The 108799-nt window shown below is 68.9% G+C and carries 96 protein-coding genes and 1 pseudogene; 53 read left to right on the forward strand and 44 right to left on the reverse strand.

Annotated features, from left to right (window positions below):
• Positions 1-496: class I SAM-dependent methyltransferase (locus NBG84_RS01315; protein WP_250917329.1), on the forward strand; the 496-nt coding region annotated here is incomplete at its 5' end.
• Between the two features lie 47 nt (positions 497-543).
• Positions 544-786, forward strand: a complete 243-nt coding sequence (locus NBG84_RS01320) for a hypothetical protein (protein WP_250917330.1) — start codon at positions 544-546, stop codon at positions 784-786.
• A 261-nt stretch (positions 787-1047) separates the two neighbouring features.
• On the opposite strand, the gene NBG84_RS01325 is transcribed toward NBG84_RS01320, so the two are convergent.
• The 5 genes from NBG84_RS01325 to NBG84_RS01345 form a co-directional block, all read right to left on the reverse strand.
• On the reverse strand, positions 1048-1539 hold the full coding sequence (locus NBG84_RS01325; RefSeq protein ID WP_250917331.1) for a hypothetical protein: 492 nt from the start codon (positions 1537-1539) through the stop codon (positions 1048-1050).
• Positions 1540-1793: 254 nt separating this feature from the next.
• On the reverse strand, positions 1794-2996 hold the full coding sequence (locus NBG84_RS01330) for an XdhC family protein (protein WP_250917332.1): 1203 nt from the start codon (positions 2994-2996) through the stop codon (positions 1794-1796).
• A gap of 125 nt (positions 2997-3121) precedes the next feature.
• Positions 3122-5530, reverse strand: a complete 2409-nt coding sequence (gene pucD / locus NBG84_RS01335) for a xanthine dehydrogenase subunit D (RefSeq protein WP_250917333.1) — start codon at positions 5528-5530, stop codon at positions 3122-3124.
• Positions 5527-6186, reverse strand: a complete 660-nt coding sequence (locus tag NBG84_RS01340; protein ID WP_250917334.1) for a (2Fe-2S)-binding protein — start codon at positions 6184-6186, stop codon at positions 5527-5529. The genes pucD and NBG84_RS01340 overlap by 4 nt, the downstream gene beginning before the upstream one ends.
• Positions 6177-7064: an FAD binding domain-containing protein gene (locus NBG84_RS01345; RefSeq protein WP_250917335.1), complete on the reverse strand. Its 888-nt coding sequence runs from the start codon at positions 7062-7064 to the stop codon at positions 6177-6179. The genes NBG84_RS01340 and NBG84_RS01345 overlap by 10 nt, the downstream gene beginning before the upstream one ends.
• 400 nt (positions 7065-7464) lie before the next feature.
• On the opposite strand from NBG84_RS01345, the gene NBG84_RS01350 reads away from it, so the two are divergent.
• Both NBG84_RS01350 and NBG84_RS01355 read left to right on the forward strand, forming a co-directional pair.
• Complete coding sequence (locus NBG84_RS01350; protein WP_250917713.1) at positions 7465-9144, forward strand: PucR family transcriptional regulator; 1680 nt, start codon at positions 7465-7467, stop codon at positions 9142-9144.
• Between the two features lie 952 nt (positions 9145-10096).
• Positions 10097-10888 (forward strand): annotated as a pseudogene (locus tag NBG84_RS01355) (hypothetical protein); the annotation flags it as partial.
• Between the two features lie 765 nt (positions 10889-11653).
• Here NBG84_RS01355 and NBG84_RS01360 read toward each other — a convergent pair.
• Both NBG84_RS01360 and NBG84_RS01365 read right to left on the reverse strand, forming a co-directional pair.
• On the reverse strand, positions 11654-12187 hold the full coding sequence (locus tag NBG84_RS01360; protein WP_250917336.1) for a flavoprotein: 534 nt from the start codon (positions 12185-12187) through the stop codon (positions 11654-11656).
• A gap of 110 nt (positions 12188-12297) precedes the next feature.
• A complete protein-coding gene (locus tag NBG84_RS01365) occupies positions 12298-12933 on the reverse strand; it encodes a GntR family transcriptional regulator (RefSeq protein ID WP_250917714.1) in 636 nt (211 codons plus the stop codon).
• A 543-nt stretch (positions 12934-13476) separates the two neighbouring features.
• Here NBG84_RS01365 and NBG84_RS01370 point away from each other — a divergent pair.
• Positions 13477-14322 carry a (2Fe-2S)-binding protein gene (locus NBG84_RS01370; RefSeq protein ID WP_250917337.1) on the forward strand — a complete coding sequence of 282 codons (846 nt, stop codon included), beginning with the start codon at positions 13477-13479 and terminating at the stop codon, positions 14320-14322.
• Between the two features lie 244 nt (positions 14323-14566).
• A complete protein-coding gene (locus NBG84_RS01375; RefSeq protein ID WP_250917338.1) occupies positions 14567-15643 on the forward strand; it encodes a DUF2637 domain-containing protein in 1077 nt (358 codons plus the stop codon).
• Between the two features lie 55 nt (positions 15644-15698).
• Here NBG84_RS01375 and NBG84_RS01380 read toward each other — a convergent pair whose 3' ends face one another.
• The 3 genes from NBG84_RS01380 to NBG84_RS01390 all read right to left on the reverse strand — a co-directional run bounded on the left by NBG84_RS01380 (position 15699) and on the right by NBG84_RS01390 (position 20200).
• Entirely contained in the window at positions 15699-16271 is a 573-nt protein-coding gene (locus tag NBG84_RS01380) for an ATP-binding protein (RefSeq protein WP_250917715.1), read from the reverse strand.
• A 474-nt stretch (positions 16272-16745) separates the two neighbouring features.
• Entirely contained in the window at positions 16746-18488 is a 1743-nt protein-coding gene (locus NBG84_RS01385) for a pyruvate dehydrogenase (protein WP_250917339.1), read from the reverse strand.
• Between the two features lie 110 nt (positions 18489-18598).
• Complete coding sequence (locus tag NBG84_RS01390) at positions 18599-20200, reverse strand: protein phosphatase 2C domain-containing protein (protein ID WP_250917716.1); 1602 nt, start codon at positions 20198-20200, stop codon at positions 18599-18601.
• Between NBG84_RS01390 and NBG84_RS40965 the strand changes: the two genes are divergently transcribed.
• The 3 genes from NBG84_RS40965 (at position 20136) to NBG84_RS01405 (ending at position 22841) form a co-directional block, all read left to right on the forward strand.
• On the forward strand, positions 20136-20303 hold the full coding sequence (locus NBG84_RS40965) for a hypothetical protein (RefSeq protein WP_250917731.1): 168 nt from the start codon (positions 20136-20138) through the stop codon (positions 20301-20303). The genes NBG84_RS01390 and NBG84_RS40965 overlap by 65 nt on opposite strands.
• Before the next feature lie 705 nt (positions 20304-21008).
• Positions 21009-22256, forward strand: a complete 1248-nt coding sequence (locus NBG84_RS01400; protein ID WP_250917340.1) for a helix-turn-helix domain-containing protein — start codon at positions 21009-21011, stop codon at positions 22254-22256.
• A 102-nt stretch (positions 22257-22358) separates the two neighbouring features.
• Positions 22359-22841, forward strand: a complete 483-nt coding sequence (locus NBG84_RS01405; protein WP_250917341.1) for a DUF456 domain-containing protein — start codon at positions 22359-22361, stop codon at positions 22839-22841.
• A 134-nt stretch (positions 22842-22975) separates the two neighbouring features.
• Here the strand turns inward: NBG84_RS01405 and rsgA are convergent, their stop codons facing one another.
• Entirely contained in the window at positions 22976-24097 is a 1122-nt protein-coding gene (rsgA, locus tag NBG84_RS01410) for a ribosome small subunit-dependent GTPase A (protein WP_250917342.1), read from the reverse strand.
• 566 nt (positions 24098-24663) lie between these two features.
• Between rsgA and NBG84_RS01415 the strand changes: the two genes are divergently transcribed.
• Positions 24664-26016, forward strand: a complete 1353-nt coding sequence (locus NBG84_RS01415; protein ID WP_250917343.1) for an MATE family efflux transporter — start codon at positions 24664-24666, stop codon at positions 26014-26016.
• Between the two features lie 316 nt (positions 26017-26332).
• On the forward strand, positions 26333-27241 hold the full coding sequence (locus tag NBG84_RS01420; protein WP_250917717.1) for a D-2-hydroxyacid dehydrogenase family protein: 909 nt from the start codon (positions 26333-26335) through the stop codon (positions 27239-27241).
• 14 nt (positions 27242-27255) lie between these two features.
• Here the strand turns inward: NBG84_RS01420 and NBG84_RS01425 are convergent, their stop codons facing one another.
• Entirely contained in the window at positions 27256-27678 is a 423-nt protein-coding gene (locus tag NBG84_RS01425) for a hypothetical protein (protein WP_250917344.1), read from the reverse strand.
• A gap of 444 nt (positions 27679-28122) precedes the next feature.
• Between NBG84_RS01425 and NBG84_RS40970 the strand changes: the two genes are divergently transcribed.
• The gene (locus NBG84_RS40970) at positions 28123-28605 is read left to right on the forward strand and encodes an Lrp/AsnC family transcriptional regulator (protein WP_250917345.1); all 483 of its coding nucleotides are present in this window, start codon (positions 28123-28125) and stop codon (positions 28603-28605) included.
• Between the two features lie 85 nt (positions 28606-28690).
• Here NBG84_RS40970 and NBG84_RS01435 read toward each other — a convergent pair whose 3' ends face one another.
• Positions 28691-29176, reverse strand: a complete 486-nt coding sequence (locus tag NBG84_RS01435) for an Lrp/AsnC family transcriptional regulator (RefSeq protein ID WP_250917346.1) — start codon at positions 29174-29176, stop codon at positions 28691-28693.
• 273 nt (positions 29177-29449) lie between these two features.
• Here NBG84_RS01435 and NBG84_RS01440 point away from each other — a divergent pair, with 273 nt between their 5' ends.
• The 9 genes from NBG84_RS01440 (at position 29450) to NBG84_RS01480 (ending at position 38347) form a co-directional block, all read left to right on the forward strand.
• On the forward strand, positions 29450-30376 hold the full coding sequence (locus NBG84_RS01440; protein WP_250917347.1) for an ABC transporter permease: 927 nt from the start codon (positions 29450-29452) through the stop codon (positions 30374-30376).
• Entirely contained in the window at positions 30373-31170 is a 798-nt protein-coding gene (locus NBG84_RS01445) for an ABC transporter permease (RefSeq protein WP_250917348.1), read from the forward strand. Before NBG84_RS01440 ends, NBG84_RS01445 begins: the two co-directional genes overlap by 4 nt.
• A 56-nt stretch (positions 31171-31226) precedes the next feature.
• A complete protein-coding gene (locus NBG84_RS01450) occupies positions 31227-32303 on the forward strand; it encodes an ABC transporter substrate-binding protein (protein WP_250917349.1) in 1077 nt (358 codons plus the stop codon).
• A gap of 1 nt (position 32304) precedes the next feature.
• Entirely contained in the window at positions 32305-33420 is a 1116-nt protein-coding gene (locus tag NBG84_RS01455) for an ABC transporter ATP-binding protein (RefSeq protein WP_250917350.1), read from the forward strand.
• Positions 33421-33517: 97 nt separating this feature from the next.
• Positions 33518-34309: a carbon-nitrogen hydrolase family protein gene (locus NBG84_RS01460; protein WP_250917351.1), complete on the forward strand. Its 792-nt coding sequence runs from the start codon at positions 33518-33520 to the stop codon at positions 34307-34309.
• Positions 34310-34317: 8 nt separating this feature from the next.
• A complete protein-coding gene (locus NBG84_RS01465; RefSeq protein ID WP_250917352.1) occupies positions 34318-35001 on the forward strand; it encodes an RraA family protein in 684 nt (227 codons plus the stop codon).
• Positions 35002-35053: 52 nt separating this feature from the next.
• Positions 35054-35776 carry a 3-keto-5-aminohexanoate cleavage protein gene (locus NBG84_RS01470; protein WP_250917353.1) on the forward strand — a complete coding sequence of 241 codons (723 nt, stop codon included), beginning with the start codon at positions 35054-35056 and terminating at the stop codon, positions 35774-35776.
• 429 nt (positions 35777-36205) lie between these two features.
• Positions 36206-37288, forward strand: coding sequence for a right-handed parallel beta-helix repeat-containing protein (locus NBG84_RS01475; RefSeq protein ID WP_250917354.1), 1083 nt, complete (start codon positions 36206-36208; stop codon positions 37286-37288).
• Positions 37289-38347: a methyltransferase gene (locus NBG84_RS01480; RefSeq protein WP_250917355.1), complete on the forward strand. Its 1059-nt coding sequence runs from the start codon at positions 37289-37291 to the stop codon at positions 38345-38347.
• An 85-nt stretch (positions 38348-38432) separates the two neighbouring features.
• Here NBG84_RS01480 and NBG84_RS01485 read toward each other — a convergent pair whose 3' ends face one another.
• The 7 genes from NBG84_RS01485 to NBG84_RS01515 all read right to left on the reverse strand — a co-directional run bounded on the left by NBG84_RS01485 (position 38433) and on the right by NBG84_RS01515 (position 43767).
• Positions 38433-38768 (reverse strand): TcmI family type II polyketide cyclase, encoded by a 336-nt coding sequence (locus NBG84_RS01485; protein WP_250917356.1) that lies wholly within the window; start codon positions 38766-38768, stop codon positions 38433-38435.
• A gap of 23 nt (positions 38769-38791) precedes the next feature.
• Entirely contained in the window at positions 38792-39271 is a 480-nt protein-coding gene (locus NBG84_RS01490; RefSeq protein WP_250917357.1) for an SRPBCC family protein, read from the reverse strand.
• A 1-nt stretch (position 39272) separates the two neighbouring features.
• Entirely contained in the window at positions 39273-39533 is a 261-nt protein-coding gene (locus NBG84_RS01495) for an acyl carrier protein (protein ID WP_250917358.1), read from the reverse strand.
• Between the two features lie 86 nt (positions 39534-39619).
• On the reverse strand, positions 39620-40885 hold the full coding sequence (locus tag NBG84_RS01500) for a ketosynthase chain-length factor (protein WP_250917359.1): 1266 nt from the start codon (positions 40883-40885) through the stop codon (positions 39620-39622).
• The gene (locus NBG84_RS01505; protein WP_250917360.1) at positions 40885-42150 is read right to left on the reverse strand and encodes a beta-ketoacyl-[acyl-carrier-protein] synthase family protein; all 1266 of its coding nucleotides are present in this window, start codon (positions 42148-42150) and stop codon (positions 40885-40887) included. The genes NBG84_RS01500 and NBG84_RS01505 overlap by 1 nt, the downstream gene beginning before the upstream one ends.
• Positions 42147-42590 (reverse strand): cupin domain-containing protein, encoded by a 444-nt coding sequence (locus tag NBG84_RS01510; RefSeq protein WP_250917361.1) that lies wholly within the window; start codon positions 42588-42590, stop codon positions 42147-42149. Before NBG84_RS01510 ends, NBG84_RS01505 begins: the two co-directional genes overlap by 4 nt.
• Positions 42591-42645: 55 nt before the next feature.
• Complete coding sequence (locus NBG84_RS01515; protein ID WP_250917362.1) at positions 42646-43767, reverse strand: SchA/CurD-like domain-containing protein; 1122 nt, start codon at positions 43765-43767, stop codon at positions 42646-42648.
• A gap of 250 nt (positions 43768-44017) precedes the next feature.
• Here NBG84_RS01515 and NBG84_RS01520 point away from each other — a divergent pair, with 250 nt between their 5' ends.
• Together NBG84_RS01520 and NBG84_RS01525 are read left to right on the forward strand one after the other, a co-directional pair.
• A complete protein-coding gene (locus NBG84_RS01520) occupies positions 44018-45709 on the forward strand; it encodes an FAD-dependent oxidoreductase (RefSeq protein WP_250917363.1) in 1692 nt (563 codons plus the stop codon).
• A 129-nt stretch (positions 45710-45838) separates the two neighbouring features.
• Entirely contained in the window at positions 45839-48514 is a 2676-nt protein-coding gene (locus NBG84_RS01525; RefSeq protein ID WP_250917364.1) for a SpoIIE family protein phosphatase, read from the forward strand.
• A 45-nt stretch (positions 48515-48559) separates the two neighbouring features.
• On the opposite strand, the gene NBG84_RS01530 is transcribed toward NBG84_RS01525, so the two are convergent.
• The gene (locus NBG84_RS01530) at positions 48560-49279 is read right to left on the reverse strand and encodes a DUF1775 domain-containing protein (RefSeq protein ID WP_250917365.1); all 720 of its coding nucleotides are present in this window, start codon (positions 49277-49279) and stop codon (positions 48560-48562) included.
• 1920 nt (positions 49280-51199) lie between these two features.
• A complete protein-coding gene (locus tag NBG84_RS01535) occupies positions 51200-51781 on the reverse strand; it encodes a histidine phosphatase family protein (protein WP_250917366.1) in 582 nt (193 codons plus the stop codon).
• Positions 51782-52023: 242 nt separating this feature from the next.
• Here NBG84_RS01535 and NBG84_RS01540 point away from each other — a divergent pair, with 242 nt between their 5' ends.
• The 3 genes from NBG84_RS01540 (at position 52024) to NBG84_RS01550 (ending at position 53590) form a co-directional block, all read left to right on the forward strand.
• Entirely contained in the window at positions 52024-52239 is a 216-nt protein-coding gene (locus tag NBG84_RS01540; RefSeq protein ID WP_250917367.1) for a CbtB domain-containing protein, read from the forward strand.
• A 43-nt stretch (positions 52240-52282) separates the two neighbouring features.
• Positions 52283-53020, forward strand: coding sequence for a CbtA family protein (locus NBG84_RS01545; RefSeq protein WP_250917368.1), 738 nt, complete (start codon positions 52283-52285; stop codon positions 53018-53020).
• Positions 53021-53194: 174 nt separating this feature from the next.
• On the forward strand, positions 53195-53590 hold the full coding sequence (locus NBG84_RS01550; RefSeq protein WP_250917369.1) for a VOC family protein: 396 nt from the start codon (positions 53195-53197) through the stop codon (positions 53588-53590).
• Here the strand turns inward: NBG84_RS01550 and NBG84_RS01555 are convergent.
• Together NBG84_RS01555 and NBG84_RS01560 are read right to left on the reverse strand one after the other, a co-directional pair.
• Positions 53530-54264, reverse strand: a complete 735-nt coding sequence (locus tag NBG84_RS01555) for a helix-turn-helix domain-containing protein (protein WP_250917370.1) — start codon at positions 54262-54264, stop codon at positions 53530-53532. The genes NBG84_RS01550 and NBG84_RS01555 overlap by 61 nt on opposite strands.
• A 50-nt stretch (positions 54265-54314) precedes the next feature.
• On the reverse strand, positions 54315-55487 hold the full coding sequence (locus tag NBG84_RS01560) for a YihY/virulence factor BrkB family protein (protein WP_250917371.1): 1173 nt from the start codon (positions 55485-55487) through the stop codon (positions 54315-54317).
• Positions 55488-55504: 17 nt separating this feature from the next.
• On the opposite strand from NBG84_RS01560, the gene NBG84_RS01565 reads away from it, so the two are divergent.
• The 15 genes from NBG84_RS01565 (at position 55505) to NBG84_RS01630 (ending at position 70003) form a co-directional block, all read left to right on the forward strand.
• Entirely contained in the window at positions 55505-57139 is a 1635-nt protein-coding gene (locus NBG84_RS01565; RefSeq protein WP_250917372.1) for an acyl-CoA dehydrogenase family protein, read from the forward strand.
• Between the two features lie 192 nt (positions 57140-57331).
• On the forward strand, positions 57332-58621 hold the full coding sequence (locus NBG84_RS01570; RefSeq protein ID WP_250917373.1) for a helix-turn-helix domain-containing protein: 1290 nt from the start codon (positions 57332-57334) through the stop codon (positions 58619-58621).
• Between the two features lie 59 nt (positions 58622-58680).
• Entirely contained in the window at positions 58681-59244 is a 564-nt protein-coding gene (locus NBG84_RS01575; protein ID WP_250917374.1) for a GNAT family N-acetyltransferase, read from the forward strand.
• Between the two features lie 787 nt (positions 59245-60031).
• The gene (locus NBG84_RS41420) at positions 60032-60115 is read left to right on the forward strand and encodes a putative leader peptide (RefSeq protein ID WP_425608561.1); all 84 of its coding nucleotides are present in this window, start codon (positions 60032-60034) and stop codon (positions 60113-60115) included.
• 192 nt (positions 60116-60307) lie between these two features.
• Positions 60308-62005, forward strand: a complete 1698-nt coding sequence (locus NBG84_RS01580) for a nitrite/sulfite reductase (protein ID WP_250917375.1) — start codon at positions 60308-60310, stop codon at positions 62003-62005.
• Positions 62002-62181, forward strand: coding sequence for a hypothetical protein (locus tag NBG84_RS01585; protein ID WP_250917376.1), 180 nt, complete (start codon positions 62002-62004; stop codon positions 62179-62181). Before NBG84_RS01580 ends, NBG84_RS01585 begins: the two co-directional genes overlap by 4 nt.
• Positions 62178-62876, forward strand: coding sequence for a phosphoadenylyl-sulfate reductase (locus NBG84_RS01590; protein ID WP_250917377.1), 699 nt, complete (start codon positions 62178-62180; stop codon positions 62874-62876). The genes NBG84_RS01585 and NBG84_RS01590 overlap by 4 nt, the downstream gene beginning before the upstream one ends.
• Positions 62858-63433 (forward strand): adenylyl-sulfate kinase, encoded by a 576-nt coding sequence (gene cysC / locus NBG84_RS01595; RefSeq protein ID WP_250917378.1) that lies wholly within the window; start codon positions 62858-62860, stop codon positions 63431-63433. The genes NBG84_RS01590 and cysC overlap by 19 nt, the downstream gene beginning before the upstream one ends.
• Entirely contained in the window at positions 63430-64362 is a 933-nt protein-coding gene (cysD, locus tag NBG84_RS01600) for a sulfate adenylyltransferase subunit CysD (RefSeq protein WP_250917379.1), read from the forward strand. Before cysC ends, cysD begins: the two co-directional genes overlap by 4 nt.
• A 1-nt stretch (position 64363) precedes the next feature.
• Positions 64364-65713: a sulfate adenylyltransferase subunit 1 gene (locus tag NBG84_RS01605; protein WP_250917380.1), complete on the forward strand. Its 1350-nt coding sequence runs from the start codon at positions 64364-64366 to the stop codon at positions 65711-65713.
• A gap of 207 nt (positions 65714-65920) precedes the next feature.
• Positions 65921-67030: an ABC transporter substrate-binding protein gene (locus NBG84_RS01610; protein WP_250917381.1), complete on the forward strand. Its 1110-nt coding sequence runs from the start codon at positions 65921-65923 to the stop codon at positions 67028-67030.
• Positions 67031-67064: 34 nt separating this feature from the next.
• Positions 67065-67862 carry an ABC transporter ATP-binding protein gene (locus NBG84_RS01615; RefSeq protein ID WP_250917382.1) on the forward strand — a complete coding sequence of 266 codons (798 nt, stop codon included), beginning with the start codon at positions 67065-67067 and terminating at the stop codon, positions 67860-67862.
• The gene (locus tag NBG84_RS01620) at positions 67849-68751 is read left to right on the forward strand and encodes an ABC transporter permease (protein WP_250917383.1); all 903 of its coding nucleotides are present in this window, start codon (positions 67849-67851) and stop codon (positions 68749-68751) included. The genes NBG84_RS01615 and NBG84_RS01620 overlap by 14 nt, the downstream gene beginning before the upstream one ends.
• 8 nt (positions 68752-68759) lie before the next feature.
• Positions 68760-69515, forward strand: coding sequence for a sirohydrochlorin chelatase (locus NBG84_RS01625; RefSeq protein WP_250917384.1), 756 nt, complete (start codon positions 68760-68762; stop codon positions 69513-69515).
• 290 nt (positions 69516-69805) lie between these two features.
• Complete coding sequence (locus NBG84_RS01630) at positions 69806-70003, forward strand: DUF4236 domain-containing protein (RefSeq protein ID WP_250917385.1); 198 nt, start codon at positions 69806-69808, stop codon at positions 70001-70003.
• Here NBG84_RS01630 and NBG84_RS01635 read toward each other — a convergent pair.
• The gene (locus NBG84_RS01635) at positions 69966-70550 is read right to left on the reverse strand and encodes a DUF1697 domain-containing protein (RefSeq protein ID WP_250917386.1); all 585 of its coding nucleotides are present in this window, start codon (positions 70548-70550) and stop codon (positions 69966-69968) included. The genes NBG84_RS01630 and NBG84_RS01635 overlap by 38 nt on opposite strands.
• Before the next feature lie 88 nt (positions 70551-70638).
• On the reverse strand, positions 70639-71835 hold the full coding sequence (locus NBG84_RS01640; protein WP_250917387.1) for a S8 family peptidase: 1197 nt from the start codon (positions 71833-71835) through the stop codon (positions 70639-70641).
• A gap of 380 nt (positions 71836-72215) precedes the next feature.
• Between NBG84_RS01640 and NBG84_RS01645 the strand changes: the two genes are divergently transcribed.
• Positions 72216-74471, forward strand: coding sequence for an MMPL family transporter (locus NBG84_RS01645; RefSeq protein ID WP_250917388.1), 2256 nt, complete (start codon positions 72216-72218; stop codon positions 74469-74471).
• A 281-nt stretch (positions 74472-74752) separates the two neighbouring features.
• On the opposite strand, the gene mgt is transcribed toward NBG84_RS01645, so the two are convergent.
• The 4 genes from mgt to NBG84_RS01665 are packed head-to-tail and all read right to left on the reverse strand — an operon-like array spanning position 74753 to position 79057.
• Positions 74753-75970, reverse strand: coding sequence for a macrolide-inactivating glycosyltransferase (mgt, locus tag NBG84_RS01650; RefSeq protein ID WP_250917389.1), 1218 nt, complete (start codon positions 75968-75970; stop codon positions 74753-74755).
• A 53-nt stretch (positions 75971-76023) separates the two neighbouring features.
• Positions 76024-77319 carry an ABC transporter substrate-binding protein gene (locus NBG84_RS01655; protein WP_250917390.1) on the reverse strand — a complete coding sequence of 432 codons (1296 nt, stop codon included), beginning with the start codon at positions 77317-77319 and terminating at the stop codon, positions 76024-76026.
• Positions 77319-78155 (reverse strand): carbohydrate ABC transporter permease, encoded by an 837-nt coding sequence (locus tag NBG84_RS01660; RefSeq protein ID WP_250917391.1) that lies wholly within the window; start codon positions 78153-78155, stop codon positions 77319-77321. Before NBG84_RS01660 ends, NBG84_RS01655 begins: the two co-directional genes overlap by 1 nt.
• Complete coding sequence (locus NBG84_RS01665; RefSeq protein WP_250917392.1) at positions 78152-79057, reverse strand: carbohydrate ABC transporter permease; 906 nt, start codon at positions 79055-79057, stop codon at positions 78152-78154. Before NBG84_RS01665 ends, NBG84_RS01660 begins: the two co-directional genes overlap by 4 nt.
• Positions 79058-79256: 199 nt before the next feature.
• Here NBG84_RS01665 and NBG84_RS01670 point away from each other — a divergent pair, with 199 nt between their 5' ends.
• Positions 79257-80108 carry a phosphotransferase enzyme family protein gene (locus NBG84_RS01670; protein WP_250917393.1) on the forward strand — a complete coding sequence of 284 codons (852 nt, stop codon included), beginning with the start codon at positions 79257-79259 and terminating at the stop codon, positions 80106-80108.
• A 762-nt stretch (positions 80109-80870) separates the two neighbouring features.
• Here the strand turns inward: NBG84_RS01670 and NBG84_RS01675 are convergent.
• The 5 genes from NBG84_RS01675 to NBG84_RS01695 all read right to left on the reverse strand — a co-directional run bounded on the left by NBG84_RS01675 (position 80871) and on the right by NBG84_RS01695 (position 84921).
• Positions 80871-81371, reverse strand: a complete 501-nt coding sequence (locus NBG84_RS01675; RefSeq protein ID WP_250917394.1) for a hypothetical protein — start codon at positions 81369-81371, stop codon at positions 80871-80873.
• Between the two features lie 308 nt (positions 81372-81679).
• Entirely contained in the window at positions 81680-81934 is a 255-nt protein-coding gene (locus NBG84_RS01680) for a hypothetical protein (protein WP_250917395.1), read from the reverse strand.
• A 227-nt stretch (positions 81935-82161) separates the two neighbouring features.
• Positions 82162-82536, reverse strand: coding sequence for a nuclear transport factor 2 family protein (locus NBG84_RS01685; RefSeq protein ID WP_250917396.1), 375 nt, complete (start codon positions 82534-82536; stop codon positions 82162-82164).
• 272 nt (positions 82537-82808) lie between these two features.
• On the reverse strand, positions 82809-83531 hold the full coding sequence (locus NBG84_RS01690; RefSeq protein WP_250917397.1) for a 3'-5' exonuclease: 723 nt from the start codon (positions 83529-83531) through the stop codon (positions 82809-82811).
• A 151-nt stretch (positions 83532-83682) separates the two neighbouring features.
• Complete coding sequence (locus tag NBG84_RS01695; protein ID WP_250917398.1) at positions 83683-84921, reverse strand: SAV2148 family HEPN domain-containing protein; 1239 nt, start codon at positions 84919-84921, stop codon at positions 83683-83685.
• Between the two features lie 345 nt (positions 84922-85266).
• On the opposite strand from NBG84_RS01695, the gene glgX reads away from it, so the two are divergent.
• Together glgX and treY are read left to right on the forward strand one after the other, a co-directional pair.
• Positions 85267-87399, forward strand: a complete 2133-nt coding sequence (glgX, locus tag NBG84_RS01700; RefSeq protein ID WP_250917399.1) for a glycogen debranching protein GlgX — start codon at positions 85267-85269, stop codon at positions 87397-87399.
• A 118-nt stretch (positions 87400-87517) separates the two neighbouring features.
• Positions 87518-89851, forward strand: coding sequence for a malto-oligosyltrehalose synthase (gene treY, locus NBG84_RS01705; protein ID WP_250917400.1), 2334 nt, complete (start codon positions 87518-87520; stop codon positions 89849-89851).
• A gap of 105 nt (positions 89852-89956) precedes the next feature.
• Here treY and NBG84_RS01710 read toward each other — a convergent pair whose 3' ends face one another.
• The gene (locus NBG84_RS01710) at positions 89957-90508 is read right to left on the reverse strand and encodes a DUF1707 and FHA domain-containing protein (protein WP_250917401.1); all 552 of its coding nucleotides are present in this window, start codon (positions 90506-90508) and stop codon (positions 89957-89959) included.
• Between the two features lie 426 nt (positions 90509-90934).
• On the opposite strand from NBG84_RS01710, the gene NBG84_RS01715 reads away from it, so the two are divergent.
• From NBG84_RS01715 to NBG84_RS01730, 4 genes are all read left to right on the forward strand, one after another.
• Complete coding sequence (locus NBG84_RS01715; protein WP_250917402.1) at positions 90935-91834, forward strand: GNAT family N-acetyltransferase; 900 nt, start codon at positions 90935-90937, stop codon at positions 91832-91834.
• Between the two features lie 269 nt (positions 91835-92103).
• The gene (locus NBG84_RS01720; RefSeq protein WP_250917403.1) at positions 92104-93732 is read left to right on the forward strand and encodes an SDR family oxidoreductase; all 1629 of its coding nucleotides are present in this window, start codon (positions 92104-92106) and stop codon (positions 93730-93732) included.
• Between the two features lie 318 nt (positions 93733-94050).
• A complete protein-coding gene (gene treZ, locus NBG84_RS01725; RefSeq protein WP_250917404.1) occupies positions 94051-95796 on the forward strand; it encodes a malto-oligosyltrehalose trehalohydrolase in 1746 nt (581 codons plus the stop codon).
• Positions 95797-95839: 43 nt separating this feature from the next.
• Positions 95840-96832 (forward strand): aldo/keto reductase, encoded by a 993-nt coding sequence (locus NBG84_RS01730; RefSeq protein WP_250917405.1) that lies wholly within the window; start codon positions 95840-95842, stop codon positions 96830-96832.
• A 113-nt stretch (positions 96833-96945) separates the two neighbouring features.
• Here the strand turns inward: NBG84_RS01730 and NBG84_RS01735 are convergent, their stop codons facing one another.
• The 4 genes from NBG84_RS01735 to NBG84_RS01750 form a co-directional block, all read right to left on the reverse strand.
• A complete protein-coding gene (locus NBG84_RS01735; RefSeq protein ID WP_250917406.1) occupies positions 96946-98070 on the reverse strand; it encodes an aminopeptidase P family protein in 1125 nt (374 codons plus the stop codon).
• 105 nt (positions 98071-98175) lie between these two features.
• The gene (locus tag NBG84_RS01740; protein WP_250917718.1) at positions 98176-99126 is read right to left on the reverse strand and encodes a DUF1444 domain-containing protein; all 951 of its coding nucleotides are present in this window, start codon (positions 99124-99126) and stop codon (positions 98176-98178) included.
• Between the two features lie 242 nt (positions 99127-99368).
• Complete coding sequence (locus NBG84_RS01745; protein WP_250917407.1) at positions 99369-99992, reverse strand: nucleoside/nucleotide kinase family protein; 624 nt, start codon at positions 99990-99992, stop codon at positions 99369-99371.
• Positions 99993-100202: 210 nt separating this feature from the next.
• On the reverse strand, positions 100203-100952 hold the full coding sequence (locus NBG84_RS01750) for a methyltransferase domain-containing protein (RefSeq protein WP_250917408.1): 750 nt from the start codon (positions 100950-100952) through the stop codon (positions 100203-100205).
• A gap of 43 nt (positions 100953-100995) precedes the next feature.
• Here NBG84_RS01750 and NBG84_RS01755 point away from each other — a divergent pair, with 43 nt between their 5' ends.
• Positions 100996-101505, forward strand: a complete 510-nt coding sequence (locus NBG84_RS01755; RefSeq protein ID WP_250917719.1) for a MerR family transcriptional regulator — start codon at positions 100996-100998, stop codon at positions 101503-101505.
• On the opposite strand, the gene msrB is transcribed toward NBG84_RS01755, so the two are convergent.
• From msrB to NBG84_RS01775, 4 genes are all read right to left on the reverse strand, one after another.
• On the reverse strand, positions 101468-101872 hold the full coding sequence (gene msrB, locus NBG84_RS01760; RefSeq protein WP_250917409.1) for a peptide-methionine (R)-S-oxide reductase MsrB: 405 nt from the start codon (positions 101870-101872) through the stop codon (positions 101468-101470). The two genes, NBG84_RS01755 and msrB, sit on opposite strands and share 38 nt — an antisense overlap.
• Before the next feature lie 13 nt (positions 101873-101885).
• Complete coding sequence (gene murC / locus NBG84_RS01765) at positions 101886-103298, reverse strand: UDP-N-acetylmuramate--L-alanine ligase (protein ID WP_250917410.1); 1413 nt, start codon at positions 103296-103298, stop codon at positions 101886-101888.
• Positions 103299-103644: 346 nt separating this feature from the next.
• Positions 103645-104115 (reverse strand): indole-3-glycerol phosphate synthase, encoded by a 471-nt coding sequence (locus NBG84_RS01770; RefSeq protein WP_250917411.1) that lies wholly within the window; start codon positions 104113-104115, stop codon positions 103645-103647.
• Between the two features lie 105 nt (positions 104116-104220).
• On the reverse strand, positions 104221-104994 hold the full coding sequence (locus NBG84_RS01775) for a pyrimidine reductase family protein (protein ID WP_250917412.1): 774 nt from the start codon (positions 104992-104994) through the stop codon (positions 104221-104223).
• Between the two features lie 36 nt (positions 104995-105030).
• Here NBG84_RS01775 and zapE point away from each other — a divergent pair, with 36 nt between their 5' ends.
• The 3 genes from zapE (at position 105031) to NBG84_RS01790 (ending at position 108095) form a co-directional block, all read left to right on the forward strand.
• On the forward strand, positions 105031-106110 hold the full coding sequence (gene zapE, locus NBG84_RS01780; protein WP_250917413.1) for a cell division protein ZapE: 1080 nt from the start codon (positions 105031-105033) through the stop codon (positions 106108-106110).
• 56 nt (positions 106111-106166) lie between these two features.
• On the forward strand, positions 106167-106592 hold the full coding sequence (locus NBG84_RS01785) for an OsmC family protein (protein ID WP_250917414.1): 426 nt from the start codon (positions 106167-106169) through the stop codon (positions 106590-106592).
• A gap of 135 nt (positions 106593-106727) precedes the next feature.
• Positions 106728-108095 carry an alkaline phosphatase PhoX gene (locus NBG84_RS01790; RefSeq protein ID WP_250917415.1) on the forward strand — a complete coding sequence of 456 codons (1368 nt, stop codon included), beginning with the start codon at positions 106728-106730 and terminating at the stop codon, positions 108093-108095.
• Positions 108096-108799: the final 704 nt, after the last annotated feature.

Consider the following 108799-nt stretch of genomic DNA (forward strand, 5'->3'; position numbering starts at 1 on the left):
GCAGGTCACCGGCGTTGACTTCAGTGCGGGAATGCTCGCCACGGCCAGGGCATCCGTACCTCGGCGTTCGGATGGGCCACAGCTGGCCTGGGTGCGGGCGGACGCCCGAGACCTGCCCTTCGTCGCGGCCTTCGATCTCGCGGTGAGCTTTGGCGCGTTCGGCCACTTCCTCCCCGCGGAGCGACCCAATCTCTTCGCCCAGATCCACCGGGCCCTACGCCCTGGTGGAGTGTTCGCCTTCCCCCTCCCGGCCCCGCCCCCGGTCGGTTCACGGACGTACTGGTCCCTGTTCGCCTTTGATACGGCGATGCGGGTGCGCAATCTGCTGTGGCGTCCCTCCTTTGTGATGTACTACCGCACCTTCCGGCTTCACGAGGTACGCGAGGAGCTGCTGCGCGCCGGGTTCTCGGTGGAGCTCAGCCCGCTGGAGGAGCTGGGGCGACGATCAGATGGCAGCCCCCACTGCCGTCTGCTGGTTGCCCGCCGGCTTGGGTGAAGGGCCCCTGGTGCCCGGCCGCCGCGCTGAGGCGTCCTGGTGCGCCGATGGCCCGCCCGGGCATCCTGGCGTTCGTCGCCGCGGCGGACCTGACCGTTGTGGCGACGTTGGGCGATGTCGAAGCCGTGCACGGTGAAACCATCGGCGCCCTGCTGATGGGGCAACCGCCTCGGCTCTCCCCCGCCGAAGTCGCGGCCCTCTACGCGGTGGCTCGTGATCAGCGCCTGTGGCAACGGGCCTGGCCCCTAGCGAAGGGAGCGACGGGCGACAGTCTTCCCGACGGAAGCTGAGAGGGTGGCGAAGCGCTGAGACAGCTGCCCGTGACCGCGCCGGGCGAGGAGCGCCGGACACATCTGCGTCTCCCTCCTCCCCGCCCGCGGCACCCCGACGGCGTCGGGGTGGCCACCCCGCCCTGGCTTGGCAGAGGTACGGGACCCACCATCCCCGGGCAGCGGGTCGCTTGACCTACCTCCCGGGATTCGCCGGGAGGCGCCCTTGCCGGACGGATCGGACGGATCGGACGGATCGGACGGATCGGACGGAAGGCACTGTCAGGCGTTGCCACCCGTACTGTCGGCCTGTGCCTGAAGGTCGGCGACACGGGTGTTGTACTGCTCGATCGATCCGGGCTTGAGCGCGTACGACTCCATGCTGCCGGAGCGATTCGGTACGTTCAAAACCATCGAATCCTCGGACACGGTTCCCGAGATGGACTGCTGGATGCCCAGGCCCGCGGCGAAGGTCAGGGTGATCGATCCGCTCCGGGTGGTTCCGGTGAACGCCGCCTGGTCCACGTCGAGTCGGGAGCTTGCCTTCAACTCGGTCGAGTTGAGCGTTCCGGTGAGCTCGGCGCCGTCCTGAGTGATCTGGATCAGTAGTACCTCGGTCGCGGTACCGCCGACCCATGACCGAGTCAGCGAGTTCAACGCCTTCGGCTCGGTCCAGATCGGCGGGGACTCCGCATCCCGGCCGCACCCCAGGACCGACGCGAGCAGCGCGCTCACGCCGATGGCCATGGCTCCACGCCCCAAGCTGTTCGTCATGCTCCCCTTTTCGTTCGCCGTACCCCGTGCGCATGGGCATCGGGACGGAGCGACAGCCCCGCAGGGACAGGGCGATAGTCCCACGGAAGGGGGTGGTCGGCCCCAGGGTCGGCCATGGTCCGCAGCCGCGCGACCGGGCTCGATCAAGGGCACGTCACAACAGCGGTGGGGGTCCTGACACCCAGCGGTGGGAACGATGAGCTACCTGGTCACCCTTGGGGCAGAAGTGGTTGCCGCTGTGCTTATGGGCGTACTCAGGCCACCGAGCCGAACCGCCCCTCATCCGACGCCTGGCCCTGATGGGGCGGGGAGTTCTCGTGGTGGATGGGGATCGCGCCACCCGTCAGTGGCACCCCGCTGCCGCCACGGCGACTCGCCACGATCTCCGCGGCGATGGACAGTGCGGTCTCTTCCGGGGTGCGTGCGCCGAGGTCCAATCCGATCGGGCTGCGCAGTCTGCCGCGTTCCCGCTCGGTCAACCCGGCCTCGCGCAGGCTCCGGACACGGTCCTCATGGGTCCGACGGGAGCCCATCGCACCGACGTAGGCGACGGGGAGCCGCAGTGCGCTCTTCAGCAGGGGGAGGTCGAACTTGGCGTCATGGGTGAGCACGCACAGGACGGTACGGGAGTCGGTGCGGGTATCCGCGAGGTAGCGATGGGGCCAGTCGACGACGATCTCGTCCGCCTCGGGAAAGCGCGCCTGAGTGGCGAAGACCGGCCGGGCATCGCAGAGGGTGACGTGGTAGCCCAGGAACTTTCCCATCCGTACCAGTGCCGCGGCGAAGTCGACCGCCCCGAACACGATCATGCGGGGCGCTGGAACGCTGGACTCCACAAGAAGCCGGATGGGGCTGCCGCAACGGCTGCCGTCCGTACCGATGTCGACCGTGCCCGTGCGGCCCGCGTCAAGCAGGGCGGCTGCCTCCCTGGCCGCCGCGATGTCCAGTGCGCGAGGGCCGCCGAGGGTTCCCTCGTACTCACCCGCCGGTCGTACCAGCAACCCTTGGCCCAGCAGCGGTGCGGGCCCTTCGGCAACCCGGGCGAGGGCGGCGGACTCCCCCCGCACGGCCGCGGAAAGCGCTGCTCGAACGACGCCTGTCAGGGCGTCCTGGTCGGGCCCGGTGGACGGACGGGCCGGGTCCCTGGGGCGTACCGGGGTGATCAGGACGTCGATCACCCCACCGCAGGACAGCCCCACGGCGAAGGCGTCCGCGTCGCTGTAGCCGAAGCGCTCGCGCAGGGTCTGGCCGTCGTCGTTGGCCGCTCGGCACAGTTCGTACACCGCCGCTTCGACACACCCACCGGACACCGAGCCGATGGCGGTCCCCTCGGTGTCCACCGCGAGGGCCGCGCCCGGGAGGCGCGGGGCGCTGCCACTGACCGACACCACGGTGGCCACGGCGAAGGCACGGCCCTGCTCGACCCACCGGTTGAGATCCTCGGCGATGTCCAGCATGGCGGCCTCCTCCTGGTCGAGCTCCGTGCCTGAACGAAATGCCTGAACGAAATGCCTGGGCGCCGTCTCCGGGCGGTATCCGGGCGGTATCTCCGCGCGATGGGCCGGTGGGGAGTGGCCGCCCGTCAGCCGCCGGCGTTGGTGCTGGTGGTGGTGCCGGTGAGATGCTCGGGCCGCACCGGCACCCTGTTGAGGGCCAGACCGGTCGCCTCTCGAATGGCCGCGAGCACTGCCGGGGTCGAGGAGAGGGTGGGAGCCTCACCAACACCCCGCAACCCGTAGGGCGCACGGTCGTCGGCGAGCTCCAACATATCGACGGGGATGGTCGGGGTGTCGAGGATCGTGGGGATCAGATAGTCCGTGAAGGATGGATTGCGCACCTTCGCGGTCACCGGATCGACGATGATCTCCTCCATCACCGCGATCCCGAGGCCCTGGGTGGTACCGCCCTGGATCTGGCCGACGACGGAGAGCGGGTTGAGCGCTTTGCCGACGTCCTGCGCACAGGCGAGTTCGACCACCTTCACCAGACCGAGCGCGGTGTCGACCTCGACGACCGCGCGGTGGGCGGCGAAGGAGTACTGAAGATGGCCGTTGCCCTGGCCGGTCACCGGGTCGAAGGCCTCGGTGGGCCGGTGCCGCCACTCCAACTCCGCCTCGATCGTCTCGCCGCCCAGGACATCGACCAGTTCGGCCAGCACCTCACCACCGTCGGTGACCACTCTGCCGCCTTCGAGCACCAGTTCCGCGGTGGCCCACGCGGGATGGTAGGAGCCGAACTTCCGGCGGCCCAGTTCCAGCAGCTGACCGCGTACGTTCTCGCAGGCGTGCCGGATCGCACCACCGGTGACATAGGTCTGCCGGGAGGCGGAGGTCGAGCCGGCCGAGCCGACCCGGGTGTCCGCGGGTGCGATGGTGACCCGCGCGACGCCCAGTTCGGTACGGGCGATCTGCGCGTGGACGGTGACCCCGCCCTGGCCGACCTCGGCCATCGCGGTGTGCACGGTGACGACCGGTTCCCCGGCGATGGCCTCCATCCGTACCCGAGCGGTGGAGTAGTCGTCGAAGCCTTCGGAGAAACCCACGTTCTTGATGCCGACCGCATAGCCGACCCCGCGCACGACGTCCTCACCATGGGTGGTGTTGGAGAGCCCACCGGGCAGGGCCCGCACATCGGCCGCCGCGCCGGCGACCTCCCACTGCCGTTCGGGCGGTAGCGGACGGGCCTTGATCCGTCGCAGTAGTTCGGCGACCGGCGCCGGTGACTCAACGCGCTGGCCCGTGGGCATCAGCGAGCCCTGTTCCATGGCGTTGAGCTGCCGAAACTCCACCGGATCAAGGCCGAGTCCGGCCGCCACCCGATCCATTTGGGCCTCATAGGCGAAACAGGCCTGGACGGCCCCGAAGCCGCGCATCGCCCCACAGGGCGGGTTGTTGGTGTAGAGGGCGATGACCTCGATGTCGACATCGTCCACCACGTACGGCCCGATGCCCAGCGAGGCCGCGTTGCCCACGACCGCGGGGGACGAGGAGGCGTACGCCCCACCGTCCAGGACGATTCTGCACTTCACATGGGTGAGCCTGCCGTCCCTGGTGGCGCCGTGCTCGTAGCTGAGCTTGGCCGGATGGCGGTGGACATGGCCGAAGAACGACTCGAAGCGGTTGTAGACCATCTTCACCGGCCTGCCGGTGTGCAGGGCGAGCAGACAGGCGTGGATCTGCATCGAGAGGTCTTCCCGACCGCCGAACGCACCCCCGACACCGGAGAGCGTCATCCGCACCTTCGCCTCGGGCAGTCCGAGCACGGGCGCCATCTGCCGGCGATCGGCGTGCAGCCACTGGGTGGCCACATGCAGTTCCACTCCCCCGTCGTCGCTGGGGATCGCCAGTCCGGACTCGGGTCCGAGGAAGGCCTGGTCCTGCATGCCGAAGACATACTCACCGCGGACGATCACGTCAGCGCGTTCCGCCGCCGTTGCGGCGTCACCGCGGACGATCGGTTGACGGTGGACGATGTTGGGGTGGGGGACCCGGGCGCTGTGGTGGTCCTGACGGTTGTCGTGGACGAGCACCGCGTCAGGGGCGGTGGCGGAGGACTCGTCCGTGATCAGCGGCAGCTCGGCGTAGTCGACCAGGATCTTCGCGGCGGCCCGACGGGCGGTCTCGGGGTGGTCGGCGGCGATGATCGCGACCGGCTCCCCGTGGTAGCGCACCTTGCCGTGGGCGAGGACCGGGGTGTCCTGGATCTCCAGACCGTAGTGGCGGGTGTCCGTGGGAAGGTCCGCGTAGGTGAGGACGGCATGGACACCCGGGATGGCCAGCGCTTCGCCGATGTCGATGGATCGGATGTCTGCGTGGGCGACCGTGGAGCGCAGGGTGTGCCCCCAGAGCATGTCCTCGTGCCAGAGGTCGGAGGCGTAGGCGAACTCTCCGGTGACCTTGAGGGTTCCATCGGGACGGAGGGTGGACTCGCCGATGCCGCCCTTGGTCCGGGTGCCTTGGGTGAGGCCGGTGGCGGTGCCGATGGTGGTCATGGCCGTCCCACCGTCCCTTCGCGTGGCAGCTGGCGGGCCGCGGCCAGCCGAACGGCGTCAAGGATCTTCTCGTAGCCGGTGCAGCGGCAGAGGTTGCCGGAGAGCGCCTCGCGGATGTCTCCGTCGGACGGCTCGGCATGGCGTTCCAGTAGATCGTCGGCGGCGACCAGCAGCCCCGGGGTGCAGAAGCCGCACTGGACCGCGCCGGCGTCGATGAAGGCCCGCTGGATGGGTGCGAGCGGATCGCCCTCAACGACCGGCGACCTGGCCGAGGTCCCCGGGCCAACGGAGGCCGGCTGCCGGTCGGCGGCCGGGAGACCGTCCGGGGTCCAGCGCCGGGCCTCTTGGAGGGAGGTCCCCGCGGACTCCTGCGGAGTGCCCGGGGAGGCCGCCGCACCCGCGCGCTGTCGGGCGAAGTCGGCGAGCCCTTCGACGGTGATGACGTCCCGTCCCTCCGCCTGCCCCGCGGCGACCAGGCAGGAGCAGACCGGCACTCCGTCAAGCCGGACCGTGCAGGACCCGCATTCGCCCTGCTCACAGGCGTTCTTGGAACCGGGCAGCCCCAACCGCTCGCGCAGTACGAAGAGCAGGCTCTCGCCCTCCCACACATCGTCGGCCTGCTGGGGACGTCCGTTGACACTGAAGTTCACCCGCACGGGTTACTCCTCTCATGGCCGCGGTACGACTGCCAGGTCCAGCCCAGAGTGCGCCGAGCCAGCACCCCCACCGCGTGGCGGCGATAGGCCGCGGTGCCGCGGACATCGTCGATGGGGTTGCAGGCACCGGAGGCGAGTTCGGAGAACTGCCGGACGATCGACGCGGGGATGGACCGTCCGCTGTCCCAGAACCCGCCTTCGTCGAGCGCGGCGGTCAGGAACTCCTCCGCGGTCGTCGCCCGGACGGGTGTGGGAGCGGCCGATCCGATGCCCGTGCGGACCGTACGGCTTCGGGGGTGGAGGGCCAGCGAGAAGGCGCAGACCGCGATCACCATGGCATTGCGGGTGCCGACCTTGGAGAACTGCTGCGGTCCGTCCGCCTTTTGGATGTGGATGGCTCTGATCAGCTCATCGGTGGCGAGGGCATTGCGTTTGACGCCCGTGTAGAAGGCGTCGATGGGGATGCGGCGGGTGCCGCGGACCGAGTCGGCTTCGACCTCGGCGCCCGCCGCGAGCAGGGCCGGGTGGGCGTCACCGGCCGGGGATGCGGTGCCGAGGTTGCCGCCGACTCCGCCGCGGTTGCGGATCTGGGGTGAGGCCACGGTGTGGGAGGCGAGCGCGAGCGCGGGGAGCTCAGCGCGAAGGTGCTCCATGATCTGCGCGTAGGGAACGGAGGCGCCGAGCCGTACGGTGCTCTCGCCGACCTCCCACTCACCGAGCTCCCCGATGCGGGTGAGATCCATGAGGTACTCGGGTCTGCGATGGTCGAAGTTGATCTCGACCATGACGTCGGTGCCGCCCGCGATGGGCACCGCGGAGGGGTGCTCCGCCTTGGCGGCGAGCGCGTCCTCCCAGCTGGCGGGGCGGAGGAAGTCCATGAAAACGGCTCTCTTCCGATCGTCTACCGGATGCATCTGCCGACTGCGACAGATTCTGGTCCTACGGTCGCCGGTCCAGCAGGTGCGCGGCGGGCGTTCAGCGGCCGGTTCTCCCTCTTTGGTGTTCACATGGCGTGACCTCAGTACACAAGCGCGTGCTCCATGCGGTGCAGTCACCGAAACCATGAAGGAGTTGGCTGGCCGGCCCTTGAGTCTTGTAGATTCGAACGAAAGGCGAGCCCGGTGATCACCGTCATCAGGGCACAACCCGCTCTTCCCCAGTACCGGACCCGCTCTTCCCCGGTGCTGATGGTGTGCGGCCCGGCTGGTGTGAGGCCAAGGCACCCGGCTGGTGGAGAGCTGAGAACAAGTGACCACGAGATGGATCGGCGGCGACCAGATGCGGCTGCGCGCACTGCTGGACAACGATGCGCTGGGGCTGCGGCTGCTCAGTGGCGGGGATGAGCTGGACCGCGGCGTACGCGGGGTGATGACCACCGATCTTCGGGACCCGAGCCGCTATCTCTCAGGTGGCGAGCTGGTGCTCACGGGACTGGCGTGGCGGCACTCCGCGCAGGACACCGAGCCGTTCGTCCGTATCCTGGCGGCTGCCCAGGTCGCCGCTTTGGCCGCTGGCGAGGCGGAGCTGGGCGATATCCCCGACGATCTGGTAGCCGCCTGCGCCCGCCATCGGCTGCCGCTGTTCGCGGTCAACGAGTCCGTGGCCTTCGCGACGATCACCGAGTACGTCGTACGGCAGGTTTCCGGCCAGCGGGCCGGGGATCTCGCCGCGGTCGTCGACCGGCACCGCAGATTGATGACCTCCGGGCCGGCGGGCGGCGGCCCCGAAGTCGTCCTCGATCTCCTCGGCTCCGATCTGGATCTGCCGGCCTGGGTGCTCTCCCCCACCGGCCGCCGGGTCGCCGGCGGTGAGCTGCCGGCATCGGTGGGCACCACGCTGGCGGGCGAACACCTGGCCGCCGTCCGCAGCGGGCGGCGCGGCCCGTACCGCGCGACCGTGCACTCCACCACGTACTCCCTCTTCCCCATTGGCGCCACGGGTCGCGGAGAGGGATCGGACAGTCCCGATACCCGGGAGAGCGTCCTGTCCGACTGGCTCCTGGCGGTCGAGGCCGATGCCGCGGACTGGCCGGCCGCTCGGCTCGATCTGCTGCAGGGGGTGACCCAGCTGATCGCCGTCGAGCGAGATCGCCGTGAAGCGGCGCGCGCGGTACGCCGAAGGCTCGCCCAGGAAATCCTGGAGCTGGTCCAGACGGGTGCCGCCCCGGCCGAGATCGCGGCCCGGCTGCGGGTGGCGGCCCCGGTGCTGCTGCCCGGGCTCGGCGCGGCACCCCATTGGCAGGTCGTGGTGGCACGGGTGGACTGGGGCCCGGGCTCCGAAGGCATCGAGGCGGGGCCGGTCGCCCAGTCCGTGTTGGAGGAGATCCTGGTGGACCCCTCCACCTCGGGTCCTGACTCATCGGACCGGATCGCCGTCGCCCACGCCGGGCAGGAGGCCATCGCCCTGGTGCCGCTGCCCGCGGTGTCACCCTCCGACGACCCGGCCACGGGCGCTGCACGGCAGGGGCTGAACGCGGAGACCCTGCTGAGCACGGTGAGACAGCCGCTGTCGGCGGGACTCGGCGACGACGGCCGCCTCACCCTCGGGGTCAGCGCACCCGTCAGCTCGGCGGAGGGGCTACGCGGGGCGCTGGAAGAGGCCCGGCATGCCCGCCGGGTGGCGGCGGCCAGGCCCGGCCGGGTGTGCGCGGCGGGCCACCATGAACTGGCGTCCCATGTACTGCTGCTCCCCTTTGTGCCGGACGACGTCCGCAGAGCGTTCACGGCACGCCTGCTCGATCCGCTACGGGAGTACGACCAGCGGCACCGGGCGGAGCTGATTCCGACGCTGGAGGCGTTCCTGGAATCGGACGGATCATGGACGCGCTGCGCCACCCGGCTGCATCTTCATGTGAACACCCTGCGCTACCGGGTGGGGCGGATCGAGCAGCTCACCGGCCGCGATCTGGCCCGCCTTGAAGACAAGTTGGACTTCTTCCTGGCACTGCGGATGAGCTAGCCGACCCGACCGCGCACCAGGAGCCCAGCAGTCCGGGAGCCGACAGCGAAGGTCGACGGCCGGGCACGGCAACTGATGCTGTGGCGCCACCCTGCGGGAACCTCCGCCGAGACGACGGTTACTCGGAGCCCGCTCGGAGTCGGGCCGAGCGGGCTCCGCGGGATAGGGCGCTGGGGCCGGGGCTCCGTAGGCCCTCCCCTCCCCCATCGGTTCTTGGGAACGCCCATCGGTTCCCTGGCGCGCCTGTCGGCTTCTTGCGGCGGCGACAGGAGTCAGGTCGGACCAGAACGGGCTGTGCGGGATCCCGTTGGCCAATCCTTCCCCTCTCAAAATCCTCAGCCGCCCCCTCAGGCTCAGCTGACCGGAAATGGCACTCAGCCCCGGTGGCCCTTTCCAGCCGAGGTGGCGCAACTCGTGATCCTCTCCGTGTGGACAGCCGAGCGACTCGGCCGAGCTCGACGGCACACCCGAAGGCTCCACCAGCATCCGAGTTCCGGCGCTGACCCAACCGCCGCAGAGGCCGCCATTAGCGGGCAAACCTCAACCTCGCAGCAGCAGGGCCGCCAGCGCAACGGTTCGCCATCGGCCATGGCCCCGACGGGCGCGTCAGCCCGCCACCACCGCCGATGGGGCGAACTCCGCGCAGGGTCGACGCCCATCCGCCCTTACCCTCCCCCAAGGCTCCAGGCTGTCGATGCCACCGATCCGGCGCAGAGGGCAGTTGGCCAATTCACTGTCGCTCCACACCTTCTGGCGATGGCGAGATCCACTCGCTCGCCATGGAAACCGGGCGGACTCACCCCGGCGATCTCCGCCACCGCTTGAGTCAGCACAACCCCATCAGCGGACAAGGGATTGTGAAACAATTCACCAGAACCCTTGGCCAGGCAACCCTATCCATGCTGAGATGCCATCTACTCAACAGCTCAATGGCGTGCTCGGGGAGGGCATAGTGGCGCATACCGCCATGTCTGGTTCCGGAACAACCGCGGGTGAAGACCCCCTCCAGACCGCGGTGTGGCGGCTGCGCTCGCGCGGTTGTTGGACCGACGCGGCGGCCCTGCTCGCACCACACGCGGGCAACGCGGCGGCGGCCCTGGACCGGGCCGGACTACTGGTCGAGCGCTGCCTGTTCACCGGCGACGGATGGGCCGACGCGGAAGACGCACTGCGCACGGCTGAAGCCGTGGCACAGGATGACGAGGAGCGCGGCGGGGCCGCGTGCGAGCGAGGCAGACTGGCCTATGCCGCGACCCTTCTCAAGGTGCGCGACCGGGCCGATGAGGCCCGCTCCGCCCTGGGGCGGGCGGCTGCCCTCCTCGCCCCCACCTCGCCCCGCAGGCCCCTGCTTGACTTCCGTCGGGGGTTGGTCGCCGAGCACATCGCGAAGGCGCCCCAGTCGGCGCGGGCCGCCTACCGCCGTGCGCACGACGGAGCGAGCGCGCAGGGCGACTTGCTCCTGCTCTCCTTCACCTGGCACCAGCAAGCCGGACTCGCCCTGCGCGACGGCGAGTTGGCCGAGGCCCGGCTCGGATTCTCCGAGTCGCTGCGCATCCGCGTCGAACTGGGCTATCTCATCGGTACGGCCCCGGCACTGGCCGGGCTCGCCGACTGCGAGCCAGAACCGGAAGCCAGCCGGCTACGGGCCGAGGCCCGCCGACTCTTCCGGCTGCTGGGCGGGGTCCCGATCTGGCTGGCCAGCGGACTGACCGCCTCCGTGGCACCGCAGACGCTGCCAGCGCCGTCGAGCGGCGCCGCGGGGCCCGCGGCTCTTCCGGCCGCGTCGAAGACCGCGGCCCGCCAGCAGGGAACGCATCAAGCCGCGGCCCGGAAGACCGGAAAGCCAAAGGCCACCACGGAGAAGGCCAGTGCTCCCCAGTCCGCGGCGGCAAAGCCTCCCAGCCAGCCGGAGCCGGCCGCGTGAGGGCAACCGGGGAGCGCTGAAGGGCGCGCGCCCCGACACGGCGGTGGCGGGCCGAGCTCGCCCTTTCCCGAGCCCGTCGAGAGACTGTGGACGGACGACCCCATCGGGTCTGCCCCAAGGGGTCAGACCCCAAGGGTCGGTCACACCGGGCCGTGGTGAAGCGATGGGTGGTGAAACGGCGTGCAGGGGCGAGGAGTTCGGCCTTGAGCCCGGTCTCCTCCACCGTGCCGGCCTCCGGTCTCCCATCGGCATCCGCCGCCGGGCCCTCCCCGCCCCTGGCGATCCGCCCCCTCGGCGCGGATCAACGCGGAGGGTCGGATCGCGGCAGCCCCTCCCGTGCAACACACCGAGGGCAACTCATCCCCGTGCGGTGACCTTTCGGCGACACCCGCTTCGCTCTGGTGTCGGCAGCTCCCCAAGGTGGGCCTCACCCCTGATCAGCGCGGTGCCGGATGGCGGCAACAGCGGTTGTGGGGCGCGCTTCCTGACCGGGCTCGGGTGTTCTCGCCGCCCGATGAACCAGCGCCGCCGCGGGTGACCAGGCACCGCCAGTGCCGGTCTCCTGCCCCCGACGCCGTCAGGCGGCTACCGGGGGAACGCGGTTGCCAGCAGTTCCCAGGCCCGCTCCCAATGGAATGCGCCACCACCGGCGTTCGGCGGCGAGGGCTGCCGGTCATCGATCAACACACCCATGTCCCTGAGCCGTTGCAGGCTCTGGGAGTACGCGGGGTGGGCCGCCTGGGCCTCGTTGAGATGGGGCAGTACGACGACGGGGACTCCCGAACCGTATGCCTCACACAGAATGCCCAGCGCCAGCGTGTCGGAGATCCCGGCCGCCCACTTGTTGATCGTGTTGAAGGTCGCCGGCGCCACGACGATGGCGTCCGCGGGCGGTAGCGGACGCGGCTCGCCGGGTCGCCGCCAGGCGGACCGAATCGGATAGCCCGTCTGCGCCTCGATGGCGAGCTGGTCGATGAAGCCGAGCCCCTGCGGTGTGGCGATCACCCCCACCTCCCAGGCGCGCCGCTGTGCCGCGGTGATCAACTCACCCACATCCCCGGCGTTCCCCGCCGCGCAGACGACGACATAGAGAAAGGGCCTTCCGGGTTGATCAGCCATGGGCTACTCCCCTCGTCAAGGACGGACGTCGTGCGCGATCGGCGGCATGACCGAACAGAGCGCTAGTGAAGCAGCGATGAGCGGGAACCCAGGGTGAAGAAGCCCTCCCGTCAGCTTTTCGAGCCGGTGAAGTGCTCGCGCACCAGGGTGCGTACGACCGACAGATCCTGGGCCGCCAGGGCCTCCAGCAGCGCCATGTGATCCGCGGCATCGGCGACCAGCTCGGCGCGGCGAGTCCTGGGAGCACCGGTGAGGGGCCACTGGGAACGGCGGTGGAGGTCTTCGGCGACACTCACCAGCTGGTCGTTGCCGGAAAGCGAGAGCAGCGCCCGGTGGAAGGCTCGATCCGACTCGGCGTAGCGTGCGCGGTCCCCGACGGCTGCGGCCGCCGCGGTGGCCTCAGCCAGTGGGCGCAGCTCCGCCCAGTGGGCGGTGGGGATGGTGCGAGCCAGCTGAAGCATGACCGGGACCTCGATCAGGGCGCGTACCTCGGCGAGTTCGGCCAGTTCGCGGGGGGTGCGGACGGTGATGCGAAACCCTCGGTTGGGGACGACCTCAACCGCGCCTTCGCTGGCCAGTCGCTGCATGGCCTCGCGAACAGGGGTGGCGGAGACACCGAAGCGCTCAGCGAGCACCGGGGCGGAGTAGACCTCGCCGGGAGTGAGGTCTCCTTCGACCAGGGCCGTGCGTAGGGCTTGGAGTATCTGGCCGCGGACCGAGTGGCGCTGGACGGTTCGCGGCCCCATCTCCAGCGGCGTTCGCGCGGCAGGCACCAGAAGGCCGGCAAGCCCGTCCGGATGTGTGTCGTCCGGGCCCGTCGGGCCGCGGCGCGTGGGCTGTCCGTCAGTATCGAAGGGGCGGTGGCCGCCCTGGGGGGCCCGGGGGGACGTCTGGTACGAGTGCCGGGCAACGGCGGCCTGCCGGACGGGCTGGTCGGCGCCCGGCGCGGCACCGTCACGGGGTGATGGCTCGCCGTGGGTGTGCTCCCCGCGGGCACGCTCCGAAACGGACCGAGCCGACTGTTCCGCCGTGGCGTCGCGGGATTCGTCCGTGCCGGCCGCGAAGGCGCGTGGCGCCGACTCCTCCGCCCCCGTGGAGGGCCGCGGCCGGGCGGTCGCGCATGCTGGGGCCTGCTCCACTCGGGTCCTCCTCCAGCTGGCTTCGGAGCCCGACTGGCGTCTCTCGGGCCCTGAGTGCACGATAGGCGGACTGGACTCCAGTTCAAACATCGATCACGTCGGGTAAGGTAAGGCTAACCTGCTAACGATCGCGATTCGGTGGTCCCCGGCATGACCTTTCCGGCCCTGGTGCCCTCGCTGGCCTCACCTTTCGAAGACACCTATGCGCGTCTGGGCGAGGTCTATCCCACCCTGCGGATACGGGAACTGAAGCCGGGCGAGCAGACCCCCTCGGGCGGCGGCTGGGTCAGTGCTCATGAACTGGCAGGCGGCGGGGCCGCGCTCGACGCCTTTCTCGCTTGGGACAGCGCCCAGGTGCTGCGTGACTACGGCGAGGAAGCACGTCCCGATGTGATCGCCAGCTTCGGGCTGCACCGCTACGCCTGGCCCGCCTGCCTGCTCTTCACGGTCCCCTGGTTCCTTCGGCGGCGCGTTCCCCGGGTGCCCATCGAGAACGTCTGCCTCCAGCGGACGCTGGGGCAGATGACCGTTCGGGTGACGGAGTTCGCCTGTCTGCCGGGAGATCCCGCGGCCCGGCTGCCAGGGGCCCGGGTGGTATCGGACGAGGAGGCGCTGCGGGCCGAGTTGAGGGCCGCCGTCGCCGAGCACATCGAGCCGCTGCTGGAAGGCTTCGGCCCCCGGATGCGCCGGGGCAAGCGGGCGCTCTGGGGCATGGCGACCGACGAAGTCGTCGAAGGGCTCTGGTACATCGGGAACCGGCTGGGCGAGGAGCAGCGCGCCATGGACGAGTTGGCGCTTCTGCTGCCGGGCACCTCCAAGCCCTATGTGGGGTCCCCGGGCTTTCGGCTGCTGACCGGCCCCGCGGGGGAGCAACTCCCCACCAGGGACCGCGCGAGTTGCTGTCTCTTCTATACTCTGCGACCTGACGACACCTGTGTCACCTGCCCGCGTACCTGTGACACGGCTCGGATCGCAAGGCTGCTTCCAGGCGACTGATCACACGTCAGTCACGGTGCTCCGTAGTCGTCACACTATGGATGTCACGCCCCCCTTCCGGGTGATATAAATCGTACGCACCTCACTCTGACCGCGCGTCAGTTCGAGCAAAACGCACCTATCCGTATGCCGTATGGCCCCATTGGCGTTCTCTTGCCACGAAACCCCCTGGGATCGCCAGGACTTCGGTCACTATGGCGGCCGAAACGCCCTACCGCGATGCAGATGCAAGGGACACCAACACATGAGAGACATATCGCTTACCTGGCTGCTTCCCGGCGGCGTGATGGTCGTGGGAGTCCTGGTGGCGGTCGCAGTGCTCGCACGCGGCAAGAAAGCCGCCGCCAAGCCCCAGGTGGAAGACTCCTGGGAGCGCAGTGAGGAGCGCCGAAGGCGCAAGGAAGCCATATACGGCACTGCTTCCTACGTACTCCTCTTCTGCTGCGCGGCGGTTGCCGCAGCACTCTCCTTCCACGGCCTGGTCGGCTTCGGCCGACAGAATCTGAACCTCACCGGTGGCTGGGAGTACCTGGTCCCCTTCGGTCTCGACGGCGCGGCGATGTTCTGCTCCGTGCTCGCCGTCCGTGAGGCCAGCCACGGTGACGCCGCCCTCGGCTCCCGACTTCTCGTGTGGACGTTCGCGGGTGCGGCAGCCTGGTTCAACTGGGTTCACGCACCGCGCGGCCTGGGCCACGACGGTGCGCCCCAGTTCTTCGCCGGAATGTCACTGTCGGCGGCCGTCCTCTTCGACCGCGCGCTGAAGCAGACCCGTCGAGCCGCACTGCGTGAGCAGGGCCTGGTGCCCCGTCCGCTGCCGCAGATCCGTGTCGTCCGCTGGCTGCGCGCTCCGCGCGAGACCTTCAACGCCTGGTCGCTGATGCTTCTTGAGGGTGTCCGCACCCTCGATGAGGCGGTCGAGGAAGTCCGCGAGGACCGTCAGGCGAAGAAGGAGAGCCGTACCCGCAGCCGGGACCAGCAGAAGCTGGACCGAGCGCGGATAAAGGCTCTCAACCGGCAGCACCGCGCCTGGGGCCGGGGCCGCGTCCTTCAGGACCCGGACCTGCCGGCCCTCAACTCCGGTGCTTCGGGCGGATCGGCGCAAGCGCTGACCGGAGCGCCGGATTCGAAACCCGTCGCGGAGCCTGCCATAGGATCTGGACAGCTGCCTCTTCGTTCTCGGCACTCTCTCCAGTCCGCCAGTTCGACCCTCGGGTCTGAGCCCATCAGGGTTGACCTCACCGCTGAGGATGACACCCAGACACTCCCTCGTCTGGACTCCTTGGAGCGCAAACTCAAGGATCTGGAGCAGCAGTTCGGCTAGCTGAACGCCGAGCGGCACCACCCGTCCGAAGGCAGCACCGAAGGCCGGTCTGAGACTACTCAGGCCGGCCTTTGCGTAGTTCGAACCAGATGACCTTGCCCGCGCTCTGCGTCCGCACGCCCCACGAGTCAGCGAGCTCCCGAACCAGCAACAGCCCTCTACCATGCGGGGAGAGGTCTTCGATCGCCGGCACCGACGCGAAGGTTTCGCTGCCACGGGGGAAGTAGGGGCTGGACCCGGGCGACGGCTGGTCGGGGAGCGGCAACCCGGCCATGAAGTCCCTTACCTCCACGCGCAGGGTCGCGGAGAGAACCGTGACCGTGACGACGGCGCCGTGATCCGTGTGGATCAGCGCGTTGGTCACCAGCTCGCTGGCCAGTAGTTCTGCCGAGCCCACCGTGTCGGCCCTGTCGTTCTCCAGGGCTTCGGCACCGCCACCGGCGCCGGGTCCGCCGAGGCCCTGACCTGGCCCGTGGTGCGCTTGGCCCTCGTCCCACTCCCGCAGCAACTCGCGGATGAACCGGCGTACTTCAGGGACTGCCCTGAGTTCGGTGCATCCCAGCCTCCGACGGAGGAACCCATCTCGCTGTGCCGCATGTGTCGGCCCTGGCGGGGGTGACTCCCCTATCCGCCGCGGTGGTCGGTCCAGCTGCGGTATGGGTGGCTGGTGCGGTGTCTGTTGCCCCACTGGCGGGGTGTCGGGTGGCTGTGGTGGCGGTGTCGCCACCTCGGATGGCCTGACCCGGTCCGTTGGTGCTCGGTTTCCTCCGTACATGTGCTGCCCCCCGTGTTCCCCGCGCACTTCGCTCGCCCGACGTTCGAGCTCTCCCTCTCGTCGACCCTGCCCGCTGCCCCGTTCCGCTCCGGGCCCGGCCCCTCCCTGGCTCCCAGTCATCAACCCCACCCGCACGTCGGACCCATGTCACGACTCCTTGCACCGAACGCTCACACGGAGAGCATTGCCCTCTGCGGGAGGGCACCACGCATTCCGGACGGGCAACCGCTCGCCGTGAGCGAGGCGCGTCGTACAGCAGACTGATGCTCACTACGCCCTTTGCGGGAGGGGACCGTTATCCCTCTTCCCGCTATTGGACTCGTCCTTTCACGGCCTGGGCACATTGCGCAGATTGGAACGGGCCATCTGCACCATCCGTCCCACCCCGCCATCGAGCACCATCTTGCTGGCGGAGAGGGCGAATCCGGTCACCATGTCCGCACTGATCTTCGGCGGGATGGAGAGGGCGTTGGGGTCGGTCACCACATCCACCAGCGCCGGGCCCTTGTGTTTGAAGGCTGCCTTGAGCGCACCCTCGAGCTGTTTCGGCTTCTCCACGCGTACCCCGTAGGCACCTGCTGCCCGGGCGATCGCCGAGAAATCCGGGTTGACATTGGTTGTTCCGTAGGCGGGCAGTCCCGCTACCAGCATCTCCAACTCCACCATTCCCAGGGAGGAGTTGTTGAAGAGCACCACCTTCACCGGCAGGTCGTACTGGACGAGGGTGAGGAAGTCCCCCATCAGCATGGAGAATCCGCCGTCGCCGGACATCGAGATGACCTGGCGATCCCGGTCGATGAACTGGGCACCGATCGCCTGGGGCAGCGCGTTCGCCATCGAACCGTGGCTGAAGGAGCCGATGATTCGCCGCTGCCCGTTGGGGGAGAGATAGCGGGCCGCCCACACATTGCACATCCCGGTGTCAACGGTGAACACGGCGTCGTCGTCGGCCATGTCATCGAGGACGGAGGCAACGTACTCGGGGTGGATCGGAATGTGCTTCTCCACCTTGCGGGTGTAGGCCTTGATCACGCCTTCCAGCGCATCCGCGTGCTTCTTCAGCATCTTGTCGAGAAACCTGCGGTCCGACTTGGCTCGTACCCGTGGGATCAGACAACGCAGTGTCTCCCGTACATCTCCCCAGACGGCGAGATCGAGTTTGGAGCGACGGCCAAGGTGCTCAGGACGCACATCCACCTGGACGATCTTCACATCGTCCGGCAGAAACGCCTGGTACGGGAAGTCCGTCCCCAAGAGGATCAGCAGATCGCACTCATGGGTGGCCTCATAGGCCGCGCCGTAGCCGAGCAGCCCGCTCATTCCGACATCGTATGGATTGTCGTACTGAATCCATTCCTTTCCCCGCAGGGCGTGCCCCACCGGGGACTTCACCCGCTCGGCGAACTCCATCACCTCGGCATGGGCACCCGCGGTGCCGCTGCCGCAGAAGAGGGTCACCCGATCGGCCTCGTCGATCATTCGGATCAGCTTGTCGATCTCGGTGTCCCCGGGCCGCACCGTGGGCCGTGAGGTGACCAGCGCATGCTCCATGGTCTTCTCCGGAGCGGTCTGCGAGGCGATGTCTCCCGGCAGGGAGACCACACTGACGCCGCTGCGACCGACCGCGTGCTGAATCGCGGTCTGGAGCAACCGTGGCATCTGCTGGGGGTTGGAGATCAACTCGCTGTAGTGGGAACACTCCCGGAACAACTGGTCGGGGTGGGTCTCCTGGAAGTAGCCGAGCCCGATCTCACTGGAGGGAATCTGCGAGGCCAGGGCGAGCACCGGGGCCATCGAGCGGTGGGCGTCATACAGACCGTTGATCAGATGGAGATTGCCGGGTCCGCAGGAACCGGCGCACGCCGCGAGCTTGCCGGTGATCTGGGCTTCGGCACCGGCCGCGAACGCCGCTGTCTCCTCGTGCCTGACCTGGACCCAGTCGATGGCGGAGTTGCGGCGGATGGCGTCGACGACGGGATTGAGGCTGTCTCCAACCACTCCATACAGCCGCTGCACACCAGCGCGCACAAGAATGTCGACGAACTGCTCCGCCACGTTCTGCTTGGCCATGGGATGAGCACCTCTCTACGGCTTTGACGGCCCTCAAGGTCCATCAACCCATGGCTGACGCAGTTCCGCCTCTCAGTGACGTCTGTCCGCGGGTACGCCCGCCCGGCCCCTCAGGTCTCCCAGACGGCGATGGCCGTACGGTCGTCCGCATAGCCCTTCACCCGGATTTGGACGTCGGCGAGAAAGGCCGCAAGGCCGGGCGGCTCCGCGGGTGCCGCCCAGCGGGAAGCCAACTCACCCGAGCAGGCGGGCTCCGACCGGAGCGGCTCGGCGAAGCCAGGACTACAGAGCAGCAGAGTGTCTCCGGGACGGGCCACGGACGCACGGAACCGGAAGGGTTCGGCCGGGGGCGGTGGCGGTGCCTCCACAAAGGGCGCCGGCGGCGTCGGAATTCCCAGATCCATCGTGAGCCGATCACCGCTCGGCGTCTCGGACGGCTCGTCCGCAGACGGAGCCTGCCCCTGCGACCGTGCGGGAACCGTCGAACCGTAGCCGAGTACCGGACCGCCCACGGTGGCCTCCGGGCCGGGGAGCACCGGCTCGATGTCCTGCCAGACGCCCTCCCGAAGCCGGAAGAGGCCACCGGGACCAACGCCGAAGTACACCCTGGTACGGCATTCGGGATCGGCGGAGAGCAGAAGGCAGCGCAGCCCCACGGTGTACTCATCGGGCTCGGCCCCGGCCTCCAGGGCAGTGGCCCGCAACTTGCCCATGCTGCGGTCGGTGAGCCGGTGCAGTCCGGACTTGAGAGCGCCGCGACGCCCCGCCCTGATGTCCTCCGAGAGCCGAGCGTGACTCCGGCCCACGGCTCCGCCGATCCAGCGACAGGCGTCGGAGGCGGCACGGTACGAACCGTCGACCCCCCTGGCACCACTGGCGACCGCAACGAGCACCAGGGCCGCCATGCCCGTACCGAATCGGGCCGTCAGCAGTGCATCACGCCTCGCCTCGCCCCGATAGCGCGCGGAGTCCCCTCGTACGGACGCCGCCCGCAGGGTGTACGAGCCGTAGCGGGCGCCGTCCAGAACCGTGTCGGCGATGAGCTGGCCGAGACCCTCGGGGGTGGCGACGGGGAGCGTGGTGGGCTCGGGGTCGTAGGTCGGCGGACGGTCACCGACATATCCGGTACGGGGTCGCGAAGGGCCGGTGGCTCCCGGACCGGGAGGCCTGGCGAAGGCGGGTGGCACAGCGGGTCGCTGCGGGGCGTCGGACGGCGGCGTCCGAGGTGGCGCCTGGGGCGGTTGGGGAGCCGGGGGTTGGGGTGGTTCCGCCGGTGGGGGCTCCATCGCTGGAACGGGCGGATGGACGGGGGGTGGCGGATGGGACTCAGGGAGGGGAGGTTCCCAGGGCGCACGGGGGCGCGGTAGCGATGGCGGCTCAGTCGGGTGCGCCGCTACCGGGGGCGTGCTGGGCGGCTGGGGCTGACCGGGCCCAGCGGGCTGCTCCGTTCGATGCGGTGCGGCGGGCTCGGGGGGTTGGGGGGCGTGCAGTGGCGGGGTGGAGGGCGCGACGGGTCCGCGCGGCCGGAGTGGTGGGGTGGAGTTGGGAGCCCGTTCGGAGAGATGGAACGGGCCGGAACCACTGGGGCCGCCGGTACCACCGGTGCTCCCACTACTGCCGGGGAGGTCCTTACTCGCGGTGCTGCCGGTGTTTTCAGTGCTGCCGGTGCTGCCGGTGCTGTCAGAGCTATCGGTGCTGTTGATGCTGTTGATGCCCCGGGAACTATCGATGTCGTATGGAATGCCGTTACCTTCTACAGATTTGGCTGATACTGATCGCTCGTCGGCACCCGATCCAGATGCCGACGAGGACTGAGCCGACTCATCGGCTGAGCTGTCCCGCCCTTTCGCCGGTCGGCTGGCGGAGGGCGTCGGGGCGCCAAGGGGTGACTGCTCACCCTCGACCTGCCGGAACCGCGCTCCTTCACCGCCCTGCCCGCCCGTCCCCTTCTGTTTGGTTTGCTCGGTTTGCCCATCCGCGAGGTCCTGGGTGTCCGCAGGGTTCGACTCCCACCATGCCTCCGGGTCCCCAGGGACGGGAGCCGCCCTGGGGTCCGGTATGGACGGCGTCACCGCGTCCGAGGCTTCGTCGAAACGGCTGTCGAGGGTGTCGTCCGAACGCGTCGTCGGTCCCGTGTCTGGCGTGGACTCGTCGTACAGCCGGTTCCACCACTCATCTTCGGCCTGCTGGCTCATGCCCTTATTGTCCACAGTGAGGGCCGCATGAGAATGGGGCTTTCCGAAAAGCTATAAGCACCAACAGACCGATGCGGTAAGCCGATTCACCCTCTGATCCGGCCAAGACCCACTACACCTCGGTATGCCCATCCTCGATCGAATCCGGCAGATGTCGGCATATGCGCAGCACCCCATGGGGCGACTGGTGTTGGCGTGTCTCTGTAGTGGCCAAGTGAAGGATGGTGCATGGATGATGTGCCTGGCGTGAACACGCCGTGGCCGTTTTCCGCCACTGAAGCAGGGGAAGTGCAGGCCCTGGAGGTCTGGTGCTGGAAGGGGTCGGGTGCTCGGAGCTATAGGTCTCGATGAGGGACAGGAATCCGCCTACCGTGCTCTGGTCGCGCTGGGGGCGGCAGAGGTATCCGAACTGGCGCGCCGACTGGCGCTGCCGGAGACCGAAATGGAACGGGCCCTGCGTCGGTTGGAGCAACACGGTCTGGCCGCTCAGTCCTCAGCGCGCACGGGGCGATGGGTGGCCGCGCCGCCGGGGGTCGCGCTGGGCGCGCTCCTGACCGAGCAGCGCAATCAGTTGGAGCGGGCGGAGTTGGCCGCGGCGATGCTGGCGCGCCAGTTCCGTGCGGAGGCCACCACACCCGCGGTGCACGATCTTGTGGAGGTGGTGACGGGCGGAAGCGCGGTGACCCACCGTTTCGCGCAACTCAGACTGGGCGCGGTGAACGAGGTATGCGCTCTGGTCACCGATGTACATCAGATCCCCGCCGATGCGGAGCACCCGTGCGGCCCCGACCGGGATGACGGTCTGCACCGGATCGCAGGCCCGGGTGTCGATCAGACCGCCGGCCCCAAGGCGGGCCACGGCGTGCGCCATGACAAGGTCGTACCGCATGGCTCGGCCTGCGGCGAGGACACAGCCGGCCACCCGCCCTCGTCCTCATCTGCCGCCCCGTCCGCTGGGCCTGGCTGGAGCTGCGAGGCCCCGGTGGAAGGGGAGGCGGAAGCGGCTGCCGAGGACCTGGTCGACGGCGAGGAGGGCCTGGCGCCACCCTGCGGGTTCAGCCATCGGATGGTGGTGGCACGTGAGGCTCTCTCCGCTGCTGGCGGCGTGGCTAGGGTCACCTCTGCCCTCGCCCGGGGTGAACGCATCCGGGTGGCGGACGAGGTACCGACCCGACTGGTCATCGCCGACCGAGCCGTCGCCATGGTCCCCCTGACCGCGCACGGCGGCGACCCCGCGGCCCTGGTCGTCCACGGCAGCGGTCTCTTGGAGTCCCTGAGCTGCCTCTTCGAGGCGGTCTGGCGGGAGGCACTGCCCCTGCGGCTGGGTGTGGGCGCAACCGCCGGTGGTTTTGAGGAGGCTACCGCCGGTCCGGACGTCACCGATCTGGAGATCCTCTCGCTGCTGCTCGCGGGGATGACGGACGCGCGGGTGGCCAAGCAGTTGGATCTGGGGCTGCGGACGGTGCAGCGCAGGGTGAAGGGCCTGATGGAACTCACGGGAGTGGCGACCCGGCTCCAGTTGGGCTGGCACGCCTATGCCAAGGGGTGGGTGGCGCGGGATCTCGGGGAGTGACCACCGCGGCGTCCCAGCCCTCGAACCCTTCGGAGGGTCGCCTCAGGGCCCGGCGGAACGGTGCGACCTGCGGGAACGGCCCCGATACCGCACCCTTGGCAGATGGGCGTGTGGCAGTTGCTGCTGGTCGGCCTGGTGATGTCGCTGGGCCTCGTCGGGGTGATGGTTCCTGGTGTTCCGGGGAGGTGGCTCGTCTGGGCGGCGATGCTCTGGTGGTCGCTGCATGAGCAGTCGGGCTTGGCCTGGGTGCTGCTGGTTGCCTCGACGGCGGTGCTTCTGATCGATCAGGTGGTGATGTGGCTCCTACCGCCGCGCAGACTGCGGGGGGTGGGCATCACCAGACGGATGGCGGTGTTCGCCGGTGTGGGCGCGGTAGTCGGCTTCTTCCTGGTGCCGGTGGTGGGTGCGGTGCCGGGGTTCATCGGGGGAATCTACGGCTCGGAGCGACAGCGCCTCGGGGGCCACGGCCAGGCGATGGCATCCACCCGGACGGTGATGCGGGCGGCGGGGGCCAGTGTGCTGGTGGAGCTGTTCGGGTGCCTGCTGGTGGTGGGCGCCTGGCTGGGCGCGATCATCTGGGGCTGACTCCGGATGGCCGACTGCGGTGCTGCGTACCCGGGCCCGGGTCTCTGAGGCCTGCGCGGGGGAAGCGCTTCCCGGATGCGAAGGTGCGGCGGGTCGAGGCATCACGGCCCCCACCCGCCGCGCCCCATCGGGCCCTACCTCACCCGGCCGCGCTTGGCTTCCATCGCCGCCCGTCCCTCCGCGTGCTTGCGGCGCCAGTCCCTGCGGATCTCGGCACGCAGCCGAGCGTCGGTCTTGGCGACGATGTACTGGTTCTCCCGCAGTAGCTTGCGGTAGCTCTCCAGCCGGCGTTCCGGCAGCGAGCCATCCGCGACGGCCGCCCGCACGGCGCAGCCTGGCTCCGTCTCATGGGCACAGTCGTGGAAGCGGCACCTGCGGGAGAGCTCCTCGATCTCCGAGAAGACCTGTCCCACCCCGGTCTGCGCATCCCAGAGCCCCACTCCTCGCAACCCCGGAGTGTCGATGAGCACTCCACCTCCGGGCAGGGCGAGGAGGTTACGGGTGGTCGTGGTGTGCCGCCCCTTGCCGTCGACGTCACGGGCCGCCCGCACTTCCATCACCTCCTCGCCGGTAAGGGCGTTGGCGAGGGTGGACTTCCCCGCCCCGGAGACCCCGAGCAGCACGCTCGTACCGCTGGCGACAACGGCCGCGAGGACATCCATCCCGGCGCCGCTCATCGAGCTGACGGGGAGCACCTGCACGCCGGGGGCTGCGGTCTCCACATCCTGGACGAGATACGACAGGCCGGTCGCATCCGGCACCAGATCCGCCTTGGTCAGCACGATGACGGGCTGGGCACCACTCTCCCAGGCAAGGGCGAGAAAGCGCTCGATGCGCCCGAGATCCAGTTCGACGGCCAGGGAGACCGCGATGATCGCATGGTCCACATTGGCCGCGAGGATCTGCCCCTCGGACCGTTTGGACGAGGTGGAGCGGACGAACGCGGTACGGCGCGGCAGATACGAGCGGACGAAACGGGGGTCGCCATGGAGGTCGACGGCGGCCCAGTCCCCGGTGCAGATCACCCGCAGTGGGTCGTGGGGGGTGACAAAGGCCGTGTCGGCCCGGACGGTGCCCTCAGCGGTGATCACATCGCAGTGCCCGCGATCCACACGTACGACCCGGCCGGGCACCAGGCCCTGCTCGGCGTGGGGAGCGAACTCGGCCGCCCAGTGCCCATCCCAGCCGTAGGCGGCGAGGAAGGGGGGCGCGGCGGTGGCATCGGATGAGGAGCGTGGTGAAGAGGAGAGTGACAAGGGAAACCCTTCGAAGGGCGGCCCCGGCGGCGCGCTCAGCGCGCGAAGTCGTCTAGGTGCTAGCCGGAGACCGCAGGGGGGATGGAGAAGATGAACTCCTGAATGCGGGCAGCGCCCGTCACCATGACAGTCATCAATGTCCTCACCTCCTGCTTCCTGCTGCTTGACCGAGCGATTCGCCATCCCGGGACACCACACATGACTCCATCCCGGTGGAACGGGAAAACACTAACTCCCCCCGAGACCGCACACCAGCGTTTTTGTCTCGGCCGGTCAGGGCTGCTGGTCGGGCCCACCCAGTCGAGCGGTTCGACTCCCCGTATGACCTGGCGTAGAGCGGTGGTCACCGCTGTGGATTCGCCGTGGGCCATCCGCGTGCCCGCTACCTGGCGCGCGTGGCGACGGCGCACTACCGAGTGGTTGTCTCCTCCACTCCGGGCACTGACCGGGCGGGCCACGCCGGAGCGTTCACAGCCGTCGCGAGGCCTTGGCCCGAAAGTACTCGCCCAACCGTTCGATACGACTATGAAGGAATCTCCCCGTCCACCGGAGAGAAACGGCGGCCAGTGTCGAAGGAAGAAGGAACAACCAGTCGGATCAACCTCGTTGGCAGGATCGCCGGAAGCGCCCTTCCGCTGTATGTGACGATGGTTGGCGCGTCGGCGGGCGCGGTGGTCGACACGGTCATGCTGGGGCGGCACTCCACGGCTTCACTGGCGGCGTTCGCTGTGACGATCGCGGTGTACAGCCCGGCCACGGCAGCGGTCACCGGGGTGCTGCGGGGTGTGATGCCCTTTGCCGCCGAGTACCAGGACGACCCGGGACGGCTGGCTCCCCTGATTCGCCATGGCACCTGGCTCGGGCTGAGCGTCGGTGCCCTTGGCGCGTCGGCCGTGGGATGTGTGGGGGTCATGGGCGAACTCACGGGCGTCTCCCGATCCGTGCTGAGCGAGCTCGGTGTCTTTCCCCTGGTCATGGCCCTCAGTGTGATCTCCACCGCGGTCGGCGCCCCCGCCATCTCGGTCCTGGTCGCGCTCGGGCAAGGGAAAGCGGTGATGCGAGCGGGCTTGTCGGGGACCGCGTGTTCCGTTGTGTTGTCGGTGGTGCTGATCGGGGGTACGGGGCCATGGCCCGCGCTGGGGTTGACGGGAGCCGGTATCGCCCTGCTGACGTCCAGCCTGGTGACCGTGTGCCAAGTCCAACGGAGCCTGCGCAGCGCCGCGTTGCTGCCGGGTATGTCGTGGTGGCCCGGCCGGCCGGATATCGCGGGGATGGCCAGGCTGGCACGGGTGGGCGCCCCCCTCGCCGGCACCGTACTGATCAAGTTCACCGTGTTGGGAGTCCTCACCTTTGCGGCCGCGCGGCTGGGGACGGACAAAGCCGCCGCGCACGGTGTCTCCGAGACCCTGGTGAACCTGCTCTACATCGCCGCCGTAGCCGTCGGACAGGCCATGGTGCCGGTGATATCCGGGGCGGTTCACAACGCCGACATCGCTCAGGCACGCCGCGGGGTCCTGGCGGGGGTGGCAGTGGCCCTGTGCGCGGTCGGCACGCTGGGGTCCGGCCTACTACTGGCCGGTCCGTGGGTCGTAGCGCTCTTCAGTAGTGACGTGAGCCTGCGCCCGTCATTGATGGACCAGCTACTTCTGGTGTGGGTGGTCGTTCTGGCGGACGCCCTTCAGGCGGTGGTCGGATTCGGCATGCTCGGGTTGAGGAAGACCTTCCCCAGCATGGTCTCCACCCTGGTCGTCTTCGGTGCGCTCGCGGTGCTCGCGGTCCCGATCGCGGACTCGGGGGGCCTCGAAGCGCTCTGGATGGCGCTGGCAGCGGCCAATCTCCTCCAGGCGCTGGTCAAGTCCGCTCTCTTCTACCGGCACACGCGCGAACTCCCCGCCGACCGTGCGAGAGCCGGGGTCTGACGCCCCTGACGCTCCACCCTCTCCACCCTCTCCACCGAGAAGGTCCTTTACGGGAGTTCCCACCCGGTGGCACCCATCGCGGGACGGAACCAACTGAGCCTCCCGCGATTCCGCTCGGCCTCGCTGCCGGGGACGCGATGCGGCTCGCAGGTCGCAACCGACATGGTCCCGCAGGGCTCGGGCGGTTCTCGATGGAGGTGCCGGGTACTCTCGGCGCACATCGGCCACTGTCGGAGGGGCCGGATTCCGTTTGGGGGCTGCCTTGACGAAGCTGCGCTGTACGGTGCTGGACGACTATCAGGGCGTCGCCCGGTCCATGGCCGACTGGCCGAGGATCGAGTCCCAGGTGGAGACGGAGTTCCTGACCAGGCATCTCGACTCGCGGGACGAACTCGTCCAGGCCCTTGAGCACTGCGAGATCGTTGTCATCATGCGCGAGCGGACTCCGTTCCCCGCTGACCTCTTCGCCCGATTGCCGCGCCTTCGGCTGCTGATCACCTCCGGAATGCGCAACGCGGCCATCGATCTCAAGGCAGCAGCCCAACACGGTGTCACCGTGTGCGGCACGGCCAGCAACTCGGAGCCGCCGGCGGAGTTGGCCTGGGCGCTGATCCTCGGTCTGGCCCGTCAGGTGGTGCCCGAGAACAACGCACTGCGCTCGGGCGGCCCGTGGCAGCACAGTGTGGGGGCCGATCTCCATGGTCGTCGCCTCGGTCTGCTGGGGCTGGGCAAGATCGGCCGCAAGATGGCCCGCATCGGAGCGGCGTTCGGAATGGAGGTGATGGCGTGGAGCCAGAACCTCACCTCGGAGCGCGCCGCCGAGGGCGGGGCGATCCTTGCGGCCTCCAAGGAGGAGCTGCTGGAGAGCAGCGACTTCGTCTCGGTGCATCTGGTGCTGAGCGATCGAACCCGGGGGTTGCTGGGAGAGGCGGAACTGCGGCGGATGCGCAGCAGCGCCTACCTGGTCAACACCTCAAGGGCGGGGATCGTTGACCAGGCGGCGCTGTTGCGGGCGCTGGAGGAGGGATGGATCGCCGGGGCGGGAGCCGATGTGTTCGAGACGGAACCGCTGCCGCTCGACGATCCGTTGCGCTCGGCGCCGCGCTTTCTGGCGCTACCGCACCTGGGGTATGTGACCAGACGCAACTACGAGGGCTACTTCACCCAGGCGGTCGAGGACATCGAGGCGTTTGTGGCCGGCGCTCCGGTGCGGGTGGTGGGCTGAGCGTTCCCCCTCGCTCAAGCGTCGAACTGCTGGGGTGGCAGACCCACTCCGTCGAAGGTGGCGAAGACGGAGGTGTATCCGTGGTGGACTTGGGAATCGGGATAGCTGGTGGCCTCCCAGGGCGCGTCGATCACTCCGGGTCCGCACGGCAGTGCCGCCCAACCTGACGGCATGGCCGTCGGCATGATCTGGAGTGCGGAGAAGGTGACATTCACGGTGGTGCCGGCGGGAGCGGTACAGGTGTAGGTACCTCCGATGGTGAGGGTGCCGCTGAAGGGGAACCAGGCGGGACTGGCGCTCGCCCATTGCAGTTCTAAGGACTTGGTCACCTGGGCTGACTGGGGCGCAGCTGCCGCACTCGGGGCGGCGATGCCCAGTGCGGCCAGCGCCGTACAGGCGAGGACGGCGACAAGTCGGGGCCGGAAGGTCAGGTTCATGACATCTCCTCCTGGGGGCTGCGGGCGGATGAAGCCCACATTTCGGGGGCCAAGCCTGTCGGTGCGCAGACTGCGCCGACAGTCGCACAGTCCGCTGCGCGACGAAAGGGCGTCAGCGGCGACCCCCTGGCCCTGCGTACGCGCGCTCAAGGGGTGCGAGGCGCGACTCCCGAGGAAGCGGCGCTCCTCCTGGTGACCGGGGCGGGATGCCTCACCCTGGGGCGGCACGGCCGAGTGGAGGGGCGCACGCGTCTCGGCCCGGTGCGACCGATCACAGATACGCCATAAGCCGGAGCATCAGTCCGTCATCTGTACCGCCGCGACCTCGGCAACCGGTAGCGCGAGCGGATCACCATATCCCCGGGCGCGCCGCTGACCAGGGACTAAGCCAGGCGATAGGGCGCCGCCTTCGCCGCTTTTGACCAGCATGTCAAGGTTGGGGGTGTGATAGATGGCATCGACCACAAGATTATGCAGGCGCTCACCCGGGACGGGCGGACGCCCTATACCGTGCTGGCCCGTGAGGTGGGAGTCTCCGAGGCCACGGTGCGCCAGCGGGTGGCCCGGCTCCAGGAGAGCGGTGTGCTGCGCATCGTCGCCCTGTGTGACCCGCTGACCTTGGGCCATCAGTCCGTGCGGCTGATGATCCGGGTACGGGACCTCACCCCCAAGGCCGTGGCCAAGACCCTCTCCGGGATGCCGATGATCAACCATGTGGCGCTGGTCGCCGGGAGCCAGGACATCTTCTTGGAGGGAACCTGCCGGGACCAGGCCCAGCTGGTCCAGCTCCTCGACGACATCCGGATGCTGCCCGGGGTCTCCCGAGTGCAGGTTCTCCTCCTGCTGGAGCTCTTCAAGGACTACTCCTGGAGCGGTCTGGCCAGCGCGGTGGGCCAGCGCGTCACCCAGGAGAATCCGCCCGTATGACCCACCCGGGCTCAGGGCCGCGGGCGGGCCAGGGGCCTAGTCGGCGACGGCGGGCACAGAGCGGCGGGCGGAGCCCGGTGGAGGGTCAGCTCGGGATGATCCGCTCCCCCGGACGTACCGGCACCTCACGGAATCCGGCCCACAGGTACGAGTCCTTCAGTACCTCCAGCACCGTCAGTGCCTCCGCGTGCGCCACACCGTTCACCCGGCGTACCCGCTCGGTCAGCAGCTCCGCGAGGTGTTCGAGATCCCGGCAGCGCACATCCACGATCAGGTCGTAGGGCCCCACACACGAAGCCACGTACCGCACCTCCGGCATCCGCGAGAGCTCCCGGGCCGCCAGGGCGACCGGGATGTGATGCACCCGGACGGCCAGATGCACCTCCATCTCGCCCATCCTGACCGCGTCGGTCATGCCGACGACCTGAAGGATGCCCTTGCGCTGAAGACGCTGGTAGCGGGCGCGCACCGAGGCCTCGGACAGGCCGACCGTACGGCCGATCTCGGCGAACGAACGGCGTCCGTCAACGCGTAGCTGATCGATGATCTGTCGGTCCAGGTCGTCGATCACCGAGCACCTCCAAGCGGCTGCCCATCGGGGCCGATCGACGAGGGATCGGGACTCGACGGGGATAAGTGTTGACTCCATCTATCATCGCGCAGTCGCGCTCTTTCCCCTACCAGCTACGAGATGCGTGGAAATAGGCGCTGGTTTCCACGGTATTCGTCGCTTGTTCATCTATCCCCGGGACCGTCCCCTATCGGACGCTGTGTCCACCCCAAACCGCCCCGGACAAGGAGACCAGCGCATGCACACAACCCCTCCGCCCGATGGGGCCTCCCGGTGACGGTCACCACCGCGCAGCCGTCCGCTGCCCCGGCGACCGGGCCCGAACGACCCGTGCCCGGCAAACAACCGCGCGCCCGGCGGGCCGTTGTGACAACGGCGCTCCTCGCGCCGGCCGGGCTCACGGTGGTGGGTCTGGTACTCGTCCCGCTGCTGCTGGTGGTCCGGAACAGTTTTGCGTCGGCGGACTCCTACGGTGGTATCCAGGGCGGCTTCACCCTCGCGAACTACCAGGATCTGCTCGACCCGATCTACCTCAAGGTCTTCGGCTACAGCCTGGGCATGGCCGGACTCAACACCATGGTCTGTCTGGTTCTCGGCTATGTGGTCTCGTACTACCTCGCGAGCCGCCCGCCGCAGCGCCAGATGCTGCTTCTGCTGCTGATCATCCTGCCGTTCTGGACCGACTTCCTGGTCCGCACCTTTGCTTGGATCAACCTGCTCAGCCCCGGCGGCCCGGTCAACAGCCTCACCGACGCCATCGGCTTCACCGATGGTCCCAGCCAGTGGATCCCCAGCCAGGGCGCGTCCTTCATCGGCCTGGTCTATGCCTTCCTGCCCACCGCGATCTTCCCGATCTACGCCTCTCTGCGCGGAGTGGACAACTCACTCGGCGAGGCGGCGCGCGACCTCGGCTGCGGCTGGTGGCGGGTGCACTCCCGGGTGCTGCTGCCCATCGCCCGCCCCGGAATGCTCGCCGCGGCCCTCCTGACCTTCATCCCGACCCTCGGCGTCTTCGTCATCCCCGTACTGCTCGGCGGCGGACGGGACCAACTGGTCGGCAACCTCATCGTGACCCTCTACACCGAGTTCCGTAACCAGCCCATGGGCGCCGCGGCATCCGTGGTCCTGCTCCTGCTGATGGTCGCCTCCATGGCGGTGTTCGGACTGGCCGCCCGACGCCTGAGGAGGAAGACGGCATGAAGCACGCCCTCGACACCGTCACCGCTTGGCTCGCCCGCGGGGTCATCGCCTTCCTCTACATCCCGATCATCGTCGTCGTCGTGCTCTCCTTCAACGACTCCGAGATCACCTACAAGTGGGACGGCTTCTCCACCCGCTGGTACGGAAAGCTCGCCGACAACACCGAACTGCTGGCGGCCCTCCAGGTCAGCGCCGAGGTGGCCCTGATCTCGGCCACCCTCGCCACCGCCTGCGGACTGCTCGCCGCCATGGGCATGGCGCGACTGCGCGGCAAGGGCAAAGCGATCTTCTCCGGCGGGCTGTTCCTGCCGCTGATCATCCCCGAGATCGTGCTGGGCGTGGCCCTGCTCTCCGTCTTCGGGGCGATGAGCGCCGATCTGGGCATGACGACCCTGGTCCTCGGTCACCTCGTGGTCACCCTGCCCTATGCGGCCCTGATCGTCCTCGGTGCCTACAACGCACTGGACTCCTCCCTCCCGGAGGCGGCCACCGACCTTGGATGCAACGCCTGGCAGGCATTTCGCCGAGTGACGCTTCCCCTGCTGCGCCAGCCCCTCCTGGCGGCCTGGCTGCTCTGCTTCACCATCTCCTTCGGCAACATCGTGATGTCGACCTTCACCAACGGAGTCGGCAGCACCACGCTTCCGCTGCGGGTGTACTCGATGCTCAAGGGCGGTCTCACGCCCGAGATCAACGCGCTGGGCACACTGCTCGTGCTCTTCACCCTGCTGATCATCCTCGGTGTGGGGCTGCGTCAGATGCGCCGCGTACTCGTCGGCGCCGACCGCTCCTGACACCTCCCGCACCACTCCCCCGGATTTTGAGAATTCCAGTGAAAGGCACCCTCGTCATGCGTGGAAGAACTCTTCGGCGAACCGTCCTGGCCGCCTCCATCGCCACCGTCACCGCTCTGGTCGCCACCGGCTGCGGCGGCTCCGACTCGGACTCCGCCGGCGGTGGGGGCAAGGAACTCAACATCTACGCCTGGGCCGGGGAGATCCCCGAGACCGTGGTGAAGCGGTTCGAGAAGGAGACCGGCATCAAGGTCACCCTCGACACCTTCGACAGCAACGAGACGATGACCGCCAAGCTGAGCTCCGGCTCGGCGGCGTACGACCTGATCGAGCCCAGCCAGTACAGCGTGCAGCAGCTCATCGGCCAGCAGTTGATCCAGCCGCTGGACCACTCGCGGATCAAGGGCCTGGACAACCTGGCGGAGAAGTTCCGCGACCCGTCCTACGACAAGGGCAACAAGTACAGCATCCCGTGGATCTGGGGCACCACGGGCTTTGCCTACAACGACAAGTGCATCCCGTCGGCGACCAGCTGGAAGACGCTCTTCGACGAGAAGTACAAGGGCAAGGTCTACATGCTGGACAACATGCTGGCGGCCTACATCGCCGGCCTCCAGGTGACCGGCTCCCGCGCCACCAGCACCGACGAGGGCGAGATCAAGAAGGCCACCGAGGCCCTCACGGACCAGAAGAAGATCCTCGCCGGATACAACTCCACCAACTACCCGCAGCTGCTCTCCACCGGCCAGGCGTGCGCCGCCGAAGCGTGGAGCGGCACGGCGATGGCGAAGGTCGTGGCCGCCAACCCGAACGTCCACTACGTCATCCCCGAAGAGGGCGGCTCCATCTGGACCGACGGGCTCTCCATCCCCAAGGGCGCCAAGAACACGGACTCGGCGTACCAGTTCATCAACTACCTGCTCAAGCCGGAGATCGCCGCCATGGCGACCGACGACGGCGGCAGCGCCAGCGCCAACGCCAAGGCGCGCGACTTCATCAAGGACAAGAAGACGCTGGAGAACCCGGCCATCTACGCGTCCGACGAAGCGATCGCCAAGGCCGACTTCCTGCTCGACCCGGGCAAGGCCATGAAGCACTTCCAGCAGGGCTGGACCAAGGTCAAGGCGTCCTGACATGACTGCACCCACCCAGGCACCCGACGAGGCGCCCACGGCCGCGAGCGCTCCAGCGGTACGGCTCACCGGAGTCGGCAAGACCTTCGGCGACACCCCCGCCGTACAGGATGTGACCCTCGACATCCGACGCAATGAGTTCTTCTCCATCCTGGGCCCGTCGGGCTGCGGCAAGACGACCCTGATGCGGATGATCACCGGCTTCGAGGTGCCCACCGAGGGAACCGTCGAGCTCGGCGGCGTCAACGCCAACGGGGTACCGCCGCACAAGCGCGACCTCAACATGCTCTTCCAGAGCTATGCGCTCTTCCCCCACCTCAACGTCGGCGAGAACGTGGCCTTCGAACTGAAGGTCCGTCGCAGCCGCCCCAAGGCGGAGATCTCCAAGGCGGTGACCGAGGCACTCGCCCTGGTTCGCCTTGAGGGGTACGGGGAGCGCTCCATCGCCCAGCTCTCCGGTGGACAGCGACAGCGCGTCGCCATCGCCCGCGCGCTGATCGGCCGGCCCTCCCTGCTGCTGCTCGATGAGCCGCTGGGTGCGCTGGACCAGAAGCTGCGGGCCGAGATGCAGTTGGAGCTCAAGAAGATCCAGCGCGAGGTCGGGGTCACCTTTGTGACGGTCACCCACGACCAGGAGGAAGCGCTGACGATGTCCGACCGCATCGCCATCATGGACGGCGGCCGGGTGCTTCAGGTGGACAGCCCGGAGGCCATCTACGAGCGTCCCGCCACCCGGTTCGTGGCCGACTTCATCGGCACCTCCAACTTCCTGACCGGCACGCTCGGCGGCGACCGGCTGGGCGTGGAGAGCCTGGGCAACCTCGCGGTACCGCGGGGACACGGTCTGGCCGACGGCACCGGAGTGCATCTGGCCATCCGGCCGGAGAACGTCCGGCTCACCCGCGAAGAGGGCGAGGCGGCCGCCGGTCGGGTCGCACTACCCGGCACCCTCCAGCAGATCGTCTATCTCGGCAACGCCACCCGCTACCACCTCACCCTGACGGACGGCAGCGACTTCATCGCCGAGTCACGCGGCGCCGACCGCAGCGGCCTCGCCATGGGTGAGCCCGTGTGGGCGACCTGGGACCCGGCACGATCCCGACTGCTGGATCAGTGAACAGCCCCGTGGACAGCCCCATCGACCCGCCCGCGAGCAGTCGGCCAGCCGCTCCGCCGCCCCCCGTTCCCTCCCCTTCGATCCAGGAGGCACGACCGTGAAGGTCGCCGCAGCACAATTCGCCCCGACCGCAGACGCGGCGGCCAATCTCGCCGTCATCGAGGAGATGACACGGGAAGCGGCCGAGTCGGGGGCCGAACTCATCATCTTCCCCGAGGAGGCGATGGTCCCCTCCGACGCGTCCGACACCCCGCTGCGTGAGCTCGCCGAGGCCCACTGGCCCAACTTCATCGAAGGCGTCACCCGGATAGCCTCCGAGCAGAACATCGCGATCATCGCGCCCGGCTACGAGGACAGCGGTACGGCACTGCCGTACAACACCATCGCCGCCGTCGACGCGAGCGGCGAGGTACTCGGCCTCTACCGCAAGATGCATCTCTACGACGCCTTTAACTACCAGGAGTCGCGGCGCGTCCAGCGCGGTGACACCGGTCCTGTCGTGGTCCGCATCGGCGACTTCAATGTCGGCCTGGTCAACTGCTACGACGTCCGCTTCCCCGAGTTCACCCGCTCGCTGATCGAGATGGGCGCGGATCTGCTCTCCGTGTCGGCCGCCTGGGTACGCGGTCCGCTCAAGGAAGACCACTGGACGACCCTGCTGCGCACCCGGGCCATCGAGAACACCTGCTGGGTGGTGGCGTCCTCGCTGACCACGCCCGACTGCATCGGGATGAGCATGGCCATCGATCCGCTGGGTGTGGTGCGCGCGGCGCTCGGCGAGGAGGAGCGCTCGCTGCTCGTCGTCAACGCCGACAAGGACCGCATCGACCGTGCCCGTACGGTCCTGCCCGTCCTTCGCAACCGCCGCATCATCATCGGACCGAGGTGACCCGTCCCATGCCGCTCGACATTCGTGAACTCCCCTCCCCGATGGACGGGGAACTCACCGAACTCACCGACAAGCTCCGCAAGGTGGACTTCCCCACCCTCGGCCACTACCTGGAGGAGGGTTTCTGCGATCCGCTGCTCCAGCGGATGGCCGGCACCGAGAAGCTGGTCGGCCGGGCCATCACCGTCCGGATCACCGCCACCGACTCCACGATGCTGCACCATGCGGCCGGGCTGGTCGGCCCGGGTGATGTGGTCATCGTCGACTGCGGCGGCGACCGGCGCCACGCACCGCTCGGCGAGGTGGTCGTCAACGCCCTGGCCGCCCGTGGCGCGGCCGGTGCGGTGGTGGACGGCCTCTGCACCGACATCGACGCCCTGCGCGCGGTGGGGCTACCGGTGTTCGCCTACGGACGCACCCCGCTCACCACCAAGCTGCACGGCATCGCGGACGGCTCGCTCGGTGCGCCCCTGTCCATCGGCGGCGTCGCCGTGCACACCGGTGATCTGGTGCTCGGCGATGCCAATGGCCTGATCATCGCCCCGGCGTCACGGCTCGCGGCCGTCATCGACGAGGCCATCGCCGATGACGCGGAGGAGCCCGATCTGATCGCACAGCTGTGGGAGGGCGAGCCGCTGGGCTCGCTCACCGGTGCGACCGAGACCGTGCGGCGCCTCCAGACATCCGGCTGAGACCCCGCCGAAACCCCCCACCGAACCACCCCTCGCATCCGAAAGGTCCATCGTGTTCCTGAAAGCCGCCATCAACGGCGGGCGCTTGCAGTCCGAGCACCGCGCCGTCCCCCTCACCCCCGAGGAGATCGCCGCCGACACCCTCGCGGTGGTCACCGCCGGTGCGGACATCGTCCACTTCCACGTCCGTGAGGCGGACGGCGGACAGACCATCCGGCCCGACGCCCTGGCCGAGGTGCTGGCAGCGATCCGCGCGGTGGCGCCGGACGCCGTCGTCGGCACCACCACCGGACTGTGGACCTGCTCGGGGCCCGAGGAGCGCTACGAACTGGTCAAGTCGTGGACCACCCTGCCCGACTTCGCCTCGGCCGCCTTCAGCGAGGAGGGCGCCGCGGAGACCGCGTCCCTGATCGTCGAACGGGGCATGGTGCTGGAGAGCGCCGTGTGGACGCTGGACGATGTGCCCGCGCTGCTGGCCTCCCCCACCCTCCACCAGAACACCCGCATCCTGATCGAGCCGGTCGAGGAGGACCCCGAGGAGGCGGTCGCCGCGGCCCGCGCGATGGCGGCGCAGATCAAGGCGGCGGGCGTGACCTGCCCGATCCTCTACCACGGCGACGCTCAGACGGTCTGGCCGCTGGTCCGGGCGGCTGCCGAGGACGGCTGCCAGGCGCGTATCGGCTTCGAGGACGGTACGGAGCTGCCGGACGGCAGCATCGCCGCCGACAACGCCGCACTGGTGCGCGCGGTCCGCGCCGAGGCCCCGCGCGTCTGAGACGAACCCCGGTTCGGCGCCGTATCCACCCCCGCGGGCCGGTAAGGGCCCGCGGGGGTGCGGGTGTGAGCCCGCCAGCGCGGACCCGTGGAGATGCCGTGGGAAATCCCCGGGTCACCACGGTCCTCGCGACGGCCACCGCCGGGGGTACGACCCCGTTCGCGCGGGCGGAGCCGTTCCGGGTGCCGCCGCACCCGGAGCGGTCGCGTCCGCCCGCGCGAACGGACCAATCGGCTCCGCGGACCTGGGCCCGATGGGTTCGGTCCACGCTGGTGCGGGGTGACGGGGAGAACGACCGCCCGGTGTGGTGGGGTTAGCGGCGACGGCCATCAGCCGGACCCAGCGCTCCCCCGCGGTCACCGCACGGGACACATATCCATCCGCCCATCCCATGTGGCGAGCGGTCATCATCGCCCCTAGCTTCGGCTTATGACGCAACAACATAAACGACATAAACGACAGATCGCATGGGTTGCGGGGATGGCGGCCACGCTGGTCTCCGGTCTGGTCGTTGCCGCCCCCACAGCGGCCTCGGAGACCTCACACCTGGTGCGCCCCGGCGAGTCCATCCAAGCCGCCGTCGACGCGGCCTCCCCCGGTGAGACCGTGCGCCTGCTCCCCGGCACCTATCGCGAGAGCGTCCTGATCACCACCTCGGGGGTGACCCTGCGCGGCTCCGGACCCAAGACGGTGATCTCACCGCCCGCCACGGCGGACACCACCAACAGCTGTGCGCGCGACGGCCATGGCATCTGTGTGCTGGGCACCGCGGCGGACGTGCTCACCGATGTCTCCGTCCGCTCCCTGACCGTGACGGGCTTCCCGCAACACGGCCTCTGGGCCTCCCGTACCGACGGCCTCAGCGTCCGCGGGGTGAGTGCCCGGGACAACGGCGTCTGGGGGCTGGCCCAGCAGCGTTCCACCCGCGCCGCCTTCCGCGGCAACACCGCCACCGGAAACGGCGACGCCGGGCTGTTCCTCGCCAACGCCATCGACGCCGAAGGCGGGGCCACCGACACCGGCGGCACCCTGATCGCGGACAACCGGCTCTCCGACAACCGCATCGGCATCACCGTACGACGGGTCCGCAATCTCACCGTCCGGGCCAATGAGATCTCCGCCAACTGCGCCGGGCTCTTCGTCGTCGGCGACGAGTCCAAGCCCGCGGCCGGGGCCATGTCCATCACCGGCAACACGGTCGAGAAGAACAACAAGCTGTGCGCGGCGACCCCCCGGCTGCCCGCCATCCAGGGCTCCGGCATCGTTCTCACCGGCTCTGAGGCCAGTGTGATCCGCGGCAACAAGGTCATCGACAATGTGGGCACCCAGCCCATGTCCGGTGGGATCGTGCTGGTCGCGAGCATGGTCGGCGCGCTGAACACCGACAATGTCATCGAGCACAACGACCTGCGCGGCAACGCCACCGCCGACCTGGTCCACCGCGGCGGTGGCAGTGGAAACACCTTCGACGGCAATGTCTGCCAGTCCTCCGAGCCAGCAGGGATGTGCTGAATGACAACGCTAAGCACCCGCCCCACCCAACCGGCCCCCGCGGAGGCGACCCCGCCGCCGGCGATGCGACTGCGCGAACTCGTCTTCGGGGCGGCCGTCTCCGCCGCCGTACGGGCCGCGGCACGACTCAAGGTCGCCGACGCGCTCGATGACGTACCGGCCGCCGCCGAGAAGCTCGCCGCCGCCCTCGACACCGAGGTGGGCCCGCTGCGCCGGCTGCTGCGCGCCCTGTCCTGCTACGGCGTCTTCGAGGAGCGCCCCGACGGCACCTTCGGCCACACCCCGATGTCCCGGATGCTGCGCGAGGACGATCCTCAGAGCCTGCGGGCGATCGCCCTGTGGTGCACCGAGCCCTGGACCTGGGAAGCCTGGCCACGGCTCGACGACGCGGTGGCCACCGGCGGCATCATCTTCCAGGAGCTCCACGGCAAGGGCTTCTTCGAGTACCTCCACCAGGACGCCCATGAATCGGCCCAGGTGTTCAACCAGGCGATGACGACGTCCAGTCGGCAGTCAGCCGCGGATGTGGCCGAACTGCTCGACCTCACGGGTGTGGCCTCGGTCGCCGACATCGGCGGCGGTCAGGGCCATGTGCTCGCCAGTCTGCTGGAGAAGCACCCCAAGGTGCGCGGCAGTCTGCTCGATCTGCCCGATGTGGTGGCCAAGGCGGATCCCCGGCTGCGCGAGGGCGGGGCGCTGGCCGAGCGGGTCACCGTGGTGCCGGGTGACGCCCGGCGCGAGATCCCCATCGACGCCGATCTCTACATCATCAAGAACATCCTGGAGTGGGACGACGAGTCCACCCGCGACACCCTGCGGAACGTGGTGGCGGCCGCCCGTCCCGGCGCCCGCGTCGTGGTGATCGAGAATCTGGTCGACGACACCCCGTCGATGAAGTTCACCACCGCCATGGACCTGATGCTGCTGCTGAACGTGGGCGGTGCCAAGCACACCAGGCAGTCCCTGGTGGAGCGGATGACCCAGGCGGGCCTGGCTCCCCTGGTCATCCGCCCGGTGAACGCCTATCTCCATGCGTTTGAGTCCACCGTGGCGAAGTGAGCGCCCTTTCGCGGCGGCCCATCACCCGACAACGACAGCTCCCCGGCCCCTACGTCAGGGGCCGGGGAGCTGTGGTGTGCCTGGGCTAGGCGCGGGTCCAGTGGTAGAACTGCCGGGCCATCGCGTCCTTGGGGCTGCGCCAGGTTTCCGGGTTGTACGGGGAGATGTACGCGGTCAGTTGGTCGCTCAGCCCGCGGAACTCCGGGTGGTCCGTCACCTTGGCGACCGCGGGACCGGGGGGCCGGTCCGACTCGATCAGATGCAGATACACATCACCGAACTGGAAGAGGCTGCGCCGGGTGACTCCGACCAGATGCGGTAGCTCGCCCTGGTCCGACTCGGCGAAGAGCCGGGCGATGCCATCGGCGGAGTCCGGTGCCATCCTGGCGACGATCAGTGCCTGGTGGGGGGAGTTGGTCATCTCGAAGTGCCCTTCTGTCCCACTCAGCCCGCGGCCGGCGCGGTGGTGCGGCGCTCCCGGTCGCGTTGCTCGATCTTGTCCCGGATCAGGGCGAGTTGGACCTTGGAGTTGCGGTTGATGTTGTCGGTCATCCACTCGTCGTCGACCGGCGCGTCGGGCTTCATGGCGAAGTCCTGCCGCCAGTGCATCCGGGTGCCGCCGGGCACCTCGGTGTACTCCCAGTGGATGTTCATGTGCTGGAACGGGCCGGTCTCGACCCGCCGGGCGCGCACGGTACGGCTGGCCCGGTCGGGGGTGCGCTCGGATACCCAACTCCAGACCTTGCCGTTGTCATCCGGGTGCATGGTCAGCCGAAAGGTGGTGGTGTCGCCCTTGCGCTCCAGCACCTCGACCGACGCGTACTCACTGAAGAGTTGCGGCCAGTTCTCCAGGTCGTTGGTGATGTCCCAGACCAGGTCCAGGGGTGCGGCGACGGTGATCTCGTTCTCGGTGTGTCCGGGCACTTCAGGCTCCGCTCTTGGTGAGGGTGTTGTTGACGAGTGCGAGGAATTCCCGCGGGGTGGCGCACTTCTCGGCGTCCGCCGGCATCGAGGCACCGCGATGGTTCTCCAGGGCGGCGACGATGCCCAGCAGGCCCAGCGAGTCCAGGCCGTACGCGTCGAAGCGCGAGTCGAGGTTCTCCGCCAGTTGGGCCGGTTCGACGGCTATACCGGCGTTCTTACGCATCAGGGTGGCGAGCTCCTGCGGTGTCAGTGCGTCCGACATGGGGTTTCTCCTTGGTGTGTGCGTATCTCAGGCAGGTCCTGGGGCCAGGGTCCGAGGGTTCTTGGACCAGGAAGCGGCTGGGGGCTCTAGTCGGGGTCCGCGGCCCGAAGGACGAGTGCGGAGTTCGACCCCATGAGTCCGCGGCTGAGCACCAGGGCGGTGCGCAGGGTCGCGCGGCGGGCGTTGCCGGTGACCACATCGATGTCATGGCAGACGTCGAAGACATTGGGAGTGGGGGGTACCAGGCCGTGCTCCATGGCCAGGACGGCGGCCGCCACATCGAGTACCGGGCCCCCGCAGTAGGCGCGTCCGATGCCGGTCTTGGGGGCGGTCACGGGCACCCGTCGGCCGTGGTCGCCGAGGGCGTCGACGATGGCGAGGGCCTCGGCCCGGTCGGCCTCGGGCGTCCCCACGGCATCGGCGAAGACCACGTCCACCTCCTGCGGTGCGCAGCCGGCCTGGGCGAGCGCACCGCGGATCGCCCTGGCCAGGCCCTCCCGTGAGTCCTGCCAGCGGCCGGGGCCGGTGAAGGTGGCCGCGTGCCCGGCGACCCGGGCCCGCGGGCGGGCGCCGCGACGCAGGGCCGCCGCGTTCTCCTCGACGACCAGCATGGCGCCGCCTTCGGCGGGTACGAAGCCCCGGGCGTCGCTGGTGAAGGGCCGATAGGCGCGGGTCGGGTCATCGCTGGTGCTCAGATCCTCATAGCCCAGTTGGCAGACGACCGAGTAGGGCGCAAGGGGGGCCTCCGCTGAGCCGACGACCACCGCGTCGGTGCCACGGGAGATGGCCCCGGCGGCATGGGCGAACGCGTCCAGACCACCGGCTTCATCGCTGCACACCACCCCGCAGGGCCCCTTGAAGCCGCCGCGGATGCTGATCTGACCGGTGCTGGCCGCGTAGAACCAGGCGATGGACTGGTACGGGCCGACGAAGCGGGAGCTCTTGCCCCAGAGCTCCTGGAGCTCCCGCTGCCCGAACTCCCCACCGCCGGAGCCGGACGCGGTGACCACACCGACGTCGAACGGCGAGTCCTCGTAGTCAGCGCGGCCCAACCGGGCGTCGGCCAGCGCAAGATCGGCCGCCGCCATCGCGAAGTGGGTGAACCGGTCGGTCTGGACGAGGAACCGGTCTTCCACCATGGTCCCCGGGTCGAGGTCGCGTACCTCGCCACCGACCTTGAGCGGCAGCTCCTCGCACCCCTCCCGGGTGATCCGGTCCAGGACGCTGATGCCTTCCTGGGTGGATTTCCAGAAGACGTCGGCGCCGATCCCATTGGGGGCGATCACGCCGAGACCGGTGACCACCGTGTCCCGGCGGCCCGGGTCCTCACGGCGGGTACGGGAGCCGCTCATCATGCCCTCCCATCGGGCTGGGTCATCACAACCGCTGACTGGAATCCGCCGAACCCACTGCCGACGGAGAGCACATTGCGCAGCTTCCGGGGGCGGGCGGTGCGCGGGACGTAGTCCAGGTCGCACTCGGGGTCCGGGGTCTCGTAGTTGGCCGTCGGTGGCACCACCTGACGGTCCATGGCCAGCACACAGGCCACGAGTTCGATCGCGCCGATCGCGCCGAGTGAGTGTCCGACCATGGATTTGATGGAGCTCATGGGCGTGTTGTAGGCGTGCGCACCGAGCGACCGTTTGACCGCGGCAGTCTCATGGCGGTCGTTCTGCTTGGTGCCGGAGCCATGAGCGTTCACATAGTCGATCGACGAGCTGTCGATCCGGGCGTGGGCGAGGGCGGTGTCGATGGCCCGGGCCATCTCCAGCCCCTCGGGGGTGAGTCCGGTCATGTGGTACGCGTTGCCGAAGGTGGCGTACCCGCTGATCTCGCAGTACACGGTGGCGCCACGGGCCCGGGCGTGCTCCAGCTCCTCCAGTACGAGTACGGCGCCGCCTTCGCCCATGACGAACCCGTCGCGGTTGGCGTCGAACGGGCGGGAGGCGTGTTCGGGGTCGTCGTTGTTGGGTGAGGTGGCCTTGATGGCGTCGAAGCAGGCCACCGTGATGGGGGAGATCGGGGAGTCGGACGCGCCGGCGATGCACACGTCGGCGCGGCCCTCCTCGATGGCGTGCATGGCGTAGCCCACCGCGTCGAGTCCCGAGGTGCAGCCCGTGGAGACGGTCTGCACCGGCCCGTGTGCGCCGACCTGTTCGGCGACGGCGGAGGCGAGGGTGCTCGGTGAGAAGGCACGGTGGAGATCGGGGCCGGCCGGCCGGTGGTCGACGTCCCAGCGCTGTCCGCGGGAGGAGACGGCGACATAGTCGTTCTCCAGCCGGGTGGTCCCACCGACGGCGGTGCCCAAGGACACGCCGATACGCCAGGGGTCGAGGCGCTCGGGGTCGAGCCCCGCGTCCCGGACGGCCTCGCGGGCGGCGACCAGGGCGAACTGGATGTAGCGGTCCGAGCGGGCGGCCTCCACGGGGTCGAGGCCGTGGTCGTCGGGGTTGAAGTCGACCTCGGCGGCGATCCGGGAGCGGAAGCCCTCCGGGTCGAAGAGGGTGATGCCCCTGGTGGCCGTGCGCCCGTTCGCCAGGAGGTCCCAGAACGCCGGGGCGCCGACACCGCCGGGGGCGACGACGCCGACCCCGGTGACCGCCACCCGCCGTTTCATGAGACCGCCCCGGACCGTTCCGGTGGCCTGCCCTCTTCGGCCGCCGCGGTGTTCTCGGGGGCCTCGGTGTCGACGTGTCCGAGCTCTGGGCGGGGTGCGAGCGGGCCGAGGTGGAAGACCATACGGGCCTCGACATTTCCGACGTTGCGGAACCGGTGCCGTACGTTGAGCGGGATGAGCAGGCCCTGGTCGGGGCGCATCTGGTGGGTCTCGCCATCGAGGTCCACCTCCAGGAGACCGCTCACCACGTAGATGAACTCCTCCGAGTACGGGTGGTAGTGCTCGGCGATGCGCTCACCGGGCTGCACGATCGCCAGGCCCATGAAGCCGCTGGTCGCGCCCACCGCGGTGGGGGTGAGCAGCGCGCGCAGATCGCCTCCGCGGCGGGTGTTGGGCTGGCTCTCGCTGAGGTCCACGATGCGTGGGCTGTGCGTGGTCATTCTGGTTCCTCCAGTTGGCCGCGGTCGGCTTGGGGCGACCGCGGAGCCGGGCGGGTCAGGACTCGGGTGGGGCGTAGCGGTCGGTGATGAGTTGCATGTCGGAGTCGGCGAGGAAGCGTCCGATCTCCGATTCGTCGCCGTCCGCGACGGCCTCGCCGCCGATGAGCAGTCGGGCGAGGGTCGCCGCCTTGCGGTGGCCGTGGACCCCGAGCGCCAGGGAGGGGTGGCTGACCAGCGGTCCGCTGACATCGATGAGTCGGACCACGATGTTGTCGCGGTGGAAGACGGTGCTGCTCACCACCGGACTGCGCGGATCGTCCGCCGCGGCCTCGTCCTGCTGGGCGAGGAAGCGCGCGACGGCGAGACCGCAGTCGTCCTTGGCCTGGTAGTACAGGGCGTGCCGGTTGACCTCGTCGCCGCCCCGGCCATCGGCCGCCACATGGTGGACCGCGGGGAGCGCGGCGCGGGTGAAGAAGAGCCGGGCGGAGTTGGGGTCGTTCAGGTCCCGGTCCTGCTCCAGATAGGGGTTGATGGCCTCCTCGACGGCCCGTACCTCGGGCTGGCGTGATACGTGCCGCAGTGCGGCCATCAGATCGCCCTGCACCTCGATCGCCCGGACGACCCGGTTGCCCCGCATGAAGAGCGAGGTGCGCCGCAGCCGGGTGTGATCGTCGACACGGGCCGCGGGTGAGGAGTATCCGGCGAGGATCTTGGCGACGGCCTGCTCGCTGCCCGGCTTGACGGTGAACGTCAGGGCGTGGCGTACGACTCCCTCACCGACACGAGGCGCCGCTTGGAGTCCTGCACGGGCCGACTCATGGGTGGCGACGAAGGGCTGTCCGGTCTCGCGCAGCACACTGAAACGCAGCGAGCGGGTATCCCGTACGCAACTGTGCAGCGGCTGGACGGTCTCCACGTGCTCCTCGCTGTTCACCCAGGCGAGGAAGGGCGGGGCGCTCTCCCATTCGCTGGTGATGAGCCACTGCGAGGGGTTCTCGATCGACTGGCAGAGTTGGTCGCTGATGTGGCCGGGCACCGAGGCCACATGGTTGCGCATGTGCTCGTACGCCTCAAGGAACTGCTTCTGGGCCCCGTCGTGGAGGTCCAGCAGCAGAATGACCCGAAGCCGTGAGCCATCGAAGGCGGACTGCGATATCCGTTCCGACAAGGTGGTCATCCCTCTTCACACTCCTTCGCGACTGAGCCGCCGCCACAGGGATGGCCCGTCGTCAGTCATCAGATGGAAATCCGCCCGGAGCGGCCGACCACTGCATCGGTCGCTCCGGCGATGCGCACGAATCGCCCCGCTGGGCGCGGAGGCTCTCCCGTGAATCGATCGTGATCCGGTACCACGTGTGGCGCGAGAGATGGGCACCAAGCGGGTGAATGGGCGAGGCAACCGGCGCCGCGAGGGGCACACAAACTGCATGGAAGAGCCACCAGCAAACACCACCGAGACCACTGTTCACCGGGTGCCGGTACTGATCGTGGGCGGGTCCCTGGTGGGCCTGTCCACCTCGATGTTCCTCAGCCGTCACGGCGTCGGGCATCTGCTCGTCGAGAAGCACTCGGGCACCTCGACCCATCCGCGCGGACGGGGCATCAACGTCCGCTCGATGGAGCTGTTCCGCCGGGCCGGGGTGGAGCGGGAGATTCGCCAGGCAGCCGCGGTCCTCGCCGACAACCACGGCATCCTCCAGGCGAGATCGCTCACCGGCGACGATCAGGAATGGCTGTTCAAGGAGATCGACCCGGGTGGCGGCCTCGCCCGTATCAGCCCGTCCGGCTGGTGCCTGTGCAGCCAGAACGACATCGAGCCGGTGCTTGCCGAGCATTCCCGCGAGTACGGTGCCGAGCTGCGGTTCTCCACCGAACTGCTCACCTTCGACCAGGACCCCGACGGGGTGACCGCCGTCGTCAAGGACCATCTGACCGGTGAGCACACCACGGTGCGCGCGGACTACCTGGTCGCCGCAGATGGGCCACGCAGCCCGGTCCGGGAGCAGTTGCGCATCGGCCAGAGCGGCAACGGCGAGCTGTTCCACAACGTGAGCCTGACCTTCACCTCACGTTCGCTGGCCGCGATCGTCGGTGACCGTCGGTTCATCGTCTGCTATCTCACCGAGCCGGAAGCGGACGGCGCCCTGCTTCCGGTGGACAACGCCGAGCGTTGGGTGTTCCACGCGCCTTGGCACCCCGAGCACGGTGAGACGTTGGAGGACTTCACCGACGAGCGCTGCCGTGAGCACATCCGCCGGGCGGTCGGGGACCCGGACCTCGATGTGGAGATCACCGGGAAGGCCCCCTGGCACGCCGCCGAACGGGTCGCCCTGCGCTATGGCGAGGGGAGGGTCTTCCTCGCCGGCGACTCGGCGCACGAGATGTCGCCGACCGGGGCGTTCGGCTCCAACACCGGTATCCAGGACGCCCACAACCTCGCCTGGAAGTTGGCGGCGGTGCTCGGAGGCTGGGCTGGGCGCGGACTGCTCGACACCTACAGCGAGGAGCGGATGCCGGTGGCCAGGGCCACCAGCGAACGCGCGTCGGCCCGCTCGGTGGAGCACAGCCACCCCGGCTACACTCCGGCGATCACTCCGGGCGGCGGCCCGCAGGGCGGGGTCCTCACGGTGGCCATGGGGTACGGCTATCCGCACGGCGCGGTCATCGGAGCCGACCCCGAGCGCCCGGTCGTCCCCGGAGAACTGCGGCTGATCGGCGAGCCCGGCACCCGGGCTCCCCATCTGTGGGTGGACAGGGCGGGCGAACGCCTGTCAACCCTGGACCTCTACGAGCGCACCCTCGTCCTCCTGTGCGCCGAAGGCTCCGATTGGGTGAACGCCGGCCGTCGAGCCGCTGACCGGTTGTCGGTTCCGCTCGATGTGTACGCCATGGGCCCGGGACCGGATGCGGATCTGGTCCCCGAGGTGGGCGGGGAATGGGCCGAGCGGCATGGCCTGTCCCAGTCCGGTGCGCTGCTGGTGCGACCGGACGGTGTGGTCGCCTGGCGTGCCAAAGACGCTGTGCAGGACCCGGAGAACGCCTTGGCTACGGCACTGGCCGAACTCCTTCGACTGGGAACACCGAAGAAGTCGCAGGCCACGGCGGGGAACGGGGGTTAGCCGCCCGCCGGGCCGCGTCATCGGCGGTCACACCTGCGCCCGGATGCCGTCGTCCGGGTCGCGCGTGTGGCCGCCGCGTTCTACGGTGCGCGAACAGCCCGCCGTACACGGGAGGTGTAGAAAGAGGACATGGCCTCACGGAACGGCCGGCGCTCGGTCCTACGGATGCGAACCGTCGCGGGCCAGGTCTTTCTCCTCCAAGTGGCGATCGTGGTGTTGCTCGTCGCCACCTGCATCGTCGCCCTTGTCCTGCAATCGCACGCGGACAGCGAGGGCGAAGCGGTCAGCCGCTCACTCGCCGTGGCGGAGACCTTCGCCCACTCCCCCGGCATCGACGCGGCTCTGAAGAGTGACGACCCGTCCGCGATTCTCCAGCCCACGACCGAGGCGGCCCGTCAGGACGCCGATGTGGACTTCCTGGTGGTCGTGGCACCCGACGGCACCCGCTACACCCACCCCGTGCCGGGCCTGGTCGGAAAGAAGTTCACCGGCAACATCCAGCCGGTACTCAAGGGCGAGACCCTCACCCGCAGGTTCAACAGCGGCATCGGCCCGCTCGTCGCGGTCGCGGTCCCGGTCCGGGACGATGACGGCACCGTGATCGGGGTGGTGTCGGCCGGGGTCACCCTGGACCGGGTCAGCGGAGCCGCCAACGACCAGTTCCCGCTGATCTTCGGCGCGGCGGGCGGAATCCTGCTCCTCACCACCGGCGGCGCGGCCCTGGTGAGCAAACGGCTGCGCCGGCAGACCCACGGTCTGGGACCCGAAGAGATGACCCGGATGTACGAACACCATGACGCGGTGTTGCACTCGGTGCGGGAGGGCGTACTCATCGTCGGTGGGGACGGGCGGCTCCTGCTCGCCAATGACGAAGCCCGGCGGCTGCTCAACCTCCCCGTCACGGTGGAGGGCCGCCCGGTGACCGAGTTGGGCCTGGAACCGGAGACCACTGAACTCCTGGCGTCCGGACGGGTGGCGTCCGATGAGATACACCGTGTGAGTGATCGGCTCCTCGTGGTGAACCAGAGCCCCACGGACCGGGACGGCGGCCCGCCGGGCAGTGTGGCCACCTTCCGGGACACCACCGACCTCCAGGCGCTCAGCGGGCGGGCGGATGTGGCGCAAGGCCGGCTGAAACTGCTGTACGAGGCCGGTGCGGAGATCGGCACCAAGCTCGATGTCGTACGCACCTGCGAAGAGCTGGTGGAGTTCTCCGTCGAGCGGTTCGCTGACTACGCCACCGTCGATCTGGTGGAGACGGTACTGCGCGGCGAGGAACCCACATCGACCGGCGCGGTCTCCGACATGCAGCGGATCGCCTCGGGCGGTCTGGGCCACGGCACCGATCACTTCCCGCTCGACAGCGTGATCCGCTATCTGCCGACCACCCGGCTGGGCGCCGGGCTGAGCAAGGGCGAGGCGGTGCTGGAGCCCGTACTCAGTGCCTTCAACGGCTGGGAGCAGCAGTCCCCGGAACGCGCGAGGGCCCTGGTGGAAGCCGGCTTCCACTCCATGATCGCGGTACCGCTGCGGGCTCGCGGGGCCATCCTCGGTGTGGCGATCTTCTGGCGTTCGGAGCGGCCGGAGGCCTATGACGAGGAGGATCGTTCCCTCGCCGAGGAACTGGTCGCCAGGGCCGCGGTGAGCGTGGACAACGCCCGCCGCTACTCCCGCGAACACACCATGGCCGTCACGCTTCAACGCAGCCTGCTGCCCCGCGGACTGCCGGAACAACACGCCATCGACGTCGCCTACCGCTATCGACCGGCGCAGGCCGGGCTCGGCGGTCTAGGCGGGGTCGGCGGGGACTGGTTCGACGTCATCCCCCTGCCCGGTGCGCGGGTGGCGCTGGTGGTCGGTGATGTCGTGGGCCACGGGCTGCACGCCGCAGCCACCATGGGCCGGCTGCGGACCGCCGTGCACAACTTCTCCACCTTGGATCTGCCACCCGATGAACTCCTGTGGCATCTGGACGAACTGGTCACCCGGATCGACCAGGACGAGGCCGAGGGCGGGGTGGAGGCCGGAGTCACCGGAGCCACCTGCCTCTACGCGATCTACGACCCGGCATCCGGTCGCTGCACCATGGCCCGCGCCGGGCATCTTCAACCCGTGGTGCTCCAACCGGACGGCACCGCGGTCATCGCCGACGTACCCGGAGGACCACCGCTGGGGCTCGGTGGTCTGCCCTTCGAAACGTTGGAGCTGGAACTCCCCGAGAACAGCACCCTCGTGCTGTACACCGATGGCCTGGTGGAGGATCGCCGGCGAGACATCGACGTGGGCCTGGCGATGCTGTGCGACACCCTCTCCGGACATCCCGAGCGCACCGCCGAAGAGACCTGTGAGGCCGTGTTGGCCGCCCTGCTCCCCGACCCCCAGCGTGATGACATCGCCCTGCTCGTGGGGCGCACCAAGGTCTTCAACACCAGCGAGGTCGCCGACTGGGAGGTACGCAGTGACCCCTCGGCGGTCGCTGAGGTACGGGCCGCGGTCGCCCACAAGCTCGACGAATGGGGCCTGGAGGACGAGGCATTCACCACCGAGCTGATCCTCAGCGAGCTGGTGACCAACGCGATCCGCTACGCCGTGGGGCCCATTCGGGTACGACTGATCCGCGAACGCGCACTGATCTGCGAGGTGTCTGATCGCAGCAGCACCTCCCCGCATCTACGGCAGGCCGCCAGCACCGACGAAGGTGGTCGAGGGCTCTTCCTGGTGGCCCAGTTCGCCGACCGCTGGGGAACGCGGTACACCTCCGACGGCAAGGTGATCTGGACCGAGCAACCACTGCCTCCGGAGTAACCCGCAGGGTGCGGGGGCCACCCGGCCCCCGCACCCTGGACAGCCTCAGGAAGTCGCGCTCGAACGGCGCTTGAACACCCACATGATCACTCCACCGGCGGCCACCACCACAAGCGCCAGCACACCGATGGCAACGCCCATCCCGCCGCTGTCCTTGCTCTCCTCGGCAGCCTGTGTCTGATCCCCGGTGCCCGACTCGGCCTGGGAACCGTCGGACTTCTTGTCCGAAACCGGGATGGGGGGCTTGCTCGGGGCAACCGGAGTGCCCTCCCACTTGGCTTCCTTGGACGCCGACTTCAACTTCAGCACCGGGGCGGGGTTCTCCGGCTTCTTGCCGTCCTTGGGCTCCTCAACCCAGCGGGCGAGCTTCCCATCGCTGTAGGTCTCCACCGTCTTGAAGACCAGCGACTCAGCGTCCGGCAACTGCTTCACCACGATGCTGTAAACCGCCTTCTCACCCGTGGGAAGCGGCTTCCCACTGATGGTGAATCCGCCCTGGGCCTGGGCCAACCGCCAGCCCTCCGGGCCCTTCTTCAGACTGACCGTACCGGGGCTGATGCCCTCGGGCAGAACCACCTGAAGCATGGCGAGGCCCGCCGACTTGGACTCGGCTTCCGAAGTGAAGGTCAAGGTGACGTTCTTCGCCAGACCACGGGCATCGGACGCGGTCACACCCGCGTGGGCCGAGGCGGGCGTAGCCACGGCCAGGGCCGTACCAAAAGCCACTGCTGCGGCCAGGGTTATCCGCAGGGGTGCGTTCCTCATGACTCTCCTCGTAACGAAATCGTGGGGGGACGGGAGCTGTCGAGGCACGCCAAATGCTCCCGTTCGGGGTGAAGCGCCGTGGCACGGGTGGGGGTCCACGCCATGGCGCGCCCATCATTCACGAACCGACCCTCAAAAAGTGGGTACTTGCCATATCTGGCGCCTCGCCTGCCCCAGAGGACCCTTCGGCAGGGGGCCCCTGGGCGGGGGGCCTGTGCTCGGGTCTTGGGCTGGGCGCCCCAGCTCTGCCATCCCCACCCGGGGTGGAGGGTTCCGTCCTCAAACGCCGGGGGTTCCCTGGGCGGGGGGCCTGTGCTCGGGTCTTGGGCTGGGCGCCCCAGTCTTGCCATCCCCACCCGGGGTGGAGGGTTCCGTCCTCAAACGCCGGGGGTTCCCTGGGCGGGGGGCCTGTGCTCGGGTCTTGGGCTGGGCGCCCCGGTCTTGCCATCCCCACCCGGGGTGGAGGGTTCCGTCCTCAAACGCCGGACAGGCTGAGATCGACCCTCGGTAGGGCCCGACCTCGGATGAGGGACCGTGCCCCAGGGCCCTGAGCTCCTGGGCCGCGCACCCCGGTCTTGCCATCCCCACCCGAGGTAGAGGGTTCCGTCCTCAAACGCCGGACAGGCTGAGATCGACCCTCGGTGGGTGTGCCTTCTCTTGCTGGGGTCTGTTGGTGCTGGGGTCTTGGGTTGCTCGGGCTGAGGGGTCTTGTCCTGTGGTGGTTGGGGGGTGCTATCGGGGGTGACTCCTCAGCGTCGACGGCCTGAAGCGACTCCGAGCCGGCATGCGGGTCTTGCCGTCGATCGCTTCCGGGGACACCCCCTGCGCGCCCCCACGCCCAGACTTACATCCCCTGCCCCCAGGTCCCTGTCCCGCCGGGAGCCAGGGGACACGTTCTGCCCGCGCCCAGCCGAAACCTGCATCCCCTTACCCCTGGGTACTTGTCCAGCGGAGGAACGAGGGGGACACCTCCTACGTGCCCACTCGCCCGAGCACGGTGCACCTGCCTTGCCCTGGAGTGGGTGTCACAGGGCAAGGCACCTGGGGGAGGTCGCTTGGCTATGCGACGGGCTGATATCGCGGTCAGGGCCAGGGATGGCTTTGCGCACGGGGAAGGCGTCCTTCGCAGTGCGGGGGACACGCACCTGTCGCTGGGCTCAGGTCATGAGAGCACGTAGGGAACGAGGGTGGTTCCGATGCATGATCCCCGTTGCGCACGAGCCTGGGGGCACTCTCCTACGCTCGGGCCGTGCGCGAGTAAGCCTGCCTGGTGAAGGGTCAGTTCACGCGCCGCGTCCGGTTCCGGGCGATGACGTAGGGCCGGGGGTCAGGTGCCGCATGGGGGAGGTTGCAACCCATAGCGGGGACAACCCTGTGCAGCCTCAACCGTCACGTGGAGCCGACCGAGGGCACGGTTTCACACCCACCCGGCCAAGCAACCTCCCTCAGGTGCCTGCCCTGTGACACCCACCCCAGGGCAAGGTGCACCGGGCTTGGGCGTGGGGGCGCGCAGGGGGTGTCCCCGGAAGCGATCGACGGCAAGACCCGCACGCCGGAACGGAGTCGCTTCAGGCCGTCGACGCTGAGGAGTCACCCCCGATAGCACCCCCCAACCACAGCAAACACAAGACCCCTCGCCCGGGGAAACCCAAGACCTCAACCACCGCCACCTCACCCAAAGAAGAACACCTCGAAGGCAAACAACCCCAGCCCGTCCGGCGTTTGAGGACGGAACCCTTCACCCCGGGTGAGGACCATCAAGACGGGGACGGCCACCCCACGTACCCAAGGCCCCAACCACAAGCCGCCCCAGCCACAGGCACCCCCCTGCCGAAGGCCAACCCCAGCCCGTCCGGCGTTTGAGGACAGAACCCCCACCCCGGGAGAGGACACCAAGAACACGGGCGCCAGGCCCAAGAATCAAGCCCCCGGCACAGGCCCCCCGCCCAGGGTCCCCCCGCAGACCAAGTTCCAGCGCCCCCTCCTCCCCTTGAGCTCCGTCAGTGTCAGCGGCCCCACGTCCAGCCGCCAGAACACCTCCGGTGCCAACCCCAACGCCCCCACTGTCAGCGCCCGCACCAGTGCGGGCTCCACCACCGCCAGCGTCCGTCCGTCCGGTAGTGACTCCAACCACTCCCCCGCCCTCGCGCACAGCTCCCGCAGTGACTCGCCTCCATGAGGGGAAGCGGTGGGGTCCCGGAGCCAGTGGTCGACGGCTGCGGGCTCTTGGGCGCTGACTTGGTCCAGCGTGAGCCCCGTCCATCTGCCTACGTCCCAGTCCGTGAGCTGCTCGGATGCCTCGGCCCGTAGCCCCAGGGCCTCGGCGGTCTGGCGACAGCGCAGCGAGGGCCCCCGTACCAGCAGGTCCGAGCGTGGCACCGACCGCGCTGCCGCGCTTGCCGCGCGTACCCCGTGCTCGTCCAATGGGCATTCCCCACCGAAGCGCGCCTCCCGCAGGGCAGCCGTCATCGCAGGTGAGATGAGCATCACCCGTACCGTCATCGTCACGCTCCTCACTGGTCATCCCGCTCAACGACACAAGAACATCACGGTGTCAGACACCATGGCGGCACGGCCTCACAGGCGGTACGGTCGCGTGGACATGACGACGGTGTGACGGAAGCCCGGTGAAAGTCCGGCACGGTCGCGCCACTGTGTACCCGCACCTGTGCGGGAAGTCAGACCCAGCACCTTCGTCTAAGGCACCACGATCGGGACGCGTTGTTCCCTCAGGAGGTTCTGCCATGGCTCATTCTGCCGCGCCCGCCACCGCTGCCCCGGCCCTGACTCCCATATCGCTGAAGACGATTGCCCCCTGGGCGGTCTTCGTCGGTGTGTTGATGCTGGTACTGCTCTACTTCGTCGGCGCCGAGCAGGGCGCCACCTCCCTTGTCTCCGGTGAGAGCGTCCATGAGTGGGTCCATGACGGACGCCATCTCCTCGGCTTCCCCTGCCACTAGGAACTCTCGCTCGAAGTTGCTCAGACCCACAGGGGAACCATCCATGAACTCCATATCTGTCAGAGCCCTGCTCGTTCGCGGAATGCTCGCGGGCCTGATCGCCGGCGGCTTCGCCATGGCCGTCGCGTACTTTCTCGGTGAAGGCCCGGTGGACGCGGCCATCGCCTTCGAGGAAAGCCATAGTCACGAGCACGGCGGCGAGGAACTGGTCAGCCGTGCCCTGCAGTCCACGGCCGGTCTCGCCACCGGTGTGCTCGTCTTCGGGGTGGCAATCGGTGGGATCGCCGCCCTGGCCTACTGCGTGGCGCTCGGCCGCATCGGCGGTTTCGGTCCGCGGGCCACGGCGGTGCTGGTCGCCGGCGGTGCCCTGGTGACCGTGTATGTGGTGCCGTATCTGAAGTATCCGCCGAACCCTCCGGCGGTCGGTGACCCAGCCACCATCGGAAAGCGCACCGCGCTGTACTTCCTGATGGTCGTGCTCAGTGTGCTGCTCGCGGTGGCAGTGGTGATCCTGGGGCAGCGGTTGGCTCCTCAGCTGGGCAACTGGAACGCGACGCTCGTCGCGGTCGCGGCCTTCGTTGTCGCGGCCGGGCTGGCCTTTGCGTTCCTGCCGTCGTTCAACGAGGTTCCCGAGGGGTTCCCCGCCACGGTGGTGTGGGAGTTCCGACTCGCGACGCTCGCCATTCAGGTGACGGTGTGGACCGTCTTCGGGCTGGTCTTCGGCGAGCTGGCCGAACGCCTGCTCACTCCGCAGAAGACGCCGGCAGCGGCCGTGAGCTGACCGGCCCCTCATGGGCCTCCAGGACCTGCGGTTCCTGGGCGGACGCCCCGTCCCGCCCGCCCGGGAAGCGCAGGTCCGAGACAGAGGTCCGAAGCACAGACCCGAGGGAAGGGTCCGAGGAAAGGGTCCGATTCCTTCAAGACCGCCAGCTCATCCCGTGCCTACGCTGACCCCATGACTCCACGACTCGATGCCATCAGCATCGTCACCTCCGACATGTCCGCGTCCCTCGCCTTCTACCGCCGTCTCGGACTCGATATCCCAGCCGATGCGGCCAACGCCCCGCATGTGGAGGCGACCCTCCCCAGCGGGCTCCGTGTCCTGTGGGACACCGAGGAGGTGATGCGCTCCTTCGATCCCGGGTGGACCCGGCCGACAGCCGGTAGCGAACGGCTCGGGCTGGCCTTCGTCTGTGCGAGTCCCGCGGAAGTCGACTCGCTCTACGCCGAGCTGATCGAGGCGGGCCACCAGGGCTACCTCAAGCCCTGGGACGCGGTCTGGGGCCAGCGCTACGCGGTCGTCCTCGACCCTGACGACTGCGGTGTCTCACTCTTCGCGGACGCGCGGTAGCCGCTCAGCGTCATCCCGGTGAGATCGCGCATTTCCCGGGCGAGGTGCGCCTGATCGGCGCAGCCCGCGGTGACCGCGGCAGCGGCGTACGGCACCCCCCTCCAGATGAGGGCGAGCGCCCGTTGCAGCCGCAGTACGCGGGCCAGCGTCTTGGGCCCGTAGCCAAAGGCGTCGCGGGAGCGGCGGTGCAGTTGCCGGGTGCCGAGTCCGGCCGCATCGGCGGCAGCCGCGACCGTGTCACCCGCGTCCAGTCGCCGGACGATCTCACTCAGGGCTGGATCGGGTGGTCCGGCCCGACGCGCCGCGGCCAGCGCCACTGCCTCTAGTTCCGCCGCGGGGTCGGCGGCGGTGTCCACCCGCTCAGTGAGCTCACGCGCGCTGCCCGCACCCCAGAGGGCGTCCAGTCCCACCCGTAGGTCCCGTAGCTCATGGGCGGGTGTGCCCAGGACCGCGGGCGCCGTGCCGGGGGCGAAGCGCACCCCCGCCCATCGCGTCCCTGGCGTGGGCCGCGGAAGGTGGGAGCGGGTGTCAGGCCCGGCGACGAGCAGTTGCCCAGGGGTCCAGATGAGGTCCATACAGCCGTCGGGGAGTACGGGCCTGGCGTGGCCGTGCTCGGCAGGCGTCCGGGTCCACACGATGGCGCCGGGGAGCCGGGCTGCCCGCTCTTCGTACATGCCATCGAGGGTAGTACGCCCGGTGAGCAGGCCCGGCTCGGCGAATCCGTTCACTGCCCGGGGGGATTGTCCCGGTCGGTCGGCGGTGGCGACTTGTGGTTGTCGCGGCTCGTATGGAGTCGGGACCTCACATCGTCCGGGGGAAGGAACCGCGACCACCGTTCGGGGAACTCCGATGGCATCTCGCCGCTCCCCCCGTCGTCGTCATCGTCATCGTCCTCGTAGAGATGGGCTGCTCGGGCACGCGCGACGACCTCCGCCGCCAGCGCGGCACGGATGCGTTCATTCGACGCACGGGCCGCCGCGGTGGCTGCGGCGGGCCAAACCCGGTCGATCGCGGCGTTCACTGCCGCGCCCACCAGAACCGCGAACGCCGAGATCCCGATCCACAGCAGCACGGCGATCGGCGCGGCCAGGGAGCCGTAGATCGTGGGCCCCTCGACCGTATTGGTGAGATAGATCCTCAGCAGGAAGCTGCCGAACACCCACATCCCGAGGGCGACCAGGGCACCGGGCACATCCTCGATCCAGGGGGACCGTACGGGAACCGAGACATGGTAGAGGGTGGTCAGGAAGGCGATGGAGAGCAGACTGACCACCGGCCAGTACAGGATGGTGACCAGGGTGGTCCCCCAGGGCAGCAGCGCCACCACTCGATCGGGCCCGACCACCGCCAGCGGGAGCACCACCGCGCCGATCAGCAGGGCGATGATGTAGAGCAGAAACGCCAGGAGCCGGGTCGCGACGATGCCGCGCTGCCCGTCGAGGCCGTACATCACGGTGATCGTGTCGATGAAGACATTGACCGCCCGCGACCCCGACCACAGGGCGATGGCGAAACCGATGGAGATGATGTCCGGCCGGCCGCCGTGGGTGACGTCCTCCAGCAGCGGTTTGGCGATGTCGTTGACTCCGCGGTCGGACAGGACCGTGCCCACGGCATTGAGGATGTTCTCCTCGATGGAGGCGACCGTGGTGGTGCTGGTCCAGTCGTCTATGTAGCCGAGGAGCCCGATGAGGCCGAGCATCAGTGGCGGCAGGGACAGCAGCGTGAAGAACGCGGCCTCGGCTGCGAGACCCAGGATGCGGTACTCGATGCACGAATTGACCGTGTCCTTCAGCAGCAACCATGTCATCTTCCGCTTGGAGACGTTGCGGTAGAGGACTCGAGCTCGATGGAGCCGGCCCGATGGCCGCTCGGGTGTTTCATTTGCTGCCTGCACCTCCTTACCGTATCGGCATGGCAGCAAGCACCCACACAGTGACCAACCAGCCTCCACCCCTGGTGGGGTACGACGTCTACGCGTCGGATCGGGCCCTGACGGAGGCCGTGGAGCGGCATGTCGTCCCCGAGGCTCTCGACGAGGCCCAGCAGGAGCTGACGGAACTGGGTCGGGCTTCCGGTTCAGCTCAGGTGCAGGAGTGGGGGAAGCTGGCGAATGAGAACCCGCCGCGGCTGCGCACCCATGACCGCTACGGGAACCGGATCGACGAGGTGGACTTCCATCCGGCCTGGCATCGGCTGCTCGGCCACGCCGTGTCGGCTGGGCTGACGGGCGCCTGGAGCAGACCGTCTGGCCATGTCCGGCGGGCGGCTGGGTTTCTGCTGTGGACCCAGGCGGAAGCGGGCAACGGGTGCCCGCTGTCGATGACCCACGCCGCTGTGCCCGCGCTACGTACCGATCCGGAGCTGGCGGCCGCGTGGGAGCCCCGACTGACCTCCCGGGCGTATACGGCGGGGATGCTGCCCCCGGCGGCCAAGGCGGGGAATCTCCTGGGGATGGGGATGACGGAGAAGCAGGGTGGCACCGATGTGCGGGCCAACACCACGTCAGCAGCGCCTCTGGACGCGGCTGGTGAGTATCTACTGACCGGCCACAAGTGGTTCTGCTCCGCGCCGATGTCCGACGGCTTCCTGGTGCTGGCGCAGGCCCCGGCGGGTCTGACCTGCTTTCTCCTGCCGCGCGTGTTGGACGACGGAACCCGGAACACCTTCCGCATCCAGCGTCTCAAGGACAAACTGGGCAATCGATCCAATGCCTCGGCGGAGGTCGAGTTCGACGACACCTGGGCCCGCCGGGTCGGCGAGGAGGGCCGAGGGGTGCGGACCATCATCGAGATGGTGGCCGCCACCCGACTCGACTGTGTGACCGGCTCTGCGGCGCTGATGCGGCAGGCCGTGGCGCAGGCGATTCACCATTGCGCCCATCGCAGCGCCTTCGATGGACTACTCATCGACAAACCGCTGATGCGCAATGTGCTGGCCGATCTCGCGCTGGAGTCGGAGGCCGCCACCGCCCTGGCACTGCGTCTGGCCGCCGCCTATGACTCCGGTACGGAGCAGGAGCGGGCGTTTGCCCGGCTCGCGGTCCCCGCCGCCAAGTACTGGGTGACGAAGCGTTGTACGCCGACGGTGGCGGAGGCCTTGGAGTGCCTGGGCGGCAATGGCTACGTCGAGGAGTCCGGGCTGCCCCGACTGCTGCGTGAGTCGCCGCTCAACTCCATCTGGGAGGGATCGGGCAATGTCCAGGCGCTGGACGTGCTGAGGGTCCTCCAACGTGAACCGCTGGCCTTGAACGCCTTCCTCCAGGAGGTGGGCAAGGCGCGCGGAGCGGATCACCGACTGGACCGGGCGATCAAGGACCTACTGACCGAACTGGCGGATCTGGAGGGAATCGAGGCCCGGGCGCGCCGGGTCACCGAGCGCATGGCGCTGGTACTCCAGGGGTCGCTGCTGGTTCGGTGGGCGCCGTCCGAGGTGGCGGACGCCTTCTGCGCCTCACGACTGGGCAGGGACTGGGGCGCCGCGTTCGGCACCTTGCCCCACACCTTGGACCTAGGGTCCGTGGTGGAGCGGGCGCGCGCCGTGGCGTGAGCCCGCGGCCGGGCCCGGCTGGAGGGGCGGTGGTACGAGAGCGGCCACTGTCAGAGATGATCATGGTCGGGGTGGTGCTGCGCCGACACGGCACCACCCCTCGCGCTGTACACCTTCGTGCATACGCACGCCCGTTCGCGAGGGTTGCAAGGGGTTGCAGCCCGCCGTATCGCCGCCCAGGAGGAACATCGCGTGCAGACCAGACCGATCGACCTGGACCGACTCACAGCGATGGACACGGCCGAAGCCACCCGGTTGCTGAAGGCCATCCGCGAGGACGCGCTCAGCGGACGGCGATCGGCCATCGGCCCACGAGCGATCATCGGGGAATCGTGGCAGCGGCTCATCCACCGCGGCCTCGACCCCGACCGGGACCAGCGCGCCGGGCTCCTCCCCCGCGATGAGATCGAACGTCGCAGGAGCGAATCCCCCCTGCGCGAGGTACTGCATGTCCTACGCGACGGACTGGTGTCGGTGGCCGAGGCCGCACAGCACATCATGGTGGTCGCCGATGCCGAGGGCCGAGTGCTGTGGCGCGAGGGCAAGACCTCGGTCCTGCGCAAAGGGGACGCCCATGGTTTTGTCGTCGGCGCGGACCTCATGGAGGAGTGTGTCGGCACCAACGGGGTGGGCACCACCCTGGTGGCCCGCCGCCCCGTCCAGGTCCACGCGGCCGAGCACTTCGTCTCTCTGCACCACAGCTGGACCTGCTCGGGCGCGCCGGTGACCGACCCGCGGGACGGCAGGCTGCTGGGGGTCATCAACGCCAGCGGGCCGTTGGCCACCATGCATCCGGCAATGCTCGCCCTGGTCACCTCGGTCACGCGGCTCGCGGAAGCGGAACTGCGCCAGCGCCACTCCACCGCGCTGGATCGGCTGCGCGGTGTGGCGGCCCCACTGCTCTGCCGGCTCAGCGGGCGGGCGGTGGCGCTGGATGCGGACGGCTGGCCGGCGGCCGTGACCGGAATGCCCCTGCCGGGACGCCTCCACCTGCCGAAGCCACCCAGGGGAGGTCGTATGTGGCTGCCCTCGCTGGGGATGTGCATCGTGGAGCCGCTACCGGGCGGCTGGCTCGTACAGGTCGTCGAGGACCGCTCGATCGAGCCCGCTCGGGTCGTCCTGGACTTAAGCGGCCACCGACGGGCGTCGGTGACCGTCTACGGCGAGGCGGGCAGCTGGACTCATGAGCTCAGCCCACGCCACGCCGAGCTGCTGTACGCACTGGCCATGCACCGTAGCGGCCGGAGTGCCGCCCAGCTGGCCGAGGCCCTCTTCGGTGACGCGAGCCGGACGGTGACCATCCGGGCGGAGATGTCCCGCCTCCGCCGCCATCTGGCCCAGGTGCTGGCGAGCCGTCCCTATCGGTTCGCGGACTGTGTCGACCTTGAGGTCCTGGAGAGCTCGACCGGCTCCGAGGGCCTTCGCACAGGCAACGCCGGCGACGTCTACGGGACGGCGGAGGGCAGGAGCGGGGGACCGTGACGGGTGGCGCGTCCACGGTGGTTTTGGCCCGGCGTGTCCAGCGTGATTCCCTGATATTCATGAGTATCACCGTGACCACCTGGTCCCTGGAACAGACCTCCCCGGCCGATCAACGCCCCGCCGCAGCCGCGGACCAGGTGCGGATCGTCCGGGCAGAGGTGCCTTCGCCCGAGTTCAGCCGGTTCCTCTACACCGCGGTGGGCGCTGACATCATCTGGACGGACCGGCTGGGGATGACCTACGCCGAGTGGGAAGAGGTACTCACCCGACCGGGCACGGAGACCTGGGTGGCGTACGAGAACGGCACTCCCGCCGGGTACGCCGAGATCGAGGCCCAGGACGAGGGCTCGGTGGAGATCGTCTACTTCGGGCTGATCCCGGCCTTCCGGGGGCGGCGAATCGGTGGACATCTGCTCTCCGAGGCGGTCGCACGGGCCTGGGACCTGGCGGAGCGCTGGCCGGATCGGGAGCCGACCAAGCGAGTCTGGCTGCACACCTGCTCCAAGGACGGCCCGCACGCCATGGACAACTACCAGCGGCGCGGCTTCACCCTCTTCGACACCAAAGTGACCGAGGAGCAGGAAACCCCCACCCCGGGCCCCTGGCCGGGCGCCTACAGCTGACCCGCCCCCTTGCCACCCCGGGAACAGGGTGACCGGATCGCCTTCCCCGCCCGCCGCCCAGGAGACACCCGCCCCGGGGACGAGGGCCACCAAGTCTGGGCGTGGGCGCGTGCAGGGAGCCCTCGGCTCCCCAGCGGGACGACTCCCGGAGGCCGGGAGAGCAAGTTCGGGATGGGGCGCGCGGGGGCGGGTGTCTCCTGGTTCGTCCGCAGGACAGGTACCCGGAGGCAAGGGTGCCAAGCTTGGGCGTGGGGCCGCGCAGGGGGTGTCCCCGAAAGCGATCGACGGCAGGACTCCCTTGTCGACTCGGAATCACTTCGGGCCGTCGACGCTCCGATCGACGGCAGGACTCCCTTGTCCGCTCGGAGTCACTTCGGGCCGTCGACGCTGAGGAGTCACCCCCGACAGCCCCCGCCCCCAGCCAAACAGGCCCCCGGCCCCGGGAAACCCAAGGCCTCGACCGCCAGCAGCCTCACCAAGGGGGCACCTCAGCCCGTCCGGCGTTTGAGGACGGAACCCCACGCCCCAGGCGAGGACAACCGACAAGGGGGCGCCAATCCCAGGCACCCAAAGCCTCGGGCACAGGCAACCCACCAGAGGCACCCCGCCCAGGGGACCTCCGGCGCCTGAGGACGAAACCGCCCACCCCGGTGAGAACGTCAAAGCAAGGGCCACGCCCCCAAGCCCCCACCCGGGGGACTCCCAGGCATCTCACGATGCAAGACCCCAATGTCCGCCATATGGATGATGGTGGACTGCCATCGGACCGCCATGCCACGCTTCCGTCATGTCTCGGACTGGAATTGCCTTGGTGAGTCGACGCCACGTCGATCTCGGCCGCATGTCCAGCGCCATCTGTCCCCCCTGCTGACAGCCCAGCACAGCCGAGCATTTCACCGACTGAGCTCCACAGCCCAACAGAGCATTCCCAGCCCCGCTGAGTCACCGAGCCCGCAGCCGCCGCACTTAGCCCCTTGGGTTCACCTGCCCTGCGCACCGTCGCGCGCCCTCACGAGTGTGCAGCTCAGAGCCGCCCTCCTGTTGTCTCGAAGGACATATCGCTATGGCCGCCACCCCGGATAAGCCCGCCCCCGCCGTGTCCCGCCGTAGAACCGGACGTCATCGTGGCGAGGGCCAGTGGGCCGTTGGCCACATGACGCCCTTGAATGCCAACGAGCAGGCCAAGAGGGACGACGACGGTCTCAATGTACGGACACGTATTGAGACGATTTACGCCAAACGAGGTTTTGACTCCATCGACGGTGCCGATCTGCGGGGTCGGATGCGCTGGTGGGGTCTCTACACCCAGCGCAAGCCCGGTATCGACGGTGGAAAGACCGCGATCCTGGAGCCGGAGGAGCTGGACGACGAGTACTTCATGCTCCGGGTCCGTATCGACGGCGGCCGGCTGACTACCCACCAACTGCGGGTCATTGGCGAGATCTCGACGGAGTTCGCGCGCGGTACCGCCGACATCACCGACCGGCAGAACGTCCAGTACCACTGGATTCGCATCGAGGACATGCCCGAGATCTGGCGGCGGCTGGAGGCCGTCGGCCTCTCCACCACCGAGGCCTGTGGTGACACTCCCCGGGTCATCCTCGGCTCTCCCGTCGCCGGTATCGCCGAGGACGAGATCATCGACGGCACTCCCGCGATCGATGAGATCTACCGCCGTATCGTCGGCAACAAGGACTTCTCCAACCTGCCCCGGAAGTTCAAGTCCGCCATCTCCGGCTCGCCGCTGCTCGATGTGGCCCATGAGATCAACGACATCGCCTTCGTCGGTGTCGAACACCCGGAGTTGGGCCCGGGCTTCGATGTCTGGGTCGGCGGTGGTCTCTCCACCAACCCCAAGATCGGGGTCCGGCTGGGCACCTGGGTGTCACTCGACGACGTACCCGATGTGTACGAGGGCGTCATCTCCATCTTCCGGGACTTCGGCTATCGGCGGCTGCGCACCCGCGCCCGGCTGAAGTTCCTGGTCGCGGACTGGGGTGCCGAGAAGTTCCGCCAGGTGCTGGAGGACGACTACCTCCAGCGCAAGTTGGCGGATGGACCCGCCCCTGAGCGTCCGGTTCAGGAGTGGCGTGACCATGTGGGAGTGCACCGGCAGCGGGACGGCCGGTTCTACATCGGGTTCGCACCACGTGTCGGACGCGTGGACGGCACCACGCTCAGCAAGATCGCCGAGCTGGCGGCCGACCACGGCTCCGACCGGCTGCGCACCACGGCCGAGCAGAAGATGATCGTGCTCGATGTGGCCGAGGACCAGGTCGAATCCCTGGTCGCGGGCCTGGAGGCGCTGGATCTTCGGGTGAACCCGTCGCCGTTCAGACGCGGCACCATGGCGTGCACGGGAATCGAGTTCTGCAAGCTGGCCATCGTGGAGACCAAGGCACGGGGTGCCTCGCTCATCGATGAACTGGAGCGTCGACTGCCCGATTTCGACCAGCCCATCACCATCAACATCAACGGCTGCCCCAACGCCTGCGCCCGCATCCAGGTCGCGGACATCGGCCTCAAGGGACAGTTGGTCCTCGATGACGAGGGCAATCAGGTCGAGGGCTTCCAGGTTCACCTGGGCGGCGCCCTGGGTCTTGACCCCGGCTTCGGCCGCAAGGTCCGTGGGCTCAAGGTGACCTCCGCCGAACTGCCGGACTACGTCGAGCGGGTGGTGCGGCGCTTCCAGGAGCAGCGTGAAGAGGGCGAGCGCTTCGCCACCTGGGCCGCGCGGGCGTCCGAGGAGGCGCTGTCATGAGCGAGCGAGCGGCCCCCTTCTACTGCCCCTACTGCGGTGACGAGGATCTACGCCCCCATGAGCAGGGTCATGGCGCTTGGGAATGCGCGGCCTGCAACCGGGCCTTTCAGTTGAAGTTCCTCGGGTTGCTTGCCCGAGGCCTTCGACGCAAGGACACCGGAGGGGACGAGATATGACGGTCACTCAGGAGACAGACTTCCAGCGGCTCGCCGAGCGGGCCGGGCGCGATCTTGAAGATGCGTCCGCCCTGGAGATCCTGACCTGGGCCACGGAGAACTTCGGCGCGCGCTTCTGTGTCACCTCGTCGATGGAGGACGCGGTGGTGGCGCATCTGGCGTCCCGGGCCCGACCCGGCGTGGATGTGGTGTTCCTGGACACCGGCTACCACTTCCCGGAGACCATCGGGACGCGGGATGCCGTGGCAGCCGTGATGGATGTGCGGTTGATCACTCTCACCCCGCGCCGGACCGTGGCCGAGCAGGACGCCGAGCACGGCTCCGAGCTGCATGACCGTGACCCCGATCTCTGCTGCAGACTCCGCAAGGTCCAGCCCTTGGAAGAGGGCCTGACCGAGTACGACGCCTGGGCCACGGGTCTGCGTCGCGATGAGTCCCCCACCCGGGCGAACACCCCGGTGGTGGGTTGGGACGCGCGTCGACGCAAGGTGAAGGTGTCTCCCATCGCGCGTTGGACGCAGGACGACGTGGACGCCTATGTCGCCGAACACGGTGTACTCACCAACCCCCTGCTGTTGGATGGCTATACCTCCGTGGGCTGTGCACCGTGCACCCGTCGGGTGCTGGAGGGCGAGGACGTACGCGCCGGCCGCTGGGCCGGTCGGGGCAAGACGGAATGCGGACTGCACGGCTGATGACGACGCTGGGAGAGATACACGTGACTGGGGCCACCATCTGGCTCACGGGCCTGCCGAGCGCCGGCAAGACCACCATCGCGTACGCGCTGGCGGAACGGCTTGCCGCGAACGGCCACCGGACCGAGGTGCTCGACGGTGATGAGATCCGTGAGTTCCTCTCCGCGGGCCTCGGTTTCACCCGTGCGGACCGGCACACCAATGTGCAGCGGATCGGCTTTGTCGCCGAACTGCTCGCATCCCACGGGGTGACCGTCCTCGTTCCCGTGATCGCGCCTTACGCGGACAGCCGGGAGGCGGTCCGCAAGCGCCATGCCGCCGAGGGCACGCCCTATCTGGAGGTGCATGTGGCCACTCCGGTGGACGTGTGCTCCGAACGCGATGTGAAAGGGCTCTACGCCAAGCAGGCCGCGGGCGAGATCAGCGGGCTCACCGGGGTCGACGACCCCTACGAGGCGCCGCTGTCACCGGATCTGCGCATCGAGTCACAGCACCAGACCGTGCAGGAGTCCGCGGCAGCGTTGCACGCGCTGCTCACCGAGAGGGGTCTCGCATGATGGCCGTCGCCGACGTCCAGGACATCGACAGTCCGTACGCGCTCAGCCATCTGGACGCCCTGGAGTCCGAGGCGGTCCACATCTTCCGCGAGGTGGCGGGGGAGTTCGAGCGGCCGGTGATCCTGTTCTCCGGTGGCAAGGATTCCATCGTCATGTTGCATCTCGCGCTGAAGGCGTTCGCTCCGGCAGCGGTCCCCTTCTCGCTGCTCCACGTGGACACCGGGCACAATTTCCCGGAGGTTCTCGACTACCGCGACCGCACGGTGGAGCGACACGGCCTGCGGCTGCACGTGGCCTCCGTACAGGAGTACATCGACGCCGGAAAGCTGCGGGAGCGGCCCGACGGCACCCGCAATCCGCTCCAGACCGTGCCGCTCACCGAGGCGATCCAGGCGCACCGCTTCGACGCGGTGTTCGGCGGTGGGCGACGGGATGAGGAGAAGGCCCGGGCCAAGGAGCGGGTGTTCTCACTGCGTGACGAGTTCTCGCAGTGGGACCCGCGGCGTCAGCGCCCGGAGCTGTGGCAGCTCTACAACGGCCGTCACGCGCCGGGGGAGCATGTCCGGGTCTTCCCGTTGTCGAACTGGACCGAGTTGGATGTGTGGCAGTACATCGCCCGGGAGAAGATCGAGCTCCCGGAGATCTACTTCGCCCATGAGCGTGAGGTGTTCCAGCGCTCGGGGATGTGGTTGACCGCGGGCGACTGGGGCGGCCCCAAGGAGTCCGAGCGGGTGGAGACACGGCTGATCCGCTATCGCACGGTCGGGGACATGTCCTGCACGGGTGCGGTGGACTCCGATGCCACCACCCTCGACACGGTGATCGCCGAGATCGCCGCTTCCCGGCTGACCGAGCGGGGCGCCACCCGCGCCGACGACAAGATGTCCGAGGCCGCGATGGAAGACCGCAAGCGCGAAGGGTACTTCTAGGATGACTGCCATCACCTCTGCGGCCGAGCAGTTGTCGGCCACCACCCTGTTGCGTTTTGCCACTGCCGGTTCCGTGGACGACGGTAAGTCCACGCTGGTCGGACGGTTGCTGCATGACTCCAAGTCGGTGCTGACCGATCAGTTGGAGGCCGTGACGACCGCGTCCCTGTCGCGGGGACAGGACACTCCGGATCTGGCACTGCTCACGGACGGTCTGCGGGCCGAGCGGGAGCAGGGCATCACCATCGACGTGGCCTACCGCTACTTCGCCACCGCCCGCCGGCGCTTTATCCTGGCCGACACTCCGGGCCATGTGCAGTACACCCGCAACATGGTGACCGGTGCCTCCACCGCGGAGCTGGCGGTCGTCCTGGTGGACGCGCGCAACGGCGTGGTCGAGCAGACCCGTCGCCATGCGGCGGTGGCCGCTCTGCTGCGGGTTCCCCATGTGGTTCTCGCGGTGAACAAGATGGACCTCGTCGACTACGCGGAGCATGTCTTCGCCGCCATCGCCGAGGAGTTCACCTCGTACGCAGCCTCCCTGGGCGTCCCGGAGATCACCGCGATCCCGATCTCGGCGCTCGCGGGTGACAATGTCGTCGACCCGTCCGCGAACATGGACTGGTACGGCGGGCCGACGGTGCTGGAGCACCTGGAGACCGTGCCCGTATCGCACGATCTGACGTCCTGCCACGCTCGGCTGCCGGTGCAGTACGTCATCCGTCCGCAGACGGCCGACCACCCGGACTACCGGGGTTATGCCGGCCAGATCGCGGCCGGTACCTTCCGCATCGGTGAGCGGGTCACCGTGCTGCCGTCGGGGCGCACCTCCCGGATCAAGGGGATCGATCTGCTGGGTCAAGCGGTGGACATCGCTTGGACACCGCACTCGGTCACCCTGCTGTTGGAAGACGACATCGACATCTCGCGCGGCGATCTGATCGTGCCGAGTGACGATGCCCCGGCGACGACCCAGGACATCGAAGCGACGGTCTGCCATGTGGCTGATCAGCCACTCACCGTTGGGCAGCGGGTGTTGTTGAAGCACACCACCCGTACGGTCAAGGCGATCGTCAAGGAGATCCCGTCCCGGCTGACGCTGGACGATCTCTCGCAACACCCGGAGCCCGGGCGCCTGGTCGCCAATGACATCGGTCTGGTGAAAGTGCGCACCGCCGAGCCGTTGGCGCTTGACTCCTACGCCGACTCCCGGCGTACCGGCTCCTTCCTGTTGATTGACCCTGCCGACGGCACCACGCTTGCCGCCGGTATGGCCGGCGACTCGTTCGCGACCACGGCCAAGGCCGTACAGACAACCGACAGTACCGAAGACGCGGGATGGGACTTCTGATGACCGATGTGTACGCAACCTTCGCGAAGGAAGGGGGCCGTGTGGGCAGCGGCACCCTCGGCGCAGGCACCGGAGGTGTCGTGTGCTGTGCGCGATGACTCGTACGCACCACCGGATGACGCTTCACCGACGAAGACACCGTTCTGCCGACTTCCCGGCCACGCTTTACAGGCGTGAGCGCCGGGGCCTTCGAGAGGAAACCCTCCCGTGCCTGCCTCCCGTACCACTTTGCGCCGCGGCCTCGCCGCAGCCGCCGCCCTCCCGCTGCTGATAGGCGCCGTCGCTTCGTGCGGCTACGGCTCCGAGTCCAAGAAAGACGACAAGGTCGCGCCGGCCGCCAAGGGCAAGAAGCTCTCGGCCGACACGGTGAAGCTCGGCTACTTCCCGAACCTCACCCACGCCACCGCTCTGGTGGGGGAACAGCAGGGCATCCTCCAGAAGGAGCTCGGCGGTACGCAGATCAAGTCGACCACCTTCAATGCCGGTCCTTCTGAGATCGAGGCGTTGAACGCGGGCTCGATCGACATCGGCTTCATCGGCCCCTCCCCCGCGATCAACGGTTTCACCAAGTCCAAGGGCAAGAATCTGCGGATCGTCGCCGGCTCCGCATCCGGTGGTGTGAAGCTCGTGGTCAATCCGAAGAAGATCAAAACCCTGGACGACCTCAAGGGCAAGAAGATCGCCACGCCCCAACTGGGCAACACCCAGGACGTCGCCTTCCTGAACTGGATAGCCGAGAAGGGCTGGAAGGCCGACGCGCAGAGCGGCAAGGGCGATGTGTCGGTCGTTCGTACCGACAACAAGATCACCCCGGACGCCTACAAGTCCGGCTCGATCGACGGTGCGTGGGTGCCGGAGCCCGTCGCGTCCAGACTCGTGAGCCAGGGCGCCAAGGTGCTGCTGGACGAGTCGACGCTGTGGCCGGACAACAAGTTCGTGATCACCCACATCATCGTGTCGCAGAAGTTCCTCAAGTCCCACCCGGACGTCGTCGAGGCCGTGGTGCGCGGCTCGGTGAAGACCAACGCCTGGATCAACGCCAACCCGGACCTGGCGAAGGCCGCCGCGAACGCCAAGCTGAAGGCGCTCACCGGTAAGGAACTGCCCGCCGAGATCATCGATCCGGCGTGGAAGTCGATCCTGTTCACCGACGACCCGCTGGCCTCGACCCTCAAGACGCAGGCGGACTACGCGGTGAAGGCCGGTCTGTTGGAGAAGCCCGACCTGAACGGCATCTATGACCTCACCGGCCTGAACAAGGTTCTCAAGGCCGATGGCAAGCCCGAGGTCGCCGATGCCGGACTCGGCGTCAAGTAGCCCCGTACAACCGAGTTCCCAGGAGGTGACGACCATGACCAACACCCTCACCAAGGACCAGGCGACCGGCCGTACGACGACGGCCGGGTATGCCGCCCGCATCGAACACGTCTCGAAGTCCTTCGCGGGACCCGCGGGACGGCAACTCGTCCTGGACGACATCACCCTCGATGTCGCTCCGGGAGAGTTCGTCACCCTCCTGGGGGCCTCGGGGTGCGGTAAATCCACCCTGCTCAATCTGGTTGCGGGGCTGGACAAGCCCAGTGTGGGGTCCATCGCGACCCCGGGCGGGCGACCTGCGCTGATGTTCCAGGAGCATGCGTTGTTTCCCTGGCTGACGGCGGGCAAGAACATCGAGCTCGCCCTGCGACTGCGGGGAGTCGCGAAGACGGAGCGTCGGACGGAGGCCGAGCGGCTGCTCGACCTGGTCCGCCTCGGCGGTGCCTACCGCAAGCGGGTGCACGAACTGTCCGGTGGTATGCGTCAGCGGGTGGCGCTCGCCCGGGCGCTGGCTCAGGACAGCCAACTGCTGCTGATGGACGAGCCGTTCGCGGCGCTCGACGCCATCACGCGCGATGTGCTGCACGACGAGTTGACCCGCATCTGGCGCGAGACCCAACTGTCGGTGCTCTTCGTCACCCACAACGTCCGCGAGGCGGTGCGACTCGCCGAGCGGGTGGTCCTGCTCTCCTCCCGGCCAGGGCGCATCGCCCGGGAGTGGACCGTCGGCATCGAACAACCGCGCCGCATCGAGGACGCCGCCGTGGCGGAGTTGTCCGTCGAGATCACCGAAGAACTTCGTGGGGAGATCCGCCGACATGGCCAGCACTGAGACCTCCAGCGAGGCCAAGGCCAAGCCCGACTCACATGATCTCGCCGGTCTGGAAGCGGGCCTCGACGCACTGGACGCGGTGCAGTCGCATCGCACCCCGGTAAGCGAGGTCCTGCTCAAGAAGGTGCTCCCGCCGGTGGTGGCGGTCGTCCTGGTGGTGGCGCTCTGGCAGGCGCTCGTCTGGGCGAAGGTCACCGACGAGGGCAGTCTGCCCGCCCCCTCCGCGGTGTGGGACAGCGTGTCCAAGCTGTGGATGGCGGGCACTCTGCTGGAGGTCGTCTGGACCAGTGTTTCCCGTGGCCTGCTGGGCTTCCTGCTGGCGCTCGCCATCGGTACGCCGCTGGGACTGCTGGTCGCTCGGGTCAAGTTCGTCCGGGCGGCCATCGGGCCGATCCTCTCGGGCCTGCAGTCGCTGCCCTCAGTGGCCTGGGTGCCGCCCGCGGTGATCTGGCTGGGGCTCAACAACCAGATGATGTACGCGGTGATCCTGCTGGGTGCGGTCCCTTCCATCGCCAACGGATTGGTCTCCGGTGTCGATCAGGTCCCGCCGCTGTTTCTGCGTGCGGGGCGCACCATGGGGGCGACGGGCCTCAAGGGCACCTGGCACATCGTGATGCCTGCCGCCCTCCCGGGCTATGTGGCCGGTCTGAAGCAGGGTTGGGCGTTCTCCTGGCGCTCGCTGATGGCCGCGGAGATCATCGCCTCGTCGCCCGATCTCGGTCTGGGCCTGGGGCAGTTGTTGGAGAACGGTCGGAACAACGCGGATATGCCGGGGGTGTTTCTGGCGATCCTGCTGATCCTTCTCGTGGGTATCGCCATCGATCTACTGCTCTTCAGCCCATTGGAGCGGGCGGTCCTGCGGGGCCGCGGTCTCCTCGTCAAGAACTGAGTTCTGTGATGCGTCCTCCCGTCCTTCTCGTCATCGCCCATGGCAGCCGCGATCCACGCCATGCCGCGACCGTCGACGCGCTGGTGCGCCGGGTGCGGTCGATCCGGCCGCGGCTCGTCGTGGAGACCGGCTTCCTGGACTTCAACGCCCCTTCGGTACCGCGGGTGTTGGAGCGGCTGGCGGCGCAGGGCACCGAGGACGTCATCGCACTACCACTGCTACTGACCCGAGCCTTCCACGCCAAGTCGGACATTCCATCCGTCCTGCGGGAGGCGTCGGCTCGGCTGCCGAGGCTCCGTATCCACCGGGCCGAGGTACTCGGCCCGTCCCCGCTGCTGCTCGCCGCGCTCCACCGGCGGCTGTGGGAAGCGGGGCTGCAGGAGGCCGACAAGCGCTCGACGGGGCTGGTACTGGCCTCGGCGGGCTCCACTGACCCGGAGGCGATCGCGGTGATCGCAGAAATAGCGCGGGAGCTACGGAGTGCCGGTTGGTGCGCCGTGCGGCCCGCGTTCGCCTCCGCACTCCTGCCCCGTACGGATGAGGTCGTACGCTCGCTGCGCGCCGATGGGTGCGAGCGGGTGGCGGTGGCCCCGTATGTCATCGCCCCGGGCAGGCTTCCGGACCGTATCGCCGAGGGCGCCCGCCAGGCGGACGTGCTGGCGGATGTGCTGGGCGCCTCACCGGAGCTGGCCCAGCTGCTGCTGGAGCGCTATGAGCAGGCGCTGCCGGCCCTGACGGCCGGCAGGGTCGCCGTCACGGCGTAGAGACTTCCCCGGACCGGGGGCGGGGAAGCCGGCGCCGGGGCCCGTCGCGCCCCGGCCCCCGGTGGCGCGGGGGTGGCCGAGACGCCCTGCCTATGGGGCGGCCTGCTCGCTGCCACCGCGGACCTTCCGGCTGTCCTGCGACCTGATCGGCCTGTCTCGGGGTCCGATCAGTCTGTCTCGGGGCCCGATCGGGGGTGCACTGTCCGCGGCCCGTTTCGGTGACAGATTCGTGGCGCTCCGGTGACGGTCGACGGGCGTGCACGGTGCACTATCGGGGGAAGGAGGCCGACATGTCTTTTCATTACCACAAGCGGATCACGCTGATCCCCAAGCTGCTCCACCTCAACATCGGCACCCACGGCTGGACGCTGACACTGGGTGGACGTCGTGCGCATCTGACCCGGGACAGCCATGGCAGGCGTGGTGCGGCCGTACGGCTTCCCGGTGGTTTCACCTGGCGCCGGCACTCTCGCCGTAACCGCCACTGACCGCGGTCAGTTCCACCAGTTTGCGAACCGTGTTCCAGTTGCGGGTCGTTGCGACGACTCCGCGAAGGAGAGCGGGTCTGGCGAGGGCCTCGGCGAGCTTGGAGCGGCCGAGGCCGTCGGGTACGTAGAGATAGAGCGACCGATCGCCCAGTCGAAAGGCCTCGGGTGCGAACGCCGACTGGTCGAGGGCCGCCAGCCGTTCGGGGCCGACCTGCTCGGAGAAGTAGGTGACATGAAGCTGTTTGGGCTCCAGTGAGTCCGCCGGGAAGGGGCAGTCATCGGCGATGGCTGCCAGATAGGCGTGCTCGCGGATCAGGCAGTCCACCGCGAAGCCGAAGTGCTTTTCGATCGCCCGTTCCAGTGCCGCGGCAAGTGCCTCCTCCCCGTCCCCTGCTTGGCTGCTGAAGGCCGCGTTGCCGCTCTGGAGATAGGTGGTGACATCCGAGTGGCCCAGCTCCGTGAGGAGCTCTCGGAGGGCGCCCATGGGCACCTTCCTCTTGCCGCCGACATTGATACCGCGTAGCAGGGCTGCGTATCTGGTGGTCATGAGGCTCAGGGTAGGACGGTCGCCGCACCCCGTGGGGGAGGGTACGGCGACCGCGCTCAGATGCGGCAGCGGGTGCCGCGATCCACTGCTACGGGACGATCTTGAGGAGCTTGTTGATCGTGCCCGGGCCGGCGTTGGAGATCCGGCCGGGGGTGGCACCGTCGGTCAGTGCCCTGGCTATCTGCGCCGGGGTGGCTCTGGGGTGGTTGGCGAGATAGATGGCTGCCGCACCGACGACATGCGGGGTGGCCATGGACGTTCCGGAGATCGTCCGGGTGGCGGTGTCGCTGTTGTGCCAGGTCGACGTGATGTCCGAACCGGGCGCGTAGATATCGACGATGCTGCCGAAGTTGGAGAATCCGGACTGGGTGTCCGTCCTCGTCGATGACGCCACCGTGATGGCCTCCCGGACCCGGGACGGCGAGCCTTGACCCGCGTCCCTGGACTCGTTCCCGGCTGCTACGCCGAAGGCGACTCCGGAGGCGATCGCCCGGCGAACGGCCGCGTCGAGGGCCGGGTCGGCGCTACCGCCGAGGCTCATATTGGCGACCGAGGGGCCCTTGCGGTTCTTGGTGACCCAGTCGATACCCGCGATGACCTGCTCGGTGGTGCCGGAGCCCTGGTCGTCGAGGACCCGAACGGCGACGATCTTCGCCTGCTTGGCCACGCCGTACCGAGCACCCGCGATGGTGCCCGCTACGTGTGTGCCATGGCCATTGCCGTCCGTGGCGATGTTGTCGTTGTCGATCGCGTCAAAGCCGTGGACCGCCCGGCCTCCGAAGTCCCGGTGGCTGACCCGGACTCCGGTGTCGATGACGAACGCCGTCACTCCGGCACCCGCGCTGTCGGGGTAGTTGTAGCGACGGTCGCCCGCCGTGACGGCCTGGTCGATGCGGTCCAGTCCCCAGGTCGGGTTGGTCTGCGTGGCGGAGATGCTGAAGCGCTTGTTCTGGACCACCTTGGCGACGGCGGGGTGCATGGCGAGGTTCTTCGCCTCGTCCTCGGTCATCCCGGTGGTGGAGAAGCCGTTGACCGCGGAGTTGTACTCCCGCTTCAGCTTGCCGCCGTACTCCTTGGCGAGACTGCGCTTGTCGGCCTTCTGATCCAGCAGCACGATATAGCTTCCGGCCACCGCGCCTTCGGCGTTCACACCGTGTACGACGCCCTCGGGGGCCGAAGACGCCCCGGCGAAGGTCGTACCGATGAACAGTCCGCCGGACACGGCCGCGATGGCCGCCATGGCCGCCGTTGACTTGATCCTGCTTTTGCGTCTGTGAGTTGCCATGGAGAGGATCTCCTCGTCAGCAGGTGTGGGGGGCACTTCCCGGCCGCGAGATCCTCCGGGAGATGGCTCGAAACCTTGGCCGATTGACGCGCCCAGTTCAAGCGGTTCCGCCAGCTGTGACTTTGGCAACAGGAATTCACAACTACAACAGGCCAACTCTCCCAAGTGGCTTGCGGACTCGACCACTCCGGCCCCACGGGTACCAGCCCCAGATAGATGTAAGGGGCTTGAACCGCCCCTCTGGGGGATGCCTGCCGTCCCTGGGTACTAGACGCCCGCCCCTCGGTTCATCGAACAGTATGACGAGGTGGAAGGGGGTGCGGCCGTAGCGTCATTGGTCGAGACAACAGGACCGCACCCACTGGGGGATTGAGGCTGTCATGGAGCATGCGGGTAGAGGACCACGTGGTTTCGCCGCGCGGGCCGGGGGATGGAGCGCGCGACACCGCTGGGCAGCCGTCGGCATCTGGGTGCTGTTCGTCCTGGTCTCCATGGTGGCCGGCTCGGCCGCCGGACGGCAGGACATCAAGGGCAGTGAGCAACTGAAGGGCGAGACCACCGAAGCCGCCCGGATAGTCGACAAGGCCGGCATCGAGGAGCCGGTCGGCGAGTCCGTCTTGCTGCAGGGCAAGGACGACGCCATCAAGGCGACCGCCCCGGAGTTCAGGGCGGCCGTCGACGCGGTGATGAAGTCGGTGGCGGCAACCGGCGAGGTGACCGGGGTGACATCGCCGTACACCAGCAAGAGCATCTCCAAGGACGGCCTCAGCGCGCTGGTGCAGTTCGATATGCGGGGTGACCCGGAGACCGCGACTGACCGGATCGAGCCGGTACTCAAGGCCGTCAAACAGGTGCAGGGCGACCACCCGAAGCTGCGGATCGAGCAGATCGGCGGCGCGAGCATGACCAAGACGTTCGACGATGCCTTCGGCGATGACTTCAAGCAGGCGGAGTACTCGGCCGTGCCCGTCGCCCTGGGCATTCTGCTGATCGCGTTCGGAGCCCTGGTCGCGGCGCTGATACCCGTTGCACTTGCCATCACCGCGATCATGGCAACGATGGGTCTGGTGGGAGTCGTCAGCCACATCCAGCCGATGAGCGATACCGCAGACTCGGTAATGCTGCTGGTGGGGCTGGCAGTTGGGGTCGATTACTGCCTGTTCTACCTACGGCGGGAACGCGAGGAGCGCGCGGCGGGACGGGACGCGCAGACGGCGATGATGATTGCGGCTGCGACGAGCGGTCGGGCGATCGTGGTCTCCGGCGTGACGGTTTGTGTCGCGATGGCGGGAATGCTCTTTACCGGAATTGGCGAGTTCCAGTCCATGGGTCTGGCGTCCCTGATGGTGGTCGCGGTGGCCATGGTGGGCTCGGTGACGGTCCTGCCCGCACTGCTGTCGCTGCTCGGTGAACGGGTCGAAAAGGGTCGGGTGCCCTTCATCGGCAAGCTCAAACGCGGCGACAACGGAGAGAGCCGATTCTGGTCTGCGGTGCTGGGTGGAGTACTGAAGCGTCCGGTGGTCTCCCTGCTGGTGGCCACGGGTGCCTTGGTGGCGGTCGCCGCCCCCGCGCTGGGGATGAAGACCCAGGAACTCAAGCTGAACCAGGAGTTCGGCGACTCGCTGCCGATCGTCGCCACCTATGAGCGCGTCAACGAGGCGTTCCCGGGCGGCGCGGAGCCGGCCGAGGTGGTGGTCAAGGCGGACGACATCAACGCGGCCCCGGTGAAGCGGGCGATCGAGCAGTTCCGTGCGCGGGCCGTCAGTTCGGGGGCGTCGCGGGGACCGGTGGAGATAGTGACCCACGATGCGCAGAATCTGGCGTTCATCTACGTCCCGCTGATCGGCGGCGCCGACCAGGACAAGGCGGCGAAGAGCCTGGATCTCCTGCGCGACGAGGTACGACCCGCGACGCTCGGCGAGGTCGCCGGGGTCAAGGCGCCGATCACCGGGCAGGTCGCCGGATCAAAGGACTTCAACGACCAGATCACCGAAGCGGTCACGCCGGTCTTCGCCTTCGTGGTGGTGTTCGCCTTCCTGCTGATGCTGCTGTCGTTCCGTTCACTGACGATCGCGGTGACCTCGATCGTACTGAACCTGCTGTCGGTCGGTGCCGCGTACGGAATCCTCACGGCCATCTTCCAGCACGGTTGGGGAGCGTCCCTGGTGGGGGCCGAGGGCGTGGGCGCGATCGTCGCCTGGCTGCCGCTCTTCCTCTTCGTGATCCTGTTCGGCCTGTCGATGGACTACCACGTCTTCGTGGTGTCGCGCATCCGTGAGGCACGGATGCAGGGTCGTACGACACAGGACGCGATCGCCCACGGGGTGGTCACCACGGCGGGCGTGGTGACCAGCGCGGCTGTGATCATGGTGGCGGTCTTCGCGATCTTCGGCACGCTGTCGATGCAGTCGATGAAGCAGATGGGAGTGGGTCTGGCGGCCGCGGTACTGATCGACGCCACGGTGATTCGGGGTGTGCTGCTCCCCGCGGCGATGGCACTGCTCGGGGAGCGGAACTGGTACTTCCCCAAGTGGCTCGAGTGGCTGCCGGACATGACCCATGACGAGGGTGCGGTGGCCGAGCCCCCGGTGCGCGAGCGCGATGACGAAGGAAGCCATACACCGGTGCCGGTGTAGCCGGGGACGCGCGTCACGGAGGGGCGGAGTCCTTGGGCGGTTTCCCAGGGTCGACTCCGCCCCTGGGAGCTGCCTTGCGGCGCGGAAGGCACCGCGTCCGTCCCTTGACCGCGTGCCTGCATCCTTTGCCGCATCCCCTGCCCGCATCCCCTGCCCGCGTCCCCTGCCCGCGTCCCTTGCCCGCGTCCCCTGCCCGCGTCCCTTGCCCGCGTTTTCGACCGGTCCCGGAGGAAGTGCCCAGCGCACCTCGCACTGGGCTCCGGCGCTCCGGGTGACGGCCCTCAGCGTTGCCCCTGGGCCCGAGCGGGCAGTTCCGACTCGATCAGACGGACGGCATGTTCCGTTCCCCCTTCGCGGGCCATGGCTTCGCGGATCTCGCCCAGCCTTCGGGCCACTTCCGGGTCGGCAACCAGGCTCAGTACCGCTTCACGCAACTCCTCCGCGGTGGCCGTCGCGGAGTCCAGCCGGCGGGCGACGCCCAGACCGACCAGCATGTCCGCGTTGCCGAATTGGTCCACCGCCTGGGGGACCGCCACCATCGGAGTCGCGGTGGCTAGACCCTCTTGGCTGCCGCCGGCCCCGGCATGGGTGATGAAGGCATCCGCCTGTCGTAGCACCGAGAGCTGCGGCACCCAGGAACCCACCTCCACCTGGGCCGGGATCACACCGAGCTCGGTCGGATCGACATGCCGTCCGATCTGGAGGACGGTGTGCCAGCCCGGCAGTTCACCGAACGCCCGCACACACTCCCGGTAGAACGCGGCCTGTTTGGTGTAGGAGGACCCGAGCGACACCAGCAGTACCCGCTCCGCGCCTTCGGGCCGGTGCCACTCTCCCTGGGCCTTGCGGTCGCCCTGGCAGGCGCCGACGAAGGTGAAGGTGGACTCGTCCACCCGGTCCGCGTGCGGCTGGAGCGCCCGGGGAATCAGCACGATGCCCCGACGGGGTCGGCCCACCAGATGGTCCGGGTCCGTATCGGGGAGACCGTTCTCCGCCAGCCAGGCGGCGAAGCGCGCGTAGTACGCCTGCCCCCGGGGTGACTTCCTCAGCTCCTCCGCCATGGGCGCGGCGATCTCCTGGTGGTAGCCCTCCCAGGGGACCAGGTTGGGCCAGAGGGCGACCGCGGGAACGCCCCAACGGTGGGCGAGCACGGGGGCTGGATAGGCCGTGATGTCATGGATGACCAGGTCTGGCTCATCTCCTTCGAATGCCGCGGCGAGCTGGGGCAGCACCTGGATCGCGTCGGTGAGGAACGGTTCGATGTTGTCGATCAGCTCCGTACCCCAGGCATCGGGATCGTCCTCGGTGGGGAGCTTGGATTCGTAGACCACGGGTGTGGCACCGGTCTCGGCGACTCGCTCCGCGAAGGAGGCGGGGATGGCGTAGCTGACCCGATGTCCGCGTGCCACCAGCTCCCGGATGACCTCGATGCTGGGGTTCACATGGCCGGGCGCGGCAATGGAGAACATGGCGATGTGGACACGCTGCGGTTCGTTCATACCCCGAAGGTAAACGAGACGGAACGTATCGTGCAACTAGTTGGCCCCCAGGCTCAGCGCTGATATCTCGCCAGTACCAGATTCCCGTCCTTGACCAGCCGCTTCTCCAACTCGTCGAGGTCGATGGCACCGCTGTAGAACTCCTGGTACGCCGGGGTGGCCACCTTGTCCTTCCACTCCGGATAGCCCCGCACCGATGGGGCGGGGGCCGACCGAAGCCCCTGGGCGAGTGCCACCCCCACGGCCCAGCCATCGCGCCGCACCCGCAGGGACGGGTCCGCCAGCGCAGCCGTGCCGGTGGGGAGCATCCAGTCGCCCCGGGCGAGCCGGACCATATTGCGCGGCTGGAGCATATGGTCGACAAACCGCATGGCCTCCCTCTTGTGCGGGCTGTCCTCGGCGATGGACAAGGTCTGCGGGCTCACTCCCTGCACGGCCCCCGCATCGCCCACCGGAGCCGGCAGCACGGTCCAGTCAAAGCCGGGTGGAGCCTGCTGCACGATCTGCTGGCGGTAGGAGAACCCGAGCGGGACCATGGCGTACTTGCCGCCGAAGAGCCCCGGGAGGGTGTCCGACCCTCCTATGCCCAAGGTGCTGCGGGAGGCGGTTCGGTCCGTGTTGACCTGGTCGTGAATGGTTTCCGGCACCACCGCGTCCGCCGCCGTGAACCCGACCCTCACCTTGCCGTCGGCACGGCGGTGAAAGAGCTGGCCGCCGGCCGACAGCCCCAGATTGAGGGTGACCGACACCGGTTCCTTGAGCGGCCAGGCGAGTGCGTACTTCCCTCGCCCCATAGCGGCGGTGATCTTCTTGGCCACCGTACGGAACTCAGGCCAGCTCCAGGGTCGCTCCGCGGTGGGAATGCGTACGCCGGACGCCTTCAGGATCTTTTGATTGGCGATCAGAACCCGGGGTTCCTGGAGGAAGGGGACGCCGTAGACGCCCTTGCCGAAGGTCACCGTCTCCCAACTCGGGGTGGGGATGTCGGCCCGCAGCCGCTCGGGTAGTAGCCCACTGAGGTCGGCGAGATAGCCGCCGTAGGCGAAGTCAGCGAGATCATCGGAAGCGTCATGGATGATGTCCGGAGCTTCGCCGCCCTCAAATGAAGTGAGCAACTGGTCGTGGACGCTGTTCCAGCTGCCCTGGACGTACTGGACCTGAACATCGGGGTTGCGGGCATTCCACTCCCTTACCAGCTCCCTGTTGGCGTCGACGGACTCCTTCTGCCAGGCCAGCGACTGGAAACGAAGGCGGATCTTTCCCGAGGCGCTTCCGCTGTCCTCCCCACCCGTGCAGCCGGCGAGCAGGAGCGTCAGGATGGCGATGAGTGCGAGAATCCGTACCCGCATCAGGACTTCACCGCCCCCGCCAGCATTCCACCGGTGATACGTCGCTGAATCACCGCGAAGACCACCAATGAGGGGATGGTCGCCAGAAAGGCCGCGGCGGCGAGCGGGCCCAGATCGGCAGCGCCCTCCGCGCCCAGGAAATGAGTCAGCACGACCGGCAAGGTCTGTTTCTCCGGGGTTTTGAGCAGGACGAGCGCGAAGAAGAACTCGTTCCATGCGGTGATGAAAGCGAAGAGGGCCGTCGCGGCGATTCCGGGTGCGAGCAGTGGAGCGGTGACCGAGATCAGGGTACGGAGTCGGCCAGCGCCGTCGACGGCCGCCGCCTCCTCCAATTCACGCGGTACGGCCCTGACGTATCCGGCGAGCATCCAGAGCGCGAAGGGCAGCGACCAGACGACATAGACCAGGACCAGCCCCGACAGTGTGTTGATCAATCCCAGATTCTTGAGCACCAGAAAGAGCGGAATGATCAGCAGGACAAAGGGGAACGCCTGGCTGATCACTACCCAGCCGGTGGCGGCGGTGGAGAGTCTGCTGCGATGACGGGCCATGACATAGGCCATCGGGGTGGCGATGGCCACGGCGATCACGGCGGCGCAGAGGGCGGCGATCAGGCTGTTGGCCGCGGCTTGGAGCAGTGGCTGTTCTGCAAAAGCCTGCCGGAAGTTGCTCAGGGTGGGGTCCTGGGGAATCCAGGTGGGGTGCAGTGAGCCCAGTTCCCTGGCCGGCTTGAATGCGGTGGAGATCAGCCAGAGAAAGGGGAAGGCCAGAAAGACGAGATAGCCGAGCAGTGCGAGGTACTGCCCCGCCCTGGCGACCGTGCTGGTGCGGTTCATCGCTCCTCCTCTCCCTTGAGCCGGCCCACCAGATAGACGGCGAGCAGCACCGAGATGACGGCGACCATGACACAGCCCATGGCGGCCGCGTAGCCGAACTGGCCGTAGCGGAAGGCCTCTTCGTAGGCGAAGAGCATCGGCAGTCGGGTGCGTCCACCGGGGCCTCCGTTGGTGAGCACATAGACCAGGGCGAACGCGTTGAAGTTCCAGATGAAATTGAGCGCGCTGATCGCCAGTGCGATGGGCTTGAGGGCCGGCCAGGTGACCGTCCAGAACCGCCGCCAGGCGTTTGCGCCATCGAGGGCGGCTGCCTCATGGAGTTCGTGTGGGGTGTTCTGGAGGCCGGCCAGGAGGGCGACCGCGGTCTGTGGCATACCCGCCCAGATACCGACGATGATCACGGCGGGGAGCGCGGTACCGAGTCCGGTCAGCCAGTCACGGCCGTCTCCGAGGCCCAGATCGCGGATGGTCTCGTTGAGGATGCCCGCGTCGGGGTTGTAGACCAGTCGCCACATGATGCCGACGACCACCTCGGGCATCGCCCACGGAATGATGGCCAGGGCGCGAGCGAGCCACCGCAGTCGCAGTCTCTGGTCGAGGAGCAGGGCCAGACCGAGTGCCAGCACGAACTGCGGGACGGTCACTCCGACGGCCCAGAGCAGTCCGATGCCGAAGGAGTCCCAGAAGAGGGTGTCGTGGATCAGGTCGCGGAAGTTGAGGGTGCCGATCCATTCGGTGGGCTCGGTCCGGCCTGCCTGGGAGTCGGTGAAGGCGAGGGCGATTCCGTAGAGCAGTGGGCCCACGCTGAGTACCAGGATCGGGATCAGGGCGGGGAGAACCAGGAACCAGGCCCCGTGGTCCAGATGTTTCCTGGACCTTGGGGCCGTGCTCGCCGATGTCACAGATTCAACTCCTTCAGCGCTTTTGACGTTTTTAGGGAGGTTGATCCTGATCTATTCCGAACAACGGCTTCCGTCATCGTGCTGATCGCCCAACGCTTCGTCAAGGAGGCCAGAGCGTGGATGCAACACTTTGGCGGGTTAGAACCGGTGTGGCTGGTGGGACACGTGACCAGCGGAACAGAGTGGAAGAGGCACGGCGATGGATGAGACACGGGCACGGGAGGTGCTGGCCGCGGCAGGGGCGGCCGCCGATGCCACGCTGTTGGCGATGGGTGAGAACGCGGTCTTCGCCTCGGGCGATGTGGTCATCAAGGTCGGCCGGTCGGATGAACTACTGGGCCGCGCCGAGCGCGAGGCGGCAGTGGGCGCGTGGTTGGCGGAGGCGGGAGTGCCCGCGGTACGGCCCGCCTGGCCCGGGGCCCGGTTGGTCGATGGCCATCCGGTGACGGTGTGGCACCGTCTCCCGGAAGCGGTGCGCCCCGCGGAGCCCGCGGATCTGGCCCGGCTGCTGCGGCGGGTGCATGCGCTGCCCGCACCGGGATTCGCACTGCCGCCGCGCGAACTCCTCGGCGGTGTGGAGCGATGGTTGCGGCTGGCGGGTGAGGCGATCGACCCCGAGGACGCGGAGTTCCTGCGGCAGCGCAGGGATGGCTTCGCCGAGGCGTCGGCGGCGCTCACACCCCATCTGCCGCGCGGGCCCATCCACGGGGACGCGCTGCCGCGCAACGCTCAGGTAGGACCCACCGGTCCGGTGCTGCTCGACCTGGAGACCTTCGCGTTGGATCTCCGGGAGCACGATCTGGTGGTGATGGCACTGGCCAAGGACCGCTATGGGCTGCCGGCGCGGGCGTATGAGGGGTTCACCGAAGCGTACGGCTGGGATGTGCGCGAATGGGCGGGGTGTGAGGTGTTGCGGGGAGCGCGGGAGACTGCGAGCTGTGCCTGGGTGGCGCAGCACGCCCCAACCAATCCCAGGGCGCTGAAGGAGTTCCGCCGAAGGGTGCGGTCGCTGCGCGAGGGCGAACCGGAGGTCCGCTGGTACCCGTTCTGACAGGGGCGCCTTCACCCGTTCGCCTTCACCCTCTCGCCGAAGGACGGGATGCGCCGCAAGGCGCCGCCACTCGCCGCGTAGGGGGAACGGCGTCTGGCCGCCGGGGCTGTGAAGCGCACAGCGTTTGGGCCCGGCGACGGAGGGGGCGACGGCCAGAGGCGGCCGTCCGGTGCCGCCGCGGACGTCGGGGCTGTTCACTCCCTGTCGGCGTCAGCTCGGACAGGGTCCAGGCTGTGGGTCAGGACGACTCCGCCCCCGCGGTCCTGACCCACAGCCGCTCTTCTCCCCTGGAGTTCCCATGGCGTTTCCCGTGGTGTTTCCCGTGCGGTTACTGGACGCACCGGTGCGTCGTCGTTGGTTCTGGACACACCGGTGCGTTCGGCGCCTCGCCGTTCGGACCCGCTGCGATGTCGGGAGCCGTCGTGCGTCGGCCGGACGGAAGGAAGGCCTGTCGCTGGCGTCGCGCGAGTGTCGCCTCACCTTCTTGGAACGGTGCGGCGCCGCACGCGCGAAGTCGTTGTGCGATGCCTCGTTGTGAAGAGGGGCCAGGGGACCCTGAGTCGGGGCGACGGTGTGGCGCGTAGGAGCTCTTGGCGTCGCCCGGGTGACGGGCGGGATCGGGGTGGAGACCCGCAGGTGTGCGCCCCGGTCGGACGCCGCATCAGACAGCGGTCATGGGGTCGCTTTCCTCGCGCAGCCCACTGCCGTCACCAGCCGGGATGTGGCTCGGCCGCTGGTGAGCCGAAGCCGGACTGACCCTCATCAGCCCAGCAGGTACTTGGTGCGGAAGCCACTCACGGAGCAGTCAAGGGTGTTCTGGGTGTTGGTGTAGGTGAAGCCGGGCGGCACCGAGCACGCCCAGATTCCCGACTGGGGTGTGCGAAGCAGGTACTTGGTGCGGAAGCCGCTCACGGAGCAGTCAAGAGTGTTCTGTACGTTGCTGTAGGTGTAACCCGAAGGCACCGAGCAGGCATAGATGCTGTCCGCTGGCGGCTGAACGAGATACTGGGTCCGGAAGCCTGACCCTCCACAGCTCAGTGTGTTCTGTGCCTTGATGTAGATGTAGCCGGCCGGAACGGAGCAGGCCCAGAACGCCGAGGCAGCCCCGACATCGGCCGTGGCCGCAACACCACCGCTGCCTACGGCGGATTGCTCGGAGGGGGGTGCCGAGGCCGACGCGGTGGTCGGAACCAGCGCGGCGGCCAGCATCACAGCCGCAGAGCCGCTACCGAGCAGAAGCGTACGAAGTCTCGATCTGATCATAGGGAAAGCACTCCTAGTTGGTTGCGTTTCGGACAGAACCAACGGATCAGGCGATCGGATCCGTCCCGCGCACCGACCGCCGTAGAGCGTGCGTTCGAATGGTCACAGTTGTACTGCCCGCCGACAAGAGCGTCCCAGGGCTTCAGGTCCGTTTCGGTCGTTCTGAGCAACCACCCATCTACGTATTCGCAGGTGGAACCAGATCGTGGTGTGCGGCACCTCGGCCGAAAGAGCACGACCCACCCAAACGGCCTGGTGACAATCCACCCCACGCGGTGCATCCCCGCGTGCCTGGCCGTCCAACTGGTTCATCCCAGTCGCCCGACAACGCCGGCGGCCACGCCGCCCATCAGCTCGACACAACCGACGTCGACGATGCCGACGCTGGTGTCGAGGCCGATGCCGATGTCTTCGGCTGGTCGGCACAGCGGCCCGGGCGGGCGGTGGCCGACAGGTATGTGTGGTGGCCCGCAGGTACGACGGGTGGAGAACACCGGCTGCCCCAAGGGCCGTGCCGCCGCACCGAGGATCGTCCGGCGGCCCTCCGGCATCCTGGACGACAACGCATCGAGCAGGCCTCATGGCCCGACGCTTTGGTGCTTGCTCTCGCCAGCAAGCGACGGACGGCCCAGAGCGCACCTGACGCGAGAGCGACCGGCCTACCCGTGCCATGCCGGGAACAGCGCCGCCAACCGGACCTCGGCGATACGGCGGACAACGCGACCCATGCCCCGCCACGCAGGCCAAGGCCAGGCTGGATATGCGGGGTGCGGTGTCGGGCGTACGGTCGTTAGGGGGCGTCGCGGACCGCTGCGAGGTCGAAGTAGTCCCGCCAGGCGACGATGAGTCCATCGCGGATCTCGAAGACGCCCACCACCGGGATGTCAACGGCCTTGCCTGTACGCGGTGTCACCGAGTCGGTGCGCTCGTTGAAGATCACATCGCCGCGGGGGCTCACCGCCTGGTGGTGCACGGTGAAGCGCATGGAGGTGAATCGCTCCAGGAACTGCGCGAAGTAGGCACGGATGCGCTGCTGTCCGACGATCGGTTCCAGGGGCATGCTGTGGTAGACACCGTCCTCGGCGAAATACCCCGCGAGCTCGTCCGGGTCCAGACGGTCAAAGGCCGCCAGGAACGCGTCGACCACCTGCTCGGCGTTGCTCATATCCGTCCTCCCCTTCCCCGGTGGGAGGAAACGCTACCCGCACCCTCTCCCCGTTGGATCGCTATCGGGCCACCGAGGAGGGCACCACAACCAGCTACCAGGGGAGAGTCAACCCACAACCAACGAGGGCGACACCGGTGAACCAGGCTCCGGTGTGACCATCGGTCGGTGCTCCCGGCAGACGGGCCGTTGGACGGTGGGGCCCGTGTGGTGGAGGGTCGCCGGCAGTGGGTTTCTGGGCCTGGAGACCGGCGGCCGGACCCGAGCGGCCGTCATCTGGTCGCCGGAGTGAGGTCCCGTAGCGGCCAGGACGTATCGATCGAAGCGTCTGCTGTGCCCTTGCGGCGTAGGAACTCCTGGAAGTCCTGTGCCCACTGGGCATACCAACGCACCTGGTGCTGATGCAGCTCCTCGGGATCGAGCTTCGCGACCTGTGGGTGCCGCCGCGCCAGCGCCCTCGCCACCCGCACCGCGGCCACCGCGTCCGCTATGGCGTCATGGGCGCCATCCAGCGGTGTCCCGTACTCGGCGGAGACGGCTTGCAGCGTTCGTTTGCCCTTGCGGAAGCGGTCCACCGCGCGATCGATGGTGTACGGGTCTATCACCGGGCCTATGGACCGCCCGTCCAAACGATCGCTCAGCGAGGGCAGATCGTGCCGTCGTAGCTCGGCGGCGAGCAGGGTGAGGTCGAATGCGGCGTTGTACGCCACCACCGGGATGCCACGCTGCCAGTGGCCGCAGAGCGTCCGCGCTATCTCATCCGCCACTTCGGGCGCCGGACGGCCCTCCGTCGCCGCCCGCTCGCTACTGATGCCATGGATAGCGGAAGCCTGCTCCGGAATGTGGACCCCGGGGTCCGCGAGCCAGAAACGCAGCTCCAGCGGATCGCGCTCCCCCACCTGGACGACCGCCGCCGTCACGATCCGCGCCTCTAGCGGATCGGTCCCCGTCGTCTCCAGATCGAAGCCGACCAACGGTTCCCCATGCCAAGCCATCGTGGCCCCCTCCTGTGTGCTGTGGTGCTCTCCCCCACTGGAATCCCACCTTGGCATGGGCCACTGACAACGCTGCCGGGAGTAGGCCCGAGGACCCCCGCCGAGGGTGGAAGCGGTCTCACCGCAGCCGACGGGCCCCGCCCCCGGTGGCTCAGGAGACAGGTCGCGAGTCGGCCCATACCGACTCGAACTCCTCGCGGTAGGTCTGGAACAGACCGTGCTCCCCTTCGGCCCCGGGTCTGACCACACTGCGGCTGCCGCCCCGCAGGACCAGCACCGGTGCCTCCATACCGCGGGCCTTGCGAAGATATGTCTGCACCACGGCCACCCCGTCCGGTCCGTCGCCGTCCACCAAGTAGGCGGTGAAGCGAGGGGTCTCGTCGAAGACCTGGATCTCGAAGGCTCCGGGGTCGCGCAGCCGGGAGCGCACTCGTCGCATATGGAGGATGTTCATCTCGACGGTGCGGCTCAGCTCGCCCTTTCTGATGCCGAGCTCGCGTTCGCGCCGCTTGACCGCGCTGCTGGCGGGGTTGAGGAAGAGGAGCCGGATCCGGCAGCCCGACTCGGCGAGCCGGATCAGTCTGCGGCCGGAGAAGTTCTGTACGAGGAGGTTCAGCCCGATGCCGACGGCGTCAAGGCGCCGGGCACCGCCGAAGAGGTCCTCGGCGGGGAGCTGACGCTGGAGGCGTACCCGGTCGGGATGGACGGAGACCACATCGGCGTAGCGGTCTCCGACCAGGTCTTCGACCGCGTCCACCGGGAGCCGGTCGGCAGAGGGGACTCCGGCCGCGCCGCTGCCGAGGATGTCCAGCAGTCGGGCCGATGCCCGCTCGGCCTGGGCGAGGACCGCCTCGTTGAGCGCGCGGTTGCGCGAGACGACGTTTCGCGCGACCTCCAGCTCGTCGAGCGCCAGTTCCACATCACGCCGATCGTCGAAGTACGGCTCGAAGCAGGGCCAGTGCTGGACCATCAGCTCACGCAGCTGCGGCAGGGTGAGAAAGGAGAGGACGTTGTCGTCGTTGGGGTCCAGGAGGTATCCCTTGCGGCGCGAGATCTCCCGTACCGCGACGGCGCGCTGCACCCATTCCTGTCCGGCGGGGCCTGCCGCGGCCACCACCCAGTCCTCGCTGCCGTGTACGGGTTCGTAGATGGGCCGCAGCACCCCGGCCACCACGGCGCGCAGCCGCTGTTCCACCAGATTGAGCCAGATGTAGGCCCGCCCCGCCCGCTGGGCGCGCGTACGGACCTCGCTCCAGGCGTCGGCGTCCCACTCCAGCTCGGCCCCGATCTCCATGGGCCTGGCGAGCGAGACCGCACCGGGCGGCACCTCGGCGGAGCCCCCCTCATGACTCGCGTCACCGGGGGGTAGCTCCAGCCCTCCAGAGCTCACCCACGCACCGCCTTCCGTCCCCACCCAACGATCAAGGAAGACTACTCGCCAAAGGGGACGGGGTGCAGCCGGATGGACTCGCTCCTTTCTCAACTCCCTTGTGCCGTGCCCGGGTTCTCACTGGCGAGATCTGCCGTAGTGAGCTGATTCATAGCGGTACGACCCCGCTCCTCCTATGGGCGACGACGGAGAACCCGATGTTGACGGTGGATGCAACCGCGTCGCCCGCCGCTTCGGGAGGGTGGCCCAGCGATACTTTCAGGGAAATTTCGGACCAAGCATCCCTTTTAGGCTTGGCCGAATCCAAACGACCATTGCCGGAGCGGACGCGGAAGGGTCATATCCATGCAGGTCTGGCCAGGACAGGCATATCCCCTGGGTGCCACCTATGACGGCGCCGGCACCAATTTCGCGGTGTACTCCGAGGCGGCGCGGCGCATCGAGCTCTGTCTGCTGCACGACGACGGGTCCGAGACGGCGGTGGAGCTACGGGAGACCGACGCCTTTGTGCGGCACGCGTATCTACCGGGGGTGATGCCGGGGCAGCGGTACGGCTTCCGGGTCCACGGCCCGTACGCGCCGGAGCGCGGCCACCGCTGCAACTCGGCCAAGCTGCTGCTCGATCCGTACGCACGTGCGATGAGCGGCGGTGTCGACTGGGACGAGTCGGTGTACGGCTATCACTTCGACCGTCCCGAGTCCCGCAATGATCTGGACTCGGCGCCGCACACCATGGCCTCGGTCGTGGTCAATCCCTATTTCGACTGGGGGGACGACCGTTCCCCGCGCACCGAGTACCACCGCACGGTGATCTACGAGGCCCATGTGAAGGGCCTCACCATGCTCCATCCGGAACTCCCCCAGGAACTACGCGGAACCTACGCGGCACTGGCACATCCCGCGGTGATCTCCCATCTGACCGAACTGGGCGTGACGACGCTCGAATTGATGCCGGTGCACCAGTTCATCCACGACCATCGGCTGGTCAACGCCGGACTCCGTAACTACTGGGGCTACAACACCATCGGCTTCTTCGCCCCGCACAATGCGTACGCCTCCTGGGGAGACCGGGGCGAACAGGTGCTGGAGTTCAAGCAGGCGGTTCGAGCGCTCCACCAGGCGGGGATCGAGGTCATCCTCGATGTCGTCTACAACCACACGGCTGAGGGGAACGAGCTGGGTCCGACCCTCTCCTTCCGGGGTCTGGACAACGCCTCGTACTACCGGCTCGACAAGGAGGACCGCCGCCTCTACACGGACACGACCGGTACGGGGAACTCGCTGCTGATGCGCAGCCCCCATGTACTCCAGCTGATCATGGACTCGCTGCGGTACTGGGTGACCGAGATGCATGTGGACGGTTTCCGCTTCGACCTGGCCGCCACCCTCGCCCGGCAGTTCCACGAGGTGGACCGGCTCTCCTCGTTCTTCGATCTGGTGCAGCAGGACCCGGTGGTCAGTCAGGTGAAGCTGATCGCCGAACCGTGGGACGTGGGCGAGGGCGGCTACCAGGTGGGGAACTTCCCCCCGCTGTGGACCGAGTGGAACGGCAAGTACCGCGACTGTGTCCGCGACCTGTGGCGCGGTGAGCCAAGGACGCTGGCCGAGTTCGCCTCCCGGCTCACCGGCTCGTCCGATCTCTACCAGGGCGACCGACGGCGCCCGCTGGCCTCCATCAACTTCGCCACCTGCCATGACGGCTTCACCCTGCGCGATCTGGTGTCGTACGACGAGAAGCACAACGCGGAGAACGGCGAGTCCAACCGCGACGGCGAGAACGACAACCGCTCGTGGAACTGCGGTGTCGAGGGCGAGAGCGAGGACCCGGAGGTCCTGGAGCTACGAGAGCGGCAGATGCGCAACTTCATCGCCACCCTGATGCTGTCCCAGGGCGTGCCGATGCTCAGCCACGGCGATGAGTTCGGGCGCACCCAGGGCGGCAACAACAACGCGTACTGCCAGGACAACGAGATCTCCTGGGTGCCGTGGCCGAAGCCGGGAAGCGATGACGCCGACGGCGAGGGGTCACTGCTGGCTTTCACCCGGGCGATGGTGTGGCTGCGGCGGGACCATCCGGTCTTTCGGCGCAGACGGTTCTTCCAGGGCCGTCCGGTCGAGGGCACCCACGATGAGCTGACCGATATCGCCTGGTTCACCCCTGAGGGTGAGGAGATGACCCAGCGGGACTGGCAGTCCAGGAACGCCCGGGCCCTGTCGGTGTTCCTCAACGGGCATGCCATCTCCGAACCCGGGCCGCGGGGCGAGCGCATCAGGGACGACTCCTTCCTGCTGATGTTCAACGCGAGCGCGGCGGAGCTGGACTTCGCCGTGCCCGTCAACCACGGCGCCCGCTGGCGGATCGTGGTGGACACCGCCCGCGCTGAAGGGGTGCTGCCCTCCGGGGGTGCGGAGGTCGCCGCCGGGGAACGGGTACCGCTGGTGGGCCGGAGCCTGGTGGTGCTGCGCCGCCCGGCGTAGCCCAGGGTCCTGGCCGCCCGCACGGCGTCGAGGACGGAGGTCCTGGGCGAGGCCGCGTCACCCACCCGGCGGCTACCGCCATGACACAGAAGCCGCTCGGGCGGGTACGTAGGCCTCCATGACGCCCCGTGCCACCTATCGACTCCAGCTCCAGCCCGCGTTCCCCTTCGCGTCCGCCGCCGCGGCCGTGCCCTATCTCGCCTCCCTCGGGATCTCACATCTGCATCTCTCACCGGTGTGGGAGGCCGTTCCAGGATCGACGCACGGCTATGACATCACCGACCCCACCCGGGTACGGGAGGAACTGGGCGGTGAGGACGGGCTGAGGGCGCTCGCGAGCACCGCGCGCCAGCACGGCCTCGGGCTCGTGCTGGATCTCGTGCCCAACCACATGGCCGCGGTGCCGCAGTACAACAGGGCGTTCTGGGAGGCGCTGCGCGAGGGGCCGTCATCGCCCTACGCCCGCTGGTTCGACATCGACTGGGAGGCGGGCGGGGGGCGGGTACTGCTCCCGGTGCTCGCCGGGCCGATCGGGGCCGAGATCAACGCGCTCAAGGTCAAGGACGCCGCCCTGCACTACGGCGAGCAGCGCTTCCCCCTGCGGGCGGGAACCGAGGGCCTGCCGCTGCCCGAGTTGCTGGACGCCCAGTGGTACCGGCTGGGCTGGTGGCGACTGGCGCGCACCGAGCTCACCTACCGAAGGTTCTTCACGGTCTCGGAACTGATCGGAGTGCGCGTCGAGGACCCCGGGGTCTTCGACGCCACACACAGCAAGGTGCTCGAACTGGTCCAAGACGGTGTCGTGACCGGGCTGCGTATCGATCACCCGGACGGGCTCGCCGATCCGGAGGCCTATCTGCGGCGGCTGGACACGGCGACCGGTGGGGCCTGCTGGACGGTCGTGGAGAAGATCCTCACCGGTGACGAGCGGCTTCCGCCGAGCTGGCCGGTGGCCGGCACGACGGGGTACGACTCCCTCAGACGGATCGACGGCCTCTTCACCGACCCGGTGGGTGCGCAGGCACTGGCCGCCCAGTTCCGCGGGTTCGCGGACCCCGCCGGCGATCGCGGCGGCTACTGGGAGCCAACGGTCCGGCGCGCCGCCCACCGGGTCGTCAGCGAGGAACTGGCCTCCGAGACCGCGGCGCTGACCAGGCTCGCGGAGCGCGTCTGTGCCGAGGACATCACCCTTCGGGACCACGCTCCATGGGCGCTGCGGACAGCCGTGCGTGAGCTGCTGGTGCGGATGCCGGTCTACCGTCCCTACGGCAAGGGCGGCGAGGATGTCCTCACCCTGCGGGCCGCCGCCGGTGCGAAGGCCGCGTTCGCCGTGCCGCAGGAGTCCAGGGCCGTGGACTTCGTACGGAGCCTGGCCTTGGGGCGCCTGGGCGACAGCCCGAACCGGATCGCCTTTCGGGAGCGGTTCGCCCAGACGTCGTCAGCGCTGCGGGCCAAGTCCGTCGAGGACACTGCCTTCTACCGCTATACGCCGCTGATCTCGGCGAACGAAGTGGGCGGCGATCCCGGACAGCCCACGATCAGCGCGTTGGAATTCCATGGGCACTGCGCCCGGCTGGCGCGTGACTGGCCCACCAGCGGCACGGTTTTGACCACCCATGACACCAAGCGCAGCGCCGATGTCCGGGCCCGGATCGCCGTGCTGTCCCAGTGCCCGGAGCGATGGGAGGAGTTCCTTCGACAGATCACCCTGGAGGCGGCCGACCAGGAAGGCGGGCGGGCGCCCGATCGGCAACTGGCCTGGGCCGCCTGGCAGACGGCGGTCGCCGTCGGCTTCCCCGCCGCGCAAAGACTGCGATCCGCGCTGGTCAAAGGCGCGCGCGAGGCCGCGCTGCACACCAACTGGACCGAGCCGAACGAAGCCTACGAGAAGGCCGTCGGCGACTTCGTGGACGCCGGTCCGGCCGGTCCCCCGCTGCACTCGGCGGCCCTCTTCGCCCGGGCGCTGGCCCCCCACGCGCGGGCCAACGCGCTGGGCTCGACGCTGCTCCAACTGACCATGCCTGGGGTGCCTGACCTCTATCAGGGCACCGAGCGCACCTATCTGGCGCTGGTCGATCCGGACAATCGGTCCCCCTTCGAGGAGGGCACGCCGGATGAGAAGACCGCGCTGACCCGGGCCGCGCTACGGCTGCGCTCCGAGCGCCCGGAGGCCTTCGGGGCATCGGGGACGTACACACCCCTGGAGGTGACGGGCCGGGCAGCCGAGCACTGTGTGGCGTACTGCCGTACGGGACAGGTGGTGGCGGCCGTCACCCGGCTGTCGCTGCGGTTGGAGCGGGCCGGCGGCTGGGGGGACACCGAGGTCACGCTCCCCGAGGGACTCTGGGTCGATCTGCTGTCGGCGGGGCGGAGGCTGACGGGGGGTCCGATGCGGGCGGCCGATCTCTTCGGGCCGGGGCCGGTGGCACTCCTGGTGCGTGCGGAGGGGTGAATCCGGGGCGCGACGCTGTTCTGAGGCTGCTGGCCGCGGCTGGCACCCGACGGCCACCAGCCCAGCCAGCTAGCCACCAGCCCAGTGAGCTTGCCATCCGGCGAGTCAGCGGGCCGTCAGCCGGAAGCACATCTGGCCGAAGCCGACCATGTCACCGTCGCGGACCGGCACCATGCCCGTCACCCGCCGTCCATTGACGAGGGTGCCATTGGTGGAACCCAGATCACGCAGCATCCACCCCCTCTTCTGGAAGGTCAGCTCGGCGTGCAGCCGCGAGACGCTCTCATGGCTCAGCCGCAGCCCGTTGCCCGGGTCCCGGCCTATCCGCAAGGGGTAGGGCCCGGGCTCCGGGAACAGCAGCGGCGGCAACTTCTCGGCGTGCCAGGCCCGTCGGAGCCGGACGAAGAAGGCGGACACACCGCCGACGACACCGATCACCCGGTGGGAGAGATTCCCCTCGGTGTACAGATCCGCGGTGAGGGCCTGCAAATCCTCGGGGCGGCTGGCGATCAGGGCCAGTTCCATCCGGCGCAGGAAGGTGTCATGCGACAGCTTGCCCTCGGCCGCGCCCTCTCTGAGCACACCGACGACACGATCCCGCTCGGCGTCGGACAGACGCACGGGAGCGGAGTATGTGGGGAACTCGGGCGACGTCACATTCCCAATTGTCCGCGGACAGGCGGGAGGTGTCCAGAACAACGGATACGACGACCTCCAAAGCCGCTGATCACCTCGTAGGTCGGGGTGCGAGACGGGCCGGGTATCCGGGGCGACCGGATCCGCGAGAGGGCGTTCCGGGGCCCGGGCCCCGCCGATGGGTCACCGGTCTTCCGCTCCTCAAGACCGTCCGGCCGCCCGAACCCGCCCAGGGGGCGCTCCGGGCGACGCGCGCCTCGTCGAACCCGAGAATGTCGCTGGACGGATCACCAGTGGGAGGGTTACCTTGCTCGCAACGCCTAGGACCTGCGGAAAGGAGGCGAGTGCCGTGTACACCCATCACCTCTCGCGCTCCCACCCCGTTCGCCCGGCGTTCGCAGTCTGACCGGGAGCGCTTCGCACGCATTTCCTCCCGGAGGCTCTTCCATGACCGATCTGGTCATCCGCGCGCTCACCGAGCGCGACGCACATCTCTTTGACTCCCTGCCCGACCCGCTCGGTGTGGGCAAGGCGCTGTCCCATGTCACCTTTCGGCCCGAATGGCAGCGGGTCGCCCTCCGCGACGGCAAGGTCGTCGCACGAGCCGCCTGGTGGGGCGGCCCCGCGGACACCAGTCCCCGCAATGTCAACTGGCTCGATGTCGCCGATGGGGAGGAGGCCGCGGGCGCGGAGCTGCTGCGCACCTCCCCCTATTCGGTGGAGTATCTGCTGATCCTGCCCGTGGGCTGGCGCGATGACCCGATGTACGCGGCGGCCGGTGAGACCCGGCTGAGGGTCGCACGGGCCGCGGGCATGAGCGTCCTCGTGGAGCGCTATCAGTACCGCTGGACCCCCGAGTGCGGTCTGCCGGAGCGGCCCGGGCGCCTGGTCTTCCGGCCCGAGCCGGATGACTCGGTGGTCCTCGACGTGCTCCGCCGGGTCCACTCGGGAACGCTCGACGCGCATGCCCTGCTGGCCATCGCCGAGGGCGGCCTCGATCAGGCGGCCCAGGAGGAACTGGACTTCTTCCACTGGTGCCCGTCGCCACGCGAGTGGTGGCAACTGGCGTACACGCCCGAAGGCGAACTGGTCGGCCTCCATATCCCGGCGCATATCCCCGCCGGGCCCTGTATCGGCTTCATCGGTGTCGTACCGGAGCAGCGCGGCCACGGATACGCCTACGACCTGCTCGTGGAGTGCACCCAGGTGCTGAGTGAGCACGGCGCCGAGTTCATCGCGGGCACCACCGACCAGGGCAACTTCCCCATGGCGGCGAACTTCGCCCGGGCAGGCCATCCGGTGGTCCAGGAACGCATCCATCTGATCCCCGGCCCTTCCGTGGGGTAGGCAGGGCCGCGCTCGGCGCGCCGGACCAACCGTTCCCGGGGAGAGCCCCCGCGGCCTACCGGACCTTGGGGGCTGCCCCGGGTGTTCCGCCCGGAAGCGGCGGACGGCGGGTGGGGTGGTCGTTGTCTCCGGCCGTCTGCCGACCCCGTCCGCCGACGGCCCACACATGGAGGGAGCCCTCCGGGGGCAACCGCAACCTGCGTCGGCCAGCCGCCCGGAGGGCGAGCGGCGGACCGATCGCTGAGGATGGGAGCCGGAGGGAGACGTCCATGACGAAGAACGGTTCGAAGGACCAGGCGGGGCCGGATGACCCCAAGGGCCCTGGAAGGCGCCCCACCGCGACGGACTCGGCCGACTCACCCGGCACGGAACACACCAGAGGAGAGCCGCAGGACGAGTCGGGACCCTCGCTGCGCTGCCTGGTGACCGGCGCCACCGGCTACATCGGCGGTCGGCTGGTGCCCGAACTGCTCGCCGTGGGTCATTCGGTGCGCGCTCTGGCCCGCTCCCCCGAGAAGCTGCGTGACCACCCCTGGGCGGAGGAGGTGGAGACGGTCCGGGGCGATGTGCTCGACGCCGATTCGGTACGGGACGCCATGCGCGATATCGATGTGGCGTACTACCTGGTCCATGCCCTGGGCACCGGGTCCGACTTCGAGCGCACCGACCGGGAGGCGGCTCGGATCTTCGCCGAGCAGGCCGCGGCCGGCGGAGTGCGCCGGATCGTCTATCTCGGCGGTCTGACCCCCGAAGGGGTACCGGTCGAGACGCTCTCCCCCCATCTGCGCTCCCGGGCCGAGGTCGGCCGGATCCTCCTCGACTCCCCGGTACCGGCCACCGTGCTCCGCGCAGCGGTGATCATCGGGTCTGGTTCGGCTTCTTTCGAGATGTTGCGCTATCTGACCGAACGGCTACCGGTGATGGTGACACCCAGTTGGGTACGGACCCGGATTCAGCCGATCGGGGTAAGGGACGTGCTCCGCTATCTCGTCGGCTCGGCGCAGATGCCCCCGGAGGTGAACCGCACCTTCGATATCGGCGGCCCCGATGTCATCACCTATCTGGACATGATGCGGGGATACGCGGCCATCGCCCAGCTGCCCCGGCGGCTGATCGTTCCGGTGCCGGTGCTCACCCCCAGGCTGTCGAGCCACTGGGTGGGCCTGGTCACCCCCGTACCCCACTCCATCGCGCGCCCGCTGACCGAGTCGCTGCGCCATGAAGTGGTCTGCCGGGAACACGACATCGCCGAGTACGTTCCGGACCTGCCGGGTCGGCCCTTCGGCTTCCAGCGGGCCCTCACCCTCGCGCTCCAACGGGTCCGCGACGCCAAGGTGACCACCCGCTGGTCATCCGCGTCCCTACCGGGAGCGCCCAGCGACCCCCTGCCCACCGACCCCGACTGGGCCGGTGGCAGCCTCTACACCGACCGTCGGGAACTGCTCGTCGACGCCTCGCCCGAGGCGCTCTGGCGGGTGATCGAGGGCATCGGCGGGGACAACGGCTGGTACTCCTTCCCCCTCGCCTGGGCGGTACGGGGCTGGCTGGACCGATTCGTCGGCGGAGTGGGGCTACGGCGGGGGCGGCGGGACGCACAGCGGCTGCGGGTGGGTGACTCCCTGGACTTCTGGCGGGTCGAGGAGATCGAGCCGGGCCGACTGCTACGGCTGCGGGCGGAGATGCGGCTGCCGGGCCTCGCCTGGCTGGAGATGCGCGCGGACCAGGACGACCAGGGCCGCACCCGCTACCGGCAGCGGGCGCTGTTCGCCCCACGGGGATTGCTGGGACACGCCTACTGGTGGAGCGTGTCGCCCTTCCATTCGGTGGTCTTCGGCGGAATGGCACGCAACATCGCCCAGGCGGCGGCCAAGGGGATGGCCACGCGCAAGGCCGGCTGAGGCGAGCCAGGGCGCTTTCGCCCACCGGTCGCCGACCTGTGGGCAACGGTCGCTCCTCGCGCGCCACGCCGGATGTCCATGGCTCCCGGTCACCCATCAGGGGGCGGCTGCCGTACGTATGTTCACAACGGAGCCGTCTCAGGAGCGCCGCGAGGCGCATCGGGGCCCCGGTGGTGCCGCGCCACGACCTCAATGGGCGCAAGCGCACCCATTGAGGCCCGGTCAGTTGCCAGGATGGATTCCGGAGCGGGCGTGGCCGGGTTTCGCCGGCTGCTCGTCCCGGCCAGAAGCGGTGCCGACGATGAGAGGACCCCGCCAGTGCTGTTCGAAGTGTGGGCGCCGCAGGCAAAGGGACGGGTTGCGCTGTGGCTGGAAGGCGTCGAGCGACCGATGGCCCGGGTGGCAGGGCGCGCGGGGTGGTGGAGCAGTGAGGCAGCCGCTCGCGATGGGGCCCGCTACGGCTTTGCGCTGGATGGCGGACCCGTTCTGCCCGATCCTCGCTCACGTCGGCAGCCGGACGGCCCGGACGGGCTCAGTGCGGTGGTGCTCCCGGACTCCTACGTATGGCGCCATGGGTGGCGGGGGCAGGACCTGCGCCATGCGGTGTTCTATGAAACGCACATCGGCACCTATACGCCGGAGGGCACCCTGGATGCCGCGGCCGCCCAGCTGGGTGAACTCGTCGAGTTGGGGATCTCCCACATCGAGCTGATGCCGGTGTGCCCCTTCCCCGGGGTGCACGGCTGGGGCTATGACGGGGTGGCGCCCTACGCCGTCCATGAACCGTACGGTGGACCAGCGGCGCTCAAACGCTTCGTCGATACCGCTCATGGGCACGGCCTCGGTGTGGTGCTGGACGTGGTCCACAACCATCTGGGCCCGTCGGGCAATCATCTGCCGTCGTTCGGACCGTACTTCACGGACGCCCATCACACTCCCTGGGGCGCGGCGGTGAATCTGGACGCTCCGGGTTCGGACGAGGTGCGCGCCTATCTGCTGGGCAGCGCTCTGGCCTGGCTGCGGGACTACCGGCTGGACGGACTGCGGCTGGACGCGGTGCACACGCTCGCCGACGACCGGGCGCTGACCTTCCTCGAAGAGCTGTCCACGGCCGTGGACACCCTCGCCGGCGAGCTGGGCCGGCCGCTGTTCCTGATCGCCGAGTCGGACCGTTGCGACCCTCGGACGACGGCGCCGCGCGAAACCGGCGGTATCGGGTTGCACGCCCAGTGGAACGACGACTTCCATCATGCGCTGCACACCGCGCTCACCGGTGAGTCCCAGGGCTACTACCGGGACTTCGCCACCGCCCCCCTCGCGGCCATCGCCAAGACACTCACCCACGGCTTCTTCCACGACGGCACCTACTCGACCTTCCGGGGCCGGACGCACGGCCGGCCCGTGGCAGTGGCCACAACACCCGCGCATCGCTTCCTCGGCTACGCCCAGACACATGACCAGATCGGCAACCGCGCCCTGGGCGACCGTCTCTCGGCGTCGCTCTCCCCGGGCCTGCTGGCGTGCGCCGCCGCGCTGGTGTTGACGGGGCCGTTCACACCGATGTTGTTCATGGGCGAGGAGTGGGGAGCGCGTACGCCGTGGCAGTACTTCACCGACCACACCGATCCGGAACTCGCCGCGGCCGTTCGGGAGGGAAGACGCCGGGAGTTCGCCGCGCACGGGTGGTCAGCCCAGGAGATCCCCGACCCCCAGGACCCGGCGACGCGCAATCGCTCCTGTGTGGACCGCTCCGAACGCGATCGGGAACCGCATGCCCGACTGCTGTCCTGGTATCGGGAGTTGATCGCCCTGCGCCGCGCCGCACCCGATCTGGCCGACCCCGATCTGGCGGCGGTCAAGGTCGTGTACGACGAGGAGGCGCGCTGGTTGGCGGTACGGCGGGGCGAACTGAGGATCGTGCTCAATCTGTCGAGCGAGCCGGTGGCGATCCCGCTCGGGCGCGGCGGACGGGTGCTCGCGAGTTGGGATTCACCACGGCCACCCGGTTCGGACGGGTTGTTGAGGCTGGCTGCGGAGTCCTGTGCGGTACTGGCGGACTTCTGAAGGCACTTGGCTTGGAGTGCGCTCCACCTCCTAGGGTCGGTCCATGAAGCAGCGGAATCTGGGCCGGACAGGTCTACGGGTAAGCGAGTTGTGCCTGGGCACCATGAGCTTTGCCGACGATGCGAGCGGGCACCCCGTGCTCGATGCCTTCGCCGAGGCGGGTGGCACCTTTGTCGACACCGCCGACATGTACGACCGCGGTGGTTCCGAGGAGATCCTGGGGCGCTGGCTCCAGGGGCGCCGCCGGGACGACCTGGTGATCGCCACCAAGGTGTGGGCCACCATGGGGGACGCGCCCAATGACGGCGGGCTGAGTCGCAAACACATCGTCTCGGCCGTGGAGGCGAGTCTGCGGCGGCTGCGCACCGACTACATCGATCTGTACCAGGCGCATATCTGGGACGCCACCACACCGATCGACGAGACGCTCTCGGCGTTGGACGCGCTGGTGAGGTCCGGCAAGGTCCGCTACCTGGGGACGAGCAATGTGACGGCGTCACAGTTGCAGCGCTCGCTCGATCTCGCCCGACGGCACGGCTGGGAGCCGTATGTCTGTCTCCAGCCGCTCTACAACCTGCTGCGTCGGGAGACGGAGTGGGAACTGCTGCCGCTCTGTGCCGAACTGGGAGTCGGGGTGATCCCCTACCGGCCTCTCGGGGGCGGCTGGCTGACGGGGAAGTACCAGCGCGACATGGAGTCGGCGCCGGCGGGCTCGCGCGAGGCCTACTTCCAGGAGCAGTCGGGCACCAAGGGCTGGCGGGGGCAGGACACGGAGGAGACCTGGCGGGTGATCGACGCCGTTCGGGAGGTGGCGGCGGAGACGGGACACAGCATGACGCAGGTGGCACTGCGCTGGCTGCTGGAGCGGCCCGGGGTGACGGCGCCGATCATCGGGCCCCGGACAGTGGAGCAGACGGTGGACAACCTGGGCGCGGTGGGCTGGGAGTTGACGGATGAGCAGTCGACTCGCCTGACCGAAGCGAGCGCGCGTCCACTGCCGTATCCGTACGATCTGCTGGCCCAGTTGGGCGACTGACGGGGTGGTCGGCCAGGGGAGTACGGGCCCCGCGATACGACCGGCCCTGGTGCTGAAGCACGTACCGTCGCGAGGAGGTCAGTCGGGTCGGGACAGTTGGGTCGGGACAGCCCTTAGCTGACGATGGCCATGGCGTGATCCGTGTTGTTGAGCCGGCGCCCACCGTCATCCGTCACCGTGACGATGTCTTCGATCCGGACCCCGAACCGGCCCGGGAGATAGATTCCAGGCTCCACGGAGAAGCACATCCCCGGTACCAGGGGCTGCTCCTCGCCCTCGATCATGTAGGGCGGCTCATGGGTGGTCACACCGATGCCATGGCCGGTGCGGTGGATGAAGAGATCGCCGTACCCGGCTTCGTCGATGATCTCGCGGGCCGCCCGGTCCACCTCCTGGCAGGCCACACCGGGAAGCACCGCGGCGAAGCCCGCCTGCTGCGCCTCGCGGACGACATCGTGGATGTGCTGCTCGGCGGGGGACGGCTCGCCGACATGGACCGTACGAGAGGTGTCGGAGCCATAACCGTGCTTGAGGCCGCCGAAGTCGAGGACGACCATGTCACCGGCGCTGATGGTCCGGTCGCCGGCCTCATGGTGGGGGTTGGCCCCGTTGGGCCCTGAGCCGACGACCGTGAAGTCCACCTGGGAGTGGCCGAACCGCAGCAGCAGAGCGGCCAGATCGGCGGCCACCTCGGTCTCCTTGCGGCCGGCGAAGGGCACCTTGAGGATCTCCTCATAGGCGGCGTCGGCGGCGGCGCCCGCGGCGGCGAGCCGTTCCAGTTCAAAGGCGTCCTTGACGGCGCGCAGCATGGGCAGCGCCTCGGTCAGCGAGACATAGGAACTGGCGGGCAGCGCGTGCTGGAGTCCCAGGAGATGCAGGGCCCAGGTGTTGTCGCTGACCCCGAATCGGCCGCCGGATGTCAGGAGGGGGGCGGTGACGGCGTAGGGATCATGGCCGTCGGTCCAGTCCCTCAGCCTCAGCGCGGCGGCGCCCGGGGCCTGCTCGGCATCAGGCGCCTCCAGGGTGGGGACGACGAGCACCGGGTCCCGGCCCTCCCTCAGGACCAGGACGGTGAGCCGTTCGGTGGTCGCCGTGGGCCTGTAGCCGGTGAGATGGACCAGATCGGGGCCGGGCGCGACCAGCACACCGGCGAGTCCCGCCTGCGCGGCCAGGTGGGCAGCGCGGGCCATCCGGGCCCGGTAGTCGGCCGCGGTGAAGGGCGCGGGCGTGGTGGACATGTGCCCATACTCCCCCTCGCCGGTGGGGGACGCGACCCCGGCTGCGCCCGTCACCGCGGCCGCCGTCCAGGGGTCCACCCGGGTGCGCCAGGGTCCCCGACCGCCTCAGTCGTCGTCGGCCACCAGCCGCTCCAACAGCGCCCGGAACTCGTCGCCGACCACGATCCGCAGCCCGTCGCCGTCCTCCTCGCTGTCGCTGAGCTGGGTGAGCTCGCCATTGCGCCACCAGTAGACATAGGGGCTGATCGCGCCGGGGGTATCGGTGTACCCGGACGCGGCGAAGGAGGCCATGGCGTTGAGCGCGGGAATCACCCGGGTGTCATGGATGACATGGAAGGCGAGTTGATGGCGGAAGGGCATCGCGACCAGGGCGCCGTCGCTGGTGAGGGTGTCGCCGGTCGACTCCCGCACGACGCTCTCCAGCGCCAGGACGCGGCTCGCGGTGTAGAAGGAGTCACCGAGGATGACCTCAAAGCGCATTCCGTCGTCGCCCTTGACGGTCTCATGGGCCTCGATGGGTAGTCCGCGGAGGTTGTAGAGGGACTGCTCCCGCAGATAGCGCAGGTCACCGAGGGGTTCAAGCGCCTCGTCGGTGAGCATCATGACGCTCTCCGGAAGATCGAGCGCGATGATCTCGTGCAGTCCGGGGGCCAGCGTGCGCGCATAGTGGAAATTCCGGGGGTCAAAGCCGTCGGAGCCCAGGACCCGGGGATAGAGCTGGGCCCGGATCTGCTCGGTGGAGAGGGTGTCCAGCGCGGAGGGCGCGTCCATGGTGCGCAGCACCATGCCGACATGGCGGCGGACCAGCTCGGGCCAGGAGCGCGGCCCGCGATCGTCGTTGTGCAGCACGGCGGCCAGGTTGGCCAGACCGAACTGGCGGCCTGCGCTGTCGGAGACCGCGTCCGCGAACACCGTCACCTCCAGGCCCTGCTCGGCAAAGGCCTCCCGCACCTGCGCACGGAACCGCGAGCCCTCGTCAACGGAGAAGTAGGGAAACTCGGCGTCCCGGGGCGCATCCTGTCGATCCCGCTTCGGCCCTCGCCGGAACAACCCCACATCGACACCTTTCGTCCGTGCCTCTACCCAGCTGGTCCCTGCCGCCGATCCCTGCCCGCTTTCGAGCCTACTCACCGGGGCTGACACACCTCATCGGGAGGGGCCGCCGGAAGAGCCAGCCCGCCAGGGCAGGAATACGCCGCCCGCGGTCACCGCACCCGGCACTGGCTGAACCAGGACCCATGGGCGAAAAGCCGTGCGCCGTCTCCCGCTGGGACGGGAACTCGGCGATGCCGGGGCGCTCAGGGTAGCGATACGACCAGGTCGGCACGGTCCCTGCCGAGCATGACCAACCGGGCGTTGGACTCATCGGACACCCGCGCCCAGCGCTCGGCCTCGGGGCGCTCCCTGCCGTATCGAACGTGCCGGTCGATGAGCCGGCGTACGCGCGTGCCCGGGTCCAGCTCCAGAAACCAGGCCTCATCGAGGAGTGGACGAATGTTCGCCCAGGGGCCCTGGTCATGGAGGAGGTAGTTCCCCTCGGTGATGATGAGCGGGGTCTCCGCGGTGACCGCGATACTGCCCGCGATGGCCTCCTCCAGCTGCCGGTCGAAGGCGGGCGCATAGACGGTGGAGCCCTTGACGGGGATGCGCAGCCGGGTGAGCAGAGCGGCGTAGCCGTCGGGGTCGAAGGTGTCGGGGGCTCCTTTGCGGGCCGCGCGCCCCAGCCGTTGCAGTTCCGCCTGGGCGAGGTGGAACCCGTCCATCGGTACGAGGACGGCGCGTCCCTCCAGGGCGTCGGTGAGGTGGGCGGCGAGCGTGGACTTACCCGCCCCGGGAGCTCCCGCGATCCCCAGCACCCGGCGGATTCCGGGAACCGCGAGGGCGCGGGCTCGTGCCAGCAGCTGGGGCGGGAGGGTCTGCATAAGGGGCATTGTCGCACCACGGTGCCGCCCTGTGGTGATACGTATAACGCACCGATGTGGAGTCATGCCGCCGATGCCGGTCCCGCGGCCGTGTCCGGTAGGCGGCCCTTTGATCCCCGGGGCGGCCGATGGCCGTGAACGAGCAGCGCGGCGTACCGTTCGCGCGACTGTTCGGGTAGTACCGGGCCCGATCACGCCGCCACGGGCCGGTCAGGAGCCGCGCAGTCTGCCCGCCGCCATGAACAGCGGCACGGCGATGAGGAAGCGGTCGGCCGCCGCCCTCGCCCGCTGGTCCGAAATCCACTCATCGGCCTCTTCCTGCCGCACCGCGCCCGCATCACACGCCGTCTGGGCCAGTCCGGCGGCCAGCGGCAGCATCTCCGCCTCCGTGAAGACCGCCGTGTGCACCTCCACCGTCACCTCGGAGAAACCCGCGTCCAGCAGGAGGTTGCGGTAGGACCGCGCGGCCTGGGGGCTGGGAACCATATCGGCGCGTGCCTGGACCAGGGTGCGGGTCAGTGCGGTGTCCCCGGTGGCGATGGCCAGCAGGTCCCAGTCCTGGCCGGTCAGCACGGTTCGGCCACCGGGAGCCAGTACCCGGCGGGCTTCGGCCAGCGCACCGGCGGGATCGTCCAGGGCGTGCAGGAGCTTGTCGGCGCGGTAGGCGTCGAGGCTGCCATCGGCGAAGGGCAGTGCGGCGGCGTTGGCCACCTGGAACTCACAGGAAGGATGGCGCAGTCTGGCCGCGGCGATCATCCGTTCGTCCTGGTCCACGCCGATCGCGAGCACTCCGCGCCGCACCAGTTCGGCGACCGCGAGTCCTCCCCCGCACCCCACGTCCACGGCGCGGGCGCCCGGGCCGCAGCCCAGTAACTCGTAGGAGCGTTGCCGTAGCTGGGCGGCCCCGGGTGCCTGGTCGGCCGTGTCAAGCAGGGCCAGAAGGCGCTGATTGTTGTCCATAGCCGACAGACTGCGCCTTAATGTCGACGTGAAGTCAACCGAGGTGCTGTATCACGCCACGGGCGAGGGCTCTGGCGCACAACGACTGACCACCGGGGCCACGGCCGAGCGCTTTGGGCTCGCCACCCATGTACTGCGGCACTGGGAGTCGGTCGGCCTGCTCAGTCCCGGTCGCGACGGCGGCAATCGCCGCCGGTACGGGCCGGGCGATCTCCTCAGGGTCTCGATGATCCGGCGGGCGAAACAGGCCGGGCTCAGCCTGGACGCGATCCGGGCGCTGTGCGGCGCGCACGACCCGGTGGCGCGTCGGGCGGTCCTGGCGGAGGAGGCGCAGGGCACTGCGCTCCAGGATCGAATCGGCGCGGGCGCCGCTGGCGCTGATCGACTGTGCGCTGGACTGCGACCAGGACGAGATCACCGGGTGCCCCCACTTCCAGCGGGCGACCGCCTCACACGAGATAGACGGCGCCCTGCCGAGGGGCGGGGCTCAGCCTCCCGCCCCTCCAGGCGCGCCGTCACTCGTCCGGTGTCAGCCGCAGCGAGATGCTGTTGATGCAGTACCGCTGGTCGGTCGGGGTGGGATAGCCCTCCCCCTCGAACACATGTCCGAGATGTGATCCGCACTGCGCACAGCGCACCTCGGTGCGGACCATCCCGTGGGAACGGTCCTGGATCAGCTCGACCGCGTCGGTGTCCTTGGGGTCGTAGAACGACGGCCAACCGCAGTGGGAGTCGAACTTGGTGTCCGAGCGGAACAGCTCGGCCCCACACGCCCGACAGGAGTAGACCCCCGCCGTCTTGGTGTCCGTGTACTCACCGACGAAGGCCGGCTCGGTACCGGCTCGGCGCAGCACCTGGAACTCGGCGGGGCTGAGCTCCACCTGCCACTGCTCATCGGGCTTCTCGATGTCGTACGCCATGAAAGCAGCTCCCTCAGTTCGCCGGCCCCGAGTCGGTAAGGTGCGCCAGGATCTCGGGACCGAGGTCCGTGACGTCCCCGGCGCCCATGGTGAGAACGAGATCACCCGGCTTGACCATTCCCGCCACCGTCTCGGGCACCGCGGACTTGTCGTGGACCGCGGTGACCGCCGCGCTCGCGGCAAGGGCGGCGTTGATGATCAGTTCACTGGTGACGCCGGGGATCGGGTCCTCACGCGCCGGGTAGATGTCCAGGACGATCGAGGCGTCGGCCAGCGCGAGGGCCTGCCCCATCTCGGTACCCAGTTCCTGGGTGCGGGAGAAGAGATGCGGCTGGAAGACGACCAGCAGCCGGGTGCCTTCGGCCACGGCCGAGCGCATGGCCTCCAGGTCGGCGGACATCTCGGTGGGGTGGTGGGCGTAGGAGTCGATGACCTGGACGCCCGCGGCCTCGCCCTTGAGCTGGAGCCGGCGCTTGACCCCGGTGTAGCTGCCGATGGCGGAGGCGAGATTGTGGGCCGGGATGCCGAGGGCGATCCCCGCGGCGAGGGCCGCGACCGCGTTGAGGGCGTAGTGGCGACCGGGGACGGAGACGGTGAAGGTCAGGAAACGACCGCCCGACAGCACCGTGACCTCGCTGGTGAGGCCACGCGGGGTGATCTTGTGGACCCGTACGTCCGCGGTCTCGGACTCACCGTAGGTGACGATGTTCAGCTGGGACCGGCCGCGGACGCGAGCGGTCAGTTCGATGGCGCCCGGCTGGTCGGCCGAGACCACCAGGGTCCCACCCGGGGAGATCTTGCCGATGAAGGTCTCGAACGACTCGTAGATCTCCTCCATCGAGGCGTAGTTCGCGTGGTGGTCCAGCTCCACGTTGAGGACGATCGCGACCTCGGGGTCGTACTTCTGGAAACTGCGGTCGCTTTCGTCGGCCTCGGCGACGAAGATCTCACCGTCGCCGTGGTCGGCGTTGGTTCCCGGGCCCTCAAGGTCGCCGCCGATGGCGTACGACGGGGAGAGACCGAGGGTGGAGAGGGCGACGGCCAGCATGGAGGTGGTGGTGGTCTTGCCGTGGGTGCCAGCGACCGCGATGGAGCGCAGGCCGGTCATCACGGAGGCCAGGGCGTCCGAGCGATGGACGACCGGGAGATCGAGCTCGGCGGCGCGCACCAGTTCGGGGTTGTCCGCACGGATGGCGCTGGAGACGACGACACAGCTGGCGTCGTCGGCGAGGTGCCCGGCAGCGTGCCCGATGTGGACGGTCGCACCGAGGGCGCGTAGCGCATCGGCCGTGGGTGAGTCCTTGGCGTCGCTGCCGGCGACCTTGGCGCCTCGCTGGGCGAGGATCTTGGCGATGCCCGACATGCCGGCGCCGCCGATGCCGATGAAGTGCGGGCGCTCCAGAGTGCCAGGGACGGCGGGTGCCATGCGTGTGTCTCCCCACGGTGTACGGATGGTGCTGACCTCGCCGCGGACGCGCTGCTGAGGGCGTCTGCGAGCGGGCCCAGCCTATGCGCTGGCGGCGGTGGGGACGGCGCACGCATCGCTCCACCGGGGAGCACGGGGTGAGCGGGCGCGGCCCCGAGTGTCCTGCGGGCTTCCCGGCCCGGGCGGCCGCTCCGGGGGCGCAACCGCGCCGCCGGGTTCTGCGTACCGCCCGAGTCCGCCGGCAGGGGCCGGGGCTTTGGGCGCGACCGCAGGCGTCCGACGGCGAAGGGGCCCGGGCGGACCCCGGCGGCGCCGGTCGGCTCCCCTGGGCATACCCGGCGGCGCTCTACTCGCTGTGCGCGAAGAGCTTGAGCACCGGTACGCCGACCTTGTGACGTGCTCTGGAGGCCCAGTCCCGGTGGAAGAACTCCTCCACATAGTGCGGAGCGGTCAGGACGATCACCTCGTCGGCGCCCTTGTCGTCCACGACGGCCTTGAGCCGGTCCAGCGGATGATCCTCGACGACCTGCCCCATGGCCTGGCAACCCGCTTCCCGCAGAGCGGCCAGCGAGTGCTCAAGCGCCAGCTCGGCCGGCGCCTTGGCCTCCTGCCCCTCTGGTTCATCGCCTTCATGAATGGCCTGGTCAAGCTCGCCGAACGCCACATCGTCGATGGCGCGGAGCAGGACGTCCGCCTGATCGCCACGGGGCTGCATCAGCACAAAGAAGGAGACCCCTTCCCTCCCATGCAGGGTAGTGACGAAATCCACGTCTTCTGAGGTCAGGGGCTTCTCGATCATCAGTACGCTTGTGAACACGTCGGAACCCCTTCTGCGGAAACCATCCTTCCCCGTGCCCGCACGGGGTCATGGGAGTAAGTCTGCCCAGCAGAAGCTAACCGGAACGGTAAATTCCGCTGATTGTCAGATGCGACGGTAGCGGGTGAAAAGGAACCCCGCCTCCTCCAGCACCGCGGTGAGGGCGAACTGCTCCGGCACGGCGACCCCCGGCCCGCCCGCGATCCGCTGGGCATCGCCCGCGGTCATCGTCGGCGACACCGTCAGACAGAGCTCATCGAGGGTTCCGGACGCCACGAACTGCCCCAGCAGCCTCGGCCCCCCTTCGGTGAGGAGCCGGGTGAGCCCTCGCCCGGCCAGCGCCGCCGCGGCCTTCGCGGGCTCCACTCCGGGCCCCTCTCCGGCGATCACCACATCCACCCCCGCGTCCCGGGCCATCGCGACCCGCTCGGCGGGGGCCGCGGCGCCGGTGAGTACCAGCGTGGGCACCAGCGGCTCGGTGAACAGCGGCAGCGAGAAGTCGAGCCGGAGCGAGGCACTGACCACGGCGATCACCGGCGCGGGGCCCTGCCCGGCGGCGGCCCGGCGCTCAGCGAAGGCCTCCCGCGCCCTGGCAGGTCGGTACCCCTCCAGGCGTACCGTTTCTGCACCGACGACGACGGCATCGGCCAGACCCCGCAGGGCGCCGAAGATCCGCATGTCGGCCGTGCAGGACAGGGGCTGGGAGCGGCCGTCGTGGTGGGCCGCCCCATCCAGCGACGACACCATGTTGGCCCGTAGCCACGGAGTGCCGGAATCGCTGATTCCGTCGGGGTACGCATAGGCGTCCGCCAACTCGTCCAGAGACCATTCACGGTCGGGTTCCAGTGTCTGATCGGTCACAGAGAGCAGGCGTCGCATAGGGGCAGTCTGGCATGGCGCTTACAGTTGGACCTTGTGTCGAACCGTGCTACCAGCGCAATATCCGAACCGGTACCGATCTCGCTGTGTGCCCGCGAGCCGTACGTCCCCGCCGACCGACTGGTCGCGGAGATGGTGCCGCCACCCCGCTTCGACTCGGTACGGTTCGACACCTACGTACCCGACCCCCACCAGCCCAGCCAGAGCGCGGCGGTCACCGCTCTCAGCGCCTTCGCCGGCAGCCTGGGGGGCGCCCATGCCAGTGGATCGGGTCGCCGCCGCTGGTTCGCCCGCAAGTCCATAGCCCCGGCCGCCCCGCGGGGTGTCTATCTGGACGGTGGCTACGGAGTCGGCAAGACCCATCTGCTGGCGTCCCTCTGGCACGCGACTCCGGCCGAGACCTCGCTGAAAGCTTTCGGCACCTTTGTGGAGCTGACCAATCTGGTCGGCGCACTCGGCTTCCAGCAGACCGTGCGGACCCTGAGCGGACACCGGCTGCTGTGCATCGACGAGTTCGAACTGGATGATCCCGGTGACACCGTGCTGGTCTCGTCCCTGCTCCGCAAGCTGGTCGAGGCGGGTGTGGCCCTGGCAGCCACCTCCAACACCCTGCCCGGCAAGCTCGGCGAGGGCCGATTCGCCGCGGTGGACTTCCTACGGGAGATCCAGGGCCTCTCCGCCCACTTCCAGCCCCTGCGGATCGACGGCGAGGACTACCGGCACCGGGGTCTGCCCGAGGCGCCGCTGCCGTACTCCGACGAAGTGGTCGCCAAGAGCGCGTACGCCACCTACGGCGCCTCCCTCGATGACTTTCCCCATCTGCTCGACCACCTGGCGAAGGTGCACCCCAGCCGGTACGGCGCACTGATCGACGGGGTGGAGACCGTCTGCGTCACCGATGTGGGACCGGTGCCCGATCAGTCGACCGCGCTACGTCTCGTGGTACTCGCCGACCGTCTGTACGACCGCGAGGTGCCGGTGCTCGCCTCCGGGCTCCCCTTCGACCAGCTGTTCAGCGAAGAGATGCTCAACGGCGGCTACCGCAAGAAGTATTTCCGGGCCATCTCACGGCTGACAGCGCTAGCCCGTGACGCAAAGGGTCTGGCGGGGCGCTAGGTTCGGGGATGTAACCCTGCTCCACCCAGCTTTTCCGTCAGAAGGGAACCATCAGCATGGCCACCACGCGCACGGCGCACACGGTCTGGGAAGGCGAGCTCCTCAAGGGCTCGGGCACCGTCACCTTCGACTCTTCCGGCATCGGATCGCAGCCGGTCTCCTGGCCGTCCCGCGCCGAGCAGGCCAACGGCAAGACCAGCCCCGAGGAACTGATCGCGGCCGCCCACTCCAGCTGCTTCTCGATGGCGCTCTCGCACGGTCTCACCGGTGCCGGCAACCCGCCGACCCGGCTGGAGACCAAGGCCGATGTCACCTTCCAGCCGGGCGAGGGCATCACCGGTATCCATCTCACCGTGCGCGGCGAGGTGCCCGGTCTGGACGCCGACGCCTTCGCCTCCGCGGCCGAGGACGCCAAGAAGAACTGCCCGGTGAGCCAGGCACTCACGGGCACGACGATCACGCTCACGGCCGAACTGGCATAACCGGCCACACGGAAGTGACATCAGTCGCATCACGCGACACTTGAGGCGTTGTGGCCCGCACTGTTCACGTGGACTCATGGTGCGTGGTACACCGGTGCGGGTCACATCTCCTGTCCCCCAGCAGGGAGGCGCCTCATGTCAGTGACACGACGTCAAGTCCTCGCCCGCACCGGTGTAGTGGGTTCTCAGATCGCCTTCGTCGGTGCGCTGTCCGAACTCTTCGCGGGTACCGCCCGGGCCCGCGTCCACAGCGGTGAACACGGCTACGGGCCACTGGTCCCCGACCCCGCCGGACTGCTCGATCTACCCCAGGGATTTCGCTACCGGGTCCTCTCCCGAGAGGGCGAACCCCTGCGCTCGGGAGAGGGAACGCTCCCCGGCAACCACGACGGCATGGGGGCGTTCCGGGCCCGCGGCGGTCGGACCCTCCTCGTCCGCAACCATGAGAACAAGCACTCCGCACGGCTCGGCGTTCCCACGGTCCCCGAGCTCACCTATGACCCCCTGGCCAAGGGCGGCTGTACGGCCCTGGAACTCGACAGGCACGGTGAAGTGCTCTCCGAACGGGTCGCGATCGCCGGGACGGCAGTCAACTGCGCCGGTGGCCAGACTCCTTGGGGAACATGGCTGACCTGCGAGGAGAACGAAGACCGGGCCGGGACCAACGGCTACACCAAGGACCACGGCTTTGTCTTCGAGGTCGATGGCGCCGACCCCCACCGCACCGGCGCGGTACCGCTCACGGCCCTGGGTCGCTTCCAGCACGAGGCCATCGCCCTGGACCCGCGTACCGGAATCGTGTACGAGACCGAGGACGCCTTCGACCGACCCTTCGGCCTCTTCTACCGCTTTCTGCCCGTAAGCCCGCTGGGCGGACTCGGTTCCCTCCAAGCGGGCGGGCGGTTGGAGGCGATGCGGGTACCCGGGGTGCCCGATCTATCGTCGATCGATGAGCCGGGCGCCTCCTTCGACCGCGTCGAATGGGTGCCCGTACCCGACAGTCAGGCCCGCCAGACCCCCATCCGCCTCCAGGACTTCGGCACCCGGGGCATCACCCATGCCCAGAAGCTGGAGGGCTGCTACTGGGGCGGACGCTCCGTCTACTTCGTGTCCAGCTTTGCGCGGAGCGCGGAGGGCTCAGCCCGGGACCACTACGGCCAGGTGTGGAAGTACGAGCCGCACCGCCGCAGGCTCACCCTGGTCATCGTCTTCGGCCCGGACACCGATATCCAACTGCCCGGCGAGTCCCCCGACAACATCTGCCTCGCTCCGAGCGGTGGGCTGATGGTCTGCGAGGACGGCGACGGCGGACAGCATGTGTACGGGCTCACCCGGCATGGCAGGGTGTACGCGCTGGCCCGCAACCGGCAGACCATCGGCACTCCACAGGAGCCGGAGTGGGGTGAGTTCGCCGGGGTGGCGTTCGCGCCGGACGGACGGACGATGTACGTCAACGTGTACCGGCCGGGAACGACCTTCGCGATCACCGGCCCCTGGCGCTGAGGGCCCTCCGGTGATCCCCGGCTGAGCAGCCCGCCCCCAGGCGGGCCTCGCTGTCCGCCACGACCCCTCGGGGCGGACAGCGAGGGACTCTCCCGTTCACCCCTCGAACGGTGGCCCGAGGGGTGAACGGGATATCGGGGCTGCGCCAGCGTTCCAGCCAACCGCGGATGCGTGCGTCGGCGTCCGGCAGCCGTCACCAACCGCTGTCGGTACCCAACATCCGTGGCCTACGCGGCCAGCTCTCCACCGTGGGCGCGTCACACTGGGCGAAGGACGGTTTCCCCTGCCGAGTTGCCCTGAGAGATGGCAGGGGAACGGCGCACTTCGCGATCGGTCAACGCGCCACGGTCGGCCCCTGCGAAGGGGCGAACCAGCGGGCGGGGTCGGCGTCCTGCCCGAGGCCGGAGAGCTGACTCGTCGGATGGGCCGCGGTGCGTGTGTCCACTTCGCCCGGGTCGGTGCGCATCCTGCCCTCGGCGGGAAGGGGAACGAACCCTCCCGGTCGGGTGGGTCATGCGAGCCCCCTACCGGCCCCGGGCCAGACCGCCTGCCCATGGTGTGGAGGGGCGCCCGGAGAGGGCGGTGGCACCGGTCGCCACCACGGCATGTGACCGCGATCCGCCCGGCGCCCAACGAGGTCAGAAGTAGCGCACGGCATCCGGCTCCACGACGCCGCCCGTGCCTTCCCCGCCACCGTCAGCGCC

Origin of the sequence: Streptomyces albipurpureus (assembly GCF_023701525.1) — a bacterium.
GTDB classification, from domain to species: domain Bacteria; phylum Actinomycetota; class Actinomycetes; order Streptomycetales; family Streptomycetaceae; genus Streptomyces; species Streptomyces albipurpureus.

Coding starts and splice junctions, on each gene's coding strand:
- NBG84_RS01425 (WP_250917344.1), bottom strand. CDS start 27,678: ATGAACCTGACCTTCCGGCCCCGACTTGTCGCCGTCCTCGCCTGTACG.
- NBG84_RS01405 (WP_250917341.1), top strand. CDS start 22,359: ATGGGCGTGTGGCAGTTGCTGCTGGTCGGCCTGGTGATGTCGCTGGGC.
- NBG84_RS01475 (WP_250917354.1), top strand. CDS start 36,206: ATGACGCAACAACATAAACGACATAAACGACAGATCGCATGGGTTGCG.
- NBG84_RS01775 (WP_250917412.1), bottom strand. CDS start 104,994: ATGCGACGCCTGCTCTCTGTGACCGATCAGACACTGGAACCCGACCGT.
- NBG84_RS01785 (WP_250917414.1), top strand. CDS start 106,167: ATGGCCACCACGCGCACGGCGCACACGGTCTGGGAAGGCGAGCTCCTC.
- NBG84_RS01530 (WP_250917365.1), bottom strand. CDS start 49,279: ATGAGGAACGCACCCCTGCGGATAACCCTGGCCGCAGCAGTGGCTTTT.
- NBG84_RS01690 (WP_250917397.1), bottom strand. CDS start 83,531: ATGGCTTGGCATGGGGAACCGTTGGTCGGCTTCGATCTGGAGACGACG.
- NBG84_RS01735 (WP_250917406.1), bottom strand. CDS start 98,070: ATGTCCACCACGCCCGCGCCCTTCACCGCGGCCGACTACCGGGCCCGG.
- NBG84_RS01510 (WP_250917361.1), bottom strand. CDS start 42,590: ATGACCACGCACAGCCCACGCATCGTGGACCTCAGCGAGAGCCAGCCC.
- NBG84_RS01670 (WP_250917393.1), top strand. CDS start 79,257: ATGGATGAGACACGGGCACGGGAGGTGCTGGCCGCGGCAGGGGCGGCC.
- NBG84_RS01485 (WP_250917356.1), bottom strand. CDS start 38,768: ATGACCAACTCCCCCCACCAGGCACTGATCGTCGCCAGGATGGCACCG.
- msrB (WP_250917409.1), bottom strand. CDS start 101,872: ATGGCGTACGACATCGAGAAGCCCGATGAGCAGTGGCAGGTGGAGCTC.
- murC (WP_250917410.1), bottom strand. CDS start 103,298: ATGGCACCCGCCGTCCCTGGCACTCTGGAGCGCCCGCACTTCATCGGC.
- NBG84_RS01455 (WP_250917350.1), top strand. CDS start 32,305: ATGACTGCACCCACCCAGGCACCCGACGAGGCGCCCACGGCCGCGAGC.
- NBG84_RS01620 (WP_250917383.1), top strand. CDS start 67,849: ATGGCCAGCACTGAGACCTCCAGCGAGGCCAAGGCCAAGCCCGACTCA.
- NBG84_RS01640 (WP_250917387.1), bottom strand. CDS start 71,835: ATGGCAACTCACAGACGCAAAAGCAGGATCAAGTCAACGGCGGCCATG.
- NBG84_RS01590 (WP_250917377.1), top strand. CDS start 62,178: ATGACGGTCACTCAGGAGACAGACTTCCAGCGGCTCGCCGAGCGGGCC.
- NBG84_RS01320 (WP_250917330.1), top strand. CDS start 544: ATGGCCCGCCCGGGCATCCTGGCGTTCGTCGCCGCGGCGGACCTGACC.
- NBG84_RS01630 (WP_250917385.1), top strand. CDS start 69,806: ATGTCTTTTCATTACCACAAGCGGATCACGCTGATCCCCAAGCTGCTC.
- NBG84_RS01500 (WP_250917359.1), bottom strand. CDS start 40,885: ATGAGCGGCTCCCGTACCCGCCGTGAGGACCCGGGCCGCCGGGACACG.
- NBG84_RS01540 (WP_250917367.1), top strand. CDS start 52,024: ATGGCTCATTCTGCCGCGCCCGCCACCGCTGCCCCGGCCCTGACTCCC.
- NBG84_RS01685 (WP_250917396.1), bottom strand. CDS start 82,536: ATGAGCAACGCCGAGCAGGTGGTCGACGCGTTCCTGGCGGCCTTTGAC.
- NBG84_RS01550 (WP_250917369.1), top strand. CDS start 53,195: ATGACTCCACGACTCGATGCCATCAGCATCGTCACCTCCGACATGTCC.
- NBG84_RS01790 (WP_250917415.1), top strand. CDS start 106,728: ATGTCAGTGACACGACGTCAAGTCCTCGCCCGCACCGGTGTAGTGGGT.
- NBG84_RS01535 (WP_250917366.1), bottom strand. CDS start 51,781: ATGACGGTACGGGTGATGCTCATCTCACCTGCGATGACGGCTGCCCTG.
- NBG84_RS01655 (WP_250917390.1), bottom strand. CDS start 77,319: ATGCGGGTACGGATTCTCGCACTCATCGCCATCCTGACGCTCCTGCTC.
- pucD (WP_250917333.1), bottom strand. CDS start 5,530: ATGACCACCATCGGCACCGCCACCGGCCTCACCCAAGGCACCCGGACC.
- NBG84_RS01450 (WP_250917349.1), top strand. CDS start 31,227: ATGCGTGGAAGAACTCTTCGGCGAACCGTCCTGGCCGCCTCCATCGCC.
- NBG84_RS01575 (WP_250917374.1), top strand. CDS start 58,681: ATGAGTATCACCGTGACCACCTGGTCCCTGGAACAGACCTCCCCGGCC.
- NBG84_RS01580 (WP_250917375.1), top strand. CDS start 60,308: ATGGCCGCCACCCCGGATAAGCCCGCCCCCGCCGTGTCCCGCCGTAGA.
- NBG84_RS01635 (WP_250917386.1), bottom strand. CDS start 70,550: ATGACCACCAGATACGCAGCCCTGCTACGCGGTATCAATGTCGGCGGC.
- NBG84_RS01615 (WP_250917382.1), top strand. CDS start 67,065: ATGACCAACACCCTCACCAAGGACCAGGCGACCGGCCGTACGACGACG.
- NBG84_RS01625 (WP_250917384.1), top strand. CDS start 68,760: ATGCGTCCTCCCGTCCTTCTCGTCATCGCCCATGGCAGCCGCGATCCA.
- NBG84_RS01715 (WP_250917402.1), top strand. CDS start 90,935: ATGACCGATCTGGTCATCCGCGCGCTCACCGAGCGCGACGCACATCTC.
- NBG84_RS01350 (WP_250917713.1), top strand. CDS start 7,465: ATGCGGCTGCGCGCACTGCTGGACAACGATGCGCTGGGGCTGCGGCTG.
- NBG84_RS01660 (WP_250917391.1), bottom strand. CDS start 78,155: ATGAACCGCACCAGCACGGTCGCCAGGGCGGGGCAGTACCTCGCACTG.
- glgX (WP_250917399.1), top strand. CDS start 85,267: ATGCAGGTCTGGCCAGGACAGGCATATCCCCTGGGTGCCACCTATGAC.
- NBG84_RS01385 (WP_250917339.1), bottom strand. CDS start 18,488: ATGGCCAAGCAGAACGTGGCGGAGCAGTTCGTCGACATTCTTGTGCGC.
- NBG84_RS01525 (WP_250917364.1), top strand. CDS start 45,839: ATGGCCTCACGGAACGGCCGGCGCTCGGTCCTACGGATGCGAACCGTC.
- NBG84_RS01555 (WP_250917370.1), bottom strand. CDS start 54,264: ATGTACGAAGAGCGGGCAGCCCGGCTCCCCGGCGCCATCGTGTGGACC.
- NBG84_RS01330 (WP_250917332.1), bottom strand. CDS start 2,996: ATGCTGGACATCGCCGAGGATCTCAACCGGTGGGTCGAGCAGGGCCGT.
- cysD (WP_250917379.1), top strand. CDS start 63,430: ATGATGGCCGTCGCCGACGTCCAGGACATCGACAGTCCGTACGCGCTC.
- NBG84_RS01365 (WP_250917714.1), bottom strand. CDS start 12,933: ATGGGGCCGCGAACCGTCCAGCGCCACTCGGTCCGCGGCCAGATACTC.
- treY (WP_250917400.1), top strand. CDS start 87,518: ATGACGCCCCGTGCCACCTATCGACTCCAGCTCCAGCCCGCGTTCCCC.
- NBG84_RS01370 (WP_250917337.1), top strand. CDS start 13,477: ATGACCTTTCCGGCCCTGGTGCCCTCGCTGGCCTCACCTTTCGAAGAC.
- NBG84_RS01445 (WP_250917348.1), top strand. CDS start 30,373: ATGAAGCACGCCCTCGACACCGTCACCGCTTGGCTCGCCCGCGGGGTC.
- NBG84_RS01345 (WP_250917335.1), bottom strand. CDS start 7,064: ATGGACTTCCTCCGCCCCGCCAGCTGGGAGGACGCGCTCGCCGCCAAG.
- NBG84_RS01360 (WP_250917336.1), bottom strand. CDS start 12,187: ATGGCTGATCAACCCGGAAGGCCCTTTCTCTATGTCGTCGTCTGCGCG.
- NBG84_RS01545 (WP_250917368.1), top strand. CDS start 52,283: ATGAACTCCATATCTGTCAGAGCCCTGCTCGTTCGCGGAATGCTCGCG.
- NBG84_RS01605 (WP_250917380.1), top strand. CDS start 64,364: ATGACTGCCATCACCTCTGCGGCCGAGCAGTTGTCGGCCACCACCCTG.
- NBG84_RS01495 (WP_250917358.1), bottom strand. CDS start 39,533: ATGTCGGACGCACTGACACCGCAGGAGCTCGCCACCCTGATGCGTAAG.
- NBG84_RS01585 (WP_250917376.1), top strand. CDS start 62,002: ATGAGCGAGCGAGCGGCCCCCTTCTACTGCCCCTACTGCGGTGACGAG.
- NBG84_RS01645 (WP_250917388.1), top strand. CDS start 72,216: ATGGAGCATGCGGGTAGAGGACCACGTGGTTTCGCCGCGCGGGCCGGG.
- NBG84_RS01480 (WP_250917355.1), top strand. CDS start 37,289: ATGACAACGCTAAGCACCCGCCCCACCCAACCGGCCCCCGCGGAGGCG.
- NBG84_RS01505 (WP_250917360.1), bottom strand. CDS start 42,150: ATGAAACGGCGGGTGGCGGTCACCGGGGTCGGCGTCGTCGCCCCCGGC.
- NBG84_RS01750 (WP_250917408.1), bottom strand. CDS start 100,952: ATGGACAACAATCAGCGCCTTCTGGCCCTGCTTGACACGGCCGACCAG.
- NBG84_RS01675 (WP_250917394.1), bottom strand. CDS start 81,371: ATGATCAGATCGAGACTTCGTACGCTTCTGCTCGGTAGCGGCTCTGCG.
- NBG84_RS01565 (WP_250917372.1), top strand. CDS start 55,505: ATGGCAGCAAGCACCCACACAGTGACCAACCAGCCTCCACCCCTGGTG.
- NBG84_RS01745 (WP_250917407.1), bottom strand. CDS start 99,992: ATGCAGACCCTCCCGCCCCAGCTGCTGGCACGAGCCCGCGCCCTCGCG.
- NBG84_RS01730 (WP_250917405.1), top strand. CDS start 95,840: ATGAAGCAGCGGAATCTGGGCCGGACAGGTCTACGGGTAAGCGAGTTG.
- cysC (WP_250917378.1), top strand. CDS start 62,858: ATGCGGACTGCACGGCTGATGACGACGCTGGGAGAGATACACGTGACT.
- NBG84_RS01515 (WP_250917362.1), bottom strand. CDS start 43,767: ATGACCACCTTGTCGGAACGGATATCGCAGTCCGCCTTCGATGGCTCA.
- NBG84_RS01520 (WP_250917363.1), top strand. CDS start 44,018: ATGGAAGAGCCACCAGCAAACACCACCGAGACCACTGTTCACCGGGTG.
- NBG84_RS01720 (WP_250917403.1), top strand. CDS start 92,104: ATGACGAAGAACGGTTCGAAGGACCAGGCGGGGCCGGATGACCCCAAG.
- mgt (WP_250917389.1), bottom strand. CDS start 75,970: ATGAACGAACCGCAGCGTGTCCACATCGCCATGTTCTCCATTGCCGCG.
- NBG84_RS01375 (WP_250917338.1), top strand. CDS start 14,567: ATGAGAGACATATCGCTTACCTGGCTGCTTCCCGGCGGCGTGATGGTC.
- NBG84_RS41420 (WP_425608561.1), top strand. CDS start 60,032: ATGTCTCGGACTGGAATTGCCTTGGTGAGTCGACGCCACGTCGATCTC.
- NBG84_RS01420 (WP_250917717.1), top strand. CDS start 26,333: ATGGCCGACTGGCCGAGGATCGAGTCCCAGGTGGAGACGGAGTTCCTG.
- NBG84_RS01465 (WP_250917352.1), top strand. CDS start 34,318: ATGCCGCTCGACATTCGTGAACTCCCCTCCCCGATGGACGGGGAACTC.
- NBG84_RS01325 (WP_250917331.1), bottom strand. CDS start 1,539: ATGACGAACAGCTTGGGGCGTGGAGCCATGGCCATCGGCGTGAGCGCG.